The sequence below is a fragment of the Halobacillus trueperi genome, from assembly GCF_003386945.1.
In the GTDB taxonomy this organism is placed as follows: Bacteria; Bacillota; Bacilli; order Bacillales; family Halobacillaceae; genus Halobacillus; species Halobacillus aidingensis.
Genome location: NZ_QUAE01000004.1, coordinates 57672 through 173014 on the forward strand (window position 1 = coordinate 57672; position 115343 = coordinate 173014).

At 45.2% G+C, this 115343-nt stretch carries 111 protein-coding genes, 2 tRNA genes and 2 riboswitches (2 of these 115 cut by a window edge); of the genes, 73 read left to right on the forward strand and 40 right to left on the reverse strand.

Features of this window, described 5'->3' with window-relative positions; genetic code table 11:
* The 4 genes from DYE48_RS06830 to DYE48_RS06845 form a co-directional block, all read right to left on the reverse strand.
* Nucleotides 1-179 carry the 5' portion of a hypothetical protein gene (locus tag DYE48_RS06830; RefSeq protein WP_244199388.1) on the reverse strand. The gene continues 325 nt to the left of window position 1, outside the view, so the window shows 179 of its 504 coding nt (coding positions 1-179); it begins with the start codon at nt 177-179; its stop codon lies off the left edge, out of view.
* On the reverse strand, nt 176-649 hold the full coding sequence (locus tag DYE48_RS06835; protein ID WP_115822986.1) for a hypothetical protein: 474 nt from the start codon (nt 647-649) through the stop codon (nt 176-178). Before DYE48_RS06835 ends, DYE48_RS06830 begins: the two co-directional genes overlap by 4 nt.
* Nucleotides 650-835: 186 nt before the next feature.
* On the reverse strand, nt 836-1864 hold the full coding sequence (gene splB, locus DYE48_RS06840; protein WP_115822987.1) for a spore photoproduct lyase: 1029 nt from the start codon (nt 1862-1864) through the stop codon (nt 836-838).
* Nucleotides 1858-2118, reverse strand: coding sequence for a transcriptional regulator SplA domain-containing protein (locus DYE48_RS06845; protein ID WP_089650720.1), 261 nt, complete (start codon nt 2116-2118; stop codon nt 1858-1860). The genes splB and DYE48_RS06845 overlap by 7 nt, the downstream gene beginning before the upstream one ends.
* Nucleotides 2119-2286: 168 nt before the next feature.
* On the opposite strand from DYE48_RS06845, the gene DYE48_RS06850 reads away from it, so the two are divergent.
* Complete coding sequence (locus DYE48_RS06850; protein WP_089650719.1) at nt 2287-2811, forward strand: GNAT family N-acetyltransferase; 525 nt, start codon at nt 2287-2289, stop codon at nt 2809-2811.
* A 58-nt stretch (nt 2812-2869) separates the two neighbouring features.
* Here DYE48_RS06850 and DYE48_RS06855 read toward each other — a convergent pair whose 3' ends face one another.
* Nucleotides 2870-4054, reverse strand: coding sequence for an MFS transporter (locus tag DYE48_RS06855; RefSeq protein WP_115822988.1), 1185 nt, complete (start codon nt 4052-4054; stop codon nt 2870-2872).
* A gap of 1066 nt (nt 4055-5120) precedes the next feature.
* On the opposite strand from DYE48_RS06855, the gene noc reads away from it, so the two are divergent.
* From noc to DYE48_RS06875, 4 genes are all read left to right on the forward strand, one after another.
* Complete coding sequence (gene noc, locus DYE48_RS06860; protein WP_115822989.1) at nt 5121-5987, forward strand: nucleoid occlusion protein; 867 nt, start codon at nt 5121-5123, stop codon at nt 5985-5987.
* 116 nt (nt 5988-6103) lie between these two features.
* Complete coding sequence (locus DYE48_RS06865) at nt 6104-6877, forward strand: ParA family protein (protein ID WP_115822990.1); 774 nt, start codon at nt 6104-6106, stop codon at nt 6875-6877.
* Complete coding sequence (locus DYE48_RS06870) at nt 6858-7709, forward strand: ParB/RepB/Spo0J family partition protein (protein ID WP_115822991.1); 852 nt, start codon at nt 6858-6860, stop codon at nt 7707-7709. The genes DYE48_RS06865 and DYE48_RS06870 overlap by 20 nt, the downstream gene beginning before the upstream one ends.
* Before the next feature lie 106 nt (nt 7710-7815).
* Complete coding sequence (locus DYE48_RS06875; RefSeq protein WP_115822992.1) at nt 7816-8520, forward strand: DUF554 domain-containing protein; 705 nt, start codon at nt 7816-7818, stop codon at nt 8518-8520.
* A gap of 3 nt (nt 8521-8523) precedes the next feature.
* On the opposite strand, the gene yyaC is transcribed toward DYE48_RS06875, so the two are convergent.
* Nucleotides 8524-9150: a spore protease YyaC gene (gene yyaC, locus DYE48_RS06880; protein ID WP_115822993.1), complete on the reverse strand. Its 627-nt coding sequence runs from the start codon at nt 9148-9150 to the stop codon at nt 8524-8526.
* 89 nt (nt 9151-9239) lie between these two features.
* Between yyaC and DYE48_RS06885 the strand changes: the two genes are divergently transcribed.
* The 7 genes from DYE48_RS06885 to rpsR all read left to right on the forward strand — a co-directional run bounded on the left by DYE48_RS06885 (nt 9240) and on the right by rpsR (nt 14090).
* Complete coding sequence (locus DYE48_RS06885; RefSeq protein WP_115822994.1) at nt 9240-10259, forward strand: YkvI family membrane protein; 1020 nt, start codon at nt 9240-9242, stop codon at nt 10257-10259.
* Between the two features lie 52 nt (nt 10260-10311).
* A complete protein-coding gene (locus DYE48_RS06890; RefSeq protein WP_089650711.1) occupies nt 10312-11238 on the forward strand; it encodes a mechanosensitive ion channel family protein in 927 nt (308 codons plus the stop codon).
* Complete coding sequence (locus tag DYE48_RS06895; RefSeq protein ID WP_089650710.1) at nt 11238-11432, forward strand: DUF951 domain-containing protein; 195 nt, start codon at nt 11238-11240, stop codon at nt 11430-11432. The genes DYE48_RS06890 and DYE48_RS06895 overlap by 1 nt, the downstream gene beginning before the upstream one ends.
* A 378-nt stretch (nt 11433-11810) precedes the next feature.
* Nucleotides 11811-12908: a redox-regulated ATPase YchF gene (gene ychF, locus DYE48_RS06900; protein ID WP_089650709.1), complete on the forward strand. Its 1098-nt coding sequence runs from the start codon at nt 11811-11813 to the stop codon at nt 12906-12908.
* A gap of 138 nt (nt 12909-13046) precedes the next feature.
* A complete protein-coding gene (gene rpsF, locus DYE48_RS06905) occupies nt 13047-13340 on the forward strand; it encodes a 30S ribosomal protein S6 (RefSeq protein WP_089650708.1) in 294 nt (97 codons plus the stop codon).
* 12 nt (nt 13341-13352) lie between these two features.
* A complete protein-coding gene (gene ssb / locus DYE48_RS06910; RefSeq protein WP_115822995.1) occupies nt 13353-13841 on the forward strand; it encodes a single-stranded DNA-binding protein in 489 nt (162 codons plus the stop codon).
* Between the two features lie 21 nt (nt 13842-13862).
* Nucleotides 13863-14090: a 30S ribosomal protein S18 gene (gene rpsR, locus DYE48_RS06915; protein ID WP_115822996.1), complete on the forward strand. Its 228-nt coding sequence runs from the start codon at nt 13863-13865 to the stop codon at nt 14088-14090.
* A 719-nt stretch (nt 14091-14809) separates the two neighbouring features.
* Here the strand turns inward: rpsR and DYE48_RS06920 are convergent.
* Entirely contained in the window at nt 14810-15247 is a 438-nt protein-coding gene (locus DYE48_RS06920; protein ID WP_115822997.1) for an Rrf2 family transcriptional regulator, read from the reverse strand.
* 204 nt (nt 15248-15451) lie between these two features.
* On the opposite strand from DYE48_RS06920, the gene hmpA reads away from it, so the two are divergent.
* On the forward strand, nt 15452-16651 hold the full coding sequence (gene hmpA, locus DYE48_RS06925; RefSeq protein ID WP_115823159.1) for an NO-inducible flavohemoprotein: 1200 nt from the start codon (nt 15452-15454) through the stop codon (nt 16649-16651).
* Nucleotides 16652-16834: 183 nt separating this feature from the next.
* On the opposite strand, the gene DYE48_RS06930 is transcribed toward hmpA, so the two are convergent.
* Together DYE48_RS06930 and DYE48_RS06935 are read right to left on the reverse strand one after the other, a co-directional pair.
* Complete coding sequence (locus DYE48_RS06930; protein WP_115822998.1) at nt 16835-17464, reverse strand: YczE/YyaS/YitT family protein; 630 nt, start codon at nt 17462-17464, stop codon at nt 16835-16837.
* 121 nt (nt 17465-17585) lie between these two features.
* Nucleotides 17586-19259, reverse strand: coding sequence for a peptide ABC transporter substrate-binding protein (locus tag DYE48_RS06935; RefSeq protein ID WP_425269294.1), 1674 nt, complete (start codon nt 19257-19259; stop codon nt 17586-17588).
* A gap of 271 nt (nt 19260-19530) precedes the next feature.
* Between DYE48_RS06935 and DYE48_RS06940 the strand changes: the two genes are divergently transcribed.
* The 3 genes from DYE48_RS06940 (at nt 19531) to DYE48_RS06950 (ending at nt 24017) form a co-directional block, all read left to right on the forward strand.
* Complete coding sequence (locus DYE48_RS06940) at nt 19531-20691, forward strand: pyridoxal-phosphate-dependent aminotransferase family protein (RefSeq protein ID WP_115823000.1); 1161 nt, start codon at nt 19531-19533, stop codon at nt 20689-20691.
* Nucleotides 20692-20693: 2 nt separating this feature from the next.
* Complete coding sequence (gene serA / locus DYE48_RS06945; RefSeq protein ID WP_115823001.1) at nt 20694-22277, forward strand: phosphoglycerate dehydrogenase; 1584 nt, start codon at nt 20694-20696, stop codon at nt 22275-22277.
* 222 nt (nt 22278-22499) lie between these two features.
* Nucleotides 22500-24017: an AbgT family transporter gene (locus DYE48_RS06950; RefSeq protein ID WP_115823002.1), complete on the forward strand. Its 1518-nt coding sequence runs from the start codon at nt 22500-22502 to the stop codon at nt 24015-24017.
* A gap of 57 nt (nt 24018-24074) precedes the next feature.
* On the opposite strand, the gene DYE48_RS06955 is transcribed toward DYE48_RS06950, so the two are convergent.
* Nucleotides 24075-24593, reverse strand: a complete 519-nt coding sequence (locus tag DYE48_RS06955; protein ID WP_167449459.1) for an NUDIX domain-containing protein — start codon at nt 24591-24593, stop codon at nt 24075-24077.
* Complete coding sequence (locus DYE48_RS06960; protein ID WP_115823004.1) at nt 24586-25401, reverse strand: histidinol-phosphatase HisJ family protein; 816 nt, start codon at nt 25399-25401, stop codon at nt 24586-24588. Before DYE48_RS06960 ends, DYE48_RS06955 begins: the two co-directional genes overlap by 8 nt.
* Nucleotides 25402-25564: 163 nt before the next feature.
* Between DYE48_RS06960 and DYE48_RS06965 the strand changes: the two genes are divergently transcribed.
* The 4 genes from DYE48_RS06965 to dnaB all read left to right on the forward strand — a co-directional run bounded on the left by DYE48_RS06965 (nt 25565) and on the right by dnaB (nt 30503).
* On the forward strand, nt 25565-26509 hold the full coding sequence (locus DYE48_RS06965) for a YybS family protein (protein WP_115823005.1): 945 nt from the start codon (nt 25565-25567) through the stop codon (nt 26507-26509).
* Nucleotides 26510-26542: 33 nt separating this feature from the next.
* The gene (locus tag DYE48_RS06970; protein ID WP_115823006.1) at nt 26543-28516 is read left to right on the forward strand and encodes a DHH family phosphoesterase; all 1974 of its coding nucleotides are present in this window, start codon (nt 26543-26545) and stop codon (nt 28514-28516) included.
* Complete coding sequence (rplI, locus tag DYE48_RS06975) at nt 28513-28959, forward strand: 50S ribosomal protein L9 (protein ID WP_089650695.1); 447 nt, start codon at nt 28513-28515, stop codon at nt 28957-28959. Before DYE48_RS06970 ends, rplI begins: the two co-directional genes overlap by 4 nt.
* Nucleotides 28960-29141: 182 nt before the next feature.
* Nucleotides 29142-30503, forward strand: a complete 1362-nt coding sequence (gene dnaB, locus DYE48_RS06980) for a replicative DNA helicase (RefSeq protein ID WP_089650694.1) — start codon at nt 29142-29144, stop codon at nt 30501-30503.
* A gap of 120 nt (nt 30504-30623) precedes the next feature.
* On the opposite strand, the gene DYE48_RS06985 is transcribed toward dnaB, so the two are convergent.
* Both DYE48_RS06985 and DYE48_RS06990 read right to left on the reverse strand, forming a co-directional pair.
* On the reverse strand, nt 30624-31481 hold the full coding sequence (locus DYE48_RS06985; protein WP_115823007.1) for a Cof-type HAD-IIB family hydrolase: 858 nt from the start codon (nt 31479-31481) through the stop codon (nt 30624-30626).
* A complete protein-coding gene (locus DYE48_RS06990) occupies nt 31472-32254 on the reverse strand; it encodes a DeoR/GlpR family DNA-binding transcription regulator (RefSeq protein ID WP_115823008.1) in 783 nt (260 codons plus the stop codon). Before DYE48_RS06990 ends, DYE48_RS06985 begins: the two co-directional genes overlap by 10 nt.
* 401 nt (nt 32255-32655) lie before the next feature.
* Between DYE48_RS06990 and DYE48_RS06995 the strand changes: the two genes are divergently transcribed.
* Both DYE48_RS06995 and DYE48_RS07000 read left to right on the forward strand, forming a co-directional pair.
* A complete protein-coding gene (locus tag DYE48_RS06995) occupies nt 32656-33945 on the forward strand; it encodes an adenylosuccinate synthase (RefSeq protein WP_115823009.1) in 1290 nt (429 codons plus the stop codon).
* 119 nt (nt 33946-34064) lie between these two features.
* Nucleotides 34065-34607 carry an LOG family protein gene (locus DYE48_RS07000; protein WP_115823010.1) on the forward strand — a complete coding sequence of 181 codons (543 nt, stop codon included), beginning with the start codon at nt 34065-34067 and terminating at the stop codon, nt 34605-34607.
* Nucleotides 34608-34633: 26 nt separating this feature from the next.
* Here DYE48_RS07000 and DYE48_RS07005 read toward each other — a convergent pair whose 3' ends face one another.
* On the reverse strand, nt 34634-35116 hold the full coding sequence (locus DYE48_RS07005) for a hypothetical protein (RefSeq protein WP_115823011.1): 483 nt from the start codon (nt 35114-35116) through the stop codon (nt 34634-34636).
* A gap of 125 nt (nt 35117-35241) precedes the next feature.
* On the opposite strand from DYE48_RS07005, the gene DYE48_RS07010 reads away from it, so the two are divergent.
* From DYE48_RS07010 to DYE48_RS07050, 9 genes are all read left to right on the forward strand, one after another.
* Nucleotides 35242-35318: transfer RNA gene (locus DYE48_RS07010), tRNA-Asp, on the forward strand.
* A 127-nt stretch (nt 35319-35445) separates the two neighbouring features.
* Nucleotides 35446-35518: transfer RNA gene (locus DYE48_RS07015), tRNA-Phe, on the forward strand.
* Between the two features lie 806 nt (nt 35519-36324).
* The gene (locus DYE48_RS21475) at nt 36325-37608 is read left to right on the forward strand and encodes a peptidoglycan DD-metalloendopeptidase family protein (protein ID WP_115823012.1); all 1284 of its coding nucleotides are present in this window, start codon (nt 36325-36327) and stop codon (nt 37606-37608) included.
* Between the two features lie 273 nt (nt 37609-37881).
* Nucleotides 37882-38586 carry a response regulator YycF gene (gene yycF / locus DYE48_RS07025; protein ID WP_115823013.1) on the forward strand — a complete coding sequence of 235 codons (705 nt, stop codon included), beginning with the start codon at nt 37882-37884 and terminating at the stop codon, nt 38584-38586.
* Between the two features lie 6 nt (nt 38587-38592).
* Nucleotides 38593-40431, forward strand: a complete 1839-nt coding sequence (gene walK, locus DYE48_RS07030) for a cell wall metabolism sensor histidine kinase WalK (protein ID WP_115823014.1) — start codon at nt 38593-38595, stop codon at nt 40429-40431.
* On the forward strand, nt 40428-41801 hold the full coding sequence (locus DYE48_RS07035) for a YycH family regulatory protein (RefSeq protein ID WP_115823015.1): 1374 nt from the start codon (nt 40428-40430) through the stop codon (nt 41799-41801). The genes walK and DYE48_RS07035 overlap by 4 nt, the downstream gene beginning before the upstream one ends.
* Before the next feature lie 14 nt (nt 41802-41815).
* Nucleotides 41816-42730 carry a two-component system regulatory protein YycI gene (gene yycI, locus DYE48_RS07040; protein ID WP_089650683.1) on the forward strand — a complete coding sequence of 305 codons (915 nt, stop codon included), beginning with the start codon at nt 41816-41818 and terminating at the stop codon, nt 42728-42730.
* A gap of 14 nt (nt 42731-42744) precedes the next feature.
* Nucleotides 42745-43539 (forward strand): MBL fold metallo-hydrolase, encoded by a 795-nt coding sequence (locus DYE48_RS07045; RefSeq protein ID WP_115823016.1) that lies wholly within the window; start codon nt 42745-42747, stop codon nt 43537-43539.
* Nucleotides 43540-43619: 80 nt separating this feature from the next.
* On the forward strand, nt 43620-44846 hold the full coding sequence (locus DYE48_RS07050) for a S1C family serine protease (protein WP_089650681.1): 1227 nt from the start codon (nt 43620-43622) through the stop codon (nt 44844-44846).
* A gap of 408 nt (nt 44847-45254) precedes the next feature.
* On the opposite strand, the gene DYE48_RS07055 is transcribed toward DYE48_RS07050, so the two are convergent.
* Together DYE48_RS07055 and DYE48_RS07060 are read right to left on the reverse strand one after the other, a co-directional pair.
* Nucleotides 45255-45956, reverse strand: a complete 702-nt coding sequence (locus DYE48_RS07055) for a DUF2306 domain-containing protein (RefSeq protein ID WP_115823160.1) — start codon at nt 45954-45956, stop codon at nt 45255-45257.
* A 108-nt stretch (nt 45957-46064) separates the two neighbouring features.
* Nucleotides 46065-47405, reverse strand: a complete 1341-nt coding sequence (locus DYE48_RS07060) for an alanine/glycine:cation symporter family protein (protein ID WP_115823017.1) — start codon at nt 47403-47405, stop codon at nt 46065-46067.
* Nucleotides 47406-47673: 268 nt separating this feature from the next.
* Here DYE48_RS07060 and ltaE point away from each other — a divergent pair, with 268 nt between their 5' ends.
* Both ltaE and DYE48_RS07070 read left to right on the forward strand, forming a co-directional pair.
* Nucleotides 47674-48696 carry a low-specificity L-threonine aldolase gene (gene ltaE, locus DYE48_RS07065; RefSeq protein WP_167449460.1) on the forward strand — a complete coding sequence of 341 codons (1023 nt, stop codon included), beginning with the start codon at nt 47674-47676 and terminating at the stop codon, nt 48694-48696.
* Nucleotides 48697-48737: 41 nt separating this feature from the next.
* Entirely contained in the window at nt 48738-48923 is a 186-nt protein-coding gene (locus tag DYE48_RS07070) for a hypothetical protein (RefSeq protein WP_089650678.1), read from the forward strand.
* Between the two features lie 36 nt (nt 48924-48959).
* Here the strand turns inward: DYE48_RS07070 and DYE48_RS07075 are convergent, their stop codons facing one another.
* Nucleotides 48960-50321, reverse strand: a complete 1362-nt coding sequence (locus DYE48_RS07075) for an FAD-dependent oxidoreductase (protein WP_115823018.1) — start codon at nt 50319-50321, stop codon at nt 48960-48962.
* A 287-nt stretch (nt 50322-50608) separates the two neighbouring features.
* On the opposite strand from DYE48_RS07075, the gene DYE48_RS07080 reads away from it, so the two are divergent.
* The 9 genes from DYE48_RS07080 (at nt 50609) to DYE48_RS07120 (ending at nt 60117) form a co-directional block, all read left to right on the forward strand.
* Nucleotides 50609-51718 (forward strand): endonuclease, encoded by a 1110-nt coding sequence (locus DYE48_RS07080; RefSeq protein ID WP_244199397.1) that lies wholly within the window; start codon nt 50609-50611, stop codon nt 51716-51718.
* Nucleotides 51719-51893: 175 nt separating this feature from the next.
* Nucleotides 51894-52361 (forward strand): NUDIX hydrolase, encoded by a 468-nt coding sequence (locus DYE48_RS07085; RefSeq protein ID WP_115823020.1) that lies wholly within the window; start codon nt 51894-51896, stop codon nt 52359-52361.
* Between the two features lie 66 nt (nt 52362-52427).
* Nucleotides 52428-53702: a M48 family metallopeptidase gene (locus DYE48_RS07090; RefSeq protein WP_244199389.1), complete on the forward strand. Its 1275-nt coding sequence runs from the start codon at nt 52428-52430 to the stop codon at nt 53700-53702.
* 163 nt (nt 53703-53865) lie between these two features.
* Nucleotides 53866-55230, forward strand: a complete 1365-nt coding sequence (locus tag DYE48_RS07095) for a sigma-54 interaction domain-containing protein (protein ID WP_208639639.1) — start codon at nt 53866-53868, stop codon at nt 55228-55230.
* 204 nt (nt 55231-55434) lie between these two features.
* On the forward strand, nt 55435-56130 hold the full coding sequence (locus DYE48_RS07100; RefSeq protein WP_115823022.1) for a CoA transferase subunit A: 696 nt from the start codon (nt 55435-55437) through the stop codon (nt 56128-56130).
* Nucleotides 56131-56148: 18 nt separating this feature from the next.
* The gene (locus DYE48_RS07105) at nt 56149-56829 is read left to right on the forward strand and encodes a 3-oxoacid CoA-transferase subunit B (RefSeq protein WP_115823023.1); all 681 of its coding nucleotides are present in this window, start codon (nt 56149-56151) and stop codon (nt 56827-56829) included.
* Nucleotides 56830-56841: 12 nt separating this feature from the next.
* The gene (locus tag DYE48_RS07110) at nt 56842-57618 is read left to right on the forward strand and encodes a 3-hydroxybutyrate dehydrogenase (protein ID WP_115823024.1); all 777 of its coding nucleotides are present in this window, start codon (nt 56842-56844) and stop codon (nt 57616-57618) included.
* An 18-nt stretch (nt 57619-57636) separates the two neighbouring features.
* A complete protein-coding gene (locus DYE48_RS07115) occupies nt 57637-58815 on the forward strand; it encodes a thiolase family protein (RefSeq protein WP_115823025.1) in 1179 nt (392 codons plus the stop codon).
* An 18-nt stretch (nt 58816-58833) separates the two neighbouring features.
* A complete protein-coding gene (locus DYE48_RS07120; RefSeq protein ID WP_115823026.1) occupies nt 58834-60117 on the forward strand; it encodes a GntP family permease in 1284 nt (427 codons plus the stop codon).
* Between the two features lie 122 nt (nt 60118-60239).
* Here DYE48_RS07120 and DYE48_RS07125 read toward each other — a convergent pair whose 3' ends face one another.
* Nucleotides 60240-60542 (reverse strand): hypothetical protein, encoded by a 303-nt coding sequence (locus DYE48_RS07125; RefSeq protein ID WP_115823027.1) that lies wholly within the window; start codon nt 60540-60542, stop codon nt 60240-60242.
* Nucleotides 60543-60703: 161 nt separating this feature from the next.
* On the opposite strand from DYE48_RS07125, the gene rlmH reads away from it, so the two are divergent.
* Nucleotides 60704-61183: a 23S rRNA (pseudouridine(1915)-N(3))-methyltransferase RlmH gene (gene rlmH / locus DYE48_RS07130; protein ID WP_115823028.1), complete on the forward strand. Its 480-nt coding sequence runs from the start codon at nt 60704-60706 to the stop codon at nt 61181-61183.
* Between the two features lie 258 nt (nt 61184-61441).
* Nucleotides 61442-62521, forward strand: coding sequence for a hypothetical protein (locus DYE48_RS07135; RefSeq protein ID WP_115823029.1), 1080 nt, complete (start codon nt 61442-61444; stop codon nt 62519-62521).
* Nucleotides 62522-62565: 44 nt separating this feature from the next.
* Here DYE48_RS07135 and DYE48_RS07140 read toward each other — a convergent pair whose 3' ends face one another.
* Nucleotides 62566-63639: a hypothetical protein gene (locus DYE48_RS07140; RefSeq protein ID WP_115823030.1), complete on the reverse strand. Its 1074-nt coding sequence runs from the start codon at nt 63637-63639 to the stop codon at nt 62566-62568.
* Nucleotides 63640-63955: 316 nt separating this feature from the next.
* On the opposite strand from DYE48_RS07140, the gene DYE48_RS07145 reads away from it, so the two are divergent.
* Together DYE48_RS07145 and DYE48_RS07150 are read left to right on the forward strand one after the other, a co-directional pair.
* Nucleotides 63956-64327 carry a CidA/LrgA family protein gene (locus tag DYE48_RS07145; protein WP_115823031.1) on the forward strand — a complete coding sequence of 124 codons (372 nt, stop codon included), beginning with the start codon at nt 63956-63958 and terminating at the stop codon, nt 64325-64327.
* Complete coding sequence (locus tag DYE48_RS07150) at nt 64320-65009, forward strand: LrgB family protein (RefSeq protein ID WP_115823032.1); 690 nt, start codon at nt 64320-64322, stop codon at nt 65007-65009. The genes DYE48_RS07145 and DYE48_RS07150 overlap by 8 nt, the downstream gene beginning before the upstream one ends.
* Nucleotides 65010-65049: 40 nt before the next feature.
* Here DYE48_RS07150 and DYE48_RS07155 read toward each other — a convergent pair whose 3' ends face one another.
* Both DYE48_RS07155 and DYE48_RS07160 read right to left on the reverse strand, forming a co-directional pair.
* Nucleotides 65050-65580 carry a hypothetical protein gene (locus DYE48_RS07155; protein ID WP_115823033.1) on the reverse strand — a complete coding sequence of 177 codons (531 nt, stop codon included), beginning with the start codon at nt 65578-65580 and terminating at the stop codon, nt 65050-65052.
* A 47-nt stretch (nt 65581-65627) separates the two neighbouring features.
* Nucleotides 65628-66701 (reverse strand): serine hydrolase, encoded by a 1074-nt coding sequence (locus DYE48_RS07160; RefSeq protein WP_115823034.1) that lies wholly within the window; start codon nt 66699-66701, stop codon nt 65628-65630.
* 494 nt (nt 66702-67195) lie between these two features.
* Between DYE48_RS07160 and DYE48_RS07165 the strand changes: the two genes are divergently transcribed.
* From DYE48_RS07165 to DYE48_RS07195, 7 genes are all read left to right on the forward strand, one after another.
* Nucleotides 67196-68707 (forward strand): malate:quinone oxidoreductase, encoded by a 1512-nt coding sequence (locus DYE48_RS07165; protein ID WP_115823035.1) that lies wholly within the window; start codon nt 67196-67198, stop codon nt 68705-68707.
* Nucleotides 68708-68994: 287 nt separating this feature from the next.
* On the forward strand, nt 68995-69399 hold the full coding sequence (locus tag DYE48_RS07170; RefSeq protein WP_115823036.1) for a VOC family protein: 405 nt from the start codon (nt 68995-68997) through the stop codon (nt 69397-69399).
* A gap of 203 nt (nt 69400-69602) precedes the next feature.
* Nucleotides 69603-69809 (forward strand): hypothetical protein, encoded by a 207-nt coding sequence (locus tag DYE48_RS07175; protein WP_244199390.1) that lies wholly within the window; start codon nt 69603-69605, stop codon nt 69807-69809.
* 196 nt (nt 69810-70005) lie between these two features.
* Nucleotides 70006-71268 carry an MFS transporter gene (locus DYE48_RS07180; RefSeq protein WP_115823038.1) on the forward strand — a complete coding sequence of 421 codons (1263 nt, stop codon included), beginning with the start codon at nt 70006-70008 and terminating at the stop codon, nt 71266-71268.
* A complete protein-coding gene (locus DYE48_RS07185) occupies nt 71222-71842 on the forward strand; it encodes a TetR/AcrR family transcriptional regulator (RefSeq protein ID WP_115823163.1) in 621 nt (206 codons plus the stop codon). The genes DYE48_RS07180 and DYE48_RS07185 overlap by 47 nt, the downstream gene beginning before the upstream one ends.
* Before the next feature lie 103 nt (nt 71843-71945).
* A riboswitch (SAM riboswitch) is annotated at nt 71946-72048 on the forward strand.
* Nucleotides 72049-72144: 96 nt separating this feature from the next.
* Nucleotides 72145-73266 (forward strand): 5-methyltetrahydropteroyltriglutamate--homocysteine S-methyltransferase, encoded by a 1122-nt coding sequence (locus DYE48_RS07190; protein WP_115823039.1) that lies wholly within the window; start codon nt 72145-72147, stop codon nt 73264-73266.
* Nucleotides 73267-73356: 90 nt separating this feature from the next.
* Entirely contained in the window at nt 73357-74343 is a 987-nt protein-coding gene (locus tag DYE48_RS07195) for an aldo/keto reductase (RefSeq protein ID WP_115823040.1), read from the forward strand.
* Nucleotides 74344-74508: 165 nt separating this feature from the next.
* Here DYE48_RS07195 and ahpF read toward each other — a convergent pair whose 3' ends face one another.
* On the reverse strand, nt 74509-76044 hold the full coding sequence (ahpF, locus tag DYE48_RS07200; protein ID WP_115823041.1) for an alkyl hydroperoxide reductase subunit F: 1536 nt from the start codon (nt 76042-76044) through the stop codon (nt 74509-74511).
* A 14-nt stretch (nt 76045-76058) separates the two neighbouring features.
* A complete protein-coding gene (gene ahpC / locus DYE48_RS07205) occupies nt 76059-76622 on the reverse strand; it encodes an alkyl hydroperoxide reductase subunit C (RefSeq protein ID WP_089650649.1) in 564 nt (187 codons plus the stop codon).
* 385 nt (nt 76623-77007) lie between these two features.
* On the opposite strand from ahpC, the gene DYE48_RS07210 reads away from it, so the two are divergent.
* The 5 genes from DYE48_RS07210 (at nt 77008) to DYE48_RS07230 (ending at nt 82761) form a co-directional block, all read left to right on the forward strand.
* On the forward strand, nt 77008-77742 hold the full coding sequence (locus tag DYE48_RS07210; RefSeq protein ID WP_115823042.1) for a hypothetical protein: 735 nt from the start codon (nt 77008-77010) through the stop codon (nt 77740-77742).
* Nucleotides 77743-77838: 96 nt separating this feature from the next.
* Complete coding sequence (locus tag DYE48_RS07215) at nt 77839-78669, forward strand: PRD domain-containing protein (RefSeq protein ID WP_115823043.1); 831 nt, start codon at nt 77839-77841, stop codon at nt 78667-78669.
* A gap of 205 nt (nt 78670-78874) precedes the next feature.
* Nucleotides 78875-80248 carry a sucrose-specific PTS transporter subunit IIBC gene (locus DYE48_RS07220; protein ID WP_115823044.1) on the forward strand — a complete coding sequence of 458 codons (1374 nt, stop codon included), beginning with the start codon at nt 78875-78877 and terminating at the stop codon, nt 80246-80248.
* Nucleotides 80249-80349: 101 nt separating this feature from the next.
* Nucleotides 80350-81306, forward strand: coding sequence for an aminoimidazole riboside kinase (locus DYE48_RS07225; RefSeq protein ID WP_089650645.1), 957 nt, complete (start codon nt 80350-80352; stop codon nt 81304-81306).
* 3 nt (nt 81307-81309) lie between these two features.
* Entirely contained in the window at nt 81310-82761 is a 1452-nt protein-coding gene (locus DYE48_RS07230) for a glycoside hydrolase family 32 protein (protein ID WP_115823164.1), read from the forward strand.
* 71 nt (nt 82762-82832) lie between these two features.
* On the opposite strand, the gene DYE48_RS07235 is transcribed toward DYE48_RS07230, so the two are convergent.
* Together DYE48_RS07235 and DYE48_RS07245 are read right to left on the reverse strand one after the other, a co-directional pair.
* The gene (locus DYE48_RS07235) at nt 82833-83537 is read right to left on the reverse strand and encodes an SgrR family transcriptional regulator (protein ID WP_115823045.1); all 705 of its coding nucleotides are present in this window, start codon (nt 83535-83537) and stop codon (nt 82833-82835) included.
* Between the two features lie 602 nt (nt 83538-84139).
* Nucleotides 84140-85639 carry an esterase/lipase family protein gene (locus DYE48_RS07245; protein ID WP_208639641.1) on the reverse strand — a complete coding sequence of 500 codons (1500 nt, stop codon included), beginning with the start codon at nt 85637-85639 and terminating at the stop codon, nt 84140-84142.
* A gap of 198 nt (nt 85640-85837) precedes the next feature.
* Between DYE48_RS07245 and DYE48_RS07250 the strand changes: the two genes are divergently transcribed.
* Entirely contained in the window at nt 85838-86206 is a 369-nt protein-coding gene (locus tag DYE48_RS07250) for a hypothetical protein (RefSeq protein WP_089650642.1), read from the forward strand.
* 56 nt (nt 86207-86262) lie between these two features.
* Here the strand turns inward: DYE48_RS07250 and ymzB are convergent, their stop codons facing one another.
* Nucleotides 86263-86604: a protein YmzB gene (gene ymzB / locus DYE48_RS07255; protein WP_167355967.1), complete on the reverse strand. Its 342-nt coding sequence runs from the start codon at nt 86602-86604 to the stop codon at nt 86263-86265.
* 240 nt (nt 86605-86844) lie between these two features.
* On the opposite strand from ymzB, the gene DYE48_RS07260 reads away from it, so the two are divergent.
* The 3 genes from DYE48_RS07260 to DYE48_RS07270 all read left to right on the forward strand — a co-directional run bounded on the left by DYE48_RS07260 (nt 86845) and on the right by DYE48_RS07270 (nt 89230).
* Nucleotides 86845-87543 carry an LppM family (lipo)protein gene (locus DYE48_RS07260; RefSeq protein WP_115823047.1) on the forward strand — a complete coding sequence of 233 codons (699 nt, stop codon included), beginning with the start codon at nt 86845-86847 and terminating at the stop codon, nt 87541-87543.
* An 85-nt stretch (nt 87544-87628) separates the two neighbouring features.
* Nucleotides 87629-88177: a histidine phosphatase family protein gene (locus tag DYE48_RS07265; protein WP_115823048.1), complete on the forward strand. Its 549-nt coding sequence runs from the start codon at nt 87629-87631 to the stop codon at nt 88175-88177.
* A gap of 141 nt (nt 88178-88318) precedes the next feature.
* A complete protein-coding gene (locus DYE48_RS07270) occupies nt 88319-89230 on the forward strand; it encodes a hypothetical protein (RefSeq protein WP_115823049.1) in 912 nt (303 codons plus the stop codon).
* Between the two features lie 122 nt (nt 89231-89352).
* Here the strand turns inward: DYE48_RS07270 and DYE48_RS07275 are convergent, their stop codons facing one another.
* From DYE48_RS07275 to DYE48_RS07295, 5 genes are all read right to left on the reverse strand, one after another.
* Entirely contained in the window at nt 89353-89973 is a 621-nt protein-coding gene (locus tag DYE48_RS07275; RefSeq protein WP_115823050.1) for an NUDIX hydrolase, read from the reverse strand.
* A gap of 61 nt (nt 89974-90034) precedes the next feature.
* Nucleotides 90035-91978 carry an ABC transporter permease gene (locus DYE48_RS07280; protein WP_115823051.1) on the reverse strand — a complete coding sequence of 648 codons (1944 nt, stop codon included), beginning with the start codon at nt 91976-91978 and terminating at the stop codon, nt 90035-90037.
* Nucleotides 91968-92729: an ABC transporter ATP-binding protein gene (locus tag DYE48_RS07285; protein ID WP_115823052.1), complete on the reverse strand. Its 762-nt coding sequence runs from the start codon at nt 92727-92729 to the stop codon at nt 91968-91970. Before DYE48_RS07285 ends, DYE48_RS07280 begins: the two co-directional genes overlap by 11 nt.
* 99 nt (nt 92730-92828) lie before the next feature.
* On the reverse strand, nt 92829-93833 hold the full coding sequence (locus tag DYE48_RS07290) for a sensor histidine kinase (protein ID WP_115823053.1): 1005 nt from the start codon (nt 93831-93833) through the stop codon (nt 92829-92831).
* Entirely contained in the window at nt 93830-94513 is a 684-nt protein-coding gene (locus DYE48_RS07295; RefSeq protein WP_115823054.1) for a response regulator transcription factor, read from the reverse strand. The genes DYE48_RS07290 and DYE48_RS07295 overlap by 4 nt, the downstream gene beginning before the upstream one ends.
* Before the next feature lie 190 nt (nt 94514-94703).
* On the opposite strand from DYE48_RS07295, the gene DYE48_RS07300 reads away from it, so the two are divergent.
* On the forward strand, nt 94704-95771 hold the full coding sequence (locus DYE48_RS07300; RefSeq protein ID WP_374189694.1) for a branched-chain amino acid aminotransferase: 1068 nt from the start codon (nt 94704-94706) through the stop codon (nt 95769-95771).
* A gap of 36 nt (nt 95772-95807) precedes the next feature.
* Here the strand turns inward: DYE48_RS07300 and DYE48_RS07305 are convergent, their stop codons facing one another.
* Nucleotides 95808-95993 (reverse strand): hypothetical protein, encoded by a 186-nt coding sequence (locus DYE48_RS07305; protein WP_115823055.1) that lies wholly within the window; start codon nt 95991-95993, stop codon nt 95808-95810.
* Between the two features lie 165 nt (nt 95994-96158).
* Between DYE48_RS07305 and DYE48_RS07310 the strand changes: the two genes are divergently transcribed.
* Nucleotides 96159-96815: a sigma factor-like helix-turn-helix DNA-binding protein gene (locus DYE48_RS07310; RefSeq protein ID WP_115823056.1), complete on the forward strand. Its 657-nt coding sequence runs from the start codon at nt 96159-96161 to the stop codon at nt 96813-96815.
* A gap of 15 nt (nt 96816-96830) precedes the next feature.
* Nucleotides 96831-97412 carry an ATP-dependent Clp endopeptidase proteolytic subunit ClpP gene (gene clpP, locus DYE48_RS07315; RefSeq protein ID WP_115823057.1) on the forward strand — a complete coding sequence of 194 codons (582 nt, stop codon included), beginning with the start codon at nt 96831-96833 and terminating at the stop codon, nt 97410-97412.
* 29 nt (nt 97413-97441) lie between these two features.
* On the opposite strand, the gene dapA is transcribed toward clpP, so the two are convergent.
* Nucleotides 97442-98338, reverse strand: a complete 897-nt coding sequence (gene dapA, locus DYE48_RS07320) for a 4-hydroxy-tetrahydrodipicolinate synthase (protein ID WP_115823058.1) — start codon at nt 98336-98338, stop codon at nt 97442-97444.
* Between the two features lie 120 nt (nt 98339-98458).
* Nucleotides 98459-98637: riboswitch (Lysine riboswitch) on the reverse strand.
* Nucleotides 98638-99294: 657 nt separating this feature from the next.
* Between dapA and DYE48_RS21290 the strand changes: the two genes are divergently transcribed.
* From DYE48_RS21290 to DYE48_RS07340, 3 genes are all read left to right on the forward strand, one after another.
* Nucleotides 99295-99717: a hypothetical protein gene (locus DYE48_RS21290; protein ID WP_115823060.1), complete on the forward strand. Its 423-nt coding sequence runs from the start codon at nt 99295-99297 to the stop codon at nt 99715-99717.
* Between the two features lie 155 nt (nt 99718-99872).
* On the forward strand, nt 99873-101132 hold the full coding sequence (locus DYE48_RS07335; protein WP_115823061.1) for an MFS transporter: 1260 nt from the start codon (nt 99873-99875) through the stop codon (nt 101130-101132).
* 97 nt (nt 101133-101229) lie between these two features.
* Nucleotides 101230-102909 carry a methyl-accepting chemotaxis protein gene (locus DYE48_RS07340; RefSeq protein ID WP_115823062.1) on the forward strand — a complete coding sequence of 560 codons (1680 nt, stop codon included), beginning with the start codon at nt 101230-101232 and terminating at the stop codon, nt 102907-102909.
* A gap of 176 nt (nt 102910-103085) precedes the next feature.
* Here DYE48_RS07340 and DYE48_RS07345 read toward each other — a convergent pair whose 3' ends face one another.
* The 3 genes from DYE48_RS07345 to desA form a co-directional block, all read right to left on the reverse strand.
* Nucleotides 103086-103694: a response regulator transcription factor gene (locus DYE48_RS07345; RefSeq protein WP_115823063.1), complete on the reverse strand. Its 609-nt coding sequence runs from the start codon at nt 103692-103694 to the stop codon at nt 103086-103088.
* A 2-nt stretch (nt 103695-103696) separates the two neighbouring features.
* Nucleotides 103697-104827, reverse strand: coding sequence for a sensor histidine kinase (locus DYE48_RS07350; RefSeq protein WP_115823064.1), 1131 nt, complete (start codon nt 104825-104827; stop codon nt 103697-103699).
* A gap of 67 nt (nt 104828-104894) precedes the next feature.
* Nucleotides 104895-105944 carry a Delta(5) desaturase DesA gene (desA, locus tag DYE48_RS07355; RefSeq protein ID WP_115823065.1) on the reverse strand — a complete coding sequence of 350 codons (1050 nt, stop codon included), beginning with the start codon at nt 105942-105944 and terminating at the stop codon, nt 104895-104897.
* Between the two features lie 266 nt (nt 105945-106210).
* Between desA and DYE48_RS07360 the strand changes: the two genes are divergently transcribed.
* Nucleotides 106211-106645, forward strand: a complete 435-nt coding sequence (locus DYE48_RS07360; protein ID WP_115823066.1) for a universal stress protein — start codon at nt 106211-106213, stop codon at nt 106643-106645.
* A 121-nt stretch (nt 106646-106766) separates the two neighbouring features.
* Here the strand turns inward: DYE48_RS07360 and DYE48_RS21590 are convergent, their stop codons facing one another.
* Entirely contained in the window at nt 106767-106949 is a 183-nt protein-coding gene (locus DYE48_RS21590) for a bacteriorhodopsin (RefSeq protein ID WP_115823067.1), read from the reverse strand.
* A gap of 367 nt (nt 106950-107316) precedes the next feature.
* Between DYE48_RS21590 and DYE48_RS07370 the strand changes: the two genes are divergently transcribed.
* The 3 genes from DYE48_RS07370 to DYE48_RS07380 all read left to right on the forward strand — a co-directional run bounded on the left by DYE48_RS07370 (nt 107317) and on the right by DYE48_RS07380 (nt 111404).
* A complete protein-coding gene (locus DYE48_RS07370) occupies nt 107317-108234 on the forward strand; it encodes a proline dehydrogenase family protein (RefSeq protein ID WP_089650789.1) in 918 nt (305 codons plus the stop codon).
* 32 nt (nt 108235-108266) lie between these two features.
* Nucleotides 108267-109814, forward strand: a complete 1548-nt coding sequence (gene pruA, locus DYE48_RS07375) for an L-glutamate gamma-semialdehyde dehydrogenase (RefSeq protein WP_115823068.1) — start codon at nt 108267-108269, stop codon at nt 109812-109814.
* 285 nt (nt 109815-110099) lie between these two features.
* Nucleotides 110100-111404: a PucR family transcriptional regulator gene (locus DYE48_RS07380; protein WP_115823069.1), complete on the forward strand. Its 1305-nt coding sequence runs from the start codon at nt 110100-110102 to the stop codon at nt 111402-111404.
* A 35-nt stretch (nt 111405-111439) separates the two neighbouring features.
* Here DYE48_RS07380 and DYE48_RS07385 read toward each other — a convergent pair whose 3' ends face one another.
* Nucleotides 111440-113089 (reverse strand): CoA-disulfide reductase, encoded by a 1650-nt coding sequence (locus tag DYE48_RS07385; RefSeq protein WP_115823070.1) that lies wholly within the window; start codon nt 113087-113089, stop codon nt 111440-111442.
* A 200-nt stretch (nt 113090-113289) separates the two neighbouring features.
* On the opposite strand from DYE48_RS07385, the gene DYE48_RS07390 reads away from it, so the two are divergent.
* Nucleotides 113290-113640 (forward strand): YidH family protein, encoded by a 351-nt coding sequence (locus tag DYE48_RS07390; protein ID WP_089650618.1) that lies wholly within the window; start codon nt 113290-113292, stop codon nt 113638-113640.
* A gap of 55 nt (nt 113641-113695) precedes the next feature.
* On the opposite strand, the gene DYE48_RS07395 is transcribed toward DYE48_RS07390, so the two are convergent.
* Nucleotides 113696-115093, reverse strand: a complete 1398-nt coding sequence (locus DYE48_RS07395; RefSeq protein WP_115823071.1) for a DHA2 family efflux MFS transporter permease subunit — start codon at nt 115091-115093, stop codon at nt 113696-113698.
* A 162-nt stretch (nt 115094-115255) separates the two neighbouring features.
* On the reverse strand, nt 115256-115343 hold the end of the coding sequence (locus DYE48_RS07400; RefSeq protein WP_115823072.1) for a sodium/glutamate symporter. 1307 nt of this gene lie beyond the right edge of the window; only the last 88 of its 1395 coding nucleotides appear in the window; its start codon lies beyond the right edge, outside the window; the stop codon is at nt 115256-115258.

Sequence of the window (115343 nt, forward strand, 5' to 3'; positions counted from 1 at the left end):
AGCCCCCCACCAATGGTGAAATCGAAGAAAACGCCAATGGTAAATCCGAGCAGCATGAATAGCCAAGTGATCTCCCGTTTGAATTTAAAAGGGAGGATGAAGAAGATGGTGTAGGCGATAGCGATGAGAATCATAATAGATATTTCATTTTTATCGAAGGTTTCCCATAGGAAGTTCACGGTTGTTTCACCTCAATGCGTGTGGATTTCCTAATCAGTTTAGACACCCCTATGCTGAAAAGGTGGAGGGACACATAGTAAATGGCATCAAAACCCAGATTCCAATCTTTGTAATCGGAAACATCAAGCACTCTGGATAAAATGGTTAGCAAAACTAAGCAAAGGACAGAAGCAATTAAAATGAGTGCTTTTTTTACGGGAGAGGATGAAGAGTTGTATAAATTCACTTGAACCATTAAAAGAGTAGGGATGATGATACTTCGAAAAATTAAAAAGCCAGCATAATTCGAAGGATCCTCTGTAATTTTCACATACTTTAACTCTTCATTAATGATCCATGTCCAGTTGATGCTGATCACACTTGTGGTTAAGAATATGAATGTATTCTCTATGAGGGTTAAGCGCTTAGGGATTACGGTGAAGACGCTGATGATCAACCAGGCGCATACGAAAAATATGGTAAAAGCCATACGAATCCTCCTTATTATCTCCCTCTATTGTTTGTGGTCTGCACTGAAATTATTCCATTAGAAAATCACACTTTATCACAAGGTTTATTCAACTATACCGCAGGATTCCTATCGAGATTGAGTTTTCCACCATCGGGAGCTATTCTGGGAATTGGAAAACTCAGAGCGGGGCTCTGAGTTTTTGTTTCACGTGAAATATTCGAGGCTGGCTTCAGGAAAGTATTGATTAATATAACCACCTAGTACGTTCTTCATTTCTTCTTGTTCGTCTTTTTGATAGACATACTTTCCTATTCCATATTTGCCCCACTTATATTTACGCTTTTCTTCATCCATTTCCAGCTTTGTCATTGGATAATTCTTTTGAATAACGCGCTTGGCTGGTTTTGTAAAACGATGTTGGATCAATTCAAAGGTTAAATCCTTCATTGCATAGTCCGGCAATTTGTCCTGAAGTTTTTCAAAAAGGATACGGTACCCTTCCTTCCAATCTTCATACAAATAGATCGGTGCAATGATGAATCCAAGTGGGTAGCCAGCTTTTGCGACTTTTGCGGCGGCCTCGATACGGTCGTCTAAACGGGACGTGCCGGGTTCTAAGTATTTGATGACATAATCCGCATTCATGCTGAAGCGAAATCTTGTCCTTCCGTTGTGTTTCGCATCGAGCAGATGGTCGACATGTGCAAATTTCGTAACAAAGCGAAGTCTGCCGTGTTCAGATTCTCCGAAGTATTCAATGGCTCGTTTTAACGAGTGGGTCAAGTGGTCGATGCCGACGATATCAGACGTACAGGACGCTTCAAAACGGGTCTCTTCCGGAGCGCGTTCCTTCATATATTGTTCAGCCGCATCAAACACTTCTTCGACATTGACATACGTTCGGATGTAAGGCTTGCTTCCCATCGTCGTCTGCAAATAACAATAGTGGCAATGCCCCATACACCCTGTCGCAAGGGGGATGGCATATTCTGCAGAGGGCTTCGATGTATCGAATTTGAGTGTTTTTCTTACGCCGACGACAAGAGTAGATTTGGCGATCCGGTATTTTTGAAAATCATTTTCTCCTGGGAGATTACGGACTTGGTTGTGAGAGGTGGTTTCCCTGATCTCAATTCCCATCTTTTCGAATTTTTCCTTTAGTTCACGTCCTAACGGATATTCGAGTGCTCTTGGTTCAATATAGACAAGTTCTGGGACGAATGGTTTTACCACAGCTCCCCCTCCGATTCTGCTCCCCCGCCAAAGGCATCATGATAAGCACGTTCCGCTTCCCCTTCAGATGCATAAATCGCGATGTTTTCATCCAGCGGAAAATAGGTTTCATATAAAAATAAGGCCAATTCCCCTGGTTGTTCAGGATTGTTTACGACAGCAGCTTCTTGCACATTGGCAACGTCATACGTGTGTGGATTCCTGTAAATCACGTAAACGATGTCTCCCGCTTTGTAGTTTTGTTGTAGATCCATCCAATCACCTGCTTCTCATATTTTGGAATTCCACCTGTGAGTCCTAACTTTTATCTATCGTGCTCATTTTTCCACAAATATCGACTTTTATTACGACTTTGTTTGTAAAAAAGGATTAGCCAGGATGGATCTAGAAGTAAAGTTAATATCACAGGAGGAGGGTGGAGCATGGAGCTGCATACAGAGAGACTTTGTTTGAGGCCGTACACGAATGATTTAGCGGAACGGGTGGCCGAATTAGCAGGAGATGAAGCCGTGGCGGCGACAACTTTCGTTCCCCATCCTTACACGCTTGAAGTGGCTGAGGATTGGATCGCCCTTCATAAGGATTGGATAGAAAAAGGGGCCGCATATCCATTGGCAATGATATTAAAAGAGTCCAATGAGCTTGTCGGCACAATGACTTTAAGGGTCGATGAAAAACACCACAAAGGGGAACTCGCTTACTGGGTTGGGAAACCCTATTGGAATCTGGGGTATGCGACAGAAGCAGCGATCCGGGTCGTGGACTTCGGATTTGAAGAATTAGAGTTGAACCGGATCTGGTCGGCAGCAATCACTTCCAATCCAGGATCGACAAAAGTCATGCAAAAAGCCGGTCTGAGCTATGAGGGAACGTTAAAGCAGGACATCTATCATTGGGGAGAATATAAAGATATTGACGTGTATGGAAGAATTAAAAATGTTGGATAGGTTTCATGTGAAACAAAGCCCGCCCGATTGTATCGGACGGGCTTCTTCATGTGAAAAGTTATGACGTAGCTTTACGAATAGGAATCAATGTTCCTATCAATGCGATCCCTGCACAAACAAGGAACATAGGCATGAAACCGAAGGGTGCAACTCCGCTGACGGTTGTAAAAATCACCAAGTCAAAAACAGAATCCAGGATGGAAAGCAAAGAAATGGTCGTTGCTCTCACATTCGAAGGGATAATGTCGTTGGCCAGCTGTGAATAAACGGGATAGCGAATGGCACTCACAAGTTTCAAAAGGACGATAGCTAAAAGAACAGTCCAGAGCTGAGTGTGTAGTAAAGCAGCTGCTGTAAGGGATAGGACGGCAAGGATCCCTGTGATGAACAGGAGCTGTACTCGTGTCACCCGTTTTGTCATCCAACCAATCGATCGTGCCGCAACAAAACCAATGAGAGCGGTCACCGCGTAGACGATCCCAATTCCGTAAACAGGGAGCCCAGCATCTACCAGCAGTTTTTGATCAAATTTCTCAAATATGGCAACAGCTGGAATAAAAACAAGGGAGATGTTTATGAACATCCAAAGTACTTGTGGCGTTTTACGGATGGCCTGATATCCTTCTATCACTTGTTTCACCATTGGCGTCCGCACCCCACCTTGGTTCGGAGGGTTCTTAATAAACAAGAGAAAGATGAATTGAATCAACATGAAGAAAACACCGAGCATAAGTAGAAGTCGGAATTGGTTTTCATTCAAATCTTTAGCTAAGAAAGCCCCGATGATTACAACGAATATGGAGACGATAAAACGTGCCGATCCAATCTGCCCCATCGCCCTGTCCATGAGATTCTCTTCATTACTTTCTTTTAAGGATTCATAGATAAGCGCTTCATCTGCCCCACTGAAAAACGTAGCAGCGAAGCCCGTAAGAAAGCTGCTTGCGAAAAACACCCATGGATCGAAGGCGAAAATTAATAAACCGTGGGCAAGGATGCTGAGAACGGAACCGATAAGAAAAGCCCGTTTGGCACCAAACCGGTCGGCGATGACCCCTGTAGGAAGTTCTCCAAGGAGAACTCCTATACTGAAAAAGGTCATGACGAAAAGGATCATCGTCTCATCAAGGCCTCTCGCAAAATAAAATAGTGTAAGGACGGGCTGTATGAAGCGGAAATTCCCAAAGATTTCTGCCCAAAATAAAAGTTGAATGTTATAGGATGCCAACGTATTCTTTTTCAATATGTTTCCTCCTGCAATGTAAAATCCGATGCAAGCAGGAGGTCAAGCGTAGATGAAAATTAAAAAGCTCTCCCCCCTGCTGATTGAGTGAAACGTTCTGTGGAATTTTTCTGCATATCAATATCCTCCTAAAAATTAGTCCAATTCTATATATTATTCATCCCCGCCCTATATTCCTCCCTAACTTCCCACACTAAAGCTCCTCATTGTGTAAGACTCAGTTTTCGAGATGTTGATTGGGGCTACGGGGAATAGCACGCTTTCCGTGGGAACGCAAGGAGCACATACCGCGCATCCTTAAAGGAAGCCTGGCCTAGTTGAAATAATGAATGACATTTCCTGGCCATGGATACGGGGTCAGGGAAACGACGATTTGCAGGGTTTTGGATCAGTTCGTAGAAAAACACACATGTTCCTGTCTCCTTCCGCTTTTCATGCGGACGTTTCCCAGACCCTGTTCCCTCGCCTTATTCGTGCAGGATCTTTGATTAAAACGGCTCTAAAACTCCGTGGGTAAGCGGGTCTTCACTTCAAAACTCGGCAGGTTACTGTTAGAGGGTTCTCGAGAACCTCCTATGGCAAAGGGGCGGAGGGGAACGGTGAGACTCCTGTGGGAAGTGCGTGGTAGATGAGACCCCGCAGAGCGTTAGCTCGAGGAGGCTCATCACTCGCCCACGGAAAGCGAACCTTTTCCCGGAGCCCCTAAACTCACTCAAAAGTCTCGAAATTAAGTCTTAAACAATCCTGCCATATTGTTTAAGAAGTATTAGGATTTAGAAAATCTATCGACTATATTTGTCAGGAAAAGTCATGAAATAGAGACGGTTAAATGGCGGAAAACCACGTTTCTTATTAGGAAAATGTGCGTTTTCGACAAAGCCGACGAGCAATTCTTCAATCTTGAACATACTTTTCATAGATTAAATGTGATAAAATAAATAGAGAAATGAAAAACGGCATACGTACGCGCAGCAGCTGAGTAGCCTGCGGCGCTTTTTATGTTTCAAAATATAGGGTATATACAATAAACAGCGTATGCTCGATCGTATAAAGGTGGTGTCTGATCGTGTTACATCCTTTTGGTCGTTTGTTCGGGCTAGGGGACAAACCGGATTCGGATAATGACAACAATGAAGAAGAAGGCTACAACCCCGACGAGGTTGTACAAGTTCCAGTCGAACGCGTGCAGCCCAACCGTTACCAACCTCGAGCGATTTTCAACAACGAGAAGATTAGCGAACTCGCCCAGACGATACATACGCATGGGATGATTCAGCCGATCGTTCTCCGTCGGTTAAATGAAGAAGAATATGAGTTAATCGCCGGTGAACGTAGGTGGCGTGCCGTCCAGTCTCTGGGCTGGGAAACGGTCCCTGCGATTATCCGCGAGATGAATGATTCACAAACGGCCTCTGTCGCTCTTATTGAAAACTTACAGCGGGAAGAATTGACCGTTATTGAAGAAGCTGTCGCGTATGCGAAGCTTTTGGAACTGCATCAGATTACGCAGGAAGCCCTGGCGCAACGGCTGGGAAAAAGTCAATCGACCATTGCGAATAAATTGCGTCTTTTGAAATTACCAGAGTCTGTCCAGCAGGCCGTGATGGATAAGAAGATTACGGAACGGCATGCACGCGCTCTGATTGCTTTGAAAGAAGAGGAACAACAGGAAAAGATATTGGCAGAAATCATTGAAAAGCAGTTGAATGTGAAGCAGACCGAAGAGCGGATTGCTAAATTGAATGACCCTGCACCAAAGAAAAAGAAGCCGAAGATGAAAGGCGTCAATAAGGATATGCGTATTGCGATGAATACGATTCGCCAATCTTTGACAATGGTGACCGATACAGGAATCGACTTAGAAACGGACGAAGAAGATCACGACGATTATTACCAGATTACAATTAAGATTCCAAAAGGGAAGAAAAAATAATAGCCTGAACGACCCATCTTGACTTATGTGGAGATGGGGCTTTTTTTAAGTCATTTTACCTAATGCTTTCAATAAAATGGTAGAATGATAAAAAAGATAGTGAGGCAGGTGACATCATGGGAAAAGTGATTTCAATCGCCAATCAGAAAGGCGGGGTCGGCAAAACAACAACGGCTGTCAATTTAAGTGCATGTCTTGCGCATTTGAATTATAAAGCCCTTTTAGTGGATATTGACCCCCAAGGGAATGCGACCAGTGGAATTGGTGTGGAAAAAGGAGATATGGATCGGTGCGTCTATGACGTTCTCGTGGATGATGTGAAAGCGGCTGATGTCAAGACGAGTACGATTGTAAGTAACCTTGACACCATTCCTGCAACGATTCAATTGGCTGGAGCGGAAATAGAATTGGTCCCGATTATTTCCCGGGAAGTAAAGTTAAAAAAGGCATTGGATGAAATCAAAAGTGATTATGATTATATTATTATCGACTGCCCCCCTTCTCTCGGACTTTTAACCTTGAATGCTTTAACCGCCTCTGATTCCGTTTTAATTCCTGTACAATGTGAATATTACGCCCTGGAAGGCTTGAGCCAACTTTTAAATACAGTACGTCTCGTACAGAAGCATATGAACAATGATTTGATGATTGAAGGTGTACTAATGACGATGCTTGATGCGCGCACAAATCTCGGCATCCAAGTTATACAGGAAGTGAAGAAATACTTTCGTGATCGTGTTTATCGATCGATCATCCCTCGGAATGTGCGTTTAAGCGAAGCGCCCAGTCACGGCAGACCAGCGATTCTTTATGATGCCAAATCACGAGGCGCGGAAGTATATTTAGATTTAGCAAAGGAAGTGATTGTGAATGGCGAAAGGGTTAGGTAGCAAAGGCCAAGAGGCTTTAGGCGCTTTTTTCAACAACCAGACATCATCGACAGAAGAGATTCAACACGTAGCGATTAAAGACTGTCGTCCAAACCCTTATCAACCCCGCAAACAGTTTGAACAAGAAGCATTGGAAGAGTTGAAACAGTCCATTACAGAACACGGTATCTTGCAACCTTTAATTGTCAGGAAGAGCATCAAAGGTTATGAAATTGTTGTCGGGGAGCGTCGTTTTCGTGCAGCTCAAAAAGCCGGTCTTACTCATGTGCCTGCTATTTCTAGGGAAATGACGGATGAACAAATGATGGAGGTTGCTTTGCTGGAGAATTTACAGAGAGAAGACCTCTCCCCTATCGAAGAAGCAAAGTCTTACGAACAACTGATTGAAGATCTTGGTGTCACCCAGGATGAGCTATCCAAACGCTTAGGGAAAAGCCGTTCTCATATCGCCAACCTTATCCGCCTCTTAGCTTTGCCTAAAGCGGTGACAGATAAAATCAATGAAGGCGCCCTTTCCATGGGGCATGGACGTGCTTTATTAGGTGTGAAGGAACAAGATTTACAACTGGAATTGATGAAGAAAATTGAAGCAGAAGCCCTCAATGTTCGTCAGGTGGAAAGGTTGATTCATGACATGACGAACCGGCCTTCGAAAAAGAAAGACAAGAAACCTCGGGATATTTTTTTGCAGGAACGTGAGGAGAATTTGAAAGAACGCCTGGGGACAGGAGTGAAAATCCATAAAGGAAAACGGAAAGGGAAAATTGAAATCGAGTTCACGAACAATGAAGATTTAGAACGGATTATCGATTTGTTTGCAGATAAAGAGTGAAAGCTGGAGATGTGAGAGATCTCTGGTTCTTTCTTTTTTATGAAACAATTCATCTTTGTTCCCCTTGGAGAATTCAAGAAAAAGAAAAGGTAATGGAGAGAGTGCGATGGTTTTATTTGGAGCATTAGTTAACGGTTTGTGTATATTCGTCGGTACATTGTTAGGTCTTTTTTTTACTAAAATTCCGGAGCGGTTCAAAGAAACGGTCATGAGCGGTGTGGGGCTTGTCGTTCTTTTAATCGGTCTCCAAATGGCGCTGGAAACGGAAAACATCGTCATTGTTCTGCTCAGTTTGCTTTCTGGTGCGGTCATCGGTGAAGCGATCCATCTGGAAGACAAGCTTGAATACATCGGTCGCTGGATTGAAAGGAAATTTACAAAGCCCAACCAAACTTCAAGCGTTGCTCAAGGTTTTATTACCGCTTCGCTCATTTTCGTCATCGGTGCTCTTGCCGTCATCGGTGCGCTTGACAGCGGACTGCGTAATGATCATGAAGTGCTGATTACAAAAGCCATTATTGATGGTTTCGTTTCTTTGGTATTGACCTCCACGCTTGGCATCGGCGTGATTTTTTCCATTATTCCTGTCGTTTTTTATGAAGGATCCATCGCCCTTTTAGCGACACAAATCAATAACTGGATCCCCCAACATATGCTTGACCTATTTATAATTGAAATGACGGCAACAGGCGGATTGATGATCGTAGCGATCGGCCTGAATTTGTTGAAATTGACCAAAATACGTGTCGCGAATTTACTACCAGCCTTATTAACGGTCGGCATTATTTTAACGATCTCCGAGTGGTTTTAAGCGTCACTGAATGCTCTTTTTAAAGTTTGTAGAAGAGGTTGTAAAGGTGTGGAAAGGCTTCGTTTCCATATGAACCTGCTTTCTTTTCGCTTCTGTCAATTGGATGGCTGCCGCTACTTTTGCTGCCATCTGCATCACGACATGCAGTCTTGTATTCTGTAAGACCACATGCTCCATAAACCCACTGACATTGACCATTCCGCTAATGTGTAGTTGACCTACAGGCGGAAGGTCTTTTTTTAATGCCGAGCCCGGGTTTAACGAACCTTTTCCAAGCACGACAGAACCGACTGATGACGATTTTCCAAGGCATGCATCAATCGCAAGAATATAAGGACTCGGATGGTTTTTCCTGATTTCAGCTAATCGCTCCTTCAGATTCAACGCATGCAAAGGGGCCTCAAGTGTTCCATATATATGGAACGTTTTTAATGCATGGTCATGGAGCATCGAACCGACCAAAGGCCCGAAGGAATCTCCTGTGGATCTGTCGGTGCCAATACAGGCGATTACGATATCTTTGGAAGGTGGAAGCCATTCTTGCAAGTAAGTGCTCAACAAATCGCTCATGGCTGGATCGTCGGTGTTTACGCGTTTCTCTTCTTTTGAAAACTTGTCCTTGAAATTCATAGCTTCTCCTCCAGACACATAGTAGTAACAGTATATAAGGTTGTCCGCGGTTCTATACGTGACAAATACATAGATGTGGAGGAACGGTCATGTTAAAAGCAGGGTTCAAGTGGATGTTCTTAATCATAGGGACAATGATTGGTGCCGGATATGCTTCTGGAAGAGAACTTTGGCAGTTTTTTGGACATGATAGCAGCTTGGCGATTCTCTTGTTCTCTCTCATGTTTATCATTTCTTGTAAAGCCATACTGGATATCAGTTTCAAAAAACAGACCGGGCACTATTTACCTGTTCTACGGGCAGTTGTCGGTAAACACCTGACCGGCGTCTATGACTGGATGATTATCATTTATCTTTTTACAACGACCGTTATCATGCTGGCAGGAAGCGGCGCAACGTGGCAGGCATTCAATTTTTCCTATCGAATTGGTGTCCTGGCGATTGTCATTCCTCTGATTCTTTTGTTTGTTTGGGATGTGAAAGGGATCGTCATCGTGAACAGCTTTGTTCTTCCGCTGCTCATATCGGGGCTTCTGTTCGTTTTGATTTTATTTATCAGGGATCAGCAGCTGTCTCTTTTTGGACATGTTCATGAGATGAGCAACTGGATGTCCGCTTTTCCATTCACGGCGTTGAATATCCTTCCCCTGATCGCTGTCCTCGGGGCCATCGGTAACCAGGTTCGAAACAAAGGGGAAATCTGGATTGCAAGTATTGGTAGCGGGGTTATTCTTGGGGCGGTTTCTTACCTTTATAACAACAGCCTGATCCAAATCTCGGAAGATATCATTTTATATGAAATCCCCCTTTTCGCGATTTTAAAACATTATCCGTATGAAATGATGATCTTCATGTCGGTCATGCTGTGGATCGCGATCTTTACAACGGCTGCCTCGGGGACGCTTGGGCTTGTGACGAGATTCAGGGAATATGTGAGACAACCCCTCTGGATTCTTGCAATGGCTGTCATCGCTGTGATGCTTCCTTTTACATCATTCGGATTCTCAACACTCATTGAATATTTGTATCCGTTATACGGCATCCTGAACCTGTATGTTTTAGTTTCTCTTCTTTTATACCCGATTCTTTCCCGATTCAAAATTCGCTAGAAACCTGTTAAAATAGATGTCATATTCATAGACGGAAACAGGAGGGAAAGCGGTGACCGATGCTAAACAGGCGGTAGATGATGCAAAAACAAGATGGGACGAGATCGTCGACTATGTGACGGGTCCGGATCTATGGATTACCGTTGGATTTGGTGCGCTGAGGATTGTTCTCATTTTGTTGGTCTCCTTTTTGATCATTCGAATTGGAAGGAGAATCATCACCCAGTTTTTTGCTAACAAAAGGCGCGGACCTTTTCGGATTACCGAAAGAAGAGAAGCCACGCTGAATAAATTGGTTTTGAACACAATGTCTTATGTTGTGTACTTTATGGCCTTCATCATGATTCTTGAAACGTTCAATTTTGAAGTCGGCGCTTTACTTGCCGGGGCTGGTGTGGCAGGTCTTGCCATCGGTTTCGGGGCGCAGAACCTTGTCCGTGATATCATTTCTGGTTTCTTCATCATCTTTGAAGATCAGTTCTCTGTCGGGGATTATATTCAGACTTCTGGTGTTGAGGGTTTTGTTGAGGAAGTCGGCCTCCGAACGACGAAAGTGAAGGCATGGACAGGCGAGGTTCATATCCTTCCTAACGGGAATGTCACCCAGGTGACGAACTTTTCCATCCATAACAGTATTGCAGTTGTTGATGTAAGTATTGCTTATGAGGAAGACATCGAAGCCGCTGAAAAAGTCATTCAGGAATTATTGAAAGAAATGCCGGAACGCTATGAATCGATGCTGAATGTCCCTGAACTGCTTGGCGTGCAGACACTCGGAGCGTCGGATGTCGTCATGCGTATCATTTGTGAAGTGAATCCGATGGAGCACTGGGCAATGGCCCGGGTGATCCGCAAAGAAGTGAAGAACAGACTGGATGCGGAAGGAATCGAGATTCCATTCCCTCGTATGGTGATGTATTCACGTGACGAAGAGCCGAACGAACCCGTCGATTACGGAGAAAAAGGAGGAGTTTCCTGATGGCTGATAAATCCTATGAGTTGAATGATATTGTTCAGATGAAAAAACCTCACCCCTGCGGAGAAAATCGTTGGAAAATCATCCGTATGGGTGCGGACATCCGAATTAAATGTGAGGGTTGCGGCCACAGCGTGCTCGTTCCTCGCAAAAAATTCGAAACAAAGATGAAAAAGGTTCTTGAAACAAGCGAATGATCCTCTCCCCTTCTGTATTCAGAGGGGGCTTTTTTATGCGAATTCATGTGAAACTATGAACAGAAAGTCTGGTACATGTTTCTGATTTGTCGGTGCCAGGCACCTGATTTTCGTCTTTGGTGCCTGTCACCAAAATGATAGTAGAACAGGAAACCTGGTATTCGTTTGTACAAAAATATTTTCAAACACAAATAAAAAGATCGTTCTTCCTATCTTTTTCAATAATTATTGAATTTGTTACTGTAGAAAAAGGAGTTTTTTAGGAGAAACAACCGAAGCTTTCCCGTTTTTGCATAGGTTGTTATTTTCAAGTACAGAATCTATAATTAAGTGGACTAACATGCATGTATGTAAATCCTTAAGGAGTGAAAGTCTCATATGGCACTAACAGCAGGAATCGTAGGTTTACCGAACGTGGGGAAATCTACGTTATTTAACGCAATTACACAAGCAGGCGCTTTGTCTGCCAACTATCCGTTCGCCACAATTGATCCGAACGTCGGGATCGTGGAAGTTCCGGATAGTCGTCTAGAGAAGTTGACTGAGCTTGTGAACCCTAAGAAAACTGTACCGACAGCTTTTGAATTCACGGATATCGCAGGAATCGTCAAAGGTGCGAGTAAAGGGGAAGGACTAGGAAACCAGTTCTTGTCTCATATTCGTCAAGTGGATGCGATTTGTCACGTGGTACGAGCATTTGAAGATGAAAATATCACCCACGTATCCGGTCAGGTCGATCCGATTACGGATATTGAAACCATCAACCTTGAACTGATTTTGGCGGACCTTGAAACCGTGTCGAAGCGCATGGATCGTGTCGCAAAAATGGCACGTCAAAAGGATAAAGAAGCAGTGGCTGAGTATGCAGTACTTGAAAAACTGAAAGATGCATTGGAGGAAGAAACCCCCGCCCGTGCCGTCGAATTCAGCAGCGATCAAGAAAAGATTGTCAAAGGCCTTCATCTATTGACTTCAAAGCCTATCCTCTATGTGGCGAATGTAAGTGAAGATGAAATTGGTGAAGCAGATAACGATCGAGTGAAACAAATTCGCGAATTTGCAGCAAAAGAAAACGCGGAAGTCATCGTGGTTTGTGCAAAAATTGAATCTGAAATCGCTGAGCTTGATAACGAAGAAAAAGAAGAGTTTCTTGAAGATCTCGGGATTGAAGAATCCGGTCTTGACCAACTAATCAAAGCAACTTACAACTTGCTTGGGCTGGCCACTTACTTTACGGCTGGAGAGCAGGAAGTCCGTGCGTGGACATTCAAAGAAGGCATGACCGCTCCACAGGCAGCCGGTATCATTCACACAGACTTCGAACGTGGGTTCATTCGTGCGGAGACGGTCTCATATGATGATCTCGTTGATGCAGGATCCATGGCAGTAGCCCGCGATCGTGGTCGTGTCCGTTTAGAAGGTAAAGAATATTTAGTGAAAGATGGCGACGTTATCCATTTCCGTTTCAACGTATAAGCGAGGATCCTTCCGTTAAAAGGTTGTAAATCTTGGACAACTTTGATACAATACTAAATTGTGAGTAATTCAATGAAGATTACTCCTTGCTCCTTTGATAGAAAAGGAGCCGTCAAGTCCATAAGGAGGTGAAAACGGATGAGTAGAAAATACGAAATCATGTATATCATCCGCCCAGACATCGAGGAGGAAGCGAAAACATCTGTCAAAGATCGTTTCAGCAAAATCCTAACAGATAACGGTGCGGAGATTGAAGAAGTTAAAGAAGTTGGCAAGCGTCGTCTTGCTTACGAAATTAACGACTACCGTGATGGGATCTATGTAACAGTTGATTTCACAGGTACACGTGATGCAATCAACGAATTCGACCGTCAAGCGAAGTTCACGGATGATATTATCCGCCACATCGCTGTACGCGAAGATGACAAATAAGGAGTGGTTCTGATGTTAAATCGTGTCGTATTAGCCGGCAGATTGACGAAGGATCCTGATTTACGCTATACGCCAAACGGAGTAGCTGTCGCCAACTTTACAATCGCCGTAAACCGTCCTTTTTCCAACAACTCAGGAGATCGCGATGCCGATTTCATCAACTGTGTCGTTTGGAGACGAGCGGCTGAGAACTTGGCTAACTTTATGAGTAAAGGTAGTCTTGTCGGTGTTGACGGACGCCTACAGTCCCGCAGCTTCGATAACCAAGAAGGTAAGCGTGTATTTGTAACAGAAGTTGTTGCAGATAGCGTGCAGTTCCTAGAGTCCAAAGGTGCTTCCCAAGGCGGGGGTAACCGTGGAGGTTCAGGATTCCAACCAAATCAGAATCAACAACCATCAGGAAACAACTTCGGTTCTAATAACAACAACCAACGAAATGATGACCCATTCGCAGATAATGGGGAACCAATCGATATATCAGATGATGATTTACCATTCTAAATAGGAAGGAGTGAATGCTACATGGCACGTCGTGGACGCGGAAAACGTAAAAAGGTGTGTTTCTTCACAGCTAACGGAATCACACACATCGACTTTAAAGATGTTGATTTGTTGAAACGTTTCGTCTCTGACCGTGGAAAAATTCTTCCTCGTCGAGTAACTGGAACTTCTGCAAAGTATCAGCGTAAATTGACAAAAGCGATCAAACGCGCTCGTACAATGGCCCTACTTCCTTACACTACGGAGTAAGAGTAGCGTCGCAAACCCCTTGATAGCTCACCAGAGCCATCAAGGGGTTTTTTTATCGTTATCTTTATTCATGTAAATGGCAGGATTGTGAAAGACTCGATTTCGAGACTTTGTGGGAGTTTAGGGGCTCCGGGAAAAGGTTCGCTTTCCGTGGGCGAGTGATGAGCCTCCTCGAGCTAACGCTCTGTGGGGTCTCATCTACCACGCACTTCCCACAGGAGTCTCACCGTTTCCCTCCGCGCCTTTGCCATATGAGGTTCTCGAAATCCCTCTAATAGTAACCTGCCGAGCTCTGTAAAAAAGCCCTGTTCACCAACGCCGTTACAGAGTCGTTTTAACCATAGATCCAGCAAGAATAAGGCGTGGGAACAGGGTCTGGGAAACGTCCGCATGAAAAACGAATGGAAAACAAGAACGTGTGTGTTTTTCTACTGACTGATTCAAAGCATTGCAAATCGTCGTTTCCCTGACCCCGTATCCATGGCCAGGAATTGTCAATCATTATTTCAACTAGGCAAGGCTTCCTTTAATGATGCGCGGTATGTTCTCCTTGGATCCCACGGAAAGCGAGCTATTCCCCGCAGCCCCCATCCACTCAACAAAAGTCTCGAAACTGAGTCTTCAACTAAAGGGAGCTATTACGCAATAAACACTTTTTCAGCTACATACAAAACACGGCTGTTTCTCTGAATTCAGAGAAACAGCCGTGTTTTGTTATTCTATTTCAGCCCCATTAAGGCTCTCAGCTCTTGTTTGTTCGTCAGCAAGTCTTCCAGTGTGTATTTATCTAAGACGGTTAGAAAGGCTCGTAAGGCTTCGTGAAGGACGCCTTTCAGCTTACATGCCGGGGTGATGACGCAGTAGTTGGTGGCGCAGTCAAAGCATTCGAGCAAGTGGAAGTCGTCTTCCATGGCGCGTACAACGTTTCCTATATTGATGTCTGCTGGTTCTTTAGCCAGACGGATGCCGCCAGAACGTCCCCGGAGAGTTTCGATCAACTCTAGTTTATTCAACTCGTGGATGATCTTTCCTAAATGGTTTTCTGAGATGTGAAAAACCTCGGAAATCTCCTTTTTATTCGCAAGTTCGCCATCTCGTTTCGATGCAGTGAAAATCAGGACTCTCAAAGCGTAATCGGTGTATTTCTTGAGACGCATCTATTTTAACCCTCATTCTTGTTTTTTTATTATCTTATCATAAACTGCCCTGGCTGTCTTAATTAAGCAATGTTTTGTTTTCTGTCACAAAAGATGTATTTTCAATATTGCTTTTACGAGGAAGGACTCCTTATAATAAAGATGTATATAAAATACACCAATTAATAAAAGGGGTTTTTAAGTATGTCTACGAAGGCGACTGAAATTCTCGATCAACAGACGATAAAGACGATTAAATCAACTGTTCCTGTATTAGCAGAACATGGAGAAGCGATTACGCGTCACTTTTACAAACGGATGTTTGAAGATCATCCAGAGTTGAAAAATATTTTCAACCAGACCCACCAGCGGGTCGGGGATCAGCCAAAGGCGCTTGCCAATACGGTTTATGCGGCTGCCCAATACATTGATCAACTCGAGGTCATTGTTCCGCGTGTTAAACAAATTGCAGAAAAGCACCGTAGTTTAAATGTGAAACCTGAACATTACCCGATCGTAGGAGAGTATTTATTAAAAGCCATTAAAGAGGTCCTTGGGGATGCAGCTACCGATGACATTATTGAGGCATGGGGGAAAGCTTACGGAGTCATTGCTGATGCTTTTATTGGAGTGGAAAAAGAATTGTACCAGGAAGCAGAACAGCAAAAAGGCGGCTGGACCGGGTACCGCTTATTTGATGTGGTGGATAAGGTTAAAGAGAGTGAGGAAATCACTTCTTTCTATTTGGAACCAAAAGACGGAAAAGCATTACCTACTTACAAACCCGGCCAGTATTTAACTATCAAGGCAGAAATTCCAGGTGAAACCTATACGCACCTTAGACAATACAGCCTTTCTGATGCCCCGGGAAAACCCTACTACAGAATTAGTGTGAAAAAAGAACGAGGACTCTTGAATCATCCTGATGGCATGGTTTCTTCCTGGTTGCATGATCAGGTTGAAGCTGGTGATTCCATTCCTGTCAGTGCCCCAGCGGGAGACTTTTATCTAGATACCCATACCGAACGTCCACTTGTTTTGATTAGTGGTGGTGTAGGGCTCACACCTTTGATGAGCATGTGGAAGTACGCACAGAAAGCTCAGCCGAATCGTCAGGTTCATTTCATCCACGCTGCAAGAAACGGACGTGTGCACGCTTTTAAAGAGGAAATTGAAGAGTCAAAACCAGGTACGGCCCACCTCATATATGAAAAGCCTGAGGAGAATGACTTGTTGAAAGGACTGCACAAATCAGAAGGTTATATTACACTTGATTGGTTGAAGACAATTGCTCCTGAAGAAGCAGAATTTTATTTTTGCGGACCGGAAGGGTTCATGAAGGCTGTTTATGGCATGCTGAATCGTTGGGGAATTACTGAAGATCGCATTCACTATGAATTTTTTGGACCTCAAGGAGAGTTATAAAAAAGAGACGGAATCACAATTTGATTCCGTCTCTTTTTGTTTGGATATATGATTCTGAAGGGATACACTCACATCCATCGCCCCTACTTTCGTGACATAAGCAACCCTCCACTGAAAGGAAAATTCACCTTCATCCAGATGAGTTAATCATGCATTCTCTTGTCTCTAGGCGTCTGAGTTTTTTTATGAACAGGAAGGAGCAAGGGGCTGCAGCCGCTGATCAAATTTATTGATTTGCGCCATGAAACCTTGAATGACTGGTCCGCTGAACAGGGTGATCAGTACAGTGCCAATGCCAATTGCCCCGCTGAAGAGAAAGGCGAGAATAACTAGGAGAATACTGATGAGCGCCCTCGAGATGGACACGTTCCACCCCGTGAGTTTACTGACAACGAGCATCATCCGGTCGAATGGATTTGGGGCGAAGTCTGCTTGAAGGTTAAGCGCAATACCAAAACCTGCAATGATCATTCCAGCAACCAAGCAGATCATCTGCGTCCAAAACACATCCGGATGGATCGTATCGCGGATGGTAAAGACCCAAAAATCGATGCCGATTCCAGTTAAAAGAGATGTCGCCAAAGCAAGGAGCTCTGGTCGTCTTTTTTCAGCAATAGCATTGAATACGATCATACTGAAACCGACGACGATCTCCCAACTCCCGATCGTCAGACCGAATGTCCGGTGCAGACCGACGAGAAGGGCATCAAATGGAGACGTACCTTGTGCAGACTGGATGGTCAAGGCGATGCCAAGTGTCATGATGATAATACCTACCGTATAATACATCGTCCTCATATAGATGCGCTTCATGTCCATCCGCCCCTTTCGTTTTTTCATACCTTAAGAGACTATATCGCGAATAGACGGGAAATTTCAAGACTATGAATGTAAAAAAACGACAGGGAAAAGTCCCTGTCGTTTTTAGATTCGTTTACTCTTCTACATAAGCCCATTTAAATTCAAATTCTGGGCCTGTTGCTGTTGTGAAGACACCTTTGATCGAAGGACGGAAAAGTTGAGCTTTTGCATCCTGATAGATTGGTGCTACCGCTTGATCTTCTTCTAGAAGCAGTCTTTCAGCTTCCAAGAATGTTTCATAACGTTTTTCAGGCTCTTGGGCATACTCGCCGTTCGCCTTTTCAATCAACGCGTCATACTCTTCGCTGGAGTAGCCCATGTTGTTGTTCTGACCATCTGTAAGGTACATGTTCAAGTAAGTGTTCGGGTCAACATAGTCTGGACCCCATGTAGCAGCTTCCATTTCAAATTCGCCTTCGTTGTCACGACGGACACGTTCTTTAAATGGTACTTCCATCAAGTTGATGGTTACGCCTTCAAGGTTTTCTTCCAGTTGGTTCTTATAGTAGGCAAGTACGTCTTTGGAAGTTCCTGTATCATCACCAAGCAGTTCGATTTCAACTGAATCGGTACCTAGAGCTTCCAGGCCTTTCTGCCAATGTTCTTTTGCTTTTTCAACGTTATATTCTACCAACGGACCTTGAGCTTCTCGGAAGTCTTGGTCACTGTCCGGCATAGAAACAAAGTTGGATGGAACATAGCCTTCTGCTGGTACAGATCCATCGTTCAAAATGACGTCAACGAGTGACTGACGGTCAATCGCGTAGGAAATCGCTTTACGAATGTCTGCATTCGCAAGAGCTTCGTTATTCTCCTGGTTGAACTTGAAGAAGTATAAGTATGGTTTTTCTGCAACATTGAAAGCGTCGCTCGTGCGGTACTGGTCCACGAATTCAGCGTTCAATTCCGTCTGATCGATTTCACCAGTATCATAAAGGTTGACACCAGTAGAAACTTCTTTAATTACTTTGGCATTAATCGTTTCTAATTGAACGGTGTCTGCATCCCAGTACGTATCACTTTTCTCAACGGTCCAGCCTTCGCCGTGATTCCACTCCGTCATTTGGAATGGCCCGTTAGAAATTGTATATTCAGCTTCTGTAGCAAATTTGTCGCCCTGTTCTTCTACATACTTCTGGTTCAACGGCATGAATGTAATGAATACCGTCATAGATTTGAAGTATGGAACAGGCTTTTCAAGTTCGACAACAAGGGTCTTGTCATCTTCAGCTGTAGCGCCCAGGTCTTCAAGTTCTGCTTCACCATCACTGATGGCTTGGGCATTTTTAATGATGCCTCCAAGGAAGTAAGGGCCGTACTCAGAGCCAACCTCTGGGTCGACAGCTCTTCTCCATGCATATACGAAGTCGTGTGCTGTGACAGGGTCACCGTTGGACCATTCCGCATCACGCAATTTAAATGTCCATGTCAGGCCGTCTTCACTCACTTCGGAGCTTTCTGCCATTCCATCTACAAGCTGGCTGTTCTCATCCAGGCGGTATAGCCCTTCATAAGTTTCCCCAGCCCACTGAAAACCGACCGAATCGGTGATTAGAGATGGATCCATGCTAGGAATCTCACTTTTCGCTGTTACGGTAATTTCTTGATTTCCGGAAGCTTCTCCCTCGTCTGACTGTTCAGTTGTTTCTTCAGATGTTTCATCCGTGTTTTCTTCACCTGTGTCTGTTGATGTTTCGCTGTCTCCCCCGCTGCAAGCTGCAAGGAACAGTGCGAACATCAGTGCCATTAACACCAATAGATGCTTTCTCAAAGTGAATTCCCCCTATTTTTAATTTTCTAAAAATAATTACTTTTTGAATTATACAGATAAAAAAGAAAAAAATCAAAGTCCTTTATTCGATAAAAATAAGAAAAAAATGTCGTTGAACAGAATATTCTAATTTAATTGACAATGGTTCTTTCTTTGATAGGATTAGAGAATATCATTGCTTTTCTAAAGCATAAAAGGATCTATGGAGAAAAGTGAATCACTGAATATAGAGGAGGTTGAAGGAAGTATGAAACGTGAATGGGATTTGTTGCACACCCCTGGTCCAACGCCAATTCCACCGAGTGTAGAACGGAGCATGAATCAACCGATGATCGGCCACCGTGGTGGGAAGGCCAAAGATTTGATCAATGCTATTGCTCCTAAACTGAAGCCGGTGTTCGGTACATCTGGAGAGGTGCTGGTCGTTACAGGGAGCGGGACGTCTTCTTTAGAAGCATCTGTTGTAAACACGACCAAGCCCGGGGACAAAGCAATTGTCGTAGTCGCTGGAGCATTCGGAGATCGTTTTGCTCAGATTTGTGAGACGTATGAATTGGATGTGGTACGCGTTGAGGTTCCATGGGGAAAAGCAGTCGAGATCTCCCAAGTGGAAGAAGCACTTCAAGAACATCCTGATACGAAGGCCGTATTTCTTACACACTGTGAAACATCGACAGGGGTCATGCATCCGGTGGAAAAAATCGCTGAGCGTGTAAAATCTATAAGTTCAGCTCTTGTCATCGTCGATGGGGTTTCTTCTATTGGAGGCGCCGAAGTGAAGATGGATCAGTCTGGAATCGATATCTTAGTTTCAGGTTCACAAAAAGCGATGATGCTTCCTGCGGGGCTCGCGTTTTTGGCTGTCGGAGCTCAGGCCTGGTCAGTCATTGATGAAAATCCGCGTCCTCGTTTTTACTTAGATTTACGGAAATACCGTCAACAGCTTGAAGGAGGGCAGACTCCTTTTACACCTGCTCTTTCCCTTCTTTTCGGTCTCCAGCAGGTCCTTGGATTGTTGGAAGAGGAAGGCTTAGATCGGGTTTTTGAACGTCACCAAACGATGAAAGAAATGACACGGGACGCTTGCCGTGCCTTGAACCTGCCTCTGTTGGTCTCTGACGAAGATGCTTCATCGACCGTCACATCGATCCGACCAGAATCTTTTGAGGCAGAACAACTCCGAAAAGTGGCGAATGAAGAGTTCGGCCTTATTTTAGCTGGCGGACAGAAGCATATGAAGGGTGAAATTTTCAGGATTGGACACATGGGATACTGTCGTCCTGCTAATGTACTTCAATATATAGGAATTCTTGAAATTGTCTTGAAACGTTTAGGTCATGAATTCGAACCGGGAGCGGGTGTCGCAGCTGCGCAAGCCGTTTATTTGGAACGTACAAGGGAGGAATAGAGATGCACCGCGTATTGATTAGTGATCCACTGAGTGAAGATGGAATCAGACCTCTATTAGAGGCGGAAGATATCGAAACCGTCATGAATCCGAACTTATCTCATGAGCAGTTGTTGGAGGAAATCGGTTCGGTAGAAGCGCTTATCGTAAGAAGCCAGACGCAAGTGACAAGAGAAGTCATTGAACATGCCCCTCATTTGAAGATTATCGGCCGTGCGGGAGTGGGAGTCGATAACATCGATCTCGATGCGGCCACGGAAAACGGCGTCATTGTCGTGAATGCCCCAGATGGGAATACGATCTCGACAGCCGAACACACAATGGCAATGCTCATGTCGTTAGCTCGGAACATTCCGCAAGCTTATCATCAGCTCCAACAAAAGCGGTGGGAACGTAAAAAATTCGTCGGCGTTGAGTTGAAAGATAAAGTGCTCGGCATTGTCGGGTTCGGGCGGATCGGTCGCGAAGTCGCCCAGCGCGCCAAAGGTCACCGCATGAAAGTAATCGCCTTCGATCCGTTTCTGAATGAAGAAAAAGCAGAAAAAGCAGGTGTCACACATGGGACATTAGAGGAAGTTCTCAAACAGGCAGACTTTCTGACTGTTCATACCCCTCTGATTGACAAAACGAAGCATCTGATTAATGAAGAAGCCATTGCCATGATGAAGACGGGAGCCCGTATATTGAATTGTGCCCGTGGAGGGATTGTAGAAGAAAATGCGCTTTATGAAGCGATCCAATCAGGGAAAATCGCCGGGGCAGCGCTTGATGTCTTTGAAGAAGAACCTGCGACGGAGCATCCGTTGTTATCCTTGCCGGAAGTGATCGCCACCCCTCACCTCGGTGCAAGTACGATCGAAGCCCAGGAAAACGTCGCGACAGACGTCAGCTACGATGTGCTGGAACTATTGCGCGGAGGAACGGTGAGAAACCCTGTCAATCTACCTTCTGTGTCATCAGAAATGATGGAGAAGCTCTCCCCTTACTTCAAGCTCTCTGAACGTTTAGGCGCCTTTTTATCAAAAGTGGTGGAAGGTACGCTTGAGCGTGTGAACGTGTATTATAGTGGCGATTTGCTCGAGGTTGATACAATGCCTCTTACACGGATTGCCGTCAAGGGGATATTGAAACGTCATATCGGAGAACGTGTGAATGATGTGAATGCGTTCAAGACAGCTTCTGACAAAGGGATTACGGTAAATGAGCAGAAGTCGACTCAAACGAAAGGATTTACGAACTTGATCACCGTTGAAATCGAGACCGATCAGGAAAAGCGCAGCCTTGCCGGTACGCTGCTGAACGGTTTAGGCGCACGTATCGTGCAGTTTGATCAGTATTCCATCGACGTTGTTCCAGAGGGACATCTTGTCGTGATCCGCCACACCGACCAACCAGGCGCGATCGGCCGCGTGGGGAGCTTACTTGCCGAACATGAAATCAACATTGCAACCATGCAGGTTGGACGTACGAATGAAGGTGGAGAAGCCGTCATGGTGCTCACTGTAGACAAACCGGTGGATGGGGAGTGTAACGAAAAGCTTGCTCAAATTGAAGATATCAAGCAAGTACAGTGTTTGACGATTTAATTGTATCCATTTATGGGTAGCTGATCCGAAGATAATTGCTATTATTTTATATAAAAAAAGACAAACCTCAACAGGTTTGTCTTTTTATTATGGAAAAAGTGATTCCATTTTATAGTTTTGTAAAATCTAGTACAAAAGCTTTGACTTTGAGAATTTCTCTTGTTAAGTTTAATTCCGACTTAATTCCGACTTAATTCATCAACTTTGTAGGGTGGGGATATAATGGAGGAAAACAGAGCAGAGATTTCATCTGGTCGTAGGTTTTTATTTCGTATTTTAGATGGCATCGAATGGCTGGGGAATAAGCTTCCATCACCATTGTTGCTGTTTGCTATATTAGCATTTATCGTAGTGATTATTTCTGGAATTTTTGCCGGTGTATCTGTCACGAATCCAACGACAGGGGAAGCCGTAGAGGTGAAAAACCTTTTCAGTCTGAGTGGCCTGGATTATATATTTAACAGTGCGGTCGATAACTTTATTGGGTTTCCGCCGCTTGGAGCCGTTCTTGTGACCATGCTCGGCATTGGTCTTGCTGAACAAACGGGTTTGATAAATGCATCTTTGAAAGGAATTGTGTTTTCCTTTCCTCAAAAATTGTTGACGGCTGCTTTAGTTTTCGCCGGAGTCATGTCCAGTGTAACGGTCAACGCCGGTTACGTTGTACTTCCACCACTTGGAGCCGTCCTTTTCTTAGGACTTGGGCGACACCCACTTGCTGGACTTGCTGCCGCCTTTGCGGGTGTGTCTGGTGGGTTTGGTGCCAATTTAGCTCTCACGTCTACCGATGCCATCCTTCAAGAGTTGACTGCTGAAGCGACACGTACGATCGACCCTGCTTATGCAGAAACGATTACGGTCACAATGAATTACTTCTTCGCAGCCGTGTCTGTCGTTCTGATCACTCTTATTGGTACGCTCGTAACTGAAAAAATCGTAGAACCCAGACTTGGTAAGTATGAAGGTGAGCAGGAAGGGGAAATCGATGAGTTGACCGCTCTTGAGAAAAAAGGGATGCGTCTTGCTGGGATCGGTTTTCTGATTACGTTTGCTCTCATGGCTTACTTGTCTTTCGGTCCTTTGCGTGGAGACGGGGCCTATATTGAATCTCCGTTTTTCAGTGCATTGGTATTCGTCATTTTCCTATTATTCTTGGTCCCGGGTTTGATTTATGGAATCGTTACAAAAGAGATTTCTAATGATAAGGACCTTACCAAACTGCTTGGAAAAACAATGGCAAGCATGAGCGGTTATATTGCCCTTGCGTTTACGGCAGGACAGTTTATCGCGTATTTCCGTGAAACGAATTTAGGGACTGTCATCGCTTTTCGCGGGGCAGACTTTTTGAATTCTACAGGGTTTGATGGGATTGGACTCATCTTAACGTTTATTGGACTGACGATGGTCGTCAACTTCTTCATTGGAAGTTCTTCAGCCAAATGGACAATTTTGGCCCCTGTTTTCGTTCCGATCATGATGAATCTTGGCTATTCTCCGGAGTTTACGACATTGCTCTATCGTATCGCAGACTCTGTGACGAACATGATTACCCCGTTGCTTCTATACTTCCCTGTCATCATCGCGTTCGCTCAGCGCTATGATAAGAAACTAGGGATTGGAACACTCATTTCCATGATGATTCCTTATTCCGTTGCGTTCTTACTTGGCTGGTTGCTACTGTTGCTCGTATGGGTGCTATTAGGAATCCCTGTAGGACCTGGTGCACCAATTCAATATTAATGAAAAAAGCTCAGCGTCGGTGTGACGTTGAGCTTTTTTACGTTTATCTTTCGGATATCAGGAAGTTTGCACGTTATTCAGTAATTGATCTAAAACGTAATTCTCCCGCTCGATCCATGTATTTTTTTTTGTTTGACCCAGTATTTTTCCGTTTTGGGCAAGGGCTTTCTCGACGCTTATCCATACGGGTGTGAAGTCCTGGTCTTCCTCATAGGGATCCAGCTGTTGTCCGCCCTTCTCTCCCCACCACTCACAAAAATAATAACGGGAGGTCATTTCAAATGTTGCTTCAGGGTCATAAATGTCAAGGTGACTTTCCACAATCTCACCAGCAAATTGTCTCACCTGGCAGTTCCTAAAGCCTGTTTCTTCTTGGATTTCTCTAATGAGAGCTTCCTTATCTTCCTCTCCATCATCAACGCCACCACCAGGCAATTTGTAATCCCCGAGGTTAGACTTCACCATCAGAATTTTTCCTTCTTGAAAAAGAATGCCTCTGACTGCGAGCCGCTTGTTTGTTTTGTACCCCTCATTTTTTTCGATCCCAAACCGCTTCTTAAAAATGAAGTCAGCCAATGGGATGCACCTGGCGTTTGCGGTTGGAGAATGTATGGACTTCTGTATAACCAACGGATTTTGCAAGATCGATCGCTCTTTCATAACGGTACCCGATATGGTCCGGCTTGTGGGCATCCGAGCAGAGAACGATTCCAACACCTTCATCTTTACACATTTGTAGAAGCGTTGGATCTGGATAGAGTTCTCCAACTGGTTTGCGCAAGCCTGCCGTACTGATTTCAATGCATGTATCTGTTTTCGCTAGAGCTTTTGCTGCGCGTTTATATTGTTCTTTCAAAAATTCTTTGTCATCTGGCCGGTAACCGAACACTTTGATGACATCAATATGTCCGACAAAATCAAAAAGTCCTGACTCTGCAAGGGTGACGACACGGTCAAAGTATTGCTGATAGACGTCTTTTAGATCTCTATTTTCATATTCATCACGGTAAATCGCAAGATCAATGCCCCATTCATCAATCCAGTGGACGGACCCAATCACGTAATCAAAAGGATGGGAGGATATAAAGGTTTCCATCTCTTTTTCTTTTCCTGGCATGTAATCCATTTCAATGCCCATCTTGATCGGAAGTTCTGCTTTGGCTGCTTCATCAAACATCTTTTGGTAGGTTTCAAAGTCAAGCGTACGACGGTTCTCCACCCAAGGGTTGGAGAGAATGTCACGTGTTTCCTGAAAGAAATACGCGTGTTCAGATATGCCTAATTCTTCAATTCCTTCTTCTTTCGCTTTTGTTATGTAGGTTCGTAGATAGTCGACATCAAGGTTTCCGGTTTCTGCCATATGGACGTGGTAATCGGTGCGCATGTGGGGCCCTCCTCTATCGAATTTTATTCATCATAACAAACATTAGAAAAAATCACCAAGAAGAAGCGGATGGAAGCATTTGATACGAGAAGTATGAGGGGATGATATGTTAAAATAGGGAGGTTAAGACAAGCGCGATAGAAATAGAGGTGCTTTATCAATCATGAATGACACAAAGAGGTTGACGGAAGGGGCTTTAATGACCGGCCTATATCTGCTATTGTTATTGGTAATCATTTTTTTGCCGGTTATGGGACCACTACTATTAATGATCCTGCCTGTTCCATTTGTTTATTATAGTTATCGTTATGGTGGAAAAGCAGGGGGCCTTATGTTTGTGGCCGCCACCATTTTCACACTATTATTTGCGACCGTATTTACCGTTTTCACCTTGCTGGCCGGAATTGGCGGGCTTTTCTTAGGTATCGCTTTGCATCACAAACGTTCATCCTATGAAGCTCTTGCTATTGGCTCTGTTGGGTTTGTCATCGGTCTTCTCGGAATTCTCTTAATCACGCAGCTCTTTCTTGGAGTCAATTTAATGGAAGAACTGAAAAATGGTATGAACCAGGGCTACGGCACTTTCGAGAGAATTTTCTCAGGGCTTCTTGATGGAGAAGAGGTAGAGACGGATTTGGCTGAGATCGGGCAATTGATTGATTTTATCCCGGATATTGTCCCAAGTATATTGGCGATGAGTGGTGTCATGATGGCTTTCGTCACCCAATGGACGACCTATAAACTGATCAATCGCATCGAAAATCAGTCCATGGGATTCACGGATTTTAAGAACTTCAAGCTGCCTACATCAATATTATGGTATTACTTTGTTGCAATGATCTTGAATTATGTCACGATGGATGGCAATAATCTGATTTATTTAGCTGCCGTGAATGTATTTATTCTGACGGGAGCACTGATCGTCCTGCAGGGATTCTCTTTCGTCTTTTTCTATGCATGGAAGAAAAAGTGGTCAAAAGCTATACCGATTCTTGTGGTTGTATTTTCCATACTTCTTCCACAAATCATCATGTACCTTGTGAGAATAATCGGTATAATTGATATAGGATTTCCGATGAGGGAACGTGTGGAAGAAAAGAAAGAATGATCGCTCTCAAGAAGATGGTAGGAGCTGAATGCAATGCCGAATTTTTTTAAAAAACCAACAATGAGCGGACACTTGTGGATCATTTATTTGATCTCTCTCATTCTGCTTGGCTTCATCTGGTACTATCAATGGATGCTGGGACTAATGATGACGCTCTTTTTAGCTGCGTCCATTTTTTACAGTGTCCGTACTGAACAGAACATGATCAATGAGACAGAAGAATATATATCGACCTTATCCTACAGGGTGAAAAAAGTGGGCGAAGAAGCCTTACTGGAAATGCCCATCGGAATCGTTCTCTATAGTGAAAACTATATGATCGAGTGGGCGAATCCTTATATGAACAAGTTCACAGAAGAGGATACGATTGTTGGCGAATCGTTAAAACGACTTTCCGATCACCTGATTCCATGTGTGAAAGATGAGGAAGATGAAGTTTGGATCACGATTGCCGGTTATAAATTCCAGACGATTATCAAAAGGGATGAACGTCTGCTTTACTTGTTCGACCGGACACAGCAGACGGAAATCCACAACCGTTATGAAAATGAACAGACGGTTCTTTCCATCATTTTCCTTGATAACTATGAAGAAATTACTCAGGGGATGGATGACACCGCCAAAAGCCATATCAACTCGCAAGTGACTTCGATTTTAAACAAGTGGGCGGGAGACTATGGCATTTACTTGAAGCGGACTTCTCAAGAGCGCTTCATAGCGGTCATGAATCAGAAAATTCTTTATACGTTGGAAAAAGCGAAGTTTGAAATCCTTGATGATGTACGTGAATTGATTACAGACCAGAACGTTCCATTGACGTTAAGTTTCGGAATCGGTGTCGGCCCGGTCAGTCTTCCGGAGCTTGGTGAACTAGCTCAATCGAGTCTTGACCTTGCGCTCGGCCGAGGTGGAGACCAGGTCGCCATCAAAGACGATTCAGGGAAAGTCCGTTTCTATGGCGGAAAGACAAATCCGATGGAAAAACGGACACGGGTACGCGCCCGCGTCATCTCCCATGCCATGAAAGAACTTGTTCAGGCAAGTGAGAAGGTTTTGATCATGGGACACAAATCCCCGGATATGGACTCTGTCGGCGCGTCGATCGGTATCTTGAAAATTGCCCAGGCAAACGACAAGAAAGCCGCCATCGTCCTTGATCCGGAGGATATCGACACCGGCGTTCAACGGATGGTCGAGGAAATCGAGAAAGACGAAGACCTCTGGCATTACTTCATCCCACCTGAGGATGCTTTAGAGATGGTGACGAATGATACACTGCTTGTTGTTGTGGATACGCACAAGCCTTCCATGGTCATTGAGGAGAAGCTGCTTTCCAAAACGGAGCATGTCGTCGTGATTGATCACCATAGACGTGCAGAAGAATTCATCGCCGATCCGACACTTGTTTATATGGAACCATACGCATCATCGACAGCTGAACTTGTCACTGAGCTGCTTGAATACCAGCCGAAAAAACTGAAACTGTCGATGCTCGAATCGACCGCCCTGCTCGCAGGGATTATCGTCGACACAAAAAGCTTCACGCTCCGTACAGGGTCACGGACATTCGATGCTGCCTCATACTTGAGGTCCAAGGGAGCGGATACCGTACAAGTCCAGAAGTTCATGAAAGAAGATCTCGATGTCTATATCCGCAGAAGTAAGCTGATTGAACGGGCCTCTGTTTACAGAGATGGAATTGCGATTTCCACCGGGGACCGTGGAGAAACTTACGGACCTGTTATCATTGCACAGGCCGCGGATACGCTACTGACCATGAGCGGGATTGTTTCCTCGTTCGTTATTTCTGAACGCAGTGATGGACGGATCGGCATCAGCGCCCGTTCTCTCGGGGATATCAATGTCCAGGTCATCATGGAGAGGATGAACGGGGGCGGGCATTTGACGAACGCAGCCACACAGCTTGAAGATACAACGATTGAAGATGCAAAAGCATTGTTGCAAGATATTATTGATGAATATTTTGAAGGGGGAGACACAGAATGAAAGTAATTTTCAAAGCGGATGTCAAAGGAAAAGGCAAAAAAGGCGAAATCAAAGAAGTGAACGATGGATACGCGCGCAACTACCTCCTAAAAAACAATTTGGCGGTAGAAGCGACGAAGGGGAACGTCCAGGCGCAAAAAGCTAAAGATGCCAAAGCCGAACAGCAAGCACAGGAAGAAGTCGAGGAAGCGAAACGTTTGAAAGAAACGCTTGCGGATCTCGAAGTGAAGCTTGTGGCGAAATCCGGAGATAACGGCCGCCTATTTGGTTCCATAACAAGTAAGCAGATCGCCGAGCAACTGAAGAAATCCCATAATATTAAAATCGATAAACGTAAAATCGAGCTTGATGATCCGATCCGGACATTGGGCTACACGAACGTCCCTGTGAAACTTCACCCAGAAGTAACAGGTACGATCAAAGTCCATGTCGAGGAAAAGTAAGTCTTGAACGATCAAGCGCCCAATCCATTCTACTGGAGCTATTGGGCGCTTCTGTTTTGTATTTCTGGCTCACATCCCTCTTTTTCATAATGAAAAGGAAGGATGTATAAAATAACCGTACAACGTGCGGTTGTTTGTGACGGACGGGCCATCCGTGCTTTAGATTCAGAGGAGGAACAACAGTGAGTGAAATGTGGAACGATCGTACCCCGCCCCATAATATAGAAGCTGAACAGGCGGTACTCGGTGCGGTCTTTTTAGAACCTGAAGCAATGTCGACAGCTGCTGAGTATCTTCTTCCTGAAGATTTCTATCGGGCGAGCCACCAGCGAATTTTCGAAGTGATGCTTTCGCTCTCAGATAAAGGAGAGCCGATCGATCTCGTCACCGTAACGGCAGCTCTTTCCAACAACCAGGTGCTCGAGGAAGTCGGAGGGGTTTCTTATTTGACGGATATCGCAAACTCCGTACCGACTGCTGCGAATATCCAGTATTACACAAGCATTGTGAGTGAAAAATCGACCCTTAGAAGTTTGATCCGTACGGCTACGAATATCGTAACGACCGGCTATTCAGAAGAAGAGGACTTAGAGGATGTATTGAACGCCGCAGAAAAAGACATTCTCGAGGTTTCCCAAAGGAAAAATTCCAGTGCTTTCAAAAGTATTAAAGACGTACTGATTGACGTTTATGACAACATTGAACAGCTGCACCACAATGACGGAAGTACGACTGGAATTCCGACAGGGTATCGCGATCTTGATCATATCACCTCTGGCTTCCAACGGAATGATTTGATTATCATCGCCGCCCGTCCGTCTATGGGTAAGACCGCGTTTGCTTTGAACATTGCGCAGAACGTAGCGGTCCATACCGATGAGAATGTCGCGATTTTCAGTTTGGAGATGGGGGCCGACCAGCTCGTCTCCCGTATGATTTGTGCGGAAGGAAACATCGATGCTCAGCGTCTCCGTACAGGGCAGATGGAAACAGAGGATTGGAACAAGCTGACGATGGCGATGGGAAGTCTATCCAACGCCGGTATTTATATTGATGATACACCAGGTATCCGCGTCAGCGAAATCCGTTCTAAGTGCCGTCGTCTCAAACAGGAACACGGACTTGGCATGATTCTGATCGACTATTTGCAGTTGATCCAGGGAAGCGCCAACTCAAAAGAAAACCGTCAGCAGGAAGTATCAGAAATTTCCCGTTCTTTAAAAGGATTGGCTCGTGAGCTTAATGTTCCATTGATCGCTCTGTCTCAGCTCTCCCGTGGAGTCGAATCAAGGCAGGACAAGCGACCGATGATGTCTGACTTGCGTGAATCCGGTTCGATTGAGCAGGATGCCGATATCGTAGGATTCCTTTATCGTGATGATTACTACGACCAGGAATCCGAAAACCAGAACATCATTGAAATCATCCTGGCCAAGCAACGTAATGGTCCGGTGGGAACAGTTTCTCTTGCCTTTGTGAAAGAATACAACAAGTTCGTCGATTTGGATCATCGGTATTCCGATGCTGATGTACCACCGGCGTAAAAAGGAAGACGCCCGAGACTTGAAGTCTCGGGCGTCTTTTTTATGATTAGCTTCAAAGAAGCCATCTATATCATCATCCCCATCACGCCTCCCGAAAAGTCACGCTGGGAATGGATGATCCTAAAGGGTCAGGAAGTGGTCGATTGCATGAGCGACACCGTCTTCGTCATTCGTTTTCGTAAGGTAGCAGCAGGCCTCTTTCACTTCATCTTTGGCATTCCCCATGGCGGCGCTGTACCCTGCTATGTTCATCATAGATAAATCATTGAAACTATCTCCAATGACCGCCGTTCTTTCTATAGATCGGTTCAGTTGTTTAGTCAACTGCCGGACGGCATTTCCTTTAGAAGCAAGCCTGTGTTCCAGTTCGAAGTTATGGTTGGCAGAACTTACAAGAGTCAAGTCAGGGTGGTCTTCGAATCTCTCCCATCCTTTTTGGAGTTTTTCTTCTTCAAAGGAGAAGGCGAGAATGTTGTACACGTTCCTATGCTTATCGACGATTTCTTTATAGGAGTCTACATGCAAAAATCCGGACTGACTAAATTGTTTTTCAGCTGCCTTTTCCAGCCTGGTCAGATCGGTTTTCGGGTTTGCACTCTGAATCCGATCGAGTTCAATGTTCATAAGCTCCCTGCCATTTTGCGGGGTTAAAATTGCTTCATCATCAATCGCTTCATAGTAGAATCCTTCTTTTTCAAGCCACCCCAAAATTTCAGTGACATCTTCTTTTTCCATCGGTGTGGATGAAAAAAGCTTACCGTCCGGACAATGGATCGTCGCCCCATTGGCGGCGATCACCCATGTGTGAAGGTCCAGGCCGGAGAAAAGGTTACGGACATCGAATGCTGCTCTTCCTGTTGCTATGACCACCTCAACGCCCTTCGACTGGGCACGCTGAATAGCCTGAATATTATTCTTGCTGATTTCATTCGTGGAATTTAACAGTGTTCCGTCTAAATCAATGGCAATCATGTCCATAAATCAGATCCCTCCTCTTCCGTAACAATCAAGTCTACATGATGATCTTGTAATTTTTGTTGAAATTCTTCATCAGGAAGTTGGTCTGTAATGATGACATCCACGTCTTCAAGTTCTGCGAAAGTAAAGAACTCGGTCACGCCAAACTTCGTATGGTCCGCAAGAACAATGACTTGTTCTGCCTGTTTGATCATGTTTCGTTTGACCATCCCGTCTTCTTCGTGGGCAATCGAGAGCCCCGAAGCAGATATTCCCACCACTCCGATAAACGCTTGGTCCACATGATAGCTTTTTAATCGTTCGATGACGGAAGCTCCGTAAAGAAATTGGTGCTCCTTTTGGAGAAAACCACCAAGCAATTGGATGGACACGTTTTCAACATTCGATAAAATTTCCGCTTGGTGAATCGAATTGGTAATCACCGTGATGTCCATAGGCCTGATTTGATTCGCACATGCCTGAACCGTCGTAGATGTATCCAAAATAATCTTCTCTCCAGGACGGATAAAAGAAGCCGCTTTACTACCGATCTGCTGTTTTTCGAAAGAAACGGTTTTTAAACGGTGAGAATAATTTTGAATGGTCGTATGTGCCCTCGGCAGGATTGCTCCCCCGCGTGTACGCACGATCGCTTTCCGTTCCTCCAACTTTACTAAATCCCGTCTTGCTGTGTCTCTTGATATATCAAACATCTCACACATTTGATCAATGGAAATCCGGCGATTTTCTTTTAAAAATTGCAAGATTCCAATTAGACGTTCTTCCTGATACATCGAATCCTCCTTCCGTTTTTGCTCTTATAAGTGATTATAAGTAATTACTTAATGGAAATCAATCGAAAATAAGTTATTTTAAGTTTATTTGTAAATATTAGTTAATCTGCTGCTTTTATGATAAAAATAAATTATTCAATATAATGGCAAGGTTATTGAAGGCTTATTTTCGACACATTTCATGAGGGGACTCGAGGGCGGGGAGTTGCACGTCTCTGTTCCAATTCCTCAAAAACTCTCACAAAATTATCAGAACAGAGTCCTTGAGGTCTAAAAGTTATAATCGAACAATAATATTGTAATTATAATTTAATGTTCGGTTTTAGCGTTGACTTACAAGGTCTGAATTGGTAAACTGACGATGGATAACATATTTAACAAATTTTTGGCGGAGGTGCCTTATGTCTTCTGTAGTTGTAGTCGGAACCCAGTGGGGGGACGAAGGAAAAGGCAAGATAACTGATTTTCTATCACAAAATGCCGAAGTTGTCGCTCGTTATCAGGGCGGAAATAATGCTGGTCATACAATAAAATTTGATGGGGTAACATATAAGCTTCACTTGATTCCTTCAGGGATCTTTTTTGAAGATAAAACGTGCGTGCTTGGAAACGGAATGGTGATTGATCCGAAAGCGCTGCTTGAAGAATTGAAATACTTACATGACAAAGGGGTCTCCACAGACAATCTGCGGATCAGCAACCGCGCTCATGTGATTCTTCCATATCACTTGAAATTAGATGCACTTCAAGAGGAAGAGAAGGGTGCGAATAAGATCGGAACGACCAAAAAGGGAATCGGCCCTGCCTACATGGACAAAGCGGCTCGTACAGGTATCCGTATCGCTGATTTACTTGATAAAGAAAGCTTCCGTGAAAAGCTCGAGCAGAACCTTGCTGAGAAGAACCGTCTTTTTGAAAAAGTATATGAAACAGAACCGTTTGCGGTGGAAGATATTCTGGATGAATACTATGAATATGGTCAACAGATCGCATCCTATGTATGCGATACATCTGTCGTATTAAATGATGGATTGGATGAAGGGCGTCGCGTTCTTTTTGAAGGTGCTCAGGGAGTTATGCTCGACATCGACCAGGGGACGTATCCTTTCGTTACCTCTTCTAACCCGATCGCGGGGGGAGTAACCATAGGTTCTGGTGTGGGACCATCAAAAATCAAACACGTTGTCGGTGTTTCGAAAGCTTATACGACGCGTGTCGGAGATGGACCTTTCCCGACAGAGCTTGAAAATGAAGTCGGAGATCAAATCCGTGAAGTGGGTCGAGAATACGGTACAACCACGGGACGCCCAAGACGTGTCGGTTGGTTTGATAGTGTCGTTGTCCGTCATGCCCGTCGTGTAAGTGGAATCACCGACCTTTCCTTGAATTCCATTGATGTACTGACAGGGATTGAAACATTGAAAATATGTACGGCTTACAAGTACAAAGGTGAAATCATGGAAGAGTTCCCGGCAAGTTTAAAAGTTCTTGCCGAATGTGAGCCGGTTTACGAAGAAATGCCAGGCTGGACGGAAGATATCACAGGCGCTGAAACGCTGAGTGACCTTCCGGAGAACGCACGTCATTACATTGAGCGTGTGTCTCAGTTGACAGGAATCCCGTTGTCTATTTTCTCTGTTGGTCCTGACCGTGCACAAACGAACGTTGTCCGCAGCGTATACAGTGAATAATATGGAAGCCTGGCGTACTCAGCCGGGCTTTTTTTTACAAAAGCATGGAAGGATAAGAATCGAAAAAGTGTAAGTCAGGGTAAACTTTACATAGATGAACAAGAGGAGGAGTGTTTCACGTGAAACGCATTTGTGTTTTCGCTGGGTCCAGTGCAGGGAATGATCCAGTTTTCATAGAGAAAACGAAAGCTTTAGGAAAAAGACTGGCCGCAAATAACATTGAGCTGGTTTATGGTGGTGCTAAAAGTGGATTGATGGGTGTGTTAGCCGACCAGGTGCTGGACGGCGGAGGAAAAGTGACAGGCATTATGCCGAGCCATCTTTTTGAAAAAGAAATCGTTCACCCCTACGTAACAGAAATGATCGAGGTAGGGACAATGCATGAAAGAAAAGCGAAGATGAGTGAGCTGGCTGACGGATTCATTGCCCTTCCGGGAGGGTTCGGTACGTTTGAAGAGCTTTTTGAAACGGTCAGTTGGGCTCAAATCGGCCTTCATACAAAACCGCTCGCACTATACAACATCGCAGAATACTACACTCCGCTTGTTCAGCTCATCGAACACGCAATAAAAGCAGGATTTGTACCTGAAGATAACCGTAAACTTTTTATAGATGCCGACGATCCTTCTTCTTTATTGAATCAAATGGAGCAGAAAAAATAAAAGACGTGCCTATTCAAGCACGTCTTTTATACTTGGATCGTTTTAAAGAAAATGAGTCCAAAAAAACGATACGTCAATTTAATACTTTCAATCGAGGATTCTTCGGTGATGCTTAATCCGTAGATCGTCGTTGGTGAGGTATCAGGTGACGCAGCCATTGCTTTGGAGGCTAGTGGCGATGTGTCCGGGGCGAGTGGAATGGTTTCATATTCATTGATGGCATACGCATCTTCCACAAGCGCGTATGTATCGGTAATCATGAATCCTTTTTCAGAATCACTGATCTGCATCTTGATGTTTGTAGGCTGTTGGTTGTTATTGATGGACACATCAGTGATTTGGATGCTACCCAGTAAACTTTTGTTTCCGAGTGCAACAATGACGGTTTGCTTATCTTCTGTTGTACCGATCGACCCATGGGTGAGCGGCGGGTTCAATTTCAAGAAACCAATAATTGAGACAAATAAAAGGATAAGAACGAAAACAACGTAGCGGAAAACCTTTTTCAAACAAACCCTCCTTTCTTTTTGATAACAGAATTCAGGGAGAAAATCTATATTTCTAGTAAAATTACTATTGCTTACGTTTATTCTGTATGGTACGATAGTTATCGTTGCGGTGAACAAGCCGTATTGGTCCGGTAGTTCAGTTGGTTAGAATGCCTGCCTGTCACGCAGGAGGTCGCGGGTTCGAGTCCCGTCCGGACCGCCACTTTCATTATATCATTTGAAGTAGTCGAATACACACGTAATGTGATGTGCTCATTAGGTTATATCGTCGAATGATAATGAATAAAGTGATGGCTCAATCGAAAGATTTTTAATTTAATACTAATAATGGCTCGGTAGCTCAGTCGGTAGAGCAACGGACTGAAAATCCGTGTGTCGGCGGTTCGATTCCGTCCCGAGCCACTCCATAAAAAGTTTACGGAAGTATTTCCGTAAGCTTTTTTGTATGGAAAATCATTCTTATATCTTAATATTCTTATTCAACTATATGGCAGTATTCTTGAAGACTTAGTTTCGAGATGTTTCGGGGTTCGTTGCCTGGTTGAGCGTCAGGGGTGGCTGGGAAGCTACTCGCTTTCCTGTGGGGGAGTGGCAAGCTTCCTCGGACTTCGTCCTGCGGGATCTCGCCTATCTCCTTTCTCCCACGGGAGTCTCGCAGCTTCCCAACCACCCCATTCAATGGATGTGAGAAACGAACCCCTTTACTGTGGGAGGGTACCTTCTACTATCCTGGTGTTTTTAAGCATAAAGCGCTCTACACCACATGCAGAATAGGTTCTTTGGAGTTTTTCCTCTCCAATTACCATGTGCATAAAAGGAGCTTATTCCGGATGTGGTTTCGAGATACTTATATGGCAAAGGGGCGTAGGGGAATGGCGAGACTCCTGCGGGAAAAAAGTGTATGGTGAGACCCCGCAGAGCGAAGCTTGAGGAGGCTCAACGCGCTCCCGCGGAAAGCGAGCTATTCCCCGCAGCCCCATCCACTCAACAAAAGTCTCGAAACTGAGTCTTCAAGAATAGGGAGCTTATATCGGATAGAGGAATTTACTATAATGAGTATTTTAATATGAAAAAATGGCTACTATTTCGTAATTTTGGTAAGAATATTATATCTATTTTACATATTTAAATATCTATTTCTTATAAATATTCCGTGTGATAGATTAATTTAGGAATAGTTTAGACGGTGCATCAGGAGGATCATTATCATGTGGAAGAAATTAGCTGTCACAGCGATTTCCGTCGTAAGTGTCGGTGTAGGAACGGCCTACGCCGAGAGTTCACTGCCGACGGTCTATCACGTTTATATAGATGAACAACATGTGGGGACGGTAGAAAATCAAGCAGAGGTCAAATCGGAATTACGCGAGCGTATGGAAGAGGCGGAAGAAAACCATGAAGGATTGAACCTTTCCTATATGGAAGAAGTCTCATTCAAGGAGCAGAAAGTTTTGTCTGTGAAAGACGAATCCTCGGATGTTTTGGATTCGCTTCAAAATGAATTGACCCTTGCCGCAGACGTTGTACGCCTTCACATCAATGGGGAGCCTGTCGCTCACCTTCCAAGTGAAGAGAAGGCAGAAAAAGTCCTTGAAACCGTAAAAGAAGAATACGTTGAAGAAGCAGAACTTGAGAGATTAGAAATAGGTACTCCAGAGCTGCCGGGCATCGGTGAAACGAAGGTGATGGATGTCGGCTTATCGGCTCCTGTCACAATGAAAGAAGATCAGGTCATGCTCTCGCAGGTTCATACAGTCGAAGAAGCCGTGTCCAGGGTGGAAGAAGGACGTCCTTATCCAAGCAGTCATTCGGAAACGACATCATTTATGGGGATGATGGCTAAATCACAGAAGCCGCTTGTGGATGTAGTAATCACCGAGAAAGAACGAAAGGAAGAACAGATTCCTCATAAAGTACAAATGAAAAAGACGGATGAACTTTTTAAAGGTGAATCCGAAGTGAAGCAAGAAGGGGAAGATGGAAAGAGAGAGCTTTTGATTGAACGAACGTACCGAAATGGTGAAAAAATAAAAGAAAAGACGGTTGAAAGAGAGGTCGTCAAAGAACCTGTGACGAAGATCGTCCTTCAAGGAACAAAGAAAGTCCCTTCTAAAGGTACGGGTGATTTCACTTGGCCGGCTGTGGGCGGAGAAATCACCAGTAAGCAGGGAGAACGCTGGGGGCGATACCATAAAGGGATTGACATTGCCGGTGTTTCCGATAAAACGATTAAAGCTGCTGATAACGGCAAAGTGGTCGAAGCTGGCTATCGAAATAGTTTCGGAAATAAAGTCGTGATCGATCATGGGAATGGATACGAGACGACCTATGCTCACCTCTCCTCGATTGATGTCAAAAAAGGGCAGACCGTTAAAAAAGGTGAAAAGCTCGGTGTCATGGGAACGACAGGACGTTCCACAGGGGTACATCTACATTTTGAAATCCATAAAGAAGGTTCACTCGAAAACCCTCTTTCCCACGTGTCCCCCTGACCCTAACCGCTATGGTTCAATCATAGCGGTTTTTTCTTTATCAAATCGCCCAAGGAAAGCGAACCATTTATCTCATTCCCCCTAAGCCACGTATCAAAACTGGTGATGGTTGATTGGAGCAAAATTTAGTAAGAGGATTAAGAAATAGGCATGATAAAAGTATAGGTGAAACGGATGATTTCGAGAGAGGTTTATGGTGAAATAAGACATTTACCATTAAATAAGTTAAAATAAGAGAAAGAAAAGATGACGAGGAAAGGGATGTGACGGAATATGGCACAGAAAATTTTAGTGGTCGATGACGAGAAACCCATTGCGGATATATTGAAATTTAACTTAGAAAAAGAAGGTTATGAAGTCGTATGTGCATATGACGGAGATGAGGCGATTGCGAAAGCAGATGCAGAAGAGCCGGAATTGATTCTCCTTGATATTATGCTGCCGAACAAAGACGGTAATGAAGTCTGCCGTGAAGTGAGGAAGCGTCATAATATGCCGATCATTATGTTGACGGCGAAAGATGCAGAGATTGATAAAGTACTTGGACTGGAAATGGGTGCAGATGACTATGTGACCAAGCCTTTCAGCAACCGCGAATTGATTGCGCGCGTGAAGGCGAACTTGCGTCGTCAACAGCAGGAGCCTGAAGACAGTGCACAGCAGACGAAGGATATTGAAATCGGCCGTCTGGCGATTCACCCGGATGCTTATACGGTGACTCGTGACGGGAATCATATTGAATTGACTCATCGTGAGTTTGAACTTCTTCACTATCTTGCTCGTCATATCGGACAAGTCATGACTCGTGAACATTTGCTTGAAACCGTTTGGGGCTATGACTATTATGGGGACGTCCGTACCGTCGATGTAACGGTAAGACGTTTGCGGGAAAAAATTGAAGAGAATCCTAGTAATCCAATGTGGATTGTTACCCGTCGTGGGGTTGGGTATTATTTGAGAAACCCAGAACAGGATTAAGCCTTTATGAAAGAAGTAGGTTTCTTTCAGTCTGTTAGGCTGAAGCTGATTCTTGTATACATTTTGTTATTGTTATTGGGCATCCAAGTCATTGGTGTCTATTTTGTCGATCGATTGGAAGAGCAGTTGGAAACCAACTTTACGAATTCCATTGAAGGACAGCTGAATTCTTTAACCTACAGTTTGCAAAATGCGTTCAATACAGAGCGGGGAGAAGATTCGCTGCCTTTGAATAATGATCTACAAAGCCTTATTAATGATTTTAGTGATGACAACACCGATATTGGAAAACTCTGGGTTGTAGACAACAACCAAAAGGTGCTTGCGGCTACGACGACGAGCGACCAGTCTCCCATCGGTAAAAAAGTTACGGACACCGCCATTACGAAGGTGTTCTTGTTTGGGGAGGCCACAGAACCTAAACCTTGGCGGGAAGAAGGGACCAACAACCGGCTGTTCCGTGGTACAAACCCGATTACGGATGAGTCCGGAGAAGAGATTGTCGGGGCTCTTTATTATGAAGTTTATATGAACGATATTTATGAACAACTTGGGGAAATCATCAGTATTTTCGCCAAAGGGACGGTCTTAGCTATTACGGTTACGGCTTTGCTCGGGATTTTGGTGGCGAGGACCATCACGAAACCTCTGACAGAAATGAAACGACAGGCACAAGTTATGGCGACAGGGGACTTCTCCCAGAAGGTCGATGTAAAAGGAAATGACGAAATCGGACAGTTAGGCCATACCTTTAATGATTTGAATGATAAATTGAAGCTGGCTACTGCGACGACAGAAGGCGAGCGCCGGAAGTTGAGCTCTGTGCTTTCGAATATGTCGGATGGTGTCATTGCGACAGACCGGCTCGGTGCCATCACACTAATGAATGCACCAGCCTCGAGACTAATTGGCCAGACATTCGAGGAGGTCCAGGGACAATCCCTTGTGGATGTTCTTGACTTGAATGATCAAGTTGAAAATATCTCAGAGGTGGAAGAAGCAGGGTCTATGATCATTGATTTAAGCAGTGAAGATAACCACCTTCTGCTTAAAGCCAACTTTTCTGTGGTGGAAGATGAAAACCATGACATGAATGGTTTCATCACGGTCATTAGTGATGTGACCGAACAGCAGCGTGTGGAAAAAGAAAGAAGAGAGTTTGTTTCAAATGTCTCACACGAACTACGTACCCCGTTGACGACGATGCGGAGTTATATAGAAGCATTGAACGATGGGGCATGGCAGGATCCGGATATCGCACCAAGATTCCTCGATGTGACCCAAAATGAGACGGACCGTATGATTCGTTTAGTGAACGATCTTTTACAGTTAACGAAAATGGATCATAAAGAAACAAGCCTGATGAAAGATCGTGTTGAGTTCGTCAGCTTTTTTGACCATGTGATCGATCGTTTTGAAATGAATAAGAATGAAAAAGTAGAGTTTGTCCGCAACTTGTCCAACAAAAACATGTATGTGTGGATTGACAAGGATAAAATCACACAAGTACTGGATAACATCATCTCCAATGCCATTAAATATTCTCCGGAAGGTGGGAGCATACGGTTTAGCGCCCATTCCACGAAGAAACAGCTGCGGGTAAGCATTACCGATGAAGGGATTGGAATGCCTCCAGACACCGTGGATAAAATCTTTGATCGCTTTTATCGTGTCGATAAATCCCGTGCGAGAGAAATGGGAGGAACCGGACTGGGCCTTGCTATTGCCCGGGAAATGATTGAAGCTCATCATGGAAAAATATGGGCGGAAAGTCGTGAAGGTAAGGGCACGACTGTCCACTTTACTTTACCGCTCATGAGTCAGAAGCGGAGGGGACAGTCATGAAAAAAGAAACCATGAAGTCTGTCACTTTGGTGATTCTCATCGCCTTCAGCTTAGTGTTGACGGTAGCTCTTTGGACGTATCAGCCCGTAAATGAAACGTTGGAAGAGGATGTGTTCATTGAAGATACGAAGTTAGAAGAAATAGGATCAGAACGGGCCATTCCGAACCTGGTTCCTCCTGATAAGGTCGTTTTTCATGAGCAAAATTCATATTTTACATTCAAAGATAATATTGATCGAACAGCTTTTTACCAAAAACAGATGCAGCAGTGGAACTTATCCAACCTTGATACGAGTCCAAGAACGATCAATGTCGATAACCATAGCGAAATTGTGGAAATCATTTTTCCTGCGCATCTGCCTATACAGGTGATCAGTGATATCTTTCAAGTGAACGAGAGTATTCCAATGGAGGGGCTGCAAGCCAACTTCAATCGGATATTCTTATTGCGTCATTCCCAAGAGGGAAGTGCTGCTTCAAGTGCTTCATATGATTTGTGGTTCGTAAATAGTGATGCTGAAGGAAGCGAAATTACACTTCAGGCAGATATCAGTGCAGCTTCTGGAGAACGCGCCATACAGGAAGTCGACAATAAAGATGAATTGGTGGAAATGTCGCGTGTGGCAGATGTCCTGCAGATCGACCCCGAAGATGGAACGAATGCTTCTCACATATACGTACCTAAAAATCCTGTGAGTATATCAGAATATGTGCTGCAAACAGGAGCTGTAAATGTAAAACCGATTCAGAATGATATTTTTCCTTCGAATACGCGAGTGTTCAAGTCACGGACGAATAGCGGGGAAAATATCACCAAAACATTCCAGCGAAGATTGACGCAGTATGATAAGAGAATGGAATATGATTTGACGATTCCCAACTCAGCAAACCAGAAGAACTTGACGGAATATGAATTGTTTGTCCAAAGTATGGAGGATATCAATAGTCATTTGGGGTGGACGGATGACTATCGTCTGAACTCGATTTTGAGTGGTCGGGATGAAGTTCGTTACCGCCTTTACTTTAATGACCGGCCTGTGCTGGAGAACGTCGATACTTATAAGTTGGCGAGCATCCAGTTAAGTTATCAGCAAGGACAGATTCAGGAATATGACCGCCCGCTCGTCCAATACAGCAGTATCAACGAAAGCCAAACGAACCTCTTGTCCGGTGAGGAAGTCCTTTTGGATCTCCAACAAGAAGGTGAGTTGGAAACGTCCAGAATCAGGGATTTAGAGATTATGTACACGCTTGAAGAACAAAGGAGCGAGTTGGTGTACAGCTTGATTCCTGAGTGGTATATGTTGACAAACAGCGGTTGGACGAAAGTATATCCAGATGAAAGGTCCCAAAATGCAGAGGTTTCGTGACGAGGAGGTAAAACATGCAGTGGGGTCAAATTAAAACATTATTTATCATCAGTTTCTTAATCCTCGACCTTTTCCTGCTGCAGCAATTGTTAAGCAAGCAAGCGGAGGATGAAGTGGGACAGATTTCCACCGTTGCTGAAAGCATTGAAACCGAACTGGAAGCGAACGACATTTCCATTTCGGAGGATGCGATCCCGGAGGAATTGCCAGAAGCTACACCGATTGAATCGGAGAGTGTGCATACGTTTCCTGATGATGTGATGAGTCAGATTGAAGATATGGATGAGAGTGATAAAGAGGTTGAGCTCAAAGAAGACGGTCAGGTATTGCAAGTCACTTTTGATGAGCCGATAGAAGTGACGGAAGATACGATCCAGAGCGTTGTCGCTGATGTCGTCCCTTTTGCTTCCCGTTATTCCTACTGGGGCTGGAATGAAGAGGCGGGTGCGGCTCTCTTTTTCCAGGCAAAAAACAATAAGACGGTTTATTTTAACAATAACGGATATTTGCTGGTGAATATCGTTGATGGTGAAATGACTGGATATGTCGCAACCTTACTATCCTTTGAAGATGGGGAATACTCAGGGCCCTCCGATGACACGGAAATCACCATTGAACCTTTAAGTGCCATTCGTATTTTGTTGAATAACGGTCTTATTGAGTCGGGAGATGAAATTACATCGATGGATATTGGCTATCATACGAGTTACAGTCTGCCTGCGGGGGAAGAAAATGAGACGCAAGTGTTCGCATCAACATGGAAAGTGACGGTCAACGGAGACCGCAATCATTTTCTCTACACCTTGGACGGGACAATCATTGAATATATCAACGAAGAATCATTTATCTCAGATGTTAAAAGTGAGTATGGCTTAAAAAGTGCGGAAGAAGAGCAAACGGCAGCAAATGAAAATAGAGAAACCAATTAGATGGAGTGTATGGAATGAGCATGAGATTTAGTGTACTTGCTTCAGGCAGTACGGGGAACGCATTCTATATTGAATCGGGAGATGAGAGAATATTAGTGGATGCTGGCTTGAGTGGTAAGAAAATGGAAGGGTTGCTTGATCAAGTGAACATCGACCCACAATCCTTATCACGAATCCTTGTCACTCATGAGCATAGTGATCACATCAAAGGTCTTGGTATCATGGCAAGACGCTACAACCTTCCTATCTACGCAAATGAAAAAACTTGGAATGCGATGGAAGGGCAAATCGGCAAACTTTCCATCGATCAGAAATTCCACTTTTCTATGGAGGAGACGAAGACATTCGGGGGTCTGGATGTAGAATCCTTTGCCGTTTCTCATGACGCGGCAGATCCTATGTTTTATACGTTCCATAAGGACGGGAAGAAGATCGCCCTCGTTACCGATCTTGGCTATGTATCTGAACGGATAAAAAAGACAGTCGAAGGTGCTGACGCCTACATTTTCGAATCGAATCATGATGTGAGCATGCTTCGAATGGGACGCTACCCATGGAATGTGAAACGACGCATATTAGGGGATTCCGGACACGTTTCCAATGAGGATTGTGCCCTGGCCCTCACCGATATCATTACGGACCAGACGAAAAGAATCTACCTTGCGCATTTGAGTCTGGATAACAATATGAAAGACCTGGCCCATATGTCTGTTAAAAATGTTTTAGAAGAGCGCGGATTTGAAGTGGGCCGCCACATTGAATTGCATGATACGGACCCACAGAAAGCCACACCAATCTTTGAGGTTTAAAAGGTTTTAAATGGTAAAGAATAAGGAAACAGTACCTTAGAAATTTACGGAGAGCGTAAGAAAGGTAAGGTGAAAGAGGCGTGGGTTATTATGATGATCATTCCCCTACCCGTCAGCAGAAACAGCAGCGCAGACGGTGGGTGATGCCGACGATTGTCGGAGGTATTTTAGGAGCTGTTCTTGTCTTATTGGCTTTGCCTGCTTTGGTACAAACCGAGCTGCTTCCCTATGATATGACTATCCCTGAGGATGAAAGTGGACTAGTTGAAGATGATCAGGAGCTGACAGGTGGAACGACTAAAAATGTCGAGCTTGATGTAAATACGCAAATCACCGATGTGGTTGAAAAAGTGACTCCTTCCGTTGTCGGAGTGGTCAACTTGCAGACACGCCAGGATTTTTGGCAGCAGGAAGGTGACTCCGCCCAACAGGCAGGAGTAGGATCCGGTGTTATTTATAAAAAGGAAGACGGAACCGCTTATGTCGTGACGAACAACCACGTCATTGAAGGGGCAAGTGAAATTGAAGTCGTCCTTGCTGATGAAACAAGGGTCAAAGCCCAACTGATCGGAGGAGATTTATTTACCGATTTGGCCGTTTTGAAAATGCCGGCCGATCAAGTCGAACAAGTCGCTGAGCTCGGCACTTCAGAGAACTTGAAGGTGGGTGAACCGGCCATCGCTATCGGTAATCCGCTTGGTCTCAGTTTCGCAGGCTCAGTCACTCAAGGAATCATCAGTGGTAAGGAGCGGGCGATTCCTCAGGACTTCAATGGAGATGGGATGGAAGACTGGCAGGCAGAAGTCATTCAGACAGATGCAGCCATAAACCCTGGAAACAGTGGTGGTGCACTTATTAACATTGATGGTCAATTGATTGGGATTAACTCGATGAAAATTGCTCAGTCTGCCGTCGAAGGCATCGGTTTTGCTATACCGATTGATTCAGCCAAGCCAATCATTGATGAATTGGAACAATACGGCCAGGTGAATCGTCCGTACATTGGTATTGAAGCCTATGGGCTGAATGAGGTACCGACGTCTGAATGGAGCAATACGTTGAACCTCCCACAAGATGTAGACGGTGGATTGTATATCCGCAGCATTCGTCAAATGTCTCCAGCTGCTAAAGCAGGTCTTGAGCCATTGGATGTCATCACCGCCCTTGATGGAGAATCCGTACGGGACATCATCGACTTACGTAAGTACTTGTACAATGAAAAAGATCCGGGGGATGAGATGGAAATCACGTATTATCGAGATGGTGAGCAAGCGACAACCACTCTGACGCTGGGATCTCAAGAGTAACCCACACAAAAAGAGTATCCAATCATGGATACTCTTTTTCACTGTCAAATTTCGCTATAATTCTACGAAATTCACTCCAATGTTATCCACAGGGTGTGAATAGTATTCTGGATAAGTGTCATATATGGTAGTAGAAAATATGTTCGCCACCATATAGATTTGCCATTTGTGTATATGTGGATAATTTCCGTGGATAACCTGTTTATATTCAGGGGAAACCTGTGAATATCAGAAAATTTACAAGGTTTGTGCATAAGTCTGTGGACAATTGTGGGTAACTATTTTCGTTAGTCTATATTTTCCACATGTGTATAAATGTAAACAGGGTTCTCCCCAACATTTCTTATTGTTTTTCATTGTTTGATCCCATCAAAAATTGTCTAATGGTAACGATAATCGAGAATTCTTTTAAGCGCTCTGTTTCTTCACGTTCTGAATCTTGAATTTCTTGCGGTAGTACCAATTGAACACGTAAATCACTGGGGTCAAAACGACGGTGGGCAGCAACCACAACCAGATGCTGGTGCTGGATATATTCAACAGACGTGGAGCACCAAAGACGGTAAAGGCGGTAAGAGTCGCAATCGAACAGCCAATTAAATTTCCGTAGTGCTCAAAATACCAGTGCATTTTATTTTGGGGTGGGGTCAGCCAGTAATACAATTGTCCCCCGCCAAGAATGATCCCTAAGATGGGGAAGTATTGAAGCAATGGAAAGTCGTACATCCATCCGACCACTATAGTGATGGCTGACATTAGGATAAGCAAACATGAAATTCCCAGGTCGTAAACGTTGCGGTGTTTTTCTGTCCGTCGTTTAAAACGCAGTACGCGGATGCCCATCCATGCCGTTGCCCCACTTAGTGTAGCGATGAAAAGCAGAAAAAAGGAAAAAGCTCGAGCTTCTGGTACCGTATAATCGAAAAATATGCGATAAATTCCCATATAGAGAGCTGTTGCTGCTACGGTGTACATGGCAGTGACGTAAACCCAGCCGACTTTTCTGTGGATGTTTCCGCCTTTTTTTGTTACAAGGGGAATCCAAAAGACGGCGAGAGCGCTGAATCCGGCGATGATATGGATGGTAAGCATGATTGAAAATAATAACATAGCGATCGCTCCTTTCAAGACCTCCTCCTATATATACGCTTTCCTGAAGCTCCTCCCCTCCTTTTTTACTAGATGTTTACAAAAAAAGACCGGCTGTCGCCGGTCTTTTTAGTCAAGTTGATCTTGCTGCCATGTTTTCTTAATGATTTTAGTTAAAGCAAGAATGGCAATCAAGTTCGGCAGCACCATAAGCGCATTGAACGTGTCGGCCATTTGCCACACAAAATCCACTTGGACAAGCGAACCTGCCACAATGAAAATCAACACTATGCCACGGTATAAAGGAACTCCTTTTTCACCGAACAAAAACTTCACGTTCACTTCCCCGAAATAAGCCCATCCGAGAATCGTTGTGAAGGCAAAGAATAAGAGGCAGATGGCGATGAATGGAATGCCGAATTCTCCGAGTCCGCGTGCAAACCCTTCTTGTGTAATCGCACTTCCCTGAAGATCTGTTTGATGGGCATCTGTAGTCAAAATAACCATGGCGGTCAGAGTACAGATGATGACGGTATCGATGAAAACGCCGACCATCGCGACGAGTCCCTGATGGGAAGGGCGCTTGACGTTTGCGATCGCATGGGCATGTGGAGTCGATCCCATGCCGGCTTCATTTGAAAAGAGCCCGCGTGCAATTCCGTAGCGAATCGCTTCTTTGATTGTGGCACCGAGGACACCACCGCCAGCTGCCTCAGGACTGATAGCGGCTTGGACGATGAGCTGCAGTGTCGGAAGAACCTGGTCCCAGAAGTTCACCATAATGATGAGGCTTCCAATGATATAGAGCAAGGCCATGACAGGGACGACATTTCCTGCAAAGGACGAAATCCGAGTAATGCCTCCAAATAGAATGAGGCCTATGAAAAAGGCGACGGCAACTCCTAAGCCGAGGTTAAGCGTTGTGGAACTTGATCCCATCGCTTCGTTCATCGCGGTCGTAATCGCATTGGACTGGACCATATTTCCGACAAATCCAAGAGCGATGATGATGGCAATGGCAAAGAATCCGGCGAGCCACTTGCTGCCAAGCCCGTCCCGGATGTAATACGCAGGACCGCCGTGGACCTGGTCTCCTTTTTTCACTTTATAAAGCTGAGCGAGAACGGCTTCTGCGAAAATCGTTGCCATCCCGAAGAAGGAGCTGATCCACATCCAGAAAATCGCCCCGGGACCGCCAGCTGCGATGGCGGTGGCGACACCAGCGAGGTTTCCTGTCCCGACTTGGGCGGATATTGAGGTCGCAAGCGCCTTGAAGGAGTGGATGCCTTCTGTTTTTTCTTTTTTGAAAAGGGGTGCGAACGTCTGCTTGAATCCTTGTCCAAGGGAGCGGACCTGAATGAAGCGCAGTTGAAATGTCAGCCATACGCCGGTCCCAAGCAGGAAAATCAGCATGACTGGTCCCCATAAAAAGCTATTAATCTCTATGAATACGTTGGTTAGTTGTTCCATGGGTAAGATCCTTTCTTTCTTTAACATACGACCATGAAAAAGAGTATCTCACTTGCAAGCGTTTTAGTACAAGAGGAAAAGTTATTAAGGAATTCGACAGCATAAATTTAGTATTCGACAAAACTATTTAAGAATTCGACAGCATTATTTTAGTATTCGACAAAACTACTTGAGAATTCGACAACGATATTTAAGTATCCGCCACCACCGCTATTGCTTTCCAAACGCTGAAGAATTTACGTACAATAGAAAAAAAGGAGGGGTACTTATGATTGACTTAAGAAGTGATACCGTAACCAAACCGACGATGGCGATGCGTCAGGCAGCGTTTGAAGCAGATGTCGGGGATGATGTGTATGAAGAAGATCCTACTGTGAAAAAGCTTGAAGACAAGGCGTCGGAAATGCTCGGGAAAGAGGCGGCTTTGTTTGTGACCAGTGGCACGCAGGGAAACCAGATTGCCGTTTTGACCCACTGCAGCCCTGGGGATGAAGTGCTTCTGGAAGCGAACGCCCACCTTTTTCTATATGAAGGTGCGTCGATGTCGGCACTTGCTGGGGTGCAGCCACGGACGATTCAAGGGACACGTGGGGTGATGGACCCTGAAGATGTGAAGGCCACGATTCGGCCGGACGACATTCATTTTCCGGAAACGAGCTTGATCTGCCTTGAGAACACGCATAACAAAGCGGGGGGCGTTGTCGTGCCGCTTGAAAATATGCAGGCGATTTATGAAGTGGCGAGAGAAGAAGGGATACCCGTCCATCTCGATGGTGCACGCTTGTTCAATGCATCTGTCGCCTCTGGAATCTCATTGCACCGGTACGCTGATCAAACCGATACGGTGCAGGTGTGTTTGTCGAAAGGATTGGGAGCACCGGTCGGATCGATCATTGCCGGTTCCTATGATTTTATTAAGAAAGCGCGAAAATGGAGAAAGCGTCTCGGCGGCGGATTGCGCCAAGTTGGGATGGTTGCTGCACCTGCGTATGTGGCCTTGACCGAGATGGTGGACCGGCTAGCGGAGGACCACGCGCATGCAAGGCAGCTGGCGAACGGTCTTCAGCATGTAGAAGGGCTGAAGATTGAAAAAGTGGAAACGAATATCGTACTCGTTCATGTGGATGGACTGGGAGAGACGGCCGAATCCTTTTTACATAAGCTCGAAGGAGACGGCATTCTTGCGGTGCCCTTCGGCCCGACTACAGTCAGGTTTGTCACAAATTATGACGTGAGTGAAAGAGACATAGACCAGGTCATTGATGTGATCATTTCCCGTTATCAGTATTAGGATTATCTTTTCATGAATAGGGTATAGATAGGCAATAACCCATGGAGGTGGCGTTCATAGCGGACATCCGAGCAAATCAAGTCAGACGAGGTCCGTCGATCAATGACGAAAAATTTGCTGACATGTTGTTCAAGGATTCTTTTGTTGATGGCATTCCGCTGGATGAGCTTGGCAAGGATTTGAGAAGGATGAAACGATATAGAAAAGAATTGGATAAGCGAAAATAGTCAAACCCCCATGGATGAATCCATGGGGGTCATTTATTATACAAGTTCAGGTAGTCGTTGTGGATCCTGGGACTGTGCTTCAAGACCAGCTTTGTTCAGGAAGTTCCACGGTTGGTTGAAGTGGGGCTGGAAAAAGAAATCCGTGTACGCTAGTTCGTCGATCGTCATGCCTGTTTGAATGCACACGCTCATCGTGTTGATGGATTGTGTCACGTCCGCTTTGGAAATGACTTGTGCACCAAGGATGCGGCGGGAATCCGGGTTGATCGTTACTTTCAGCATCACTTTTTCTGCTGTCGGCATAAACGCTGGGCGATGAGTGTCTTCGATTGTGATGTTTTTCACATAAATGCCTAAAAGTTGAGCAGATGTTTCCGAAAGTCCAGTGGAAGCCATGTTTAGATCGAAAATGTGAAGTCCGGATGTGCCTTGTGTTCCGACGTGTTTCATCGTCGGTTCGATTAAATTGCGGGCGGCTAATGTCCCCATACGGACGGCATTCGTTGCAAGTGGAATATACATGTGTCCGCCTGTCGGATTGTAAGGAACGGCACAACAGTCACCCGCAGCGAAAATTTCAGAGTCGCTCGTTTGCATATATTCATTGACTTTAATCGCGCCGTTATCAAGCATATCTACTTTTCCTTTTAATAGATCCGTGTTTGGACGGAAGCCGACGCAAAGGATGACAAGGTCCGTTTCGTACGTTCCATTGTTTGTTGTGACGGTAGAAACAGATCCGTTGGTTCCTTCAAAACGCTGGACTGTTTCGTTCATAGCTAGCTCAATGCCGCGTGCTTTGAAATCATTTTCAACCATAGTGGTGAACTCTTCATCTAAATATTTGTTCAAGATTCGACCTGCACCATCGATGAGTGTCACGTCTTTGCCTGCTTTTTCAAAAGCTTCAACAAGCTCGACCCCGATATAGCCGGCGCCGACGACCGTCACCTTTTGCGCGTCTTTCGCACGCTCGATGATGGTGTTTGCCTGGTGGTAGTTTTTCGCAAGTAAGATGTTATCAAGCCCGATGCCTTCGATGGGAGGGGTGACTGGCCAGGAACCTGTCGTCATGATGAGCTTATCGTACGTGTCGTGAATTTTTTCACCTGTGACAAGGTTTGTAGCTTCAATCGTTCTTCTGACTGTATCAATGTGTTCCACGTCATGCTGCATCTTCATCGTCACACCAAGGTTTTGCAGCTCTTCAGGGGAAGAATAAAACAGCCCCTGCGGATCATTGACGACTCCACCGACGTATAACGCTAAACCACAAGATAAAAAGGATACATTGTCATTTCGCTCATAAACCGTAATGTCTGCCTCAGGGTAAAGTTTCGCCATATTTGTAACCGCAGCCGTACCTGCGTGAGTGCTTCCAATAACAGCAATTTTCATGGTAAATCCTCCTTGAAAGTACATGTGAAATATTTCACATGTTCAATATGTTTTTATTATAAAACGGTTCATTTAGAAAAACAACCATTTTGTTCAGTATTTCACAAAATAATTTTCCTTTTTTTGTTGTACCAGGTCATACATATTTTGGAATTATTATATACGCAGCGTAAAAGGCCTGTGAGGTTTGTATTAATTTTGCGGTTTGCTGAAGGAAATTATGACCGGGCATGGAAGAGGTAGGCGAAGGTCTAATTTCTATCAAGGGAGTGTTTGATTTGAAAAGGATGGTTGTTTTCGTTTTTAGTCTTGTCTTTATTTTATCTTCCCATGGTGTTCAGGCTGCTGGAACGATAACCGTAGGGGATGCTTTGTACACCCCGAATGGAACAGATGTAGCGGTAGAAGGGTATATTGTAGGGGTTCCTGTAGGCATTGATACGGTTGAGCAGAGCAATTTCACGAGTGATTATGCTCTAGCAGTAGCGGATGATGCTTCCGAAACTCAGGTGGACGACATGATTTTTGTGAAGTTGGATTCAGAATATCGTAGTGAATACGGCCTGCAAAACAACCCAGGGCTGATGGGGACGAAAATTAGAATCGATGGTACGAGGGATGATTATTTCGCTCACCAGGGAATTGAATATGTGACATCGTTATCCAAAGTTTCTAAGGATGATGGCGGAAGCGGTGATGACGATGGAAGTACATACACAGGCAGCTACTATCAAGATGCGGAAGGTTTGTCCGGTTATGCATTGAAACAATCGCTGCATGAGATCATTGATGACCATACCGAGCTTTCTTATTCCAACGTCTGGGATGCGCTGCGTCATACAGATGAAGATCCATCAAACTCGAACAATGTATTGCTTTTATACTCCGGAAAGTCCTACAGCAAGTATGACAACGGTGGTTATGTCGATGACTGGAACCGTGAGCACGTCTGGGCGAAGTCACATGGGGATTTCGGAACGTCGATGGGTGCAGGTACAGATATCCACCATCTTCGTCCTACAGATGTAACAGTCAATTCGGCTCGCGGGAATCTGGATTTTGATGAAGGGGGATCTGCTTTTTACGAAGCGCCGGGTACTTATTATGACGGAGATTCCTGGGAACCTCGCGACGCGGTAAAAGGGGACGTCGCCCGAATGATTTTCTATATGGCCGTCCGTTATGAAGGGGATCAGGGAGAATTGGATTTAGAAATTGCCGATTATGTAGGGACGAGCGGTCCATACTTAGGAAGGCTTTCCGTGCTGAAGGAATGGCATGCGCAGGACCCCGTTGACGACTTTGAACGCAACCGAAATGAAGTCATTTTTAATGATTACCAGGGAAATCGAAATCCATTCATCGATCATCCAGAATACGTTGAACAGATATGGTAAAAGTAGTAAGACAGCAACCGGGCCTCTATCAAGGTCCGGTTTTTTATAGGTTCGATTTACCAATATATGTATGACCTGGTACAACAATATTTGGGTGTGTTGATTCATCCATGCAGGAGTTTGGTTTTGGGGTGTAGTAGTTTATAGGGTATGAGATTTTCAAGGAGGGGATTAGATGGCGAAGGATGTTCGGTTTAAGGTAGATAGGCATCGATTCAACTATAGAGCGGCAGGTATATTGATAGAAAACGATCATGTACTTTTACATAAACAGGTGAATGATTCTTATTGGGCACTGCCGGGCGGGGGCGTTGAGCTTGGGGAAGCGTCTCAAGATACAATTGTAAGAGAGATGGAAGAAGAGCTTGGATATGCTGTTGAGGTGGAACGGACCGTATGGATGGCGGAGACGTTTTTTGAACACCGTGGGGATGCCATGCATGAGGTGGCTTTCTACTATTTACTAAACACTGAAAAACCGAGGTTCAGAGAAGGACCTTTTCATGGACTGGAAGGAGAGCGGCTGATCTATCAATGGATGCCAATGAATGATTTAGATAAAGTCGAAGTACGACCGCCTTTTCTAGGAAAAGCGTTAACAAATGTTCCATGTGAAACATCGCATCTCGTCGTGAAGGGATAAGAGAGTTCTAGGCGCTTACAGATGCTCGTACAATGGTACGAGTCCTATTTATTCGGAGGTGGGGAAGTGAAGAGGAAATTCGTCACTTGGACGCTCGTGTTGTATGCCATTTATGGTCTTTTGCTGGGCCTTTATTTCTTCCAATGGACAGATGTCGGTGTTCCACCAGCCTATGAAGGAACAGCCGCAGACCCGACGACATTCATGACGGAAAAAGAGCTCGAGCTGAGTCAGGAGTATTCGAGGTATAAGAACTTCTTATCTTTTCTTGGGGAGCCGCTTGAATGGATCATTTACCTTGGTGTGATGATCTTTGGTGCCTCGGTTGTTTTTAAAAATTTCGGCAAGCAGATTTCCCGTTTCCGCATCATTCAAATTCCAATCTTCGTTTTACTGCTGCAAACGTTGACGACGATTCTTTTATTTCCGTTGGATTATGCGAGACGATGGCTGTCTGTAGAATATGGCATTTCCACACAAAGCTTTTCCAGCTGGATGCGTGATGAGCTGGTCGGATTTTGGATCGGGTTCATCATCATGGCGCTTCTCATCACCGTCCTATACTTCCTTATGAAAAAGTTCGAAAAACGCTGGTGGCTGATTGCCTGGGTGCTCATGATCCCATTTTTATTTTTCATGATGTACTTACAGCCGGTCGTCATCGATCCGCTTTACAACGACTTCACTGAGCTTCAAGACAAGCAGCTGGAAGAAAAAATTCTCGCGCTTGCGGATGAAGCAGACGTTCCTGCTGAGCGGGTGTATGAAGTGAATATGTCCGAAAAGACGAACAGCATGAATGCCTATGTGAACGGCATAGGTTCGAATTTGCGCATCGTGTTGTGGGATACGACACTGAACCGCCTTCAGGAAAATGAAGTGCTGTTTATCATGGCGCATGAAATCGGTCATTACGTCATGAATCACTTGTATTGGAATTTAGCTGGTGTTATTGTCGCGACGTTCTTTGGACTTTTCTTCACCTATCATTTATTGCGGTATGCAACGCTTAGATGGGGAGAACGGCTTGGCTTCACAAAAGTATCGGATATCGCCAGTCTGCCGATGTTTTTCCTCATCCTGACGATGCTTTCGTTTTTATCAAGTCCAGTGGAGCTTGCCATTTCAAGGAATGCCGAAACAGATGCCGACCAGTACGCGATTGAAATGACCCAGGATCCGGATGGGGCGATTGGATCGTTCCAGGAGCTTACGGTGAACGGGTTGAGCGACGTCCACCCGCCTGCGCTCGTCAAATATTTACGCTACGGACATCCGACAATGATGGAACGCATCCATATGCTAGAGTCTTATCAGGGCATTGATATGAAAGAAGAATAACAGACTTACAATATTTACCGCACCAGGTCATCCATATTCTGGATGACCTGGTGCGGTATTTTTTAGGTTGTATCTAGTATGTGTGGGGGTCTTCTGATAGACTTTTAATAAATGAGTATGTAAACGTTATCATGTTAAATAGGAAGAAAGAGGAGGGTATGGGATGCTTTCCATGCTTGAGGATTACCGGAATCAAGTACTTGAGACGTTGTTTGGAAATGTGGAACATTGTATTGTTGTTGTCGATCGGGAGGGCTGTATTTCTTACATGAATGAAAGTTATTGTCGCTTCATTGATGTGGATCAAACGATGGTGAAAGGAAAACATGTGACAGACGTTATTGAAAATACACGCATGCATATCGTTGCGGACACGGGAGAAGAGGAAATGGCCGATCTCCAGCAAATCCGAGGCGATTATATGATTGCCCATCGTATCCCACTCTGGGAAAACGGTGAGGTGATTGGTGCGCTGGGAATGGTTCTTTTCCGTGACACGGATGAATGGAAAATTATGAACACCCATATCAAGGACCTGCTTCTTGAGCTTGAAACCTACCGTAATCAAATGCAGCAGCAAAACGGGGCAAAGTACTCCCTGCATGACATCATTACGAGCTCCCCGGACGTTCTTCAGTTAAAGGAAAAAATACGCAAAACGGCGCATAGCGATGTTTCTGTTCTTTTGCGCGGCGAGAGCGGCACAGGGAAAGAGCTGTTTGCCCACAGCATTCATCACCTCAGTGAGCGGAGCACAAAGCCTTTTGTGAAGGTGAACTGTGCAGCCATCCCTGAGGATCTCATCGAAGCCGAGCTGTTTGGCTATCAGGATGGGGCGTTTACGGGTGCGAAAAAAGGTGGAAAGCCTGGGAAATTCCAGCTCGCCCATGGCGGTACGCTTTTTCTTGATGAAATCGGAGACATGCCTCTAAGAGCGCAGGTGAAAATCTTGCGCGCTCTCCAGGAAGGGGAAATCGAAGCGGTCGGAGCGGTTCACCCGCAAGAAGTGGATGTACGAATTATCGCCGCGACCAACCAGTCGTTGGAGGAAATGATTCAGGACCAACGTTTCCGTGAGGACCTCTTTTACCGAATCAATGTCGTCCAGATTGATATTCCTCCTCTCCGGACAAGACGCGGGGATATCAAAATCCTTTCCAAATATTTATTGCAAAAGGTGTCCGACCGTACGGGTAAACGTGTGGAGGAGTTTTCGAAAGCGGTCGAGGACGTCTTTTACAAATACCACTGGCCGGGCAATGTCCGTGAGCTTGAAAACGTTATTGAGTCAGCGGTGCATATGACCGACGGGGAAACGGTTCAATATGAGGACCTTCCTGCACATCTTCAAAAGGAATCCGCCCCTGTTCCGGAGGCGGAAACGCTGAAACAAATCGTCGAGCAGACCGAAAAACAAGCCATCCAAAAAGTGTTGAAAGAGGCGGATGGTGATAAAAGTTTGGCTGCAAAGCGGCTCGGCATCGGAAAATCCTCTCTTTATGACAAAGTAAAAAGATACAACCTCTAACCATTCCGAAATCCAGGAATCTATTCCGGAATTCTGGAATGGTTCTTTTTATACGTCAATGTAAGGGTTTTCATTAACTGCCTACGCCAAATTCCAGAAATCCGTAAAAGAGATTTCACAAAAGATTCAAAATCCTTGATGCAGCAATACCGTGAAGTTGGCATGAAACTTGCATGTAAAAGGATGAAGGGAGTGTGAAGACTCATGAAACAAATTTATTCATCATTTCATGAAGCTGTGAAAGATATAAAGGATCATTCAACAATTATGGTAGGAGGATTCGGGCTTGTCGGAATTCCGGAGAACTTGATTCTCGCCCTCGTCGAATCGAACGTGAAGCATTTGACCGTCATCTCTAATAACTGCGGGGTCGACGATTGGGGTCTTGGACTACTTTTGAAAAATAAACAGATCGATAAAATGATTGGCTCGTACGTTGGGGAAAACAAGGAATTTGAACGCCAGGTACTCGCGGGTGAGCTTGAAGTCGAACTTACGCCTCAAGGAACGTTAGCGGAGAAAATCCGTGCAGGTGGAGCTGGTATCCCGGCCTTTTACACACCAGCAGGAGTCGGTACGCCGATCGCGGAAGGCAAAGAGGTACGCACTTTCAATGGTAAGGAATACCTTTTACAAGAAGGGTTGACCGCAGACTTCAGTCTTGTCCGAGCATTTAGAGGCGACCGTCACGGAAATCTCGTCTACAACAAAACAGCCCGCAACTTCAACCCGATGATGGCAGCAGCTGGTGCAGTCACAATAGCGGAAGTTGAAGAACTCGTAGAGCCAGGTGAACTTGAAGCAGACGCGATCCATACGCCGGGTATTTACGTGCAAGGGCTTATTGAAGGGCAGCAGGAGAAGCGCATTGAACGTTACACGGTAAAAGCAGAAGCATAAATAGGAGGTAGATGAACAATGGCAGTACAAAAAGACAAAGCGGCAATCCGCGAAATGATTGCCCGACGAGCTGAACAGGAAATTGAAAGCGGTTACTATGTGAACCTCGGAATCGGTATGCCGACGATGGTGGCGAATTACATCCAGCCGGATAAAGAAGTCGTGCTTCAGTCAGAAAACGGCCTCTTGGGCATCGGCCGCTCGCCTTATGAGCATGAAGTCGATCCGGATTTGATCAACGCCGGAAAAGAAACGGTAACGGCGTCAGTCGGTGCCGCTTACTGCGACAGTGCGGAATCGTTTGCCATGATCCGCGGTGAGCACCTCGATTTAGCGATTTTAGGCGGCATGGAAGTGGCAGAAAACGGCGATCTTGCCAACTGGATGATTCCAGGAAAAATGATCAAAGGCATGGGTGGTGCGATGGACATCGTACACGGCTCGAAAAAGGTCGTCATTATCATGGATCACGTCAACAAACATGGCGATCCGAAGATTTTGAAGGAATGTAAACTGCCGCTGACAGGAAAAGGCGTTGTCGACCGCATCATCACGGACCGTGCGGTTATGGACGTGACGGAAGAAGGTCTGAAGCTAGTCGAAATCGCAGAAGGATGGACTGTGGACGAAATCAAAGCACAGACAGAAGCAGAACTGATCATCAGTGACGAACTTTTAAAAATGCCATCCAGCAAATAAGGAGGAACATCCATGGTTGAAAATAAAGTGGTATTCATTACAGGTGCAGCGAGTGGGATCGGCTACGAAATCGGAACCGAATTCGCCCGTAACGGCGCAAAAGTAGCGCTCAGTGATATCAACGAAGAAAAAGTGAAAGAAGCGGCGGATCGTCTGAATCAAGAAGGTCTGCAGGCGATTGGACTCGTCTGTGATGTCACGAAAGAAGAACAGATTCAGAGCGCGATCGACGAAACGGTAGAAAAATTCGGCCGTCTCGATGTGCTCGTCAACAATGCTGGTTTGCAGCACGTCGCATCGATCGAAGATTTCCCGACAGAGAAATTCGAACTGATTACGAAAATCATGCTGGTCGCCCCGTTCATGGCGACGAAACATGCTTTCCCGATCATGAAAAAACAAGGTTTCGGCCGCATCATCAACATGGCGTCTATCAACGGCCTGATTGGGTTCGCCGGTAAATCTGCCTATAACAGCGCGAAACATGGAGTTATCGGGCTTACGAAAGTGACGGCTCTTGAAGGTGCGGAAGACGGAATCACCGTCAATGCGGTCTGCCCAGGTTACGTCGACACGCCACTCGTAAGGAATCAGCTTGAGGATCTGGCTGAAAACCGTGGCGTTTCTTTAGAAAAAGCGCTGGAAGAAGTCATCTACCCACTTGTTCCACAAAAACGTCTTTTGTCCGTTCAGGAAATTGCAGATTATACGCTGTTCCTTGCAAGCAACAAGGCCAAAGGGGTCACAGGTCAAGCGGTCGTCATTGATGGCGGTTATACGACTCAATAAACGAAAGGGGATTTTTAAATGAAGCCAGTCTATATCGTAGAAGGGGCACGCACTCCGTTCGGCACGTTCGGCGGCGCCTTGAAAGACGTCGATCCGACCGATTTAGGTGTGACGGCAAGTAAAGAAGCATTGAAACGAAGCAGCATTTCTGCAGAACATATCGATCTCACCATCATGGGAAATGTCATCCATTCTTCCCAAAACGCGCCTTACCTAGCACGCCACATTTCATTGAAAACAGGGGTCCCGCACACAAGTCCGGCTCTTGCGGTCAACCGTTTGTGTGGATCAGGGATGCAATCCGTCATATCGGCTGCCCAGTCCATCCAGCTTGGCGAGGGGGAAACAGCGTTGGCCGGTGGTGTGGAAAGCATGAGTCTTGCACCTCACGCGATGCGTGGGAGCCGTTTTGGCACAAAACTCGGTACACCGAAAGTCGATGACATGCTCTGGGCTGCTCTGACGGATGAGTATATCGGAGCTGGCATGGGTGTCACTGGTGAAAATCTTGCGGAGAAATATGAAATCACAAGAGAACAGCAGGATGAGTATGCTACACGCAGCCACAAGCTTGCAGCGGAAGCCCGTTCATCTGGAAAATTCGCCGATGAAATTGTCCCTGTCGAAATTAAGACACGCAAAGGCACAAAAGTGGTCGACCAGGATGAGCACATCCGCGAAGGTACCAACCCTGAATCTTTGTCCAAGCTGAAGCCTGCCTTCAAAAAGGACGGCACGGTGACAGGCGGGAATGCAAGTGGAATCAATGACGGTGCAGGTGCTGTCGTTTTAGCAAGCGAAAATTATGTGAGCGATCACAATGTACAGCCGATCGCCAAAATCCTTTCTTGGTCTGTTGCCGGCGTTGAGCCTGAGTATATGGGCATCGGTCCTGCCCCAGCGATTCGTCAGGCATTGGAAAAAGCAGAGCTCTCGCTTGATGATATGGACCTCATCGAAGTGAACGAAGCGTTCGCCTCTCAATATCTTGCCGTTGAAAAAGAACTCGGCCTCGATCGTGACAAAGTGAATGTCAATGGTGGAGCCATCGCTCTCGGTCATCCGATCGGAGTAAGTGGCACACGTGTCCTGTACACGATGGTCAAGGAACTAAAACGCAGAGATGGACGTTACGGTGTCGCATCACTTTGCATCGGCGGCGGTCAAGGCATCGCCATGGTCGTCGAGACTCAATAAACCTAAGGAGGAAAAACCATGTTCGGAATTTTTCTCGGACTTGTCGTATTGATGGCCCTCGCCTACTTGGGCTGGTCCATCATCTGGGTGGCGCCCATCGCAGCTGGTGTCGTCGCCCTCACCGGCGGTCTCGATCTACTCGAAGCTTATAAAGATACATACATGGGCGGATTCGTCGCCTTCGCGAAAGACTGGTTCCCTGTCTTCATGCTCGGAGCCATTTTCGGAAAATTGATGGAAAACACAGGGATGGCCCGTTCTGTTGCGGTCGCCTTCACAAAATTGATTGGCACACAGCGCGCGATATTAGGGGTGCTCGTATCCGCCGCCGTTCTGACGTACGGTGGAGTCAGCCTGTTCGTCGTCGTTTTTGCTGTTTATCCATTGGCCCTATCCCTGTTCCGTGAAGCAAACATCAGCCGAAAGCTGATTCCTGCAACGGTCGCATTAGGTGCCTTTACGTTTACGATGACGGCCCTTCCAGGTTCACCGCAAATCCAGAACCTGATCCCGATGGAATACTTCCAGACGGACGCCATGGCAGCACCTGTAATGGGGGTCATTGCAGCCATCATCATGGGTGGCGGAGGCTACTTTTACCTGAGATGGCGTGAGAAGAAACTCGTCGCTCAAGGAGAGGTCTTCACCGAACCGAAAGAAAAGAAAGAAATCGAACAACCGGATACAACGCCGAACTTTTTCTTGTCCCTTCTGCCATTATTAACGGTTCTTCTTACATTGAATCTATTAAACTGGGACGTTGTCACTGCCTTGATTTCAGGAATTGTACTCATTATGCTTCTGAACGTCACGATGTTCAAAAAGTTCATCCCATCCATGAACAGTGGAGCTGCCGGTTCAGTTATCGCGATCATCAACACGAGTGCCGCGGTCGGATTCGGTACAGTCGTACGTGAAGTGCCCGGCTTCGCCAACCTGACACAATTGCTGATGGGTATCAAAGGAAATCCATTGATCTCAGAAGCAATTGCCGTTAACGTGCTTGCAGGTGCAACCGGTTCCGCATCTGGCGGTATGGGGATTGCGCTTGAAGCGTTAGGATCTAAATACTATGAAATCGCCATGAATACAGGCATCAGCCCGGAAGCTTTCCACCGTGTCGCTTCCCTATCCTCAGGCGGTCTCGATGCACTTCCGCACAACGGAGCGGTTCTGACATTGTTTGCGATTACAGGTATGACGCACAAAGACAGCTATAAAGATATTTTTGTCGTAGCCGTCCTAATTCCAGTAATCTCTGTAGCATTCGTTATTTTGTTGAATACGATCGGCATCCTATAAGAGTTGAATAGCCTTTATTTAACAGACCAGGTCATCCATATATTGGATGACCTTATTGGATGACCTGGTCTGTTTGTTATAAAAAAGCAATCCGGTAAAACCGGATTCCTTTGTGGTACGATCTATTTCTTTCTGTTGAACGTCTTATCTTTAATCGATTTAAACGCTTTTGAAGAATTGTCCACGGTCTTTCCAATGACATCTGAGCCTTTCTCGGAGGCTTTCTTAACGATATTGCCGGAAGAATCCACTGTTTTCCCAATCAGCCCGCCTTCACCCGCAATCGACTTAATGATCTTTCCAGAAGTATCGACCGTATTATGAATGAAGTCATTGGCCTCTTTGGACACACCTTTTACAAACCCATCCTCGTTCTTGTTTGCATCATTTTCCTTAGAGCAGTTGTTCTTTTCGAAATCGCTCATGCTGTCATCTCCTCTTTAGGAATTCAATCACCTTTCATATCTATGTGTAAGAAGGGTGCTTATGATTAATTTCCATATTATGTATGACCCGGTACACCTAATTATGGAAATCCACTTCGTGGTACACTAGAGACAAATGATTTGTTACGGAGGAGTACAGCATGAAGATTACAATTGTTACTGTTGGGAAGTTGAAGGAAAAGTATTTGAAGCAGGGGATTGCGGAATACGTGAAAAGGCTTGGTCCTTATGCGAAAGTAGATGTCGTCGAGGTTCCGGACGAAAAAGCACCGGAAAACTTGAGTGAAGCACAAATGGTCGAAGTGAAGCAAAAAGAGGGGGAACGTATTCTTTCGAAGATCTCTCAGGATACATATGTTATCACACTCGAAATTGAAGGAAAGCAGCTGACGTCAGAGAAGCTTGCGAAGAAAATGGATGAACTTGCGACGTACGGGAAGAGTAAAGTGGCGTTTGTCATCGGAGGTTCGCTTGGGTTGAGTAATGAGGTGCTGGAACGGAGTGATTTTGGCTTGTCGTTTTCGAATATGACGTTCCCTCATCAGTTGATGCGTTTGATGTTGGTGGAGCAGGTGTATCGGGCATTCAAGATTATACGAAATGAGCCTTATCATAAATGAAAATATGTCATGAATTCCATTACATTTAACCCCCATAATCTCATATATTGAGTAAAAAAGGGTGACGGCTCTTGAGAAAAGACATTTGTATCTTTAAACGCTTCCTGCCTCCCACGGCCACCATGGTTCATTTAGCAACCCCCAAGTCCAAGGCAGCCATATTAAGTACCGACCTTGATGGGGACGGTGTACAAGAAATCGCAGGCATCTACTATTGGCGAGGTGAAAACTATCTGATGATCCTGAAGCAAGGACCAAATGGATGGTACGTCGCTGATACTAAAAAAAGGTAAAGGGTATGGGGTCAGGTACTTAGGGGCGGTTCCATTAAAAAACAGAAACGAATACAACATCCTTGTAGGCTGGCAAGTAGGATCGATTTGGTCAGACCTCAGCGTTTATAAATGGGAAAATGGAGGATTCACAGATTTAGTTGAGGGCAATCAATACTTCAGTATGATTGATGTGGAAGACATGGAGGGCGAACAAGGAAGAGATGGACTCTACGAGGTAGCTTTGTGGAAGCATGATACCGGTTTGGCTTACACTGTAGAGGTTTTCCGTTTGGGACATGAAGGGTTTGAGAGGGCGGGAGACGTTTATCCCGCTTATTTTCAAAAGGTAGAACGCTATTATAGCTTACTTTTAAAAGAATATGATTCTTCTACGTATTGGTATTATTTAGCGGATGCACAAATAAGAACAGGTCGTAAACAGGAAGCTTACAAGTCTATTACTCGTGCTTTAGCATTTGAATATCCTTATCCATCAAGAGATAAGTTATTAATTTTAAGAAGGAATCTTTGTGATATTGAACCGTTTTCTAATCAAAAGGGGATTGATTTTTCATCGCTCACTTATGTTTGTTCAGAAACAGAAAGAGACCTAAAATTGGAAGCAGCGATTGAAAAGGAATATAATTTCAAACTATCTGAAGAAAACATCAGGTATTATTATAATAGAATCGACTTGAATAACGATGGGGACAAAGAGGTTTTTGTTTTTTTAGTTGGTCCATTTGTCTGCGGGACAGGTGGATGCAGTGCTGTTATTCTCAAGGAAAATGAAGGGGAGTATCAAGTGTTGTCACGCTTCTCCCTCGTAAGAAACCCCGTTATTGTATCCAAAACAACTACCAATGGGTATCGGGATCTGGTCATGTATGTGGCAGGTGGAGGAATCGAAGACTTTTTCGCTCAGGTGAAGTTCGATGGTAAGACCTATCCGCTGAACCCATCTGTCCAGCGGAAAGTCGCCCCTGGAACGAAGGTAGAAGGGGGGGCAATCGTGGCAGACGACTTGGCGAAGAGCAAAGGTATTCAATTAAATGAAGAGTAAAAATGAAAAAGTGACTGTTCCTCGTTACGGAAACAGGCACTTTTTTATTGGTAATTCACAATGGCTGGGCTTGGGTCGAGTTTCACAACTTCTTTCGGGGTCATCACCGGTTGGTCCTTATCATAGAAAACTTTAAAACCTCCATACTGTGAAGGCGTGTCGCGTACATATTTCTTATACAGCGCCATTTTATCAATGGATGAACCCCAACCATCAAAATTAAGCGCCACTTCAACATGGTCTGTGGGTTGAATGGCTTCTTTATTTGTGAGCACATGTTCCGTGAACTGGTGGACAAGAACAAACTTATCGGGCAGGTTATTTTTCTCTGTCAGCTTGGAAAGGTATTCAACGGCTTTTTGAACCTCTTTTCCATCCACCTGGCCGAGATCTTCTCCTGGTACTTCGCCTTCATCGACTTGAAATTCGGTGTCGATCGCAAGGTGAACGTTCGGATGCTTGAGCCATTTCTCAATGCTTTTCACCTGGTTCATCACCGTATCGGTACCAAGCTGGATATCGAGAAGAACGAGCGCATCGTGTTTCTCCGCGAGGTTTACATACTCCTCGATTTTTTCATCCGGGAGCTTACTCACGTATGTACCCTCAGGTCCCGGAGCGCGTTGGGCCATGGTCGTAATCAGTTCGATAGTTGGAACGGCCGGCCTTTCAGGATCAGCATTCGAGTAGGCCTGGGCCTGCTCTTTGAGCTGTTTCATAAGTTTCTCAGGCTCCATCGTGCCGAGAATGCCCATGTTTTCCGATTGAGGGGTCCCATAATAAGCGACAAGTCTATGATCCTTTAGCGGTCCGCTAGACTTATCTTCCATCCCCTTGCTGAGTGTCTCACCGACAGGAACGGAACGCTTGGGATCACCGCCGAGCGCTAGCTCCTCATCCGGCATATTCTTAAGTTCTTCTTTGGACAAGCGTTCCTTGAGTGGGACGGCGTCTTCAGATGGTTCTAACGCTTGATAAGGAGGCTCCGGGTCCTTTTTTTGTTCTGGTGCAGTTTCTTTTTTAGGGGCTTCTTCTGCCTCTTCTGAAGTCTGCTCCGCACAGGCTCCAAGCAGAACAATTAGTAGGGCTGCAAGCAGCAGTTGTATGAATTTTTTCATGATGTTACACACTTCCTTTTAACAGAAAAGATTGGTTGTTTAGGTACAATATAGAAGAATACTAACATATTGTGCATGATCCAAGGCTCATGTCATGAGAATGAAAAAGAAATATAAAGAAGTGTCTATGTATCATTTAAAGTTTGTACTTAATGATAAGATGATTCAGTACATGATGAGCAGGACAATCACTCTTACAGTAAGATTATTTCCTGTTCACTTAACAACTAGGGAGCAGGATTTTTGTATGCTCTTCACATTCCTATATAATAAAGGAAGAAAACTTCCATCTCACAACTAGAAAGAAGGATCACACGTGTCAAAAGCAGTCACTATTATTCTGCAAATCACCGGCTTATACATCATCTACTTACTCGGAACACTTATACAGAATACATTTAACCTTTTCATCCCAGGCAGCGTCATTGGCCTGGTCATCCTGTTCGCACTCTTATCATTAAAGATAGTCCCTGATCACTGGTTCAAACAGGGCGTGGGGTTCATGATCAAACATCTGCCGTTCTTTTTCATCCCGGCAACAGTCGGAGTCATAAGCTATGCGTATGTTTTTGAAGGGAAAGGGGTGCTTTTGATTCTCATCGGCTTATTGAGTACGGCTTTAGTGATGGGGATCTCAGGTTTCGTTGCTCAGTGGATGGCGAGAAGGAGGGAAGCTGCTCATGAGTAGTCTTCTTCCGGCTTCGTTCATAATCATCCTGACGATTCTTATCTATCAAGGGGCATTGTTCATCTATCGCAGGTTTCGCCGCATCTATACGGCCCCGATTATCTTGGCGACCGTGACCATAATCATTCTTTTACTGCTGTTCGATCTTTCTTATGATACGTATATGCTCGGCGGCAAGTGGATTGATTATTTGCTTGGTCCGGCAGTCGTTGCGCTTGCTTTCCCGCTTTATCAGTACCGTGATCTTTTGAAAAGGATGCTCCTGCCGATTTTGGTAGGGACTTCAGTTGGCGCGTTTATTGGTGTGACCTCTGGACTTTTGCTCAGCAAGTGGGCGGGTTTCAGTGAGTTGATCATCCACTCGATCGTTCCGAAATCAGTGACAACGCCTGTCGCGATGTCAATTGCGGAATCAAGCGGCGGTGTCATGCCGCTCGCAGCTGTTTTTGTCATGATTGCCGGCATTGGTGGAGTGCTAATCCACCCTGTGGTGATGCGCTTTTCCCGCCTCACCCACCCGCTTGGAAAAGGGGTCGGCATGGGGAGTGCCTCACATGCGATCGGGACGGCGACATCGATGGAGCGGGATCCGCTTGAAGGTTCTGTCAGTACGATCGCGATGGTGTTGAGTGCTGTCATCGTCTCGGTCCTGGCTCCGGGACTAACGTTACTACTCATGTAAAAAAGTGTCTGCCTCTATTCTTCTGAGCGCAGACACTTTTTTATTTTTTTGGCCAGATGAAATGGCTGATTGCAATGAGAAGGTCGACACTGAGGACCAGCGTCCAAAGCCTCAGTGCATTGATGAGTGCTTCTGTGCGTGAAGGGTCACCAATGAGAAAGAGCAGGCTTACAAGAAAAATCGCTCCGATTGAATAGGCGAGAACATGCTGCAGCCAGCTTTTAAAGTAGTGCTTAGCGTGGGGGATGCCGGAAAGTTTCTTTGGGCGCGGTCCTTCTTTTGTGAAGTAATATTGGAAACGAACATCCGCCCATTCAATCAGGCTTTTACCGAAGGCGACCGACACACCGATATAGACGGCAGCAATCCCATGGGTGATTGTGGCTGTAGCCCCGTTCCATAGGTGAACACTTGTCGTTACAAGTAAGATCAAATCAATGAGTGGGGTTAAAGCGAGTAACAACAGTCCTGCTCTTTTCTTTTTGAAAATATAACGTGTCACTAGTCCTGCGATGATGACAACCCAAAATCCGATTTCACTTGCGACAATCACCCAGGCGATCAAGTCCAATGGTTTTCCTCCTGCCCTTTTTTAAATCGTAATCTAAGTTTTACTACTCAAGAACTTATTTTCTTTCTATACTCCTTGTTGGTTAACAGGTGAAGCAAAAAGGAGTTAAAGTTCCTTTGCAGTTTTCTAGATTTTAAGACGTTCAAATTGTTGGCCAAGAACACGACCTCTGTCTGATTGCCTTCTTTATCCGTTGTATAGGAAGCATGCGTGAAAACAAATAAAGTCGAGCCTCCTTTCATCCCACCGTGGTCGATCCACTTTCTGTTTGCTGAATGTATGTACAAAGCATAACCTAGGATTTCTTCAATACATCGTTGCATCTGATCATCAAATGTCCCTCTTCGATTGATGACCTGCATGAGGGTCAAATAGTCTTGGGCTGATGCTGCGGGTAATCGGTCAGACCATATCTTTTGGAACTCAACACCCAGCTTAACTTCGTCCATGTATCCTCTCTGTTCGTTTGCAGCTAAATGCTCATGAATTTCCAGAGAACAGTCAATATATTCCTCTCTAGACATGCCCTCAAGTCTCTTTAGAAGATCATTTTTATCCGTAACCTTCTCCTTGGTTTCAATATAGGAAGGGATGTACAAGGATGAGACAATTGGGAATATGGGTGTATGGCTCTCCATATGAAGAGACGTTGGTAAAAGATTGATAGCTTCTAAGCCAAGGTAATTCATTAGGAATTCTGTGTTAGCATTGGAGCTGTAGGCAATCATTCCAATCGCGATTTCTTTTAAGGTGTACTGGTCTTTGTCGGAATTGGCACGAACCCATTGTTTGTGAGCACCGCCATCTGTCCCTTCCATATAGAATTTCAAAAGTTCCTCTTTAGGAATCCATGCATTTTCATCAATTTTGTTATCGCTCACTTGTCTTGCAAATGCAATTGCAATGATGATTTTCACAGTACTTGCTAAAGGTAGAACAGTATGTGGATTGATTGAAATGATGGGTTCATCGTTGCGTTTGATTATAAGTGAAACGTCATCTTTTTCTCTTCTTTTCTCGGCATAATTGATGACCATATCAAAATTGTTATAAAATATTTTCCATAATACAATGGCGGTTAAGGCAATCGCTACCCCTATTGGAATGAATTGGTCGGTCAAAGGAAAGTCTCCCCTCTATAGTAGATTGAGTTCATGCATGTAGCCTTTTATATGTTTACGTTTGCATTTAAGATTTGTTTCATTTTTCCATTTGGGAGGAGTACCATTCTGTCGACTGATTTAGAGGTTAAAATAAAAAGACCTGTCCAAGACGGATTTTAAAAAATTCACTCATACCCTAGATATAACACGTAAGTAACCAACAGGCTGAGGAAGCCCGGAAGCCCGGAAGCCCGGAAGCCCGGAAGCCCGGAAGCCCGGAAGCCCGGACCTATCCTTACACTGCTCCCTATGAAAATGGACTTGAAGCCGTATGTGCTGAACACCACGGCCCTTCTTTGAATAGGCTGATAGTGCGATGTTTTTCTTTCCTTGATAGAAAAACACCCTACGGAATCCGTATTCGGAAGGGCTTCCAAATATTTTAATTTTTCGATAATAGTGATACACTGAACATAGATAAAAATAACTGATAATAGGGAGAATGAAAGGGAATGAGCAAAAAATACTCGAAGACAGATGTGATTTTAATTGGTGCAGGGATCATGAGTGCGACATTAGGATCTTTGCTTAAAGAATTGGTGCCGGATTGGAACATTCGCGTGTTTGAAAGGCTTGGTAGTGCAGGGGAAGAAAGTTCGAACGTATGGAACAATGCAGGCACAGGCCATGCAGCCCTTTGTGAGCTGAATTACACGAATGAAAAGCCTGACGGTACGATTGATATGACAAAAGCCATTAAAGTAAATGAACAGTTTCAAGTCTCCAAGCAATTTTGGTCTTATCTCGTGAAAAACAATCGGATCAGTAACCCGAATGACTTTATAATGCCATTACCCCATATGAGTTTCGTTCAGGGAGAGAGAAATGTTGATTTCCTGAGAAAGCGCTTTAATACCATGGTTGCGAACCCGTTGTTCAAGGACATGGAATTTTCTGATGATCCAGATAAACTGGAAGAATGGATTCCGCTAATCATGAAGAACCGAACGATCACAGAACCGATCGCGGCAACGAAGATCGATGCGGGGACGGACGTGAACTTCGGTTCATTGACGCGGAAGATGTTCGATCACTTGGAAAACGAAGACCTTGAAATCAACTACAAGCACAGTGTTGAGGATATCAAGCGTGCAGAAGACGGATCGTGGGAAGTGAAAGTACGGGACCTTCAAAACGATAAGATGGAATACCATAAGTCCAACTTCGTCTTCATCGGCGGAGGAGGGGGAAGTCTGCACTTGCTTCAAAAAACGGGAATTCCTGAATCGAAGCAGATCGGTGGATTCCCAGTCAGCGGTCTGTTCATGGTGTGTAACAACCCGGAAGTAATCGCCGAACACCGCGCGAAAGTGTATGGCAAAGCGAAAGTCGGTGCACCACCGATGTCTGTGCCACACCTGGATACACGTTTCATTGACGGCAAAGAAAGCTTGCTTTTCGGACCATTTGCAGGGTTCTCGCCAAAGTTTTTGAAAACCGGATCGCTGCTTGATTTGATCACCTCCGTCCAAAGAGATAACTTGGCTACAATGGTAGCTGCAGGTGTGAAGAACGCTTCCTTGACGAAATACCTGATCGAGCAGGTCATTCAATCGAAGGAAAAACGTCTGGAAGAACTGCGTGAATTCATCCCTGCGGCCAAAGCAGAGGACTGGGATCTCGTCACTGCAGGTCAACGCGTGCAGGTCATTAAGGATACCGAGGGTGGGGGCAAAGGAACGCTTCAATTCGGAACTGAAGTCGTCAGTTCCGCCGATGGCTCCATCGCTGCCTTGCTTGGTGCTTCACCAGGCGCATCGACAGCGGTTTCTGTCATGCTTGAACTGATGGGAAGATGCTTCCCAGAGCAGTTGAAGGAATGGGAACCGAAAATCAAAGAGATGATTCCTTCTTACGGGAAAAAATTAGTTGAAAATCCAGAGTTGATCCGCGAAATTCATGCGACGACAGAAGAGACGCTTGGGCTGACGGAGGAGCAGGAAGAGAGTCCTGTGAATATTTAAATGCAGCGAAAAGTGCCTTTCCCCACACAGGTGGAAGGGCACTTTTTTTATTGTCTTATAGATTAATGTTTCGTAACTCGTGTTCAATGTCCTCTAATGTTGCTTAAACGCCCCCTATCGAGAAGTTATCGTCCATTTCTTACTCCGACCAAAGTTGTATATATTTTTCATTCTTTCCGCTAATGGGTTTTCCCTCGGAATCTATTACTATTGGTTAAAAAGAGGGCATTCAATCATGGCTGGTTTCAATGGGAAAATTGCTCTCGGTAAGCGGGAGGAGAAGAAGAATGAAGTTTCCAAGCTTTGAGGCATCACAAATAAGGATAGCAAGACCTACCGATCAATTAGAAAAAGTCACTGAATTTTATGAGGCAGGACTTGGTTTAGAGAGAATGACAGACTTTGCAGGACACAGAGGATATGAGGGTGTGGTTTATGGATTACCTGGTCTATCCTACCAACTCGAGTTCACCAGGCATGAATCTGGCAGTCCTTGCCCTGCACCTTCTAAGGATAATTTGCTGGTTTTTTATATAGAAAATCGGGGTGAGGTGCTGGATGTAACTGAAAGACTCCATGATATGGGATACAAGAAAGTGGAATCTGAAAATCCATATTGGAAGGAAAAAGGGATAACCATTGAAGATCCAGATGGTTGGAGAGTCGTTTTGATGAATACGAAAGGGATTTGAAATGAAAAGGTTAGTCAGATCAAAAGAAAGAGAAAAGCATAGAAACACTATGCTTTTCTCTTTCTTTTATTCTTCCGAGGTTCACCCATTAAAGCTGTTGCGGGAGCTGAAACGCTGTTCGGAAGAATCTTTTAAATGGGAGGGAATGCTTGTTTTAGATTGGCATGGTTTGAAATAATGAAAAGCTGTAAGGAGGGATGTGCATGTTGTTCTTTATTATTCTTGCCTGCATGTTATTAGGTTGGTTAATTATGATGACTGGTCCTTTGATAGGAGGAATCATCACTTTTGGTATTGTTGTTGGTTGCTTATTTAGGGGGGTGTTTCTCATCAGTGAAATACATAAACAAATAGTCAAAGATGAAAGAGAGGGAGACTCAGACAGCGACATGGACGAGGGTCCGTTTTGAGTTTGATCGCTGCATGGCCTTTGATAAGTAGTAGTGAATATAGGGACGTAAAAGCATGGATGTAAAAATTTTGCCTTCATGCTTTTATGGGCGATTTTACTCTTTTTAAAACAATGGTTGCAAAACGACACCAGTGTCGATATAATACAACTAACAAAACGACATCGGTGTCGTTTAATTGAGAGGGGCCCAACCTATGGAACGTTTATGGAAAAACAAAGGGTATATGACCTTGATGTCCGCGCAAGCCATCTCGAGCATTGGCGACTGGCTCAGCATTGTCGCGATTATCACGCTTGTCGGGTTGAAATGGGATGCGTCACCGCTTGAAGTGTCTTTCGTCTTTTTATGTTTAGCTGTGCCGATGGCTTTGTTTGGAGCGGTTGCTGGAATGGTGGCTGACCGCTTCAGCCGCAAAACACTTATGATCGTATCTGATGTCGTGAGGGCGGCTTTAATACTGATTTTGACGATCGCGACATCGCTTTGGATGGTTTATGCAACCCTACTTACGATCGGAATCTTCTCCGCAGTCTTCATTCCTGCGAAAAACGGGAAATTGAAGGAAGTGGTGCCGGAGGAGGATATGAAAGGGGCGATGTCGATCACTTCGATGATTGACTCGTCGACGAAAATACTCGGCCCGCTCGTCAGTGGATTGCTTGTTACGGTTTTCGGCGCCCAGCAAGTTTTTATCATCGACTCGGCCACGTTTCTCGTGTCTGCGGTCATCCTCTTGTTTGTTCCAAATGCGCTTCCTCTGGAAACGACCGAAGAAGAAAAAGAGAAAGCGTCGTTCAAGAAAGAGTTCGCGCTCGGCTTTTCTTTTCTTAAATCGAACCGCTTTATGATGACGGGTTTGATTCTTGTCGGGCTCAGCCTGTTGATTCTTCAATCGGCCGATTCTCAGCTGATTGTCTTAATTCGTGAGCTGACGCAGGTGTCCCCCGATTTGTTCGGTTATCTAGTGACGGGGTCTGGTCTCGGCATGTTCTTAGCAGGATTTTTGTTAGCGAAGAAAACGGATTATAAAGCTTATCCGCTCATGCTCCTTGGGGTTTGTGGAATCGGAGCGAGTTTTGGGATTATGGGGATGCTTACCTTTTATGACCTCAATTATTCTATCCTTTGGGGACCGGGACTCGGATTCACCGCGGGTTTCTCTGCAAGTCTGATTTTTGTTCCGTTCCAGGCGACTGTCCAGGTGAACACGCCTGTTCATATGACCGGGCGCGTGTTTGGGGTCATCAATAGTGTCATGACGACTGCGACCATCATTGGGCCTCTTGTCGGAGGATGGATCGCGACGATGATTGGCGTCATTCCGACGTTTACCATTACAGCAAGTCTCCTTGTCTGCGTATCCATCGTAGGATTTGTAACGAAGCGAAAAGTAGAGGGAGGGAAAGCACATGTCTCCACGAGTGAGCAAGGAACACCTGAAGCAACGACGAGCTGACATCATGGAAGCCGCAAGGAACGTATTCATCAAGCATGGATACGAGCACACGACGATGAAGCATGTCATGGAGTCGGCTGGCGTCAGCCGCGGCGGTCTCTATCAATATTTTTCAAATAAAGAAGACCTATTTGAAGCTTTGCTTGAAGAAGGGCTGACGGACGAAGCTGAAACGACAGAGGATTCTCTTGAAAAAGTAGAATCCTACTGGGACCTGCTTATGCAGCTTTTGTTCGGGGAAGATGGCAGTCCGAATACAGAGATGGACCCTCTCGCACCAAGCAAGCTTGAGTTCTTTATCACGGGACGTAACAATGAACGAAGACGTGCGTACGGGGAAAAACGTTATGAAATGGGTCTGCAGATTTACGATGGACTCATCACAAAAGGACAGAAATCCGGTGAGTTCAGTGATCGCTATGAGAGCCAAATTATTGCGCGTTCGATCATCACTTTCATTGACGGGCTGGCACTCGATCATGCCATTTTGCCCGAAGAGAAGGTAAAGTTGAAGGAGCAGTCGGTTCTGTTCGTGGATTATTTGAGAATGGCGTTGATTGAATCCTCCTCTTGAAGAGGGGGATTTTTATTTAAGGAAAACAAGAGAAAAATGTTCAGAATCGGTTGTCAATTTCAATTGAAGTCCTGTATAGTAATCTTTAACAATTCAATCATGTTTCTTATCCAGAAAGGTGGAGGGACTGGCCCGTTGATACCTTAGCAGCAGACTTATAGAAAGTACTGTGCTAATTCCAGAAGCGTTCAGCTTGCAGATAAGAAGGGAATCGTTCGGCGGTTACTTAGCCCCTCTTCTTATTTAGAAGAGGGGCTTTTCTTATTGGAGCGCACAAACTATGAAAGAAAGAAGGGTTATAAATGTCTGTAACAACCGAAAAGAATGTGAAGAGAACACCATTTAAAGGAGACCATGTAGGAAGCTTCCTACGGCCAGAACGATTAAAAGCAGCACGTATCCAACAGGCAGAGGGAGAAATAACGGAAGAGGAATTGCGTCAAGTGGAAGATGAAGAGATTGTAAAATTAGTAGAAAAACAAAAAGAAGCAGGATTGAAAGCTGTCACGGATGGCGATTTCCGCCGCAGCTGGTGGCATTTTGATTTCCTCGAAGGCCTCGATGGGGTAGAAGGTTATGAACCTGAAAAAGGTCTGAAATTCAAAGGAGTGGAAACGAAAGCCCGTGGAATTAAAATTACAGGACAGGTAGGTTTCAGTGATCATGAGATGGTCGAACATTTCCGTTTTTTAAAAAGCATTGCCGGTGATGCTGTTGCCAAATTGACAATCCCGAGTCCGAACATGCTCTTATTCCGTGCGGATCGGTCGGAAGGCATTTATGATGACGATGAAGAACTCGTCAATGATTTAGTGGTGGCTTATCGAGGATTCATAAACAAAATTTATGAGGAAGGCTGCCGCTACCTACAGTTTGATGATACGTCATGGGCGACGTTTTTCTCAGAAGAAGGACGTGCTTCAATGAAAAAGAAAGGCCAAAACCCTGAGGAAGTGGCCGAGCTGTGTGCACGTGCCATCAATGAGTCGATTGCCAACAGACCGGATGATCTGCTTATTACCATGCATATTTGTCGAGGCAATTTCCGTTCGACCTTTATGACGAGTGGAAGCTATGAAGCGGTATCGGAAACAATTTTTGGTGGCTTGGATGTTGATGGTTTGTTCCTTGAGTTTGACGATGAGCGCTCCGGCGGATTTGAGCCCCTTCGTCATATGAACCGCCAAGACTTATCCATCGTTCTTGGTTTAATTACATCAAAGTATGGAGAGTTGGAGGATCCAGAGCGCGTGAAGGCTCGTATTCTTGAAGCTTCAGATTATGTACCTTTGAGCCAGCTGTGTTTGAGTCCTCAATGTGGATTTGCATCAACAGAAGAAGGTAATGAAATCACAGAAGAACAGCAGTGGAAGAAAATCGACCATGTTGTCAGGATTGCAGAAGAAGTGTGGCAGGAGGGCTGATGTAGACTTAATCTCCTTGGAAGGAATGTTTCATTTTTCTTATAGTTGGTTATACAACTATAGGTTCTTTTTAAAAGGAGGAATGAACACATGAAATCACTGCAGGATGCATTGAAACATAAAGTAGGACTTGGCACAGCCCCTTTAGGAAATATGTTCAGGGATGTCCCGGAAGAAGAAGCCCGTGAAACGATACAAACCGCCTGGGATCAGGGCGTCCGCTATTTTGACACTGCACCTTTTTATGGAGCCGGTTTAGCGGAGATGCGTGTCGGTGACGTGTTATCGAAGTATAACCGTGATGACTATGTATTAAGCACAAAAGTCGGTCGTTATATGACGGATGAGACAGAAGAGAACGAAGGGCTTTTTGAACATGGCCGGAACAATAAAGTCATTACCGATTACACGGAAGACGCAACGAAACGGTCGATCGAGCAGAGCCTTGAACGACTGCAAACCGATCGTTTAGACATGGTCTTCGTGCATGACGTTTCTCCTGATTTCCACGGAGATGAATGGGTGGCTAAATTTGAAGAAGCGAGAACCGGAGCTTTCCGTGTATTGTCACGTCTTCGGGAAGAAGGAGTCATCCGTTCGTGGGGCCTTGGCGTTAACACGACAGAACCGATTGAACTTGCGATGGAGCTTGAGGAAACAAGGCCGGATGTCTGTTTATCCGCAACGCAATATACACTCCTCCAGCATGACCGCGCGTTACAGCGCATGATGACGATGGCAGAAGAGAAGGATGTAGACATCGTTGTCGGCAGTCCTTATAACTCTGGTGTCTTGTTTGGTGGAGATCACTACAACTATGAAAAAGCCGGCGCAGATATCATTGGAAGAGTAAATCAATTGAAGGAGATTGGCGACAAGTACGATGTGCCGTTAAAAGCAGCTGCACTCCAATTTTCAACGGCCCATCCAGCCGTAAAGTCGGTCATTCCCGGCTCGACTCGTCCGGATCGTATTAAGGAAGATTTGGAGATGATTCAGCGGAAGATTCCGAAAGCGTTTTGGGATGAACTTGTGGAGAGAGGCTTTGTTTCGCCGCTTGCTCCTCTGCCAATTTAATCAGTAAAAAGGAGGAAGCCGTTAGTGGTTTCCTCTTTTTTGATCTTTTCATGTACCTATTTTTACTCCTCATGACACCTTCTTATATGAGTAACTTCCGTCTAGCTCATGTTGACAATAAAAAAGAAGAGCGACCATTGTCGCTCTTCTTTGGTATAAAGGTCATTAGTTACGAATCAAGTAATCAAACGCACCCAGCGCCGCGTTCGCACCATCACCCATAGAGATGATGATTTGGTTGTGTGGGCTGTCAGTTACGTCACCCGCAGCAAACAATCCTGGCACGTTTGTTGCGCCGTGTTTGTTTGTGATGATTTCACCGATGCGGTTCATTTCAACCGATTCATCCATCCATTCGGTGTTCGGTACAAGTCCAATTTGGACGAATACACCTTCAAGGTCGATGTGCTGTTCTTCACCAGATTCACGATCGATGTATGTGATTCCATTCACATTATCATCGCCGGTGATTTCTTTGGTTTGAGCATTCGTTTTCACTTCAGCATTAGGGAGACTGTTCAAGCGTTCTTGTAAGACTTCATCTGCTTTCAGTGTGTCTGCGAATTCAAGCACAGTTACGTTTTGTACGATACCGGCAAGGTCAATCGCTGCTTCGACACCAGAGTTACCGCCACCGATGACGGCTACGTCTTTGCCTTCAAACAATGGTCCGTCACAGTGTGGGCAGTAAGCAACACCTTTGTTCTTGTACTCGTCTTCACCAGGTACGCCGAGTTGACGCCAGCGTGCACCTGTGGAGATGATGACGGTTTTACTTTTCAGTACTCCGCCGTTTTCGAGTTCAAGTTCGAACATGTTATCATCGTTCTTCTGCAAGCTTTTCGCACGTTGAAGGTTCATGATATCGATCTCATAATCTTTGACGTGTTCTTCGAGGCTTGCGGCGAACTTCGGTCCTTCTGTGCTCTTCACGCTGATGAAGTTTTCAATCGTCATCGTATCAAGGACTTGCCCGCCGAAACGTTCAGCGACGATTCCGGTACGAATGCCTTTACGTGCAGAATAGATGGCTGCACTTGCGCCTGCAGGGCCACCACCGATGACAAGAACTTCGTAAGGCTCACGGTTTGTGAATTCCTCTGGAGATGGACCTTCACTGATTTTCGCTACGATTTCTTCAAGCGTCGTGCGTCCACCACTGAAGAATTCTCCGTTAAGGTGTACAGAAGGAACGGCCATGATGTTTTTCTCTTCCGCTTCTTCCTTAAACGCCGCACCGTCAATCATCGTGTGCGTAATATTCGGGTTCAGCACGCTCATGATATTCAGGGCCTGAACAACATCCGGGCAGTTGTGGCAGCTTAAGCTGACAAACGTTTCAAAATGAAACTCTCCGGAGATGTTTTTAATTTGGTCGATCATCGTATCGTCGATTTTCGGAGCTCTACCACTCACTTGCAGCAAAGCAAGAACCAAGGACGTGAATTCATGACCAAGCGGAACACCGGCAAACGTAACACCTGTTTCTTCTTGCGGGCGGTTCACGCTGAAGCTTGGTGTGCGTTTCATTTCTGTGTTTTGTACTGTGATTTTCGGTGACATGGATGCAAGCTCATCCGTGAGAGCCAGCATGTCACGGGAGACTTTATCGTCTCCCGTGCTGACTTTCAGTTCGATGTCACCTTCTAAAAGCTTTAGATACTCTTCTAATTGTGCTTTTATTTGTGCATCGAGAACCATTTATATTCCACTCCTTAAATTTTGCCGACTAGGTCAAGGCTTGGTGTTAGTGTATCTTCGCCTTCTTCCCATTTTGCTGGGCAAACTTCACCAGGATTGTTGCGTACGTATTGAGCAGCTTTGATTTTTCCGATAAGGCTGCTTGCGTCACGGCCGATTCCGCCAGCATTGATTTCTACTGTTTGGATAACGCCGTCTGGATCGATGATGAATGTACCGCGCTCAGCTAGTCCATCTTCTTCGTTCAGTACGTCGAATTGACGGGAGATCTGCTGAGATGGGTCACCGATCATTGCGTAAGTGATTTTGTTGATTTTTTCAGAAGCATCGTGCCAGCCTTTGTGTACGAAGTGAGTATCTGTAGAAACAGAGTAAACTTCAGCACCTAGTTCTTTCAGTGCATCGTAGTTGTTTTGTAGATCTTCAAGTTCTGTCGGGCAAACGAAAGAGAAGTCTGCTGGGTAGAAGCAAACAACGCTCCACTGTCCTTTGAAGTTTTGTTCTGATACGTCAACGAAATCACCGTTTTTGAATGCTTTCGCCTGGAATGGTTGTACTTCTTTACCGATTAGAGCCATAGTAGAATTCCTCCTGTAAAGTATGTTTGATTAGCTGCTGGAATGTTGCAGCTTTTTATAATAATTCTAATTCAGTAGCTATTATTATATAAAATCGACTTTTTGTCAACAATGACAAAAATCTGTCGAAAATTAATTCTCAGCTGACTGAATGAGAATGATTATACAAAAATTTCTCACGTTTTCTAGTGTAACAAGAAATATGGAAAGGGTTTAGTAATTAGCCTTCCCGATTTTCATTTATTATAGAATCATATTGAGGAAATAAATTCATGTAAAGGTTCAGTTTCTTTTGTTCGGGTTTTGTAAAGGTTGTGAGGGAAGTAAAGGGGAATGGCGGATGGTGTCGAATAGTACATAAGCATTCAAAAAGAGGAGGATGAGAATGACTGATAACAAGAAGAACATAGTGGCTTTTGCGCAGCCTTCCGAACAGACAACCCCTTTTCGTCATGGCCAACCACTGTCGGAGGAAGTCATGGACACGTTCTTGCCTGAGACTTACAATGACTTCGTTTCTTTTATTGTACAAAGAGTCGGGGAAGTGTATCGGCCGCTGTTGATGGAGTTCGTGGAGGATCACGATCCCCCGGAAGACAAACGCCTCGCGCTTGAGTTGAATTTGTTTTGGTGGCGCGTCCTATATGATGTTTCTGAAATTGAGAACGTAAGCTTTGTGGAGGATTTTTGTATGGAATATAAGCAAGATCTCAAGCAAACCCCTTTGATGAAAGCATGGCTTGAAGAATGGGAGAAAGCCGCACCGAAATTCTACTATATTGGCCACAAATTCGGAGCAAACGCCTTCGTTGCTGTGGACATGGAGACAGAAGAAACGGTAGAGGTGGTCATGATTGATAGAAGGGTGAAGGAGCCTGAAAAAGGCAGCATAGCCGTGGGGACACTCATTCCAGTGGGTAATGCTCTCTATTTTCCGGTGACCGGTTTCTATTATTTTGATCCAGAAGTAAGTAAAGAATTGGCCCGTCCGCTCATGTACCATTATGAAAAGCATATGGAAGCATCCCCTGTGCTCGAGGGATTTGTGCATGTTCTCTCCATTGCCCTGCAAATCGAACGTATGATTTTGGATAAGACCACCCCTTCCTCCCTCTCTTAATGTTTCCTCTTTGCTCTAACCGCCCATACCATTGTCATAGAAGACTCTCTTCGTGGTAATATTGAAGGAGTAACCATTCGAGCGGAGGAGCTTACTATGCGCATTTTTAGAATCCTGAACAATAATGCAGTCGTTGTCTATGATGGTCCCCAGGAGAAGATTGTTATGGGGAAAGGCATCGCTTTTCAAAAGAAGCGGAACGATATTGTGCCGAAACATAAAATCGAAAAGATATTCCTCTTACGTGATCAGTCTTCAGAAAAATTCCAACAGCTTTTATCCACTTTACCGGAAAAGCATATAGAAGTTGCAGAACGAATCATTAGTCATGCGGAAGGGTATTTGGAAGCGCCGTTAAACGATCATATTCATATTGCGCTTACTGACCACTTATCTTTTGCATTGGAACGCCTGGAGCAAGGGTTCCCGATTCAAAACAAGTTGACGAATGAAATCAAGTTCCTATACAAGAAGGAATTCGAAGTAGGGATGTGGGCAAAAGAAGAGATCAAACGTGAGCTTGGTGTCGAGGTCCCGATGGATGAGGTCGCTCACATCGCGCTTCACGTTCATACCGCTAAAATGGACACGCCGTCGATGAGCGAATCGTTGCAGACGGCGACCATTTTGCGTGATTTTGTTGAGCAGGTCGAAGCGATTGTTGGGCTTACCATTGAAGAAACGAGCATCAACTACCAACGCTTGATTACCCATCTCCGCTTTGCGTTGAATCGTGTGGAAGAGGGCAGCAACTTCGAACCGATTGATGAAGATATGCTGGAGCTGATTCAAACGAAATATAGGGAAGCTTATGAGACGTCCGAGAGAGTAGCCCGCTACTTGAAGGAAGAATACGGCGTTGATTTTCCAGATTCTGAAATCGCCTACATCGCTTTGCATATCCAGCGTCTGTTAAACGTAAATTAATTTTATAAAGGGATTGACGATAGCGTTTTCATTGGTTAAAATGAAATTGTTCAAAGTTGAATATTGCAGGATTGTTACTGGTAAAGCAGGCAAGACCTAAAATGTGTAGAGTTGGCTAGGTGACTCGTGTATGCGAATGACCTATCCATACTGTGCGCGTTTTAGGTCTTTTTTATTTCCTAAAAAATAACAAGGAGGAAACATCATGAATCATAAAGAAGTAGCTGAACAATTGGTTCCATTGCTCGGCGGCAAGGATAATGTTGTCAGTGCCACTCACTGTGCCACACGTTTACGTCTCGTTATTGATGATGAGAGTCAAATCGATAAAGCAGCTATTGAAGAACTCGATGGCGTTAAAGGAGCATTCTCAAGTTCGGGTCAGTTCCAGATTATTTTCGGAACAGGAACCGTCAACAAAGTTTTCACCCACTTCGGCCCAATGGTCGGAGCTTCAGCAGAAGAGGAAGAAAATGACAAATCCGCTTCTCACAAGGATGCGGCGAAAAGTAAAATGAACCCACTGGCGCGTTTTGCCCGGACGCTATCGAACATTTTCGTGCCAATCATCCCAGCGATCGTTGCTGCAGGTATGCTGATGGGACTTCTCGGCCTGATGAACACGTACAACTGGGTCGATCCAGAAAGCGGAATGTTCGTCATGCTTGATATGTTCTCATCTGCCTCCTTCATCATTCTGCCGATCTTGATTGGTTTTAGTGCCGCGAAGGAATTCGGAGGGAACACATATTTAGGTGCCGTTATCGGTGGAATTATGACCCACCCGAATCTTTTGAACCCATGGGGACTTTCTGATGCACAGCCGGAAACGCTTGATTTCTTAGGCTTTGGTGTCGAAATGCTTGGATATCAGGGAACAGTTATCCCTGTTCTATTGACGGTTTATGTGATGGCGAAAATGGAACAAGCCTTCCGTAAAGTTGTTCCGAATGCGATCGATCTATTGCTCACGCCGTTCTTGACGGTTATTTTCACAGGGTTTGTTGCCTTGCTTGTCGTTGGACCACTTGGCCGTACGCTCGGTAATGGATTGACTTCCGTGCTTGGTGTTGTGTATGACACGGCTGGCCCGATTGCCGGTCTGATTTTCGGTGGATTGTACTCCACGATTGTCCTGACAGGTGTTCATCACAGTTTCCACGCCATTGAAGCGGAACTGTTGAACGTCGGTGGTAACTATTTGCTTCCAATTTGGGCGATGGCAAACGTTGCTCAAGGTGGAGCGACGATTGCGGTCTTCTTCAAGACGAAAAACAAGAAAACGAAAGAAATCGCTCTTCCAGCAGGAATCTCTGCTTTCCTTGGAATTACGGAACCTGCGATTTTCGGTGTCAACTTGAAATACCGTCGTCCGTTCATCGGAGCAGCGATTGGTGGTGCACTAGGTGGCGCGTATGTTGTGTTCACAAAAGTGATGGCGAACGGAATCGGTCTGACCGGTTTACCGATGTTCGCAATTGCCCAGGATCCGATTAACTACGGAATCGGCTGCTTGATCGCGATTGGTGGTTCCATCCTTGCGACGCTTCTACTCGGATGGAATGAAGATACGAAATAATAGTGACGAATCCTTACTAGTCTTTCGACTGGTAGGGATTTGTTTTGTATAGGTTAATGGAAGATAATAAAGATATCTATGATTTTAGAGGAGGATGAACAATGAAAAAAGGTGTCATTTCGCTCGGGGAAGCATTGATTGATTTTATCCCGTTAGATCAAGACAATACGAACTATCAAAAGAGTCCAGGCGGGGCGCCGGCGAACGTTTCTGTCGGTGTGGCAAGACTTGGGGCCAAGTCTACATTTTTAGGAAAAGTCGGCGATGACGTGCTCGGGCGTTTTATGAAAAAAACGCTCACCGATTACGGGGTACAGACCCACAGCATGTTCCTCACACCGGACGTGAGGACGGGTGTTGTTTTTGTAACAAATGCCGAGGACGGGGAACGAAGCTTTGACTTTTACATCCACCCGAGTGCCGATCAGTTCCTTGAAGCAGGAGAGATTGACGTGTCAGATTTTGATACCCATAAAGTGCTTCATTTCGGTTCGATTTCAATGATTGGTGAGACAGTCAAAAAGGCGACGCACCATGCGGTTGCTTTGGCGAAGGAAAAAGGGATGATCGTCTCGTATGACCCGAACTTACGTCTCATGCTTTGGGATTCCGAAGAACAGGCGCGGGAAACGATTCAGTCGATGCTTTCAGAAGCAGACCTTTTGAAAATATCGGAGGAAGAGTTGGAGTTCATCACAGGCGAAGCGGACATTGAGCGTGGGCTTGAGAAACTCGCAGCTTATGATATTCCTTTGACCCTGATTACGATGGGCGGAGAAGGTAACTATGTGTGCACGTCTGAGGGAATCCAGCATGTGCCAGCGATGAAAGTGAAAGCAGTCGATACGACAGGTGCAGGCGATGCGTTTGTTTCCGGCATGTTGTACTCCTTGAATGAGTACGAAGGGGATATTACTGCCATTACGCTTTCGGAAGCGGTGAAGATGGCGAAATTCGCAAGTGTATCCGGGGCTTTGGCTGCATCGACGAAGGGTGCCATGACAGCACTGCCGACTCGAGATGAAGTAGTCAAACACCTTGAAGGGGCAGGCGAGTAATTGATGAGTAAAGATCAGGAATTACGCCAGGCCGCGTTTGAAGAAGTTGGAAAATACAGGGATCTTGTAGAGGCAGATCCTTATCGGCTGCACTATCACATCATGCCACCCATTGGCCTTTTGAATGACCCGAACGGCTGGATTCAGTGGAAAGGGACCTATCATCTGTTTTACCAATGGATGCCGTTCAAAACTGGGCATGGGGCGAAGTTCTGGGGCCATTATTCGTCCGAGGATCTCGTCAACTGGACGCATGAAGATATTGCTCTTACTCCCTCTGAGTGGTTTGAGAAAAATGGCTGCTATTCAGGTTCTGCGATTGAACATAATGGCGAGCTATATGCTTTTTACACAGGGAACGTGAAGGATGAGGAAGGCAATCGCGAGTCGTATCAATGTCTTGCTGTTTCAGATGACGGCATTCATTTTGATAAAAAGGGACCGGTCGTACATCTGCCGGAAGGATACACGCCACACTTCCGTGATCCGAAAGTGTGGGAGCAGGATGGTTCTTACTTTATGGTGGTCGGTGCTCAGACGGAAGACTTGAAGGGAGCAGTCGCACTGCTTCGAAGTGAGAATTTACATGAGTGGACCCATGTCGGCGTCTTAGCTGGCGGGGGAGCAGGCCGGCTAAGTGAGTTCGGTTATATGTTCGAATGCCCGGATCTGTTTGAGCTGGGTGGCGAGGATGTGCTTGTTTTTTCACCCCAGGGGCTGGAGCCTGAAGGGATGAAGTATCAAAACGTCTATCAGGCGGGCTATGTTGTCGGGGCGTTTGACTCTCAGAATGGATCCTATGAGCATGGTGACTTTTATGAGCTGGATCACGGCTTTGACTTTTATGCACCACAGACGACGGAAGATGAGCAAGGCCGCCGTATTTTGTTCGGTTGGATGAGTGTGCCGGACCAGGATGAACCAGACCACCCGACTGTGAAGCATCAGTGGCTGCACAACATGACGTTGCCGCGCGAACTAAAGCTTGTAGACGGAAGAGTCTATCAAACACCAGTAGCGGAGCTTGAAGGTTTACGTGACAGTGATGTGGTGGAACGAGAAGTGGAGCTTGATCACGAGACACTTGAAGTGGACGGGGTCAAAGGTAAAGCAGTAGAGCTGAAGCTGGAGCATATCGATGTTTCTGAAGGTTGGTTCGCGCTTGAGATGGGCGGAGCTGCACGTCTCGTTTATTCCAGTTGGCAGAGAATCTTTACATTGGAACGTGAAAGTTACGTGGACGGTGTCGTTGAGAAGCGTCAGACAGAAGTTGCGGAGTTAAAGGATATGCACATCTTTATCGATACGTCGTCTGTAGAAGTGTTTGTCAACAGTGGCGCACATGTCTTCACCGCCCGCTTCTACCCAGCACCTAACGACGAAAGCATTCGGTTCACCGCATCAGACAAAACAACCTTCAACCTTAAAAAATGGGATTTGAGGAAAGTGTTTTAAATTTCCATTATCTGTATGACCTGGTACACCATATTATGGTATGTAAAATCATAAAAGAAGCCGGAGCTCGCTTAGAATGCGTCTAAGTAAGCTTCGGCTTCTTTTTTGGTGGGGAAGATTTTGTTGTGACCCATTTCGTCCATCCGCTGTTTCAAGTATGGATACATGTATTCAGCATGTGTGTAGAGAGCGATAGCTGAAGGTTTTTTAGAGACGACGAGGGAGCGGAGTTCTTCCATTTCCCCTTCTACATCAGGGGTGTTGATTTTTTCACCGTTCATATCAATAAGGATCGTAAATCCTTCCGTCGCGTGCTCCAAGCTTTCTTTGATGGCGCTGCAGTAAATAGCAACGTTTTCTTTGGTGATAAGTTCGCGTATATTAATAAACTGTCTTTGTATGGCCGGATCGTAATAGACAATAAATTTCGAATGGTAGTACCAGTCTGTCAGCTCTAGCATGATTGAGGGGGCTTCTGTTTCCACGCGAATGAACGCTTCATTTTCCCGGCCGTCGAAAATCATACTCTTGAAGAATTGAAGCTGCGCTTCTTCTTTTGTCAGATGAAAGATGATGGACGAACGATTTCCGCGCCCGCGTCCAGGGATCCAGGTCAGCCACCCCGCCTCTTCCATCTTTTTTATGATGATTCTTAAATTCCTTAGTGTGTAAAAGAGATCATCCGCCAGCTGCTGCATGGTGACGTCCACTTGCTCTTCTTCTCCTACGTTATGAAAATGTGTACGCAAACGAATATAAGTTTCCTCAAGCTTCACGGTCTTCTCATCTCCTCAAAAGCGGAATTTTACCTGCATGACCTTTGCCTCTTTATCTCTCTCTATTCCTGCTATGATTGAATTAGAAGTTAAAAACAGTATAACACTTTACTGTGGGAATACGGACGTGCATAGAGTTCTCCATTTTTATCAACCTGTTTATCAAGTGAACCTGCTTAGCTCTGTTTAAGCTTAAATCATTGAGCTGGCTTTGAAAGAATTTATAACAGGTTTGGAAATGGTGGTTTCAGTATTTTAAGGACATTAATATTAGTACGAACGTAAGGGGTAAAAATATGGTTAAATTCATTTTATTTATACAGAAGGTCGTTGTAAGGTTATTATCGATGAATGGGTGTTTGCAAATCACCGCAATAAAGAATGGACGGCATTTCAGTTTCGAAATCATTCTAACTAAAAAGAAGCGCATTCCTTTAAATTGGAGAGCCATTCCCATCTCGGTGGGATCAGGAGATGACCATAAAAAAAGAAAAGTTATTCATGAGAGTGATTAGGTGGGTGCGTGATTTCCATATAATGTATGACCTGGTACACCAATATATGGGAAAAGACGGTCCTTTTCAAAGGGACCGTCTTTTTGTTTATGGTGCGTGGAGTTTGCCTTTGTCATCGATGTAAACGGTTTGGATGAGGGTTCGTTCGAGTGGGGTACCTTCATAGGTTCCTTCCACGTCGATGGTCATGTTGTAGACGCCTTCACCAAGGCTTGGGATCTTAAAGTCATTCCCATTCTTTTTCGCCTTCAATTTCTTCTCTTTCAACTTCCCGTTTTTATCATAGTACTCAACAGTCATATCGGTTTTTACGTTCAGTTTTTTGTTTCCTTTCACCTTCATTTGATTTCCTTCCACTTCTCCACTAAGCATGGCATCGACTGGGCTTTCGAAAGTCGTGTTCAAGAGATAGCGTTCTTTTTGGTAGGCTTTCGTTTCGAGCGTCCATTTCCCTGCTTCCGGTTTTTCAATGGTAAGGGTGTGGTGGTAGGCCCCTTTGAAAAATTCAGTATCGTCAGCCGTCACCTTAAAGTCGGCATATGTTTTTTTACTCGGTGATGCGAGTGCCAAGGAGGTATCTTTTTTGTCACTGATCCAATCAAAGGTTACGGAATCCACGCCCTTTTCAACCGCTACACTTTCCTTATGTGTCCCGGCGTATTCCCCGCCTGTGATGTAGTGGCCTGCTGGTGTCTCAGCACTTTCCGTCACAGCAGCTGTCTCGAAGCTTGCGGCAGAAGCTGAATAGAACGTTTCTTCATTTAAGTAATTTTTGAACAGGTTGAAAGTAGAGGAACCTTCTTTGATTGTCGTATGGTTCCACCTACCTACACTGATTTCAGCAGCGTAAGGAAGGCGCGAGCTTTGGACGGTTACGGCGCCGTCATTGCTTCCATAGGCACTCAAATAAAGACCGCCCCAGTATAAAGCGCTTCCAAAACTTCCCCATTTCGTTCCTCCCATTGTGTAAATAGGGGTGTTGTACACATTAGCGTGGCTGTCTGTTACCGAGCGGTAATAGTCCATGTAGCCGGTTTGGAGCGAGTATGTGCCATCATTTTTACTTCCTATGATGCCGGCAAGCCATCCCGCCCAGCTGCTGTATGCGAGGTCTGCAAGCTCTGAGCCGCGGTGGGGTGAGGATAAGGTGATCACACGTTCGATATACGGATCTGCTCCGTAATGAACGAGGGCGGACTGGGTATCCACACCGCCTTTACTATGAGCGACGACGACGACTTTTTCACCGAAGTAGTTGTAGACCTCCTGTACTTTTTGAGCTAAAAGAGCTCCGTTATCCCACATGCTTTTTCCAGCATTGAGATCAATGAAAGCTGTTTCGTAGCCGTTTTGATAGGCTGTGGCATACATATTATTATTTTCATACCAAGTGTCAGAGGAGCTGTTCAATCCATGTACAAAAAGGATGGGGTGGGAGTTGGCAGCAATGGAGGAAGGGGTTGTTCCGACATACCATTCGCCGGGGTTACCCGAGGAACCATCCTTGATCGACCCGGCCAAACTGACAGATGGTACGGTGAGAAAAAAGGCAGTAAAAACGACGAACCACTTTTTGAAATTAATCATTCCCTGTCTCCTTATAATAAAGTTTTCGGGATTCGTGAAGGTTGTCCCTGGTGTGTCCCCTTCTATACCATTCTCTATAGGAAATTCATTTCCTCCATTTGGAAAATAGGAACTTTTGTTGAAATATGTTTCTAAGACCTTCCGCATCCAGGGGGGCTCACATAGGATAAATTATGAGTAAATGGGGGAGGAATGAGGATGTCCCACAGAATCACTTCAGGTAATCGTCTTCTTTTCGTTACAGAACCAGGCGGGCAGGTCATCGAGGAAGGACAAACGGTCGATTTGACGGAAGAATATCCGGCGGGCATCGATGTCAGCCCTTTTTATACGATTCGGGTGGCTGGAGGAAACCGAGTGGTCTCAGAAGGAGCCGTCACGTTCAAGTTACTTATGAAAGTCAATCAGGTCAGTTTTTTAACCCTTGATCAGATAACGGTGTATCCGGGAGAAAGGTTCAACCGTACCTATAATGTACCGGGGCTGGGCCTTGGGATAAAAGCGGAAGCAGAAAATGGTTCGGGCGTGGACGCTGTCGATTTAGTTGTGATCGGGTTTAAGTTTTAGGATACAAAATAAGAACTTAAAAAAGGACGCCTCCGCTAAAAGACGTCCTTTTTGCTTTATTCTTTTTCAATTGTATAGGTCCCCCGAGCAGTCTCCAATGTGAAGCGGTCATTCAAGAACTGATACCGTGTCGTATCCTCCAATGGAATTTCATAGTAGGCTGAGGGCAGGGGCTGGGCGCTTTGCGCATCGGTTTCTGTCTGTCCTTGTCCATGTAAGTAGAGCGCGTGCATCGGTGTGTATTCATCGAGCCGGCGCGTGTGAGTTTCATAAGATATGTGGTCAAGGTTCATGGTAATGGTATCTTCATCCCGTAGTTCGTGTTTTTTGATGCGGATGTTTTCGCCGTGCCACTGCTGTAATTGCTGGTTGAATTCTTCAATCGTCAAATCGTTCATGCTGATCCCTCCTGCATTTATCTTTTCCACAAGGCTTGTAAACATGCAGGTGATGCTTCCCATATCATGGTAAAATAAATGGCATAGCTTTTATCCAGTTGTGATATCGATCAATTTGCGGATATATCAATTTAACAGGGAATATATCAGTTAAATGTAGGATTTATCGGCTGAATTCAGGATTTATCAATGAAAGCATGATTTCTTACATATAAATCAGATGAAGGAGGGGACCAACCCATGAGAAAGACGGGACAAGTTTTTATGCTGCTCCTTTTGTTAACTCTTTTAACCGCCTGCGTGGAAGGGGACCTCAAGCTGAAGATCAATAAAGACGGAAGCGGCGAACATACGGTTACAGCAGGCGTCGAAAAAGAGGCACTGAATCGCTTCGGAGACCGGGCTGAAAATATGATGAACTCTGTTTCTGGAGAGCTTGAGTCAAAAGGTTACGAAGTTGAATTCTATGAGGAGAATGGTTTTACTGGTTTTCGGGCCAAAAAGAACTTCGAGAATGTGCAGGAGATGGAAATTCTCCCTGTGTCCGGCGGAATGACTGAAGCAGGGGTGGCGCCTGCGATTGGCAATATTCCTGTCGAGATGACGACTGAAGGTGGGCTTTTTACAACGACGTACAAAGTGGAAGCAGCGCTCGACCTCTCGAATTCAGGTGTGATCGGCGGGATGCAATCTCTCGTCGCGGATCAGCTTGATTTCACGTTTACACTCGACCTTCCTCTAAAACCGAAGTCGCACAACGCCGATCGTGTGGATGGGGATGAATTGCAATGGGACATCCGGACAGCTGGTGAAACGAATGTAATGGTGGAGATGGTCGTGCCGAACGTAAAAAACATAATCATCGCAGCGGTTGCTGGAATTTTTCTTCTTTTTCTTCTCGTATTTCTATTTAAAAAAAGAAAAAAGAAAAATGATTAAGAATCCCCGTTATGTTATGGGGATTCTTTTTTGTCACACAGACGAAATCTATTCAGAATAAAATAATGAAAAAGGGGTGTGTCATATGGATCAAGTCTTATTGGAAAAGTTGCAAGAGGGAGGGTACACACTGTATGTCCGCCATGGAGAAGCGAATGTCGGAGTGGATCAGCCTGATTTTTCGTTCCAAGACTGTTCGACACAGCGGAACCTATCGGAAAAAGGGAGAACTCAGGCAGAAAGGTACGGACACGCGATCCGTCGGTTGAACATCCCTGTCGCTTCCCCCGTCTTCACCAGTCCCTTTTGCCGCGCGAAAGAATCCGCCATACGTGCGTTCGGTGCAGAACAAACGCTGATTGATCCCTTCTGGTCCAACGTTTATCAGCTCAACACCCCGATTTCTCCATACGTGCAATCCGCTATCCTTACACGTCTTTCTGCTTTTCTTGAACAGCCACCACCTGAAGGAGCAAACCGGTTCATAATAGCCCACAGTTTTCCAAAAGGTATTGCGTTTGGCACCATTCCTAGTATGGGAACTATTGTCGTAAAACCTTATGGGAAGGGGCGTGGATTTTCCGTTGCCGGTCACTTTACCATTGAGGAACTTGAAGAGTTTGTAAAAAATTAAGTTATCACTTTCCTTTATTCGACAAGAACAGGTATAGTAAACATAGATATGAGCAACGGTAGACGGTGCCTTCAGAGAATCCTGTCACATCCCGACGTCTACATTGAGAACCCGCAGCAAAACACTCATGGAGGGTATACAATGTTCAACTCGTTTAAGAAAAAGAAGAAGGGATCGATGACCATCATCATCACAGTATTGTCTCTTGCCATCATTGGGGCTTGTACTGTTGGACCTGACGAAGCGGAAGCGAAAAGTTGGAAGAGTGAGATGAATTTGACGGAGGATTTGAAGTATTCCGCAGAGGCGACCATACGACTATACATTCAGTTGTGTAAAGAGGAGCAAGAATGGCTTCCTTTCAAAGATGCCTTAGAAAAGATTGATGCCTTGAGCAAAGTGGAAGCGATGGATCTTTACTTGGAGAGTTACTACAAAAAAGTGAAGCCGAAAGATATTCGTGACATCGTCAATGACGTATATGGCATTGACCTTGAGGCGGTGTCTGATCTTGGTGCCGGCAAGCAGACAAGTACCTACTCTGACGAAGTTCTCGGGTTGGTGAGACAAGCACTTGATGAAGAGGTTAGTGATGGGGCCATCACCAACATGGAAAAGATAGAAGTGATGGACTTATACTGGGAGGCCTTCGACGGAAAAATGTCCGGCGATGAAATAAGGAAGATGATCAACGCTATCTTCGGCATCAATTTGGCAGGCATATCCGGGCTTGAAGGTACAGGCGTTGCGCTTTTTTCAAAAGAACAGTGGATTTCCCATTATGAGAACGATTTGTTTGTTGTCCATACAGGAGTGGATGATGTAGACGTGTGGGTTTACCCAACGGATTACTTCAAGGAGCAGACAGGAATGGAAGAGAATCCTCGTCAATTGGAAGTAGCCCTGACCGCCTTAGGCTTTGAATATAGTGAAGAGAAAGAAGCGCTTTATTACGCTAATCCTACAGGAAAGTCTGTGCCTGACAACTTCAAAGGTCAGACGCTCGGGACGATTATTGGTGTAATCAAGGAAGAGTATGAGGGGCTGAACTAGGGAGAGGGAAATGAAAGGACGTTCGTAAGGGGAATTTCAAGCTTCAAGGATTTTGAAGATATGATGGGATGGATAAAAAAGGTGCCTGCCTATGTTCTGTAGAACATAGGCAGGCACCTTTTTTATTTTTTCAGGACATCCACAAAATGGGAAACGATCCTTGCTGTCATCCCCCAAATCACTTTATCTCCGTATATATAAAAATATTCCTCAAGCTGACGCGTCCGCCAGTTGTATTCTTCTCCGCCGGGAATCAAATCAAATGGAAAATTCGCTTCCGGCTGGGCTTCGAAATGTACGTAGTGGATGCGCGGTCCATTTTCCAAGAAAAAGGAAAGCGGCACCGTAAACACTTCACGGACTTCATCGGGGTTGCGGATGAGTTCGTCTTCGGTCACATCTAAATACCCTGCAAACGTGTAGACGATCATGCCGAAGGGGGAAATCAGGTAGTCGAGCGGATGGACTTCTGTGAACTGTCCAGACTTGACGCCTAATTCCTCTTCCGTCTCCCGGATGGCGGCCTGTTTGGCAGAAGGGTCCTCAGGATCAATTTTTCCACCTGGGAAACAAATCTCACCGGGCTGTCTTCTGAGCTGATGAGAACGCACTTCGAAAACGACATGAAGCTCATTGTTTTTTTCGATAATCGGTAAAAGGACAGCGAACTTACGGAACTGTTCGTGTCCGAGAACAGAGGGGTTGTGTTTTTTCACTGTCTCAAAAATGGTTTTTGCGTCCATAGTTTTCACCTCGTTCTTTTACTATACCAGAACATCCTTCGGAATAGAAAAGAGGCACTCATCAGAGCGCCTCTTTAATGATTTTTTTGTAATAAAGAACAGACAGCAGTCCGAAAATTGAATAGAAAGCGGTGTAGAGCCCCATGACGATCAGCATCGGGGTCCATAGTTCGGTGCCGAAAAAGAACCAGCCCGATTGGACGGCAAAGTAGCTGTGCAGGAGACCGATCAGTAGCGGAATGCCGAAATTAAACAGCTGCTTTCCTTGAATTCCCCGTAGGAGGTCGCCGCGGGTGAAGCCGAGTTTTCTTAGAATCGTATAACTTCCTTTTTCGTCTTCACCTTCGTCCATCTGCTTGAAGTAAAGCACACAACCGGAGGTGATTAGGAAAGTGAGGCCTAGGAAGCCGACGATAAACATGACGAGCCCCATGTTTTGTTTTTGAGACATGGCGCTGTGCCACTGGGAGCCGTTGTCTCTCCCTTCATCGAGTCCCATATCAGCAAATATCTCGTAAGCTTTCTCTTGTTTACTTGAATCTTCGAGGTTTACACCTGTATAAAGGTTGGATTTTGTCTGGATCTCAGGGTTATAGTTTTGGCTCAGTTCTTCAAACAACGCTTTATCAACGACGCCGATCGGAAGACCGCCTGCCACGTAATAGGAAGAGAGCAAATACTCTTCTTCCAACCCTTGATATTCCAGTTCGCGCCAGTTACCGTCCAATAAAATTTGTGCCGTCCCTCCATCATGAAGGGAGATGAAGGACTGCATTAAATCCGTATAGCCTGTGAGCTTCATTTCTCCTTCATCGAGTTCGATTCCGTCTGTCTGGACTTCACTGATGACGGGGAAGGTTGTCTTTTCGGTGTTGAAGTTCAACTCTTCCAAATTCGCATCGAGGATGTCTTTAACGTTGAATTCTGCTTCATATACAGGGATTTGATTTTCTGTATAGGCGATGCCTTCCTTTTCTAGTCGGTCCATAAAGCCATCCGCCTTTTCGGGTTCAATGATGGCAAAATCATCTGGTACCGTCGTCTCGGCTAATTTTTCTGCCGAATAGTAGGAAATATACATAAGCGAAAGCAGGCTGATCGCAAGCGCGGACACTGTCGTAATCACGGTCAGCAAAAAGGCGTTCGACTTCATCCGGAACATGACGGACGACAGGGAAAGCACTTCATTGATATTCAGATAGCCGTTTTTATTTTTGCGGATCAAATTGGAAACGAAGCGGACCGACCCTTTATACAAAAAGTACGTTCCGACAATGACTGAGCCTAGGATATAAAGCATGACCAAGTAAAAGCCGTTGATCGTCGTAATGCTGCCTTCAAACAGCTGGGAAGACAAATAGTATCCGGATGCAATCAATCCGATGCCGAGCAGGCCCATCAGATGTTCCCAAACCGACAGCTTCTTCACTTTTCCTTGAGCGCTTGAAGTAACACGGAAAAGGGAAAGGATTGACTGTCTGTGAATGAATAGATAGTTCGTAGCCATGATGACGTGATAGATCCCGGCGAAAACGATCAGCGTCTGGAAAAATGCCTGGGTGGAAAAGTTGAGCTCAGCGATTTCATCAACCCCGACCACACGGAAAAAGCTCATCAGTATCAACTTGGAAATCGCAAAGCCGATAAAAATTCCGACGGTCAGGGACCCGAAATAAATGATCAAGTTTTCGATGCCTAAAATGCGTGCGATGCGGTTTTTCGTCATGCCGATCAGCTGGAACAAGCCGATTTCCTTACTTCTTCTTTTGATGAACAACGCATTGGCATACAGCAAAAAGATGGCAACGATAGCAATCAGTAAAATGGATGCAACCCTGACAGCCGCTTCGCCTTTAATCGATCCTTCCTGACTCATCGAGGGGTCATACTGTAAGGTGACGAACGAAAAATACAACGCGACACTGAAAATGAGTGCAAATACATAGAGGTAGTAGTTTTTCAGGTTCTTTTTCAAGTTGCGCAAGATGAGCTGATTAATGTTCATACTGCACACCGCCAAGCACACCCTGGGTCTTCATGATGTCCTTCAAGAACGTCTGCCTCGTCTGGTCGCCTTTATTGAGCTGCGTATAAATCTGTCCATCTCTGATGAAGATGACGCGGCTGCTGTAGCTTGCGGCGACAGGGTCGTGGGTGACCATCGCAATCGTTGCCTCGCGCTTTCTGTTCATATCACTCAGTTTATCTAAAAGGTCGGAAGCAGATTTTGAATCGAGCGCCCCCGTTGGTTCATCGGCGAAAATGATGCTCGGTTCGTGGATGAATGCTCGTGCGGCTGAGGTGCGCTGTTTCTGACCACCAGAAATCTCATTCGGGTATTTATTTTGGACGTCTTCGATGCCTAGTTCCTTCGCTACCGATTCGAATTTCGCCTGGGCCTCTTTTTTGGACACTTTGGAAATCGATAGAGGGAGGAGGATGTTCTCTTTGACCGTCAATGTATCTAATAGATTGTACTCCTGAAAAATAAAGCCGAGATGATGCTTGCGAAACTCCGCAAGCTGCTTATCTTTTTGACTCGTAATCTCCTGACCGTCGATCGTAATCGTCCCGTGACTGACGCGGTCGATGGAGGATAATACATTGAGGAGCGTCGTTTTTCCCGATCCTGACGCGCCCATGATCGTGACGAACTCACCAAGCTGGATGGAAAGGTCGATGCCCTCTAAGACGTGCTGTTTCATAAACTTGTTTCCGTAACTTTTATGAATCTTTCGTGCGACTAGTAAACTCATTTCGTTACCCCCTTCATTCTATGACTTCATTGTAGAACCACTGGAAATCTTTTTCCTTCGATTCATCTAACAAAATGACGGAAGCATGTGACAGTTTCGTCACATGCTCCCAAGCTTCGTAAATTCATTCGGTTTTGGGAAGCTGAGGGTGAAGGTTGTGCCTTTTCCGAGTTCGGATTCCACATCGATGTCAATCTTCAACGCTTTTCGGATCCGGTCAGTCAAGTAAAGGCCCATGCCGGTAGCGGCTTGATCCTGATGTTCCGTCGTTGAAGTGAACCCTTTTTCAAAAATTCGTGGGAGGTCCCTCGGGTCGATGCCGCGTCCCTCATCCTGGATTGTAAGCTTTACGCGGCCGGCTTCTTCCGTACTTGCGATCGTAATTTCCGACTTCTCACTGTATTTAATCGCATTCGTCATCAGCTGTCTGCATATGAATGCGAACCATTTCGCATCTGTCAGTACGGTTTCAGCTTGTAGATCAATATCAAAGCCGATCCCTTTTTGCATGCACCATGACCGTAGCGATTTGATCTCAATGAATAACAGTGGCTCAAGCTCCACTTGTTCTATATAAAGGTCGTTTTCGATAAAAGGAATCCGCTTCTGATGCAGCTGCTGATCAAGAAGCAGGTGGATACGCATCCACTCGAAGGTCAGCTGTGACTTCAGCTTAAAGTCATCGATACGGTCGATGATCAACCGCATTGCAGTCATGGGTGTTTTCACTTCATGAATCCATGATAACAGCTCGTCTTTTTCCTGTTCGAGAAGACTCTGGTTACGGGAAGCTTCCTGCATCAACCGTTCCATCTGATCACGCACATTTGTCTCAATTACCGCTTCAAAAGGACTGTCCGCTTCAGGGAATGTCGTCAAGTCGAGGTCGTTGTCCCGCTCTTCCAGTTCCGTATAGAAGCGGGTTTCTTTGCGGTAGCGAATGAAAAGGAAAAGGATGACGAGAAGTCCTGATAACAATATGTAGTAGAGCATGGAAGAAAGCGGTACGGTCTGATCAACGAACGCAATAAACAAAGCGAGCAGTTGGAGGATCACGATCAGCAGAATCCAACTGATTCGTTCAGCCAGGAATTTCCGAATCATGACTCGTCCCTCGCGACATACCCTTGACCGACCTTCGTTTCAATGGCATCACCAAGCCCGAGTTCTGCAAGCTTTTTGCGCAGTCGATTGACGTTGACCGTGAGGGTGTTGTCACTGACGAATCGTTCGTCTTCCCATAAACAATGGATAATTTCCTCACGGCTGACGATTTTGCTTTTTTTCTCGATCAGCTGTTTTAAGATGAGCATTTCATTTTTTGTAAGGTCGACGGTGTTATCGTCATTCGAGACCCGGTTTCGTTCATAGTCGATGGTTGCACCGAGCCACGTTTTCAATTCATTTTGATCGGTATTGTAGTTATAAACTCGACGAAGGATCGCCTGGATTTTCGCGATCAGCACATCAAAGTGGAACGGTTTTTGTACGAAATCGTCCGCACCAAGGTTCATTGACATCACCATGTCTGTCGGGTGGTCTCTCGATGACAGGAAGATGATCGGGACATTGGAATGTTCACGGATCATCCGGCACCAGTGGAAGCCGTCAAACTTCGGAAGCTGAATGTCGATGATGACAAGATGGGGATCGACATCCGTGAATACTTCCATCACCCGGCTGAAGTCACTGATGCCGTGGACTTTATACGACCACTGCGAAAGACGTTCTTCCATCTCCTGAAAAAGGGTACGGTCATCTTCAATTAACAGCAATTTGAACAAAGGGGACACCACCTTTCCGTATTTTACCTTTTATCAGTATAGCAAAAGTGCAGGTATTTACGCATTTTATTACGAAAAAGCGGTAGTGTAGTAAAAATATTTTGACCATTCCGTCAAATCCTCTTTAAAAAATAAGAGGATGGGCGTACAATGGATACTAATATTCAAAGACCACCATAGAAAAGGAGTCATGAAAATGTCATTGAACATCGTCGAAGCAACCCATAAAAAAGCCAAACCAGAGAGTGAAAAGATTCCTTTTGGACGCACCTTCACGGATCACATGTTTGTGATGGACTATGAAGAGAATAAAGGATGGCATGAACCGCGGATCGTCCCTTATGAACCGCTCACGCTTGATCCTGCCGCAATGATTTTCCATTATGGACAGACCGTTTTTGAAGGATTGAAAGCATACCGAACCGATGATAACCGCGTTCTTCTTTTCCGTCCTGAAAAGAACTTCGAGCGACTGAACTTATCGAGTGACCGTTTGAGCATTCCGCCGGTCGATGAACAAGAAGTACTCGGTTATTTGAAAGAATTGGTCCAGCTTGAAAAAGATTGGGTCCCTGCATTTGAAGGAACGTCCCTTTACATACGACCATTTATTATTGCGACAGAACCGAACCTTGCGGTGGCTCCGTCCAAATCGTATAAACTGATGATCATCTTATCACCGGTCGGCCCGTATTTCTCAGGTGGCATCAAGCCGGTAACGATCAACGTGGAAGACAAATTCACACGTGCCGTCAAAGGCGGAACAGGCATGGCGAAAACTGCCGGCAATTACTCATCCGGCTACCAGGCACAAGCGAAAGCTGCAGAAGAAGGGAACAACGACGTCCTATGGCTTGATGGGGTGGAAAAACGCTACATTGAGGAAGTCGGCAGTATGAACATCTTTTTCAAAATCGATGGGGAAATCGTGACTCCAGCGTTGAGTGGAAGCATTCTCCAAGGGATCACGCGTACGTCAATTCTAGAGCTTCTGCGTAAATGGGAGGTTCCTGTAAACGAGCGCCGAATTTCTATTGATGAACTGTACCAGGCTTATGAAGACGGCAAGCTCGAGGAAGCCTTCGGCACAGGCACCGCGGCCGTCATTTCTCCGGTTGGTGAATTAAACTGGCTTGGCAAAAAGATGGTCATCAACGACCACGAAATCGGCGCCTTGTCGCAAGAGCTTTATGATACAATCACAGGGATTCAGCGGGGGAGAAAAGAAGATCGCTATGGTTGGACAGTGGAAGTATAAAGGTGAAGCCTCAGGTTTGGTGCCTGAGGCTTTTTTTTAATGCTCGTTTGTTTTTTTGTTCAAGTGTTTCACCAGGAACATCAGGACAAAGTAAAGAAAGAAAACGATGGCAAGACTCACAAACCAATCGAATGTCGCATGGAGAAAAGGACTAATGATGATGACGACGAGAAGAAAAACAAACCGGGCGATGTCTTTCTTCTGGTTCCTCCGAGTGGACATCGCACCCCTCCTTTTTCTATCCTCTAACCGAATATTGCTAACCTTAACCTTTTTTAAACCAAAGGGGTTTAGACGACCACAATAGAATAAAAATAATAGAAACACCCGTATCTTTTTCATGGATTTTTCCGTTATAGCTGTGAGAGGTCGAAAGGAGTGTGAAAGGTGGAACTGAATACAAGTAATCCCGTTGGGAAGCTTGGTCTTGAGGAGATCGAGAAGGACTATGATAAGCTTTTACGCTATTGTTTTTTCTTAACGCGCGATGGATGGGACGGAAAAGACCTTGCCCAGGAGTCGGTTGCAAGGGCGTGTGAGCACTATGATGCAGGGGAAATCAGACCAGCTCTTCTTAAAAAAATCGCCTACCATGTTTGGGTGGATCAAAAACGCATGGAGAAAAAGGAACCCTTGATGGAGAGGCCGGTTGATGACTTTGTAAAAAAAGAAGAGACTGTCGATGAAACCTTGGTTCAGCTTCTGTTAGAGAAATTGACGGTGAAGCAGTTGCTTACATTTATTTTGAAAGAAGCCTTTCATTATAAAATTGCAGAGATTGCAGAACTGCTTCAAATGAAGGAAACAGCAGTTAAAGCGTTATTGAAGCGTTCGAGGGATAATCTGCACAGGTATCCCGAAGCGGAAAGGCTTCAAGTGATGCGTACCCGCTCAGAAGATGACCTTCTCTACCAAACATTGGTCAGAACGCTCACCATTCAGGATCCAACGGTACTGATAGAAAAAATCCCGATTCTCCTCAAACCTGCTTCCAGAAATCAGCGACCAGATTCACCTTTAAACGTCCTCTCTTTAGCAGCATAAAGGAGGGAAAATCTGATGAATACAATACCTTATGTCATTGAACAAACAAGCAGAGGGGAGAGGTCCTACGACATCTACTCCCGGCTTTTAAAAGACCGAATCGTGATGGTAAGTGAAGAAATTAATGATCACATGGCCAACAGCATTGTCGCCCAGCTTTTATATCTTGCAGCGGATGACCCGGGAAAGGATATTTCTTTGTATATCAACAGTCCAGGGGGTTCGACGACTGCTGGATTTTCGATTCTGGATACGATGCAGTATATCCAGCCTGATGTGCGCACGATTTGTACAGGAATGGCGGCGTCTTTTGGAGCTATGCTTTTATTGGCAGGTGCAAAAGGGAAGCGGTATGCGCTGCCGAATAGTGAAATTATGATTCACCAACCGCTCGGGGGAGCTCGCGGGCAGGCAGCTGATATTGAAATTTCAGCGAAACGAATCATCAAACTGAGGCAGCATATTAATGAAATCATCTCCGAGCGCACCGGGCAGCCTGTGGAAAAGGTGGCAGAAGATACCGACCGGGATTATTTTATGAGTGCAGAAGAGGCGAAGGAATACGGAATCGTCGATGAGATTGTTCACAAGAAATGAAAAAAACCGCCCATGCCGGGCGGTTTTTCTTACGAAACAGTAAAGGCTTCTTTCGGTTGTACTTTTTCAAGTTCACTGAGCACATGCTTTTCTTCCTCTTCTGAAAGTGGCAGAAGGGGAAGGCGGACACCACCGGCCTCCACACCTTTGGCATTCAGTGCCGCTTTCACAGGGGACGGACTTGGTGCCGAGAAGATGGCATGCATAACAGGTAAAAGCTTTTGGTGAAGGCGGGCGGCATAAGCAAAATCACCTTCGCGGAAACTTTGAATCATCTGCTGCATTTCATTTCCGATCACATGGGAGGAAACGGACACGATTCCTGTACCTCCAATCGAGACGAATGGAAGCGTATTGGAGTCCTCGCCACTGTAAACAGAAAAATCATCGGACGTTTCACGGATGATTTCCGTCGCCGCATCTAGATCGCCGCTTGCTTCCTTGATTGAAACGATATTTTTAATCTGGGATAAGCGAATGACGGTCGCCGGCTCCATGTTGATGACGCTTCTGCCTGGGATGTTGTAAAGCATCACGGGAAGCGATGTGGATTGGGCAATCGTAGAGAAGTGCTGGTAAAGACCTTCTTGGGTTGGTTTATTGTAATAAGGAGTCACGAGCATGACGGCGTCGACACCGATTTCCTCAGCTTTTTCAGTCAAACGGATGGACGCTCTCGTATTGTTGGATCCGGTACCTGCAATAACAGGAACTCTTCCGTCCACTACTTCAACAACGAATTTGAAGAGGCTCACTTTCTCTTCTGTCGACAATGTCGGTGATTCACCTGTTGTCCCTGCAATGACAAGGCCATCCGAACCGTTTTCGATCAAGTGGTTGACTAACGCTCGCGTTGCATCAAAATCAATGTTTTCTTCGCTGTCAAAAGGGGTCACCATCGCTGTTAATACTTGGCCGAAATTCATAACCTCACACCTTTGTTTAGAATTTTGAATACGTTCGAGGTTGTGAGGGCTACGGCAGTCAAAATAAAAACGGCAGCAACGAGGGCTTCGCTGCTGCCGTAGAAACTTTTAGCCGTTCCTGCGTAAGATAGCCCTCCATATAGTTTCCTATATGACAGTCCTGTACTTATTCAGCAGCAGAACCAGCATCAGGGAGATGAGATCCCTTTCGCTTCGGCAATTTCCCCTTTCCACTTTCATCTCAGGAGCTCATTCTCCTCCGATAAGTGTACTCATGTCATTGCACCTCTATCCTTACTTCAAAATCATTTGAAATAAGAAAATATTTAGTTAGTAAAAGATTATCAAAAAAGTACCAATCTTACAAGTGGAAAGACAAGGGAACCAACAATTCGACAAAACTTCTGAGATTCTTATCTTAAGCAATCTGGCAGGATTGTGTAAGCCTCGATTTCGAGATGTTTTGGGGTTCGTTGCTGAGTTGAGCGCCAGCCGTGTCTCCCAGGTCGATTCCGCATTTGAACACTTTCCTGTGGGGGAGCGCCGAGCTTTCTCGGAATTCGTCCTGCGGGATCTCGCCTATCTCCTTCTCCCACGGGAGTCTCGCAGCTTCCCAACCACCCCATTCCATGAGACTGAAAAACGAACCCCTTTGCCGAGGATGGGTGTCTTCCACTATCCATGCCAGAGTGTTACCAAGCGCTCTGTAGCAACTTCCAATGTGGGGAATCCATTTTTAATCTGGCAGAATTCTTGAAGACTTGATTTCGAGACTTTTGTGCGATTTCAGGCGCTCCGATTGCTTTCCATGAGGCGGGCGCTGAGCCTCCTCACTCTCAGGCGGAAGCATTAAGGGGTCTCAATTCTTAAATGAAGAGAAATGGTGGGGATAGGCACGATTTGGGGGTGGGGTTCTTAGTATATGGTGTATGAGTTTTTTAGAAGGGACGGATCGGATGAATCAATATCCAAGTTATTATAATAACGGGAATCAGGATCGGATCGTGTTCGGCGGTGGTGGGATGTTTAACCCGGGAGCTGGAGGAGGTTTTGGAGGATTATTCCCTCCAGGCACTTGGGGAGGCGGTACTGGCGGGCAGTGGCAGCAGCCGTTTCCGTGGGGAGGTCCAGGCGGTGGGAGTTGGCAACCGCAACCTTCCGTTCCAGGTCAGTGGGTAGGCCCTGGTGGTCTGCCGCCCGGGTACAATGGTGGTTTCCAACCCGGAGGTTCTTGGGGGGGACCATTTACACCACCAGGACAAAGCCAACACGATCTGTACCGGGCTTGTATCAACAATTGTGCCGCACAGTTTGGATCTAATGACCAAGCGTATTTCAATTGTATTAATCGTTGCCGCAGTCAATACATGGGGGGCTGACCATCCGAGAGGTTTGCAAAGGGCAAACCTCTTTTTACATAGGTGGGGAAATATCAGTCTCGAGACGGATGGAGAATCATTCTGTGGCATATCGTTGCTGGCATCGACCTTTTATACAATGGAATCAACCAATAATAAACGAAGGTGTGGTTCATATGGCAGTCAATGAAATAGCGTTGCAACAGTCAGAAACGGAACTGAGAGAGATTCCCTCCATATTCAAGAATCGAAACTTTTTGCTGCTTTGGGGAGCGGCACTTTTATCAAGTTTTGGCATTTCATTTTTTCTTTTTTCGCAAAGCTGGTATGTGGTCAATGTCTTAGGTTTAGAGGCCTCACTTGGCATTTTGTATATCGCTGTTAGTATTCCACGGGTGCTTTTTATGATTATCAGTGGAACGGTGGCGGATCGCTTTGATAAGGCGAAGATCATGTTCTTGTCTGATTTTATTCGTGGGCTGCTTCTCGTCGGCCTTGTCGTCTGGTTTATTTTCGGTGGAATTACGTTATGGACATTTGTGACTTTTGCCCTTTTCTTCGGTATTTTGGATGCTTTTTTCTGGGCAGCGGAAAGTGCCGTCATTCCTTCAATCATTCATAAAGACAATCTGACAAGAGGGAATTCGATTATCCAGATGACCAACCAGACTTCGTTCATCCTCGCTCCTATGCTTGCCGGGGTCATCATTGCCTTTGGAAACTATGAAATTGTGTTTGCAACAACAGCGGTCATGCTTATTGTGGCAAGTGCTTTGATTTTCTTCATGCGTGTACCCAGAGTGAAAGAAGGGTCGGAGGAACAGAAAAGGTTTTGGGATGATTTTAAGGAAGGACTGCTCTACGTAAAAAATTCCCGCGTCATTTCGCTTGTCGTTTTAACGACGATTTTTATGAACCTCTTTTTAGTCGGACCTTTAACGATGGGGCTTCCGTTATTTGTGAAGACCGTTCTGGAAGGGACCGCAATGGATTTCAGCTTTCTTGAAGCAGGTTTGGCTGTGGGGATGCTGCTTGGTTCGATTGTGGTTGGTGTGTTGAATGTGAAAAAGAACCGCGGGAAAATTGGCATCATCGCGCTCGTTATCTCAGGGATAGCGTTTACATGCCTTAGCTTCACGACAGAACTTTGGATGAGTATATTATGTCTTGGAATCTTTGGTTTCGCCTTATCGGGATCAAACATTCCATTCATTGCTGCCATTCAGAGTTTAATTGATGAGAAGATGCTAGGACGGGTGATGGGGCTCATTTCGCTCGCTTCCATGGGACTGATCCCTGTCAGCTACGCCTTAACATCAGGGGTCTTAGCCTTCGGCATTTCCATCCATCACATTATGGCAGTCGGTGCGATTTTAGTAACCTTGTATTCGGCTTTTATTTTCTTTAGGTTTAAAGAGTTGAGAGAGATTGAATGAGAAAAAAAGCCTAGGACTTATGAAGGGAAAGACTTTAGAGAACGCTTCTTATTTCCGATAAAAGAAGAAAGGAAAAATACGGAAGAGGAGCGTTTTCATGAAAAGTCTTAAAAAAAGGATTTTAGTATCTTTTTCAGTTGTTATAATGTTGACGGTTATTTTAAGCAGCTTCAATTTTTTTGCCACAAAATACACGAACGATCGTACAAAGGATATGGTGGACCATCAGCTTCCATTACTTATTGCTGATGAAAAACTAGCCTTGAATTTATCTCAGCGAATCGCGCTGACAAGAGCCTACGTACTTTTTGAAGATGAAAGTTATCGCGAACAGTTCAACGAATATACACGAGAAAGTGTGGAGGTTCAGGAAGAGCTTTTGAGCATGTCCAATTCAGAGGAAGCGGAAAAGCTCGTTGAACAAAGCATTCAATGGAGGAAGATGGTTCAGAATGAAGTATTCAACCGTTATGACACTGGTAACGAGGAACAAGCGATTCAGGCGCTGAGGGAAAAAGTGACCCCTCTTGGCCAGGAAGTCATGGAAGGGTTTGAAAACATGGCGTTGCAACGTGAACAAATGATGGAGGAAGAAGGGCAAAACATCCTGCAAGCCGGAAATACAATGATGATCATCGGCAGCATTATATCACTCGCTTCCATCATTATCGGGATTGCATTTGCGCTTGTTATTGCGAACCGTATAACGAATCCGATAAAAAAAGTAGTCAAGCGGATGATGCAGATTTCAGAGGGAGACATCAGTCAAGAACCGGTCCATGTGAAATCCAAAGACGAAATCGGGCAGCTGGCCGATGCGACGAACGACATGCAGCGTTCTCTGAATGAAGTGATCCAGTCTGTTTCTTTCACTTCGGATCGAGTAACCGGGCAAAGCGAAGCATTGACTCAATCAGCGTATGAAGTGAGAGAAGGCAGTGAACAAATCGCCTCGACGATGCAAGAGTTGTCCTCAGGGGCAGAGTCACAGGCGAATGGAGCCACTCATCTTTCTGATCAAATGCGCACGTTTGGTGAAAAAATTCAGGAAGCGAACGCGAGTGGCGAGTCGATATCAGAAACATCGAATGAAGTCCTTGCTATGACGGATAAAGGTCGTGAATTGATGCAGCGTGCGGTTGCACAAATGCACGCGATCGACAGTATCGTGAAGGAATCCACTGAGAAAGTAAAAGGATTGGATCATCAATCCAAAGAAATTTCCAAGCTTGTGCGAGTCATTGAAGACATTGCCGACCAGACGAACCTCTTATCTTTGAATGCCGCTATTGAAGCTGCGCGTGCCGGGGAACATGGAAAAGGGTTTGCCGTTGTAGCTGACGAAGTAAGGAAGCTTGCCGAACAAGTCACACACTCCGTCGGTGATATCACAGAAATCGTGGAAGGCATTCAAAAAGAAACCGGAAATGTTGTCAGCTCTCTTGAAACAGGGAACCATGAGGTAGATCAAGGTTCGAAGCAGATGAAAGAGACAGGCGCAACTTTTGATGGAATCAATGGTTCCGTTTCAGAGATGGTCGCCAAAATCCAGACCATCTCAGCGCACTTGAAAGAGATTGCTGAAAACAGCATGCAAATGAACCACTCTATTGAGGAAATTGCTTCGATTACAGAAGAATCGGCTGCAGGTGTTGAACAGGCCGCTGCCTCTGCCCAACAGTCGAACAGTTCCATGGAAGAAGTGTCCCAAACGGCTGAAGACTTATCGAACCTTGCAGAGCAATTAAACGAACAAGTCCGTCGCTTCAAACTGTAAATACAGAAACCTCGCTCATTAAAAGGGCGAGGTTTTTTCACGTTCCTATGGTTTTAAATGATCCTTCAGGAAGAGTTATGAATGTGTTGAGTGCGAATGGATTCTGGTGAACGACTAGCCCTGAAAAAAGCGTATGATTCCCTAGCGCGGCTTATCTTAGTGAGTAGGACGGGGGATTAACGGGATTTTTTGTACCATCCTTTTTCTTTGAATCTTGAAATCGCTTCAATGCGGTTGCTGACTTCTAATTTTTCTAATATGACAGACACGTAGTTGCGGACGGTCCCCGGAGTGATGAAGAGCTCCTGGGAGATTTCTTTTGTATTCTTTCCATCTGCCATCAGTTGGACCACCTCGCGCTCACGTTCTGTTAAAGGGTTTTGCTGGGTGAACGCCAGGTCGACGAGTTCTGGGTCAAAGATGCGCTGTCCGTTGGTGATTTTCCGAATGGCTGTGGCGAGTTCTTCACTCGGGCTGTCTTTCAACAAATAACCACTAACACCGGCGCGACGGGCGCGGTCGAAGTAGCCGGGGCGGGCGAACGTTGTCAAAATGATCACCTTGCAAGGCTCTTCATATAATTCTTCAGCGGCATCCAGTCCATCCTTCACAGGCATCTCAATATCCATGATGCACACATCCGGCTTTAATTTTTTCACAAGCTCACAAGCTTCTTCGCCGTTTTGAGCCTGACCTACGACTTCCATGCCGTCCTCTAAATCGAGAAGAGCTCCAAGTGCACCTAAAAGCATGCGCTGGTCTTCGGCAATGACGATACGGATCATGCTTATTCCTCCTTTTCTTTGTTTTTAATAACGTTCGGAACGTGAAATTGTAGTGTCGTACCATTTTTTGATTCGATTTCAAGTTTACCGTTCACAAATTCGAGGCGCTCACGCATGCCTTGTAGTCCGTGGCCGCGAAAGGGGTCCAGCGAGGCGGGGAGGCCTTTTCCATCATCTTCAATACCGATGAGAATTTCAGTCGGGGATTGTTCGATGGTCACACGGCAGGTCGTTGCTTCGCTGTGTTTCACAATATTCGTTGCTGCTTCTTTCAAGCACATGCTGAGTACATTTTCCACGAGCAGAGGAGTATTGGTTACCTGAGGGTCTCCTTCGAATTGAAAATTCATTTCTGCCGCTTCGATAATTTGTTGTACGCGGACGATTTCATCTTCGAGCTTCGTCCCTTTCATATTCGATACCATCTCCCTGACTTCCTTCAAAGCTGTCCGGGCTGTGTTTCGGATATCCTCCACTTCTTTATTGGCCTTCTCCGGATGGACCGTCATTAACTTGCGGGCGAGGTCACTTTTTAAACCGATCATCGAAAGCTTTTGTCCGAGCGTATCATGGAGATCACGCGCGATCCTTTCACGCTCTTCAATGACCATCAGTTGCGAAATTCGTTCATTCGCATCTTCCAATTCCCCTTCGAGTTTTTGTTGTTGGCTCCGATAGCGGACCGTAAACGGAAGGAGAATGACCCCGATCACCGTAATGATAATGAAAGGGAGGTTCGGAAAAAGAGAATCAATTTGGTAAATGAACGTTGTCGTAATCGCAATTAACGTCGACGTCAAATGGACGATATATAAAGATAAAAAGCCACCGAAATGTTTGATGTTTCCAATGAAATACGCAATAAAAAGGGCGAAATAAATGTATCCGAACAGGGCCGTCATGACGATACTGATGACCATCTCAACACTGACCCATAAATAGACGAACCGGCTGTTGGATATGAACGACAACCGGTAAGCGAGGAAGAAGATCAGCGTCATCAGAATGCCGAACAGCATTTCGTACATGGATGAAGAACGGAAAATGAAGAAAAAGGGCAACAGACAAAAAATGATCCAAACGTAAATGCTGAGCCCTGTATTTTTTGGAATGATTTGATACCAGTTCTGCATGCGGGTGCACCTCCTTTTTCTTAGCATAAAGGAAAAGCCCATTCGAGGGAATGGACTTTCAACTTCTTTATTCATCCTGGAAGCTTGGCTGCCTTTGATCGAGCATGGCTACGCGCTTTTCTTTTAGAAGTGGTTTCACTTCCTTGAAGGATACGAATGTTTTATTTTCTGTATCATACAGCCGGAATCGAATCGACTCAAAGCTTGTTGCGAGAGTAATCGTCGTCGCATGTTTCAAAGGAGGTGTCTTTTCGTGCGCTTCCTCTAATGCATAGTTCGGAACCCTCGGGCTTAAATGGTGCACGTGGTGGAAGCCGATATTGCCGGATACCCACTGAAGCACTTTAGGAAGCTTGTAATAGGAGCTGCCATCGACGGCTGCTTTTACAAAATCCCATTCTGACTCGTCTTCGAAGTAAGAATCTTCAAATTGGTGCTGTACATAAAACAACCAGATGCCTAAGACGCCTGAAACATACAGGACCGGGATTTGAATGATTAAGAAAGCTTCCCAGCCAATTGCCCAGATAATCAAGCTGTAAAGGGCGACTACAGCAATGTTTGTCACATACGTATTGATGCGCTCTTTCTTTTTGGCGCCTTTTCGGTTGAAACGGTTGGAGACAAGGAACAAGTAAAGCGGTCCAAGGCCAAACATGACGATCGGGTTACGATAGAGGCGGTAGGCGAGTCTTTCTTTCCAAGATGCTTTTACATACTCGTCCACGGTCATGACCCAAATGTCGCCCGTGCCGCGTTTATCTAAGTTTCCGCTTGTTGCATGGTGAATGGAATGGCTTCGTTTCCATTTATCAAAAGGAAACAACGTTAGAATGCCTGTAATCGTTCCTATGATGCGGTTGGCCTTTTGGCTTTTCAAGAACGACTGGTGCGTACAATCATGGAAGATGATGAAAAGGCGGATGACGAATCCACCAGCAATCATAGCGGCAGGAACAGCAAGCCATACAGAGACGGACAAGCTTGCATAGGCCAATATCCACAATAAAACAAACGGGATGATTGTATTGATCAACTGGCGGATGCCTGCTTTTGTATCAGGTTTCGCAAAGGCTGAAACGCTTTTTTTCAGCTCTCGTTGTTTATCCTTGTTCATAATAACGACTCCTTCATATTTCTTCATGTTACTTATGATAGGAAAAAAACCTCCATTTTATAAGACATAAACGTCAGGACATTTATATGACACTTGTCATGGGTGTTTGTCTATTCTTAGGAGATGAACATGGAAATGAAGTGTTGATGATAAAGGAATGAGTTATTCGCTCTCTTAGTGTAGAAAAGAGATCATCATTAAGATAACGCTTACAATGTGATATAATGGAAGTATAAATTGATACTCTATTATTGGAGGGTTCCCCTATGACCAAACGAATTCTTGTTGCGTACGATGGGAGTGACTTGAGTAGAGAAGCGGTATGGGAAGCAAGGAATCAGGCGTGTGAAACTCCCAATAGGGAAATTCATATCGTATCCGTCGTTAAACCCACAGGTCCAGCAACAAATGCTGCGGTCTCCCATAGTATCGGGGATGAAATGGCAGAGAAGTTTGCCGGAGAAATGGATGGGTTGAAAGAGCAGTTGTCTTCATCTGACGTGGGTGTGATCACAGAGGTCATCATTAGTGATGTACAAGAAAACCCTGGGATTAGTATTTGTAAATATGCGGAGGAGAAAGCGGTGGACTTGATTATTGTTGGTAACCGTGGACTTGGGAAAGTGAAAAAGATGTTATTGGGAAGTGTGAGCAATAACGTCGTCCAGCATGCCTCCTGCCCTGTATTAGTCATGAAATAAAGGAAAAGAAAGCCTGAAGCAACTCCCTTCAGGCTTTCTTTTTTTATGGTTATAGAATTTAGATTTTGCATAATCTGGGCGACCAGGTCATACATATATTTCCATTTATGCAGTGTAAGGATCATCCATCAACGCTAGGTAGATTCAGACGCCTAAGTCTACCCAAGTCGAGAAGGCTGAATCCGATCTTGGATAGGATCGGGAGGAAGATGAATGCTGTGGTTTCTGTGGCTTGCTGCGTCCACCCGACTCCTGAAGGACCTATGATCCAGGCGGTCGGGTAACAGACCCAAAAAGCAGTCAAGTAAGCAGCGGTTCGCTTACAATATAACCACTCATCGTGTCACCTCAATCCTAATCGCCTCTCATTCTAGTCAAAAGAATGGAGGACTAGACATTTACAAATTCTGGCGTACCAGGTCTTACATAAATTTCCACTAAACATAATAAAAGACAGTTTGTTCCCGCTGCAGTCTTTTGATAAACGGGGGTTGGCCGCTTTTGTGTTTAAACTATAAAACTGGGGCCTTATCTTTGTGTTTGCTACACGTTGCCGAATGTAAGCGCTATTCGTTACAATTTTCTTAACAGTTCAAACATTATTACTTCCATTCCACCTAACGAGCCCACTTGGTGAATCAATAGGAGAATGATGAAAGGGTGTGGTGATCTTGGAAGCCATCAGTAAGAACTTTTTCTTATACCTTTCCAACAATAAGTTGTTAGATCGCTTTGCTAAGCGCTTTGGCAGTAAATTTGGGGCTGACAAGATAGTAGGGGGAGAGACGTTCTCCCAGGCAATTCCATTAATACAGCAATTGAACCATGAGGGTTTGGTCGTTACGGTTGACCATTTAGGAGAGTTTGTAGACTGTGAGGAAGAATCCAGAGACCGCGCAGGTGAATGCATCCGTTGTATTCAACAGATTGCGAGTAACCAGCTGCAGTCGGAAGTATCTCTTAAACTGACATCGCTTGGACTGGACATCAGTCGCGAGTTGGTTATGGAAAACATGGAACTTATTTTGAAAGAAGCCCAAAAGCATGACATTACGGTCACCATTGATATGGAAGACTCGTCACGGTGCGGGGCTACCTTAGATATTTATCAGGCGTTGAAAGAGGACTACCCGAACTTGGGCACAGTCGTTCAATCTTACCTTTATCGCTCCGATGAGGACCTTGATCGTCTGAATGATTGTCAACCTTACTTGCGCCTTGTAAAAGGGGCTTATAAGGAATCGGGGAAAGTCGCTTTTCCTGAGAAGCATCTTGTCGACGATAATTTGAAGCATCTGATTAAGAAAAACTTGTTGAACGGCAACTATACAGCCATTGCAAGTCACGATGATGCGATCGTCGATTACACGAAAAAGCTTGTGGAAGAACACAACATTCCGAAAGACCGCTTTGAATTCCAGATGCTTTACGGCATGAGGAATCAAATGCAGAAAGATCTTCTTGAAGAAGGGTACAAAGTGAGAGTGTACCTTCCTTATGGAGAAGATTGGTACGGGTACTTCATGAGAAGGCTCGCCGAAAGACCAGCGAACATCGCCTTTGCATTAAAAGGTGTTTTCAGTAAATAAAACTTCTACACATTAGAAAGGGGAATATTATCATGGTCCAGCCTTATAAACACGAACCATTCACAGACTTTACAATTGAAGAAAACAAAAAAGCTTTCGAGGAAGCGCTGAAGCAAGTGAAAGAAGAATTAGGGCAGCATCATGATCTTCTCATCGATGGCGACCGCATTCGCACAGACAATACGATTACTTCTACAAACCCTGCGGACACGAAGCAGGTCGTAGGTACCGTATCAAAAGCGAACGAAGATTTAGCTGAAAAAGCTGTCCAGTCAGCAGCGACTGCTTTTGAAGACTGGAGAAAATGGGATCCACGTGCTCGCGCTGAGCTGTTGTTCCGTGCGGCCCACATCATCCGTCGTCGTAAGCATGAATTTTCCGCTTATCTCGTGTATGAAGTAGGGAAGCCATGGAAAGAGGCGGATGCTGATACAGCAGAAGCGATTGACTTCCTTGAGTACTACGGCCGTCAGATGATCGAATTGAAAGAAGGAAAACCGGTAGAAAGCCGTCCTGGAGAGCAAAACCGCTATATTTATACATCCACAGGCGTTGCCGTTGTCATCCCGCCTTGGAACCTTGCGTTTGCCATCATGGCAGGTACAACGGTCGCTCCTCTCGTCACAGGAAGCACCGTCGTCATGAAGCCGGCAAGTAACAGCCCGGTCATTGCAGCGAAATTCGTAGAAGTACTGGAAGAAGCAGGTCTACCGAAAGGCGTCTTGAACTTCGTACCAGGAAGTGGTGGCGAAGTCGGTGACTATCTTGTCGACCACCCGAAAACGGCCCTGATTTCCTTTACTGGTTCCCGTGATGTCGGCACACGCATCATCAAGCGTGCTTCAGAAATTCAAGAAGGTCAGAATCACTTGAAACAAGTCATCGCTGAAATGGGCGGTAAAGACACCGTCGTCGTCGATAAAGAAGCGAATATTGAAACAGCGGTCGATGCCATCATCGTCTCCGCCTTCGGGTTCTCTGGTCAAAAATGTTCTTCCGGTTCCCGCGCCGTCGTTCACGAAGATGTGTATGACGAAGTGTTGGAAAAAGTAAAAGAACGCGCCGAGCAGCTGACTGTCGGAAATGCATCTGAAGAGAACGTCTACATGGGACCGGTCGTTGACCAGGGCGCTTATGATAAGATTATGAGCTACATGGAGATCGGAAAAGAAGAAGGACGCCTTGTCACTGGTGGTAAAGGTGACGATTCGAAAGGTTACTTCATCGAGCCGACGGTCTTTGCAGATCTTGCTCCAGACTCCCGTATGCAGCAGGAAGAAATCTTCGGACCGGTGGTCTGCTTCACAAAAGCGAGAAACTTTGATGAAGCGATTGATATTGCCAACAACACAGAATACGGCCTGACAGGTGCTGTCATTTCTGATAATCGTGAGCACCTGGAAAAAGCGAAATATGATTTCCACGTCGGAAACTTGTACTTCAACCGTAACTGTACAGGAGCCATCGTCGGTTATCAGCCATTCGGCGGCTTCAAGATGAGTGGTACCGACTCCAAAGCCGGCGGACCTGACTACCTTGCTCTTCACATGCAAGCGAAGACGATCTCTGAAATGTTTTAAAAAAGCCTAAGGCTCTCCCAAACTTGGGGGAGCTTTTTTCATACTACATAGGTGCTTCTTATCCTGTGCTCGGTTCCGTTACGGATAGGTGGTGAAAAGGGGATGGGCAGTGCGATTGCCGTCCACGCAAAAAACCTGATTCACCCATAATGTATTGGATGCTTGTGGTTCAGATTATAGCAAGGGATACCTGTTAGGGAACCATTGTTTCACGATAAATAAAGCCTTGGTTATATATTTCTTTTTCTTTCCATCCACAACCGATATAATGGAGGGTAACGATACATGACATTCAACCTACTCGGAAAGGTCAGGATTCCTATGGAAGTCAAAGAGTTGATCCTTCAGGCAGAAGATATTCATAAAGCGACAGAGCTGATCAGTTCAAAGTTGAAGAAGCCTGTCATTATTGAAAATAAGAATTTCGAATTGATTGCTTATAGTTCAACGTTTGATGATTTCGATCAGACACAGCAGAAAACGATCCTTTCGAAAAAGTGTCCGATCTTCATTATTGATCGTTTAAAGAAGGAAGGCATTGTCACTCGTCTGGAAAAACAATCGGACCCTATCCGCGTCCATCCCATGGAGGATCTTGGATTTCAACAGCGGGTCGTCATTGCAGCCAAACACCTTGGACATACGCTGGGTTACGTGTGGGTTCAGGAATCGGAGCAATCTTTGAACGAAGAGGAAATGGAATTTTTAGAGGAAATCACCGGACATCTCGGGAAGTTGATCTATGATCAGTTCATGAAAGAGAACGCCAAAGAAGGGCGGAAAGAGGAGCTTCTCTGGCAGCTGCTTCATCATGAATATGCCAGCGAAAGCCAGTTTCGTCATGATGCCTCTCTCGCTCAACTTAAGATCCCGGATCGATTTTCAATTGTCGTTTTTTCAGTCACTGCTCCTCAATACAAATCGATGCTGGATGATTTGGAAAACACCGTAAACCGCTTCCGGACGAACCGTCATTTGTATTACTTGAAGACCGAATTTCAGTTGATTCTGTTCATTGAAGGAAGAGAATCCGACCGCTTTTCATCTAGGAATATTGCCCGTGACCTTATTGATGTCGTCAAAGTGGAAACAGGGGAGGAAGATTTTTATCATTTCCTCATTGGTGTCGGGAAGGAATACACGAAGATTTATTACATGCGAAAAAGCTTCCTCGAAGCGTTGGAAGTCATCGAAACGGCGAACTTCATCGGCCCGCGTCCCGAAACGATGCCACGTGAGTTCCCAAAACTTGGCCTGTACCGATACTTAGCGGCGTTGTACGAAAAAAACAGTTCGGAGGATTACTACAGTGAAGATTTGCTGACGTTGATCAAAAATGACACGACGAAGCAGACGGATCTCCTCTTCACATTGGAAGCTTATCTTGCTAACAACGGAAAAGGAAAGCAGACGGCGAGTGAACTGTTCATCCACCCCAATACGCTGAATTACAGGATCAAGCAAATCCAGGAGCTGACGAACATCGATTTCTCTGATTTCAATATGAAAGCTTATTTATATACCGAGTTGTTGTTACTGAATAATGTAGATAGCTATTATGAACGATACAAAGCAGCGTTGCAAAAATAAAAGGAGGGGGCATCCATCATGTCCCCTCCTTTTCCTTATGCCTGGACGGCACATTCGTAAGTTTTATAACCACCGCTCAAATTCTTGGCTTGATAACCGTTGTGTGTGAGAATTGTGGTTGCCAAATACCCTCTTAAACCTACCTGGCAGTGTACATATACAGGACGATCCTTAGGCAGTTCATTCAATCGGTCCCGTAGTTCTCCTAAAGGAATGTTGATGGACCCTTCAATAGCTCCGTTTTCTCTCTCTTTCGGTTCTCTGACATCTACAATGATTTCCCCTTTTGCAAGGAGGTCCGCTACTTCATGGTAGTGAAAAACAGATACATCACCATCCATCACATTGGAAGCCACGTACCCCGCCATGTTGACAGGGTCTTTAGCTGAAGAATACGGAGGGGCATAGGCCAATTCCAAATCTGCCAGATCGGTTACCTTTAAGTCCCCTTTGATAGCTGTAGCGATCACATCAATTCTTTTCTCTACTCCTTTAATGCCGACACCTTGGGCCCCTAGTAGTCTTCCTGTGTTCGGATCGAACAGCAACTTTAAGGATATCGGACTTCCGCCAGGATAATAGGACGCGTTTGACGCCGGATGAATGTGAATAGCTTCATAATCTTTGTGAAGAGCTTTTAAAAGTTTTTCGTTATTTCCGGTAGTCGCAACGGTAAGGTCGAAAACTTTTGCTACAGATGTTCCCAAAGTACCTGAATAGGATACGGGTTGCCCATGGATGTGGTCGGCAACCAAACGCCCTTGTCGGTTGGCCGGCCAGGCAAGTGGGATCATCGCAGGGGTTTGCTGGATGTAATCTTTGACTTCTATCGCATCTCCGATCGCATAAATGTTCTCATCCTTCGTTTGAAGGTATTCATTTACGAGGATGCCGCCACGGGCTCCGATATCAAGATCCGCTTTTTTAGCAAGGTCGTTTTCAGGTTGGACACCAATGGACAAGATTGTTAAATCGCTATCAATGGAACGGCCGCTCTGTAAAAGGATTTTGTTCCCCTTGTCTCCAAATGCCTGGACACCGTCATTGAAAATTAAGTTCACTCCATGGTTTTTCAGCTCTTTATTTACTATGCTTGCCATTTCGTAATCAAGAGGGGCCATCACCTGGTTGCCAATTTCAACAATCGTCACCTGTACCCCGCGATGGACAAGGTTTTCAGCCATTTCCAAACCGATGAACCCTCCACCAATAATGACGGCATGTTCAGGTGCTTTTTCGTCCACCCACGCTTTAATTTTATCCGTATCAGGGACTGTACGTAGAGTAAACAGATTTTCTGCTTCTTGTAATCCTTTGAAAGGTGGAACAATAGGCTTTGCCCCAGGAGATAAAATGAGTGTATCGTATGTTTCCTCATACATTTCCCCTGTATCCACTTTGCGAATGGTGAGCGTTTGTTTCTCCCGGTCAATCTTTATGGCTTCACTAAGGTTACGGATATCCAGATTGAATTTTTTTGACATGCCTTCGACGGTTTGGACAAGGAGCCGGTCTCGGTCGGTAATCACTTCTCCTATATAATAGGGTAAACCGCAGTTTGCGAAAGAAATGTAAGGTCCTTTTTCAATCATGATGATTTCATTTTCTTCACTCAGGCGTCTTAGTCTGGCTGCAGCAGTTGCACCACCGGCCACACCGCCCACAATGATAATTTTTTTAGACATCGTAATCCTCCCCTTCTTTCCTTAATGTGAAACCTTTCACATTAAGTCTTATCTATAGTTTACTCTGAGTTTCCCTAAAATACAATATACCCCCTCGTGTATATTTTGTGACAATCTTTTTCCAATGAAAAAGAGGATTCGTGCATGAGGGGCTTCTGACGTTGTAAGATAAAGATAGTGGAAAAGGAGATGGTGATCCGATGGTAGATGAAATGAAGCTCATTCAGCAGCACTTAGCCAATGAACGCACCTATTTAGCTTGGATCCGGACGAGTATCGCCCTTGTCGGGATCGGGTTTTTAGCTACAACGGTCCATATTTCAGCCCTTCCGACGGCAGGGGAGTTGGCGAACAGTCTGGCTATGCTCGTCAGTATTTCCTCCTTGTTTCTTGGCGTAATGACGATTATTGGTGCGACTGTGAACTATTATCATACGCGGAAGAACATCAATGAGAACCGCTTTGTATCTTCCCACCGAATTATTGTCTACATGACTTCTGTGGCCTTTTTGCTGTTTATATTGGTGACCACGTATTTATTTTTTGTATAATACTAGAAAAAGCCTCGCTGACTTTTCAGCGAGGCTTTCCTTGTGTTGGATTTTTTTAAGCGTTACTGAATTCACCTTCATCCGGACGGGATTTTTTAATGAAGAAAGCCATGATGAAACCGGCAACGGCAAAGATCCCAGCAACAATAAAGGAGACGTTTACTCCATGAATCAGGCCTGTCACTCCTTCAGAAGGAATGGTCTTGCTCGTCATGACAGAAACGAGCATGGCCGTACCAACGGCCCCTGATACTTGGCGCATCGTATTGTTCATGGCTGTCCCGTGTGGCATCAAATGCTGTGGCAGCTGGTTAAGTCCTGCTGTGGTCACAGGCATCATCACCATAGCAATTCCGAACATACGGACACAATTGACGAGAGCCAAGTATAGAAAGGTCGTCGATGGATCAAGGTTTGTAAACAGGAATGTAGAAACCGTGAGCAGTCCGAGACCGATGATGGCAAGCCAGCGCGCACCGAATTTATCAAAAAGACGACCGGTAATCGGGTTCATAATTCCCATTAACAATGCGCCCGGCAAAAGCATCAAGCCTGACTCGAAAGCCGTGAATCCAAGCATGTCCTGCATGAGAATTGGTAAAATGACCGCCCCACCGATCATGGAAATAAAAACAATCATCCCCAGGGCGGTCGTCAGGGTGAAGACTTTATATTTGAAGATACGGAATTCCAAAATCGGTTTTTCCAATTTCATCTGTCGGGTGATGAAAAGCGTCAACGTGACCGCTCCGACAGCTAAAGAAAGGAGCACCTCTTTACTTAAAAAGCTGGCACTGCCGGCTACACTGAATCCATATAAAAGTCCGCCGAAACCGAACGTGGACAGGATGATAGAAATCGGATCGACTTTCGGGAACGTTTGCTTTGTTACGTTTTTCAAAATGAAGTAAGCGACGATCAAGTCTGCAATTGCAATCGGCAAAATAACGAAGAACAAGCTTCTCCATGGGAACTGCTCGACGAGCCAGCCGGACAATGTCGGTCCGATGGCCGGAGCAAAGGCAATGACGAGACCGAACATGCCCATTGCTGATCCTCTTTTTTCAATAGGGAAAACAAGGAACATAATTGTCTGCATTAAAGGAAGGATAATCCCGGCACCAGAAGCCTGTAACACTCTTCCTGTTAAAAGAACCGAAAAGTTAGGGGCGATCCCGCAGACAAGTGTACCGAAAGCGAACAATCCAACAGCTGTCATGAAGAGTCCTCTCGTAGAAAAACGTTCAATTAAAAAGGCTGTAATAGGGATCATGATTCCGTTCACTAACATAAAGATCGACTGCAGCCATTGCGCTGTATTCGCGTCCAAATTCAAATCGGCCATAATGTGAGGCAGGGCCGTAGCTAACAGGGTCTGGTTTAATATAGCTACAAAGGCGCCTGAAATAAGCACGATCATCAAAGGGACACGATTAATTTCTTGAGATGACATGATTTAACCTTCTTTCTAAATTACTTAGGCAACTAATGAAATATCATACCATAAGAAAGATGATTTGTTCAGTATCCTGCATATAATTCCTATTAAAAAATTAGGCCTCTAATATTATATCGCCGAAAAAACAACGCCTGCTCATGGCAGACGTTGTTTTGCTTAGGCTGTTTTCTTTTTTCCGAAGTAAAAGAGTCCGAAAAAGATACCGATTGCTGTCATGGCGACCGCTACGATCAACGTCGGCCAA

Coding starts and splice junctions, on each gene's coding strand:
- DYE48_RS06835 (WP_115822986.1), bottom strand. CDS start 649: ATGGCTTTTACCATATTTTTCGTATGCGCCTGGTTGATCATCAGCGTC.
- DYE48_RS06845 (WP_089650720.1), bottom strand. CDS start 2,118: ATGGATCTACAACAAAACTACAAAGCGGGAGACATCGTTTACGTGATT.
- DYE48_RS06850 (WP_089650719.1), top strand. CDS start 2,287: ATGGAGCTGCATACAGAGAGACTTTGTTTGAGGCCGTACACGAATGAT.
- DYE48_RS06865 (WP_115822990.1), top strand. CDS start 6,104: ATGGGAAAAGTGATTTCAATCGCCAATCAGAAAGGCGGGGTCGGCAAA.
- DYE48_RS06870 (WP_115822991.1), top strand. CDS start 6,858: ATGGCGAAAGGGTTAGGTAGCAAAGGCCAAGAGGCTTTAGGCGCTTTT.
- DYE48_RS06875 (WP_115822992.1), top strand. CDS start 7,816: ATGGTTTTATTTGGAGCATTAGTTAACGGTTTGTGTATATTCGTCGGT.
- yyaC (WP_115822993.1), bottom strand. CDS start 9,150: ATGAATTTCAAGGACAAGTTTTCAAAAGAAGAGAAACGCGTAAACACC.
- DYE48_RS06885 (WP_115822994.1), top strand. CDS start 9,240: ATGTTAAAAGCAGGGTTCAAGTGGATGTTCTTAATCATAGGGACAATG.
- DYE48_RS06895 (WP_089650710.1), top strand. CDS start 11,238: ATGGCTGATAAATCCTATGAGTTGAATGATATTGTTCAGATGAAAAAA.
- ychF (WP_089650709.1), top strand. CDS start 11,811: ATGGCACTAACAGCAGGAATCGTAGGTTTACCGAACGTGGGGAAATCT.
- rpsF (WP_089650708.1), top strand. CDS start 13,047: ATGAGTAGAAAATACGAAATCATGTATATCATCCGCCCAGACATCGAG.
- ssb (WP_115822995.1), top strand. CDS start 13,353: ATGTTAAATCGTGTCGTATTAGCCGGCAGATTGACGAAGGATCCTGAT.
- rpsR (WP_115822996.1), top strand. CDS start 13,863: ATGGCACGTCGTGGACGCGGAAAACGTAAAAAGGTGTGTTTCTTCACA.
- DYE48_RS06920 (WP_115822997.1), bottom strand. CDS start 15,247: ATGCGTCTCAAGAAATACACCGATTACGCTTTGAGAGTCCTGATTTTC.
- DYE48_RS06930 (WP_115822998.1), bottom strand. CDS start 17,464: ATGAAGCGCATCTATATGAGGACGATGTATTATACGGTAGGTATTATC.
- DYE48_RS06935 (WP_425269294.1), bottom strand. CDS start 19,259: ATGGCACTGATGTTCGCACTGTTCCTTGCAGCTTGCAGCGGGGGAGAC.
- DYE48_RS06940 (WP_115823000.1), top strand. CDS start 19,531: ATGAAACGTGAATGGGATTTGTTGCACACCCCTGGTCCAACGCCAATT.
- serA (WP_115823001.1), top strand. CDS start 20,694: ATGCACCGCGTATTGATTAGTGATCCACTGAGTGAAGATGGAATCAGA.
- DYE48_RS06950 (WP_115823002.1), top strand. CDS start 22,500: ATGGAGGAAAACAGAGCAGAGATTTCATCTGGTCGTAGGTTTTTATTT.
- DYE48_RS06960 (WP_115823004.1), bottom strand. CDS start 25,401: ATGCGCACCGATTACCACGTCCATATGGCAGAAACCGGAAACCTTGAT.
- DYE48_RS06965 (WP_115823005.1), top strand. CDS start 25,565: ATGAATGACACAAAGAGGTTGACGGAAGGGGCTTTAATGACCGGCCTA.
- DYE48_RS06970 (WP_115823006.1), top strand. CDS start 26,543: ATGCCGAATTTTTTTAAAAAACCAACAATGAGCGGACACTTGTGGATC.
- rplI (WP_089650695.1), top strand. CDS start 28,513: ATGAAAGTAATTTTCAAAGCGGATGTCAAAGGAAAAGGCAAAAAAGGC.
- DYE48_RS06985 (WP_115823007.1), bottom strand. CDS start 31,481: ATGGACATGATTGCCATTGATTTAGACGGAACACTGTTAAATTCCACG.
- DYE48_RS06990 (WP_115823008.1), bottom strand. CDS start 32,254: ATGTATCAGGAAGAACGTCTAATTGGAATCTTGCAATTTTTAAAAGAA.
- DYE48_RS06995 (WP_115823009.1), top strand. CDS start 32,656: ATGTCTTCTGTAGTTGTAGTCGGAACCCAGTGGGGGGACGAAGGAAAA.
- DYE48_RS21475 (WP_115823012.1), top strand. CDS start 36,325: ATGTGGAAGAAATTAGCTGTCACAGCGATTTCCGTCGTAAGTGTCGGT.
- yycF (WP_115823013.1), top strand. CDS start 37,882: ATGGCACAGAAAATTTTAGTGGTCGATGACGAGAAACCCATTGCGGAT.
- walK (WP_115823014.1), top strand. CDS start 38,593: ATGAAAGAAGTAGGTTTCTTTCAGTCTGTTAGGCTGAAGCTGATTCTT.
- DYE48_RS07035 (WP_115823015.1), top strand. CDS start 40,428: ATGAAAAAAGAAACCATGAAGTCTGTCACTTTGGTGATTCTCATCGCC.
- yycI (WP_089650683.1), top strand. CDS start 41,816: ATGCAGTGGGGTCAAATTAAAACATTATTTATCATCAGTTTCTTAATC.
- DYE48_RS07045 (WP_115823016.1), top strand. CDS start 42,745: ATGAGCATGAGATTTAGTGTACTTGCTTCAGGCAGTACGGGGAACGCA.
- DYE48_RS07055 (WP_115823160.1), bottom strand. CDS start 45,956: ATGTTATTATTTTCAATCATGCTTACCATCCATATCATCGCCGGATTC.
- DYE48_RS07060 (WP_115823017.1), bottom strand. CDS start 47,405: ATGGAACAACTAACCAACGTATTCATAGAGATTAATAGCTTTTTATGG.
- ltaE (WP_167449460.1), top strand. CDS start 47,674: ATGATTGACTTAAGAAGTGATACCGTAACCAAACCGACGATGGCGATG.
- DYE48_RS07070 (WP_089650678.1), top strand. CDS start 48,738: ATGGAGGTGGCGTTCATAGCGGACATCCGAGCAAATCAAGTCAGACGA.
- DYE48_RS07075 (WP_115823018.1), bottom strand. CDS start 50,321: ATGAAAATTGCTGTTATTGGAAGCACTCACGCAGGTACGGCTGCGGTT.
- DYE48_RS07080 (WP_244199397.1), top strand. CDS start 50,609: ATGGTTGTTTTCGTTTTTAGTCTTGTCTTTATTTTATCTTCCCATGGT.
- DYE48_RS07085 (WP_115823020.1), top strand. CDS start 51,894: ATGGCGAAGGATGTTCGGTTTAAGGTAGATAGGCATCGATTCAACTAT.
- DYE48_RS07095 (WP_208639639.1), top strand. CDS start 53,866: ATGCTTTCCATGCTTGAGGATTACCGGAATCAAGTACTTGAGACGTTG.
- DYE48_RS07100 (WP_115823022.1), top strand. CDS start 55,435: ATGAAACAAATTTATTCATCATTTCATGAAGCTGTGAAAGATATAAAG.
- DYE48_RS07105 (WP_115823023.1), top strand. CDS start 56,149: ATGGCAGTACAAAAAGACAAAGCGGCAATCCGCGAAATGATTGCCCGA.
- DYE48_RS07110 (WP_115823024.1), top strand. CDS start 56,842: ATGGTTGAAAATAAAGTGGTATTCATTACAGGTGCAGCGAGTGGGATC.
- DYE48_RS07115 (WP_115823025.1), top strand. CDS start 57,637: ATGAAGCCAGTCTATATCGTAGAAGGGGCACGCACTCCGTTCGGCACG.
- DYE48_RS07120 (WP_115823026.1), top strand. CDS start 58,834: ATGTTCGGAATTTTTCTCGGACTTGTCGTATTGATGGCCCTCGCCTAC.
- DYE48_RS07125 (WP_115823027.1), bottom strand. CDS start 60,542: ATGAGCGATTTCGAAAAGAACAACTGCTCTAAGGAAAATGATGCAAAC.
- rlmH (WP_115823028.1), top strand. CDS start 60,704: ATGAAGATTACAATTGTTACTGTTGGGAAGTTGAAGGAAAAGTATTTG.
- DYE48_RS07135 (WP_115823029.1), top strand. CDS start 61,442: ATGGATGGTACGTCGCTGATACTAAAAAAAGGTAAAGGGTATGGGGTC.
- DYE48_RS07140 (WP_115823030.1), bottom strand. CDS start 63,639: ATGAAAAAATTCATACAACTGCTGCTTGCAGCCCTACTAATTGTTCTG.
- DYE48_RS07150 (WP_115823032.1), top strand. CDS start 64,320: ATGAGTAGTCTTCTTCCGGCTTCGTTCATAATCATCCTGACGATTCTT.
- DYE48_RS07165 (WP_115823035.1), top strand. CDS start 67,196: ATGAGCAAAAAATACTCGAAGACAGATGTGATTTTAATTGGTGCAGGG.
- DYE48_RS07170 (WP_115823036.1), top strand. CDS start 68,995: ATGAAGTTTCCAAGCTTTGAGGCATCACAAATAAGGATAGCAAGACCT.
- DYE48_RS07175 (WP_244199390.1), top strand. CDS start 69,603: ATGTTGTTCTTTATTATTCTTGCCTGCATGTTATTAGGTTGGTTAATT.
- DYE48_RS07180 (WP_115823038.1), top strand. CDS start 70,006: ATGGAACGTTTATGGAAAAACAAAGGGTATATGACCTTGATGTCCGCG.
- DYE48_RS07185 (WP_115823163.1), top strand. CDS start 71,222: ATGTCTCCACGAGTGAGCAAGGAACACCTGAAGCAACGACGAGCTGAC.
- DYE48_RS07190 (WP_115823039.1), top strand. CDS start 72,145: ATGTCTGTAACAACCGAAAAGAATGTGAAGAGAACACCATTTAAAGGA.
- DYE48_RS07195 (WP_115823040.1), top strand. CDS start 73,357: ATGAAATCACTGCAGGATGCATTGAAACATAAAGTAGGACTTGGCACA.
- ahpF (WP_115823041.1), bottom strand. CDS start 76,044: ATGGTTCTCGATGCACAAATAAAAGCACAATTAGAAGAGTATCTAAAG.
- ahpC (WP_089650649.1), bottom strand. CDS start 76,622: ATGGCTCTAATCGGTAAAGAAGTACAACCATTCCAGGCGAAAGCATTC.
- DYE48_RS07210 (WP_115823042.1), top strand. CDS start 77,008: ATGACTGATAACAAGAAGAACATAGTGGCTTTTGCGCAGCCTTCCGAA.
- DYE48_RS07215 (WP_115823043.1), top strand. CDS start 77,839: ATGCGCATTTTTAGAATCCTGAACAATAATGCAGTCGTTGTCTATGAT.
- DYE48_RS07220 (WP_115823044.1), top strand. CDS start 78,875: ATGAATCATAAAGAAGTAGCTGAACAATTGGTTCCATTGCTCGGCGGC.
- DYE48_RS07225 (WP_089650645.1), top strand. CDS start 80,350: ATGAAAAAAGGTGTCATTTCGCTCGGGGAAGCATTGATTGATTTTATC.
- DYE48_RS07230 (WP_115823164.1), top strand. CDS start 81,310: ATGAGTAAAGATCAGGAATTACGCCAGGCCGCGTTTGAAGAAGTTGGA.
- DYE48_RS07245 (WP_208639641.1), bottom strand. CDS start 85,639: ATGATTAATTTCAAAAAGTGGTTCGTCGTTTTTACTGCCTTTTTTCTC.
- DYE48_RS07250 (WP_089650642.1), top strand. CDS start 85,838: ATGTCCCACAGAATCACTTCAGGTAATCGTCTTCTTTTCGTTACAGAA.
- ymzB (WP_167355967.1), bottom strand. CDS start 86,604: ATGAACGATTTGACGATTGAAGAATTCAACCAGCAATTACAGCAGTGG.
- DYE48_RS07260 (WP_115823047.1), top strand. CDS start 86,845: ATGAGAAAGACGGGACAAGTTTTTATGCTGCTCCTTTTGTTAACTCTT.
- DYE48_RS07265 (WP_115823048.1), top strand. CDS start 87,629: ATGGATCAAGTCTTATTGGAAAAGTTGCAAGAGGGAGGGTACACACTG.
- DYE48_RS07270 (WP_115823049.1), top strand. CDS start 88,319: ATGTTCAACTCGTTTAAGAAAAAGAAGAAGGGATCGATGACCATCATC.
- DYE48_RS07275 (WP_115823050.1), bottom strand. CDS start 89,973: ATGGACGCAAAAACCATTTTTGAGACAGTGAAAAAACACAACCCCTCT.
- DYE48_RS07280 (WP_115823051.1), bottom strand. CDS start 91,978: ATGAACATTAATCAGCTCATCTTGCGCAACTTGAAAAAGAACCTGAAA.
- DYE48_RS07285 (WP_115823052.1), bottom strand. CDS start 92,729: ATGAGTTTACTAGTCGCACGAAAGATTCATAAAAGTTACGGAAACAAG.
- DYE48_RS07290 (WP_115823053.1), bottom strand. CDS start 93,833: ATGATTCGGAAATTCCTGGCTGAACGAATCAGTTGGATTCTGCTGATC.
- DYE48_RS07300 (WP_374189694.1), top strand. CDS start 94,704: ATGAAAATGTCATTGAACATCGTCGAAGCAACCCATAAAAAAGCCAAA.
- DYE48_RS07305 (WP_115823055.1), bottom strand. CDS start 95,993: ATGTCCACTCGGAGGAACCAGAAGAAAGACATCGCCCGGTTTGTTTTT.
- clpP (WP_115823057.1), top strand. CDS start 96,831: ATGAATACAATACCTTATGTCATTGAACAAACAAGCAGAGGGGAGAGG.
- dapA (WP_115823058.1), bottom strand. CDS start 98,338: ATGAATTTCGGCCAAGTATTAACAGCGATGGTGACCCCTTTTGACAGC.
- DYE48_RS21290 (WP_115823060.1), top strand. CDS start 99,295: ATGAATCAATATCCAAGTTATTATAATAACGGGAATCAGGATCGGATC.
- DYE48_RS07335 (WP_115823061.1), top strand. CDS start 99,873: ATGGCAGTCAATGAAATAGCGTTGCAACAGTCAGAAACGGAACTGAGA.
- DYE48_RS07340 (WP_115823062.1), top strand. CDS start 101,230: ATGAAAAGTCTTAAAAAAAGGATTTTAGTATCTTTTTCAGTTGTTATA.
- DYE48_RS07345 (WP_115823063.1), bottom strand. CDS start 103,694: ATGATCCGTATCGTCATTGCCGAAGACCAGCGCATGCTTTTAGGTGCA.
- DYE48_RS07350 (WP_115823064.1), bottom strand. CDS start 104,827: ATGCAGAACTGGTATCAAATCATTCCAAAAAATACAGGGCTCAGCATT.
- desA (WP_115823065.1), bottom strand. CDS start 105,944: ATGAACAAGGATAAACAACGAGAGCTGAAAAAAAGCGTTTCAGCCTTT.
- DYE48_RS07360 (WP_115823066.1), top strand. CDS start 106,211: ATGACCAAACGAATTCTTGTTGCGTACGATGGGAGTGACTTGAGTAGA.
- pruA (WP_115823068.1), top strand. CDS start 108,267: ATGGTCCAGCCTTATAAACACGAACCATTCACAGACTTTACAATTGAA.
- DYE48_RS07380 (WP_115823069.1), top strand. CDS start 110,100: ATGACATTCAACCTACTCGGAAAGGTCAGGATTCCTATGGAAGTCAAA.
- DYE48_RS07385 (WP_115823070.1), bottom strand. CDS start 113,089: ATGTCTAAAAAAATTATCATTGTGGGCGGTGTGGCCGGTGGTGCAACT.
- DYE48_RS07390 (WP_089650618.1), top strand. CDS start 113,290: ATGGTAGATGAAATGAAGCTCATTCAGCAGCACTTAGCCAATGAACGC.
- DYE48_RS07395 (WP_115823071.1), bottom strand. CDS start 115,093: ATGTCATCTCAAGAAATTAATCGTGTCCCTTTGATGATCGTGCTTATT.